Origin of the sequence: Variovorax gracilis (genome assembly GCF_030317115.1) — a bacterium.
GTDB classification, from domain to species: domain Bacteria; phylum Pseudomonadota; class Gammaproteobacteria; order Burkholderiales; family Burkholderiaceae_C; genus Variovorax; species Variovorax gracilis.
The window spans coordinates 1-112,250 of sequence record NZ_JASZYF010000016.1 but is presented as its reverse complement, the minus strand read 5'-3'; the positions used below and the strand labels follow the sequence as shown (position 1 = coordinate 112,250).

The following is a 112,250-nucleotide window of genomic DNA, read 5'->3' as shown; positions in this document are numbered from 1 at the left end:
TCAACCACACGCTGAGCACCAGCACGGCAATGAAGAGCACGCCGAACACCAGCGGGTGCGCGACAGCGAGCCAGAGTCCCGCCGGCACCATGCCGTCCTCGACGAGCGAGGCGCCGACGTTGCTGAAGGGCTCCGGCGAGGTGTTGATCGCCGCGCGCGTCGTGGCCTTGGCGGCATGCGCGGTCGCGGCGAAGCCGCCGCCGAGCAGGGCCGCGACCAGCGCCATCGCCGCATGGTCGGCGCCGAACACGCCGGCCGCGAGCGCCGCGCCGGCAGGGATGCGGATCGCCGTATGGACCATGTCCCAGATCGAATCGAGACCCGGGATCTTGTCGGCGAAGAACTCCACGAAGACCATGAAGCCGCTCGCCGCCAGCACGACCGGATGGGCCAGCAGGTGCAGGCCGTTCGGCAGCGGCACCCAGCCCATGTAGCCGGCCAGGCCGGTCAACAACACGACGAGGTACAGCCGCACGCCGCTGGCCCAGCCGAGTGCAGCGGCCAATGCGAGCAGTTGGGGCATGTCCAGACTGGTCATTGCTCACCCCCAGCCTTGCCCACTTCGTGTGGCTCGGACACCCCTTTCCACGGGACAATCCCGGCGACCCGGCACAGCCGGTTCCGCGGGATTTCCGATACGGGCCGAGCGTCCGCCACGTTCGTCACCCTAGCCAACTCGGCTTGCGCTTCTGCAGGAAGGACTGGACGCCTTCGCGGCCTTCCTCGCTGGCGCGGATGTCGGCGATGCCCTGCACCGTCTTGGCGACCAGCGCATCGTCGATCTCGCGACCTGCGACGTCCGCGATCAGCGTCTTGCATGCACGCACCGCCGCCGGGCTGGCACTGGTGAGGGCCTTCACGATCTCGGCGACCTTGGCGTCCAGCGCATCGGCGGCGACCACCTCGTGCACGAAGCCGATGCGATGCGCCTCGGCTGCAGTGAAGCGCTCGGCCGTGAGGAACCAGCGCTGCGCTGCGCGCGTGCCCATCGCGCGCAGGACATAGGGGCTGATGGTGGCCGGGATCAGGCCGATCTTGACTTCGCTCAGGCAGTACCACGCCGTGTCGACGCTCACCGCGATGTCGCATGCGGCGACCAGGCCCATCCCGCCCGCATAGACGTCGCCCTGCACGCGCGCGACCACCGGCTTGGGACTTTCATGGATGGTGCGCAGCATCGCGGCGAGGCCGCCTGCGTCTGCGAGGTTCTGTTCGTGCGTGAAGTCGGCCGCGCGGCGCATCCAGTTGAGATTGGCGCCGGCGCAAAACGCCGGGCCGTTCGCGCCGAGCACGATGACCCGCACGTCGGCTGCGGCGCTCGCCTGTGCAAAGGCCTCGCCGAGCTCGCGGATGACGACGTCGTCGAAGGCATTGCGCAGCTCGGGCCGGTTGAGCCAGATGCGCGCAACCGCGCCTTCGATCGCGAGTTCGAGGGTGGTGAAGTCACTCATGGATGTCATTCCCTGGCTTCCTGTTGCAGCAGATAGACCCAGTCCAGCTCCGGCCCGGGTTGCGCCATCGCAGTGAGCGCGGCAGCCACCTGGCCGCGATGGTGGGTCGCGTGGTTGAAGACGTGCCCCAGCGCCGGCCCGAAGGGAATCACCACCTGCTCGCCGTTGTTGCGGACATAGGACAGAACGCCGTCGTAGCGGTCCGGCGGCAAGGTCGCAAGCCATGGGCTCCAGCGCGTGACGGCAGCGGCGAGCGCATCGCACACTTCGGCGCGATCCGCATGCAGTTCGGTGTCGAGCGACATGCGCAACGACTTGCCTTCTGCGAAGCGCGCGAACCAGATGTTGTCGGTCACCAGCAGATGGTTGACCGTCAGGTGCACGGAGCGGAAGTACAGACCGCAGTCCTTGTGCCAGTCCTCGTCGGACAAGCCCGCGAGGTTCGACGTGATGAGCCTGTTGGTGGCCCACACGTGGTAGCGCCCGAGACTGGCGAAGTAGTTGGCGAGCGACATGGTGCTGGCCCTCACATGCGGAAGATGCCGAATCTCGGCTCGGGAATCGGCGCATTGCGTGCCGCAGCCAGGCCCAGCGCCAGCACGCGGCGCGTGTCGGCAGGGTCGATGATGCCGTCGTCCCACAGCCGCGCCGTCGCGTAGTAGGGATGACCCTGTGCCTCGTACTGGTGGCGGATCGGCGACTTGAAGGCTTCCTCCTCCTCCGCGCTCCACTGCCCGCCCTTGGCCTCGATGCCATCGCGCTTGACGGTGGCGAGCACGCTCGCGGCCTGCTCGCCGCCCATCACGCTGATGCGTGCGTTGGGCCACATCCAGAGGAAGCGCGGCGAGTAGGCGCGGCCGCACATCCCGTAGTTTCCGGCGCCGAAGCTGCCGCCGATGATGATGGTGAACTTCGGCACATTGGCCGTGGCCACGGCCGTCACCATCTTCGCGCCGTGGCGCGCGATGCCCTCGTTCTCGTACTTGCGGCCGACCATGAAGCCGGTGATGTTCTGCAGGAACACCAGCGGGATCTTGCGCTGGCAGCACAGCTCGATGAAGTGCGCGCCCTTCTGCGCAGATTCGGAGAACAGGATGCCGTTGTTCGCGACGATGCCCACCGGCATGCCCTCGATCTCGGCAAAGCCACAGACCAGCGTGTTGCCGAAGCGCGACTTGAACTCATGGAATTCGCTGCCGTCCACGATGCGGGCGATGATCTCGCGGACGTCGAAGGGCTTGCGGGTATCGACCGGGATCACGCCATAGAGTTCGTCGGCCGGGAAGTCGGGTGCGCGCGGTGTCGCCGTTGGATTCTCGCCGCCGCCGTTTCGCGCGTTGAGGTTGGCGACCGCCGATCGCGCCAACGCCAGCGCATGCAGGTCGTTCTGTGCCAGATGGTCCGCCACGCCTGACAGCCGCGTGTGAACGTCGCCGCCACCCAGGTCCTCTGCGGTGACGACTTCGCCGGTGGCCGCCTTCACGAGCGGCGGGCCGCCCAGGAAGATGGTGCCCTGGTTCTTGACGATGATGCTCTCGTCGCTCATGGCGGGCACGTAGGCGCCGCCTGCCGTGCAGGAGCCCATCACCACCGCGATCTGCGAAATGCCCTGCGCGCTCATGTTCGCCTGGTTGTAGAAGATGCGGCCGAAGTGATCTCGGTCCGGGAACACCTCGTCCTGGTTGGGCAGGTTGGCGCCGCCCGAGTCCACGAGGTAGATGCAGGGCAGGCGGTTCTGCTCGGCGATCTCCTGCGCGCGCAGGTGCTTCTTGACGGTCATCGGGTAGTAGGTGCCGCCCTTCACCGTCGCGTCGTTGCAGACGATCATGCAATCCACGCCGCTGACCCGGCCGATGCCGGCGATCAACCCCGCGCCGGGTGCGGCGCCGTGGTACATCGCATGGGCCGCGAGCGGCGCCACTTCGAGGAAGGGCGTGCCCGGGTCCAGCAGTTGCGCGACGCGATCGCGTGGCAAGAGCTTGCCGCGCGCCGTGTGCTTGCTGCGCGCAGCCTCGCCGCCGCCGGCCTCGACCTTGGCGAACTGCGCGTGCAGGTCGTCGACCAGTGCGCGCATGGCGGTCGCGTTGGCCTGGAATTCGGCCGAGCGGGCGTTGAGTTTGGTCTCCAGCTTCATGCAGTTTGGTCCTCGTCGAGCCCGAGCTGGCTCTTCATCGCTTCGCGAATCTTGAATTTCTGGATCTTGCCGGTCACCGTCATCGGGAACGCGGCGACGAACTCGATATACCTCGGCACCTTGTAATGCGCGATCTGGCCCTTGCAGAAGTCGCGGATCTCGTCGGCGGTCGCGGTCTGTCCGGGCTTGGGGATGATCCAGGCGCACAGCTCCTCGCCGTACTTCTTGTCGGGAAGGCCGACGACCTGCACGTCCTGCACCTTGGGGTGGCGATAGAGGAATTCCTCGATCTCGCGCGGATAGATGTTCTCGCCGCCACGGATCACCAGGTCCTTGATGCGGCCGACGATGTTGACGTAGCCCTCGGCGTCCATGGTGGCGAGGTCGCCGGTGTGCATCCAGCCTTCGGCATCGATGGCTTCGCGGGTCTTTTCCTCGTCTTCCCAATAGCCGTGCATCACCGAATAGCCGCGCGTGCAGAACTCGCCGGAGACGCCCGTCGGGACGATGTCGCCCGTGACCGGATCGATGATCTTGATCTCCAGGTGCGGCTGCACGGTGCCGACAGTGGACACGCGCTTTTCGAGCGGCGTGTCGGTCGAGCTCTGGCAGCTCACCGGGCTGGTCTCGGTCATGCCGTAGGCGATGGTGATCTCGCGCAGGTGCATCTGGTCGACCACGCGCTTCATCACCTCGGTGGGGCACGGCGAGCCGGCCATGATGCCGGTGCGCAGTGTCGAGAAGTCGAACTCCCTGAAGCGCGGATGGTCGAGCTCGGCGATGAACATGGTCGGCACGCCATGCAGCCCCGTGCACTTCTCGGCCTGCACCGTCTGCATCACGGTGAGCGGGTCGAAGCCGTCATTGGGGTAGACGATGGTCGCGCCGTGCGTGATGCACGCGAGGTTGCCCAGCACCATGCCGAAGCAGTGGTAGAGCGGCACCGGGATGCACAGGCGGTCCACCGGCGACAGCTTCATGCATTCGCCGATGAAGAAGCCGTTGTTCAGGATGTTGCGGTGCGTGAGCGTCGCGCCCTTCGGGAAGCCGGTGGTGCCGCTGGTGAACTGGATGTTGATCGGGTCCGTCGCCTTCAGCGTCTTCGCGATGGCGGCGACCTGCGGGTCGTCGGGCGTGCCGCTGTCGAGCAGGGTCGAGAAGCGCAACAGCCCTGGAAGCTCCCCGCTGTCGGCCGGTGTGTCGATCCATGCCAGGGTGCGCAGGTGCGGCAGGCGCGCGGCGTTCAATGCGCCGGGCTTGGCATCCGCCAGCTCGGGCGCGAGTTCGCGCAGCATGCCGACATAGTCGCTGGTCTTGAAGCTCTTCATCGTGACCAGCGCCTTGCACGCCACCTTGTTGAGCGCGTACTCGAGCTCCGAGGTGCGGTAGGCCGGATTGATGTTGACCAGGATGATGCCGACCTTCGCCGTGGCGAGCTGCATCAGCACCCAGGGCGCGTTGTTGTGCGACCAGATGCCGACACGGTCCCCTGGCACGAGGCCCAACCCCAGCAAGGCGCTGGCGAGCCGGTTGGCTTCGCGCTGGAGTTCGATGTAGCTGTAGCGCTTCGACTCGTGGGCGCTGACCAGGGCTTCGTGGTCGCCTTGGCGCGCAGCCATGTCGTCGAAGAAGTCGCCAATGGTCTGCTCGATCAGGGGCACGTCGGTGGCGCCTCGTGCCATGCTCTCGGTGAGTGCGGCCATTTTTTCTTTGCTCCTAGTACCTGGGAGTCATGCTGTCTCAGCGAAGAGTTCCCGCCCGATGAGCATGCGGCGGATCTCACTGGTGCCAGCGCCGATCTCGTACAGCTTGGCGTCGCGCCACAACCGCTCGACGGGGAAGTCCTTGGTATAGCCCACGCCGCCCAGCGCCTGGATCGCCTCGCCGGCCATCCAGGTCGCCTTCTCGGCCGAATAGAGGATCGCGCCCGCCGCGTCCTTGCGGAAGGTACGGGCGTGGTCGCTGCGGTCGCAGGCCTTGCCGACTGCGTAGACGTAAGCCCGCGTAGCCTGCCAGGTCGAATACATGTCGGCCAGCTTGCCCTGCATGAGCTGGAACTCGCCGATGCTCTGGCCGAACTGCTGGCGTTCGTGCACGAAGGGCAGCACCGCATCCATGCAGGCGGCCATGATGCCCAGCGGGCCGCCGGAGAGCACGGCACGCTCGAAGTCGAGGCCGCTCATGAGCACCTTGGCGCCCATGCCCTCGCCGCCCAGCACGTTCTCCTCGGGCACTTCGCAGTTGTCGAAGAACAGGGGGAAGGTGTTGGAGCCGCGCATGCCGAGCTTGTCGAGCTTGGTGCCGGCCGAGAAGCCCTTGAAGCCCTTCTCGACGATGAAGGCCGTCATGCCGCGAGCGCCCATCTCGGGCTCGGTCTTGGCGTAGATCACCAGCGTGTCGGCGTCGCCGCCGTTGGTGATCCACATCTTGCCGCCGTTGAGCACGTAGCGGTCGCCCTTTTTCTCGGCGCGCAGCTTCATGCTGACGACGTCGGAGCCGGCATTGGGCTCGCTCATCGCCAGTGCGCCGACGTGTTCGCCGCTCACCAGCTTGGGCAGGTATTTCTTCTTCTGCGCCTCGCTGCCGTTGCGGTGGATCTGGTTGACGCAGAGGTTCGAATGCGCGCCATACGAAAGCCCGACCGAGGCCGAAGCCCGCGAGACTTCCTCCATCGCGACGATGTGCGCGAGGTAGCCGAGTTCGGTGCCGCCGTATTCCTCCTTCACCGTCATGCCGTGCAGGCCGAGGTCGCCGAGCTTCTTCCAGAGGTCGGCCGGAAACAGGTTGTCGCGGTCGATATCCGCTGCGCGCGGTGCAATCTCGTTGGCTGAGAAAGTCTGGATCGCGTCGCGCAGCGAGTCGATGGTGTCGCCCAGGTCGAAGTTCAGGCCGGGATCGTGCATGGGGTTGTCTCCTCAATCGGTTCGGCCGCGCCGGAATTCGCGCGCGGAAAGCCGCAGCTTACGCCCTGTGCCGTTGCAATTGGCGCCACAATGGTTGCAAATCACGCCACGCTATCGCACACGCATGTCGTCGTCCCTGCTGCGGAACAGCAACCGCGCCGCCACGCCAATCGCCTTTGTACGAGCCATTGTCCAGGGCTACGAGCGCTACGGTGCCGATCCCGCACAGGCGCTGGCGGAGGCACAGATCACGCCGCAAGATCTCGCCAATCCGCAGGCCCGCGTCACGGCGGCGCAGTTCGAGGCGCTGTCGGGCTTTGCGATGCAGGAACTCGACGACGAGGCGCTCGGCTGGTTCGCGCGCCGCCTTCCGTGGGGAACCTACGGCATGTTGTGCCGCGCCTCGCTCGGCTCGCCGAACCTGGGCGTCGCGATCAAGCGCTGGTGCAGGCACCACCGGCTGCTGACGGACGACATCACGCTCGACCTGGCGGTGGCCGGCGGCGTCGCCACCGTGTCGGTCACCGAGCATCGCGCACTGGGGGACTTCCGGGAGTTCTGCCTGGTATCGAGCCTGCGCTTCCTGCACGGCTACGCCTGCTGGGCGATCGACTCACGGGTCTCGTTGAGCGCGGCCTCGTTTCCGTTCGAGGCGCCGGCGCACCGCGACGCCTATCCGTTGATGTTTGGAGGCGAACTGCATTTCGGCGCGGCACGGGCCGACTACAGCTTCGACGAACGCTACCTGGCCCTGCCGCTGCAGCGCGACGAACGCGCGCTGCGAACCATGCTGCGGCGCGCCCTGCCACTCACGGTGCTCCAATACCGCCGCGACCGTCTGCTGGGCCAGCGCGTGCGGGAGCTGTTGCGCACGCGCGGCGGCGAGGCCGCAACGGCGGAGGGGCTCGCCACCCTGCTGAACCTGTCCACCCGCACGCTGCATCGCCAGTTGCTGGAAGAAGGCATTTCGCTGCAGGCGTTGAAAGACGAAGTGCGGCACGAACTGGCGGCCGATCAGTTGCGCCGCACCGACCGGCCGATCAAGCAGGTCGCGCTGGCGGTGGGGTTCCGCAACGAGAAGAGCTTTTCCCGCGCCTTCCGGAGTTGGGCCGGCGTGACGCCGGGCGCCTTCCGGCGTGGCACGCAGCCAGTTACAGTCTCGGCCGCCGATCCGTGAAATAAGCACGCACAGGGTGCATCCGGCGCGTCACAGCACACCGGAACGGTGCATTGGCCCGCCTAGGATCAGCGGATGCAGCAAGTTCCCGATACCGACAGCTCCGAGTTCGCCGCCCTGATGGACTTCATCGCCACTTCGGGACGCGTCCGCAGCCATCCGTCCGTGAGCGAGAACGCCGACAAGCTGACCTCTCGGATGTGGGCGGGCCGCGCCAAGGCGATGACCCAGTCGATCACCGCCATGGCCAAGGCGGCCGTTCGCACGGGCAACTGAGCTCAGTCCCGCTGGACGTTCAATGAATCGCGCAGCGCCTGGAACTCGGGCGAGCGCTGCAGCGCGCTGCGCCCCGCGGCGATCAGCCGGGTGACTTCCTCGTCCGTGATCGAGAACGCCGTCGGCACCTGAAGGAGCCGCAGCCGCAAGTCGCCGTCGGCGGCGTCACGAAGGTTGACCTGCACCACGTGGATCTCCGCGTCGGGAGCGAACGCATCGGAACCATCCGAACTGCGCGACTTCAAGTCCTCCCGCCACTGCCGCGCGGTGTCGAGCAGGAACTCCTGCGTTTCCAGCACCGCGCGCGCACCGGCGCCGAACAAAAGGGTGTCGGCCACGGCCCTGGCGCGCGGCAGCCTGTCGCTGGTGTCGACGTTGTTCGACGGGTCGCGCGCCGAGTTGACGCTGATCAGGATCAGCTTGCGGACGCTGCCGCGCGGAATGCCGACCTCTTCGAAGCTCTCGCGCAAGCCCCCGCCGAGCAATGCGCGGTCGAGCAGCCTGCGCACGGCGAGGTTGTCGGCGACGCCGCCGTCCACGAGATGGATGAAGGGGCGGGCCTGGGCATCGAGGTAGCTGTTGGCCTGCATGCGGAACATGCGCGCGCGGTAGTTGCCCTGGCCGCGCACGGCCAGGCGCGGCACGATGCCGCGGTCACGGCACTCCTGGGCGTAGTTCTTCAGCGTCATCGGGCTCAGCAGGATGGGCACCGCCGACGATGCCGCGACCGCGAAGGAGAGCGGCACGGTCTGGAGGTCCGAGCAGATCAGCTCGAACTGGTCCTGCGTGAACTCGAAAGGCGTGCCCAGCGACATGTCCGTCGCGGCGATCACGAGTTGGGGATGCCGGGGGTGGCTCTCGATGTCGGCGTAGGTCTTGCCCTCGTAGATCTCGTCGAGCCGGCGCGCGAGAAGGTGCGAGCGGCCGTACCAGGGCGAGCTGAGGTCCCACAGGCTGGTGGGTCGCAGCGCCTGGAGGATGAGGCTGTTCTGGAAGTTCTGGCGCAGGAAGTCGCGCTCGAAGTCGGGCAGCTTCGCTGCGCCGAAGGCCGCGTAGTAGGCCGCGAGGATGCTGCCGCCCGAGACGCCGCTGATGACGTCCGTGGCATCGAGCAGGTCGGTGCTGCGGCCATTCCACTGGAACTGGGTGCGATGGAGTTCGGCCAGCACGCCATAGCCGAAGGCTGCCGCACGCGCGCCGCCGCCGGACAGCGTGACAGCCACCAGGATGGTCGGGTCGCGGCCCGAGCTGGCGGCCACGGCGAGACGCGGCGGCGGGTTCTCGGGCAGCGGGTCGTTCAGCCAGGGCCGCAGCGACGAGCAGCCGGCGGCGCACGCCGCGATCAGGAGGCCACAGAAAAGACGGAGGCCTCGCATCTCGTGGGTCTCAGGCGAGCACGGGGCGCCAGTCGGCCAGCAGTGCGGGCACCTGCGCCATGTCGGTGAACACCTGGACCACGCCGACGGCGCGCAACGCGTCAGGCCCGCTGTGGCCCAGGTCGGTGGGGCTGTAGCCGAAGACGGTCGCGCCCGCCGCGACGCCGGCCATGGCGCCGGTGACGGTGTCCTCGATCACCGCGCAGCGCGCCGGGTCTACGCCCAGCGCTGCGGCGGCGGCCAGGTAGACATCCGGCGCAGGCTTGGAACGAGGGGTTTCGTGACCGCTGAAGATGCGACCCGCAAAGCAGTCGAGCAGGCCGATCTTGTCCAGTTGCAGTTCGACCTTGAGCCGGTCCGCGCCGGATGCGCAGGCGATGCGCCCGCCGAGTGCCGCATGCAATGCGCGCACGGCTTGCGCGGCGTTGGGAATGGCGAGCAGATCGCGCTCCAGCGCCTCGTTGCGGCGGATGCGGAAACCGTTCAGCCAGTCGTCGGTGATCGCGAAGCCGGTCTTCTCCTCGATCAGCGCGACCTCGTCCTTCACCGCCTTGCCGACAAAAAGGCGCATGGATTCCTCGACGCTGAGCTTCCAGCCCAGTTCGCCGAGCATCTCGGCCAGTACGCGGTTGGTGATGGGTTCGGAGTCGACCAGGACGCCGTCGCAGTCGAAGAGGACGGCGTCGAAAGGGAATGAATTCATGGGGGGCCATCGTATCAACGAAGCAATCGCATTGATCGCAGCCGATTGCAGGCGTTCCAGGAACCCCGCGCGGAGCCGGCTCCGCCGGTCCGCCGGGGTTGCCCCCTGGAAGCGGGTGTCAGAGCCACACGAAGGGCGAGGCTGGGGGTCAGGTCTTGATCGGGATGTACATCTCCCCACCCGCCGCCTTGAACTCCGCCGACTTTCCGGCCATGCCGTTCGCCGCGTACTCGCGCACCTCCTGCGTGATCTTCATCGAACAGAACTTCGGCCCGCACATGGAGCAGAAGTGCGCGACCTTGCTGCTGTCCTTGGGCAGCGTTTCGTCGTGGAACTCGCGTGCAGTGTCGGGGTCGAGGCCGAGGTTGAACTGGTCCTGCCAGCGGAATTCGAAGCGCGCCTTGGAGAGCGCGTCGTCGCGTGCCCGCGCACCGGGGTGCCCCTTGGCGACGTCGGCCGCATGGGCAGCGATCTTGTACGCGATGATCCCCTGCTTCACGTCGTCGCGGTCCGGCAGGCCCAGGTGCTCCTTGGGCGTGACGTAGCACAGCATCGCGGTGCCGGCCCAGCCGATCATCGCGGCGCCGATGGCGCTGGCGATGTGGTCGTAGCCCGGCGCGATGTCGATGGTCAGCGGGCCGAGCGTGTAGAACGGCGCCTCGTGGCAATGCTTCAACTGCTCGTCCATGTTGGCCTGGATCAGGTGCATCGGCACGTGGCCGGGGCCTTCGATCATGGTCTGCACGTCGTGCTTCCAGGCGATCTGCGTGAGTTCGCCAAGGGTGCGCAGTTCGGCAAATTGCGCCTCGTCGTTGGCGTCCGATGCGCAGCCGGGGCGCAGCCCGTCGCCGAGCGAGAAGCTCACGTCATAGGCCTTCATGATGTCGCAGATGTCCTCGAAGTGCGTATAGAGGAAGCTCTCCTCGTGGTGCGCGATGCACCACTTGGCCATGATCGATCCGCCGCGCGAGACGATGCCGGTGCGGCGGTCCGCCGTGAGGTGGATGAAGGGCAGGCGCAAGCCCGCATGGATGGTGAAGTAGTCGACGCCCTGCTCGGCCTGTTCGATCAGCGTGTCGCGGAAGATCTCCCAGGTGAGGTCCTCGGCCACGCCGCCGACCTTTTCCAGCGCCTGGTAGATCGGCACCGTGCCGATCGGGACCGGGCTGTTGCGCACGATCCAGTCGCGCGTGGTGTGGATGTTGCGGCCGGTGGAGAGGTCCATCACGTTGTCGGCGCCCCAGCGGATCGCCCACACGAGCTTCTCGACCTCTTCCTCGATGCTGGAGGTCACGGCCGAGTTGCCGATGTTGGCGTTGATCTTGACCTTGAAGTTGCGGCCGATCGCCATCGGCTCGACTTCGGGGTGGTTGATGTTGGCCGGGATGATGGCGCGGCCCCGCGCCACTTCGTCGCGCACGAACTCGGGCGTGATGATCTTCGGGATGCGCGCGCCCATCGGGTTGCCGGCCAGGCGCTTCTCTCGGGCCTCGTCGGCGAGGTACTCGGCCATCCATTCGCGGCGGCCGTTCTCGCGCAAGGCGACGTATTCCATCTCGGGCGTGACGATGCCGCGGCGCGCGTAGTGCATCTGCGTCACGTTGGCCCCTGACTTGGCGCGCCGTGGGGTGCGCTGCAGGGCGGCGGCTCCCGCACGCAGTTCGGCGATGCGCTGCGCATCGCGGTCGGCATGCGTGGCGCCGTCGTCGAGCGCGAGATGCGCGCGGCCTTCGTAGCTTTCGGTGTCGCCGCGCTCGCCGATCCATGCATCGCGCACGCCGGGCAGGCCGCGGCGCACGTCGATGTCCGCGGCGGGATCGGTGTACGGCCCGGAGGTGTCGTAGAGGGACACGCGCTCTCCATTGGTAAGCGACACCTCGCGCACGGGCACGCGCAGGTCGGGCCGGCTGCCGGCGATGGTGCTCTTGCTGGAGGCGGGAAAGGGTTCACGCGTGAGCGTGAGAAGGGATGCGAACTTGTCGATGGCATTCATGCGGGGCACTCCTGGTTGTGGGACAACGGGTGCTCCGCGATCGCTCCGGGACGGTGACGGCCGTCGAGGACGGACTGACACCTGGGAGTCGCAGCTCTTCTTACGCTGGTATGAACCAGATCAAGTTCGCGGGTTCGGCCGCTTGGCCATCTCAGTACGCATCTGCGTGCACCCCGGAGCGGGGCCGATTCTAGGCCGGGCCCGCGGGAGGGATCAAGTCGGACGCACGGCGACCATCGGTGTGACGGTCATCGGCCCCTCTGCACCGGAGGCTGCAGCCTCGGCCGCGGCCCACGCGTCCAGACCGCCGGCCAGCACGCGCACACGGGGCAGGCCCGCGGCCATCAGCACGCGTGCGGCAGCGACGGCCGATTCGTCGTTCGGGCAATCGCAGAACACGACGAGCTCGCGGCCATCGGAGAAACTGCCGAGCCGCTTCGGAAGGTGCGCCAGCGCGATGCCGATGGCGCCTGGAATCGCACGTTCGTCCAGCACACGCGTCTCGTCGGAACGCACGTCGATCACGGTGGGGCCGGCGCCGGCAGCGAGGGCCTCGCGCAGCACCTGGACTTCCATCAACTGGATGTCATCGGCGCGCAGCGCCATGCGGCGTTGGCGATAGCGCCACAGGATGAACGCGACCAGCAGCAGCGCGAAGATCGCCATGGCGGTGAGCCCGATATCGGAAAGCACCGCCAGCACATCCTCGATGGCCGCGTGGAAGACGCGCCCCAGCACCAGGAAGCCCAGCGTCCAGATCAGCGCTGCCACGGTCTCGTAGGACAGGAAGCGCAGGTTCGACATGCCGAGCGCGCCCGCCATCGGAGGCGCGACCACCGACACGCCCGGCACGAACTTCGCCGCAATGAGCGACAGGCCGCCCCAGCGGCCGAGGATCGATTCGCTGCGCTGCACGCAGGTGTCCGCCGACAGCGAAATGCGGCACAACAGCCGCATGACCCGGTAGCCCCAGCGCCGCCCTGCGAGGAACCACACGCCGTCGCCCAGGATGTTGCCCAGCACCGCAGCGAGGGTCACCGCGAGGAAAGACACCTGTCCACCGACCGTGAGTCCACCGGCCACGATCAGGAAAGGCACCGCCGGCACGGGCGCGCCCAGGCGCGTCGCCAGCGTGGCAACGAAGACCAGGGCCGAACCCTGGCTGGCGAGAAGTGCGACGAAGTCGTTCATGGTTTCACGGGACCGTTGGCGCTGCAGGAATCGAACGGCGGCTATTCCCCTTGGGTGGGTCGTTCCGTCGGATTCGCCGTGGCTTGTGCAGCGGGACCGCCACGAAGATCCAGATCGGAGAAAAAGGCAATGCCGTGGCCGCGGGTGTTGTCCGCATCGGCCGAGACGGCGACCGCGACCACGTCCGGCATGATCCCGCCGGCTTCGTCCCCGAAGGCACGGCGATAGTCCGCGAGCAGGTTGCGGCGTTCGGCCACCCACGCACCCGGCTTGGCGGCAGCGCCGGACTCCAGCACGATCATCCGCACCCTGCGGGTGAAGGCGTTCATGAACTCGCTGCCCTTCGCTTCCTTGTTGTCCCACACGTAGCACAGCGCTTCGCTGGGGACGTCTTCGCCGGTGGCGCGGCGGGCGAGAGCCAGGCGGGTGCGTTCGCCGACCGACAGCCGGTCGGCGGGGAAGTCGAAGAACACGCACAACTTGGCCACGCCGTCGTCACCCGCACGGGTGCGCAGGTCGGCGTCCTGCACGAACTCGTCGACGCGCCAGCGCCATGCGAGCGTGGTGCCGCTGTTGAGTGGCACCTGCGTGGGATGCACCAGATTGCCGTAAGACTGGTCGGCCTCGACCTTGAGCACGCGCTTGCCGTCCTGCTGCACCACTTCGAAACGCGTGGGGGCCTTGTTGGGCAGCGTGGTGAAGCGCCAGGGCTGCGGCGCCTGCGTGCCTTGCGCGCTCGAGAAGGGCGTCAGCGTCGCGGGTTCATCGGCACGGGCCGGCGAAATCGAGCCGAGCAGCAGCGCGGACGCCAACGGCAAGACCGCGGCGACTCGCCGCAGCCAGCGTGCAAACTGATCCGTCGTATTGCTTTCCATCTCGCCCTCTTGTCGTGTGCTTGGGTCTGCAGGAACCTTCGCGGAGCGCCTTCGGCGCTCTGCGCACATGGGAGAGTGTGGGGGCGGCAAGGCGCAAGATAAATACGCCAAAAGGAATCTGTCTGTCTCCATCCTGGACACAATGCCCGGCGGACAGCTATCGAATCGATAGCAACGAATCCTTGCACGGCCTCATTGGAGGCCATTTCGTCACTGGACGGGTCAGTGCAGATCGCCGTCGACGTAGTACCACCGATTGTGGAGACCATCGACCTCGCGCACGAAGCGGCTGCGCTCGTGCAGGCGCGACGCCACGCCGGCGCTGCTTCGCTGGCGAGCCACGAACTCGACTTCCGCGTGATCGGCGTCGAGCACCGAACGCGAGCGAACGTCCAGACCGAGCCATTTCACGCCCGGCTCGAAGCTCACCTCGCTGGGCCGGGTCGACGGGTGCCAGGTCGCGAGGAGATAGTCGGCCCTCTCGCGCACGAAGGCGGTGTAGCGCGAGCGCATGAGCGATTCGGCATCCGTGGCCGGGGTGTTCTCGAAATCGTCCACATAGCGCCCGCAGCATTGGGCGTAGGCCAGCGGAAGCTCCCGGCGATCACGGCGCCCGCAGGGGCAAGGGACACGAACGGAGCTGGGGGAAGATGCGGACATGGAGGGTTTGAGCGGGGAATCCAGCGCGTATTGTGCAGACCCTCGCACAAACCCTGCCTTGGGCGGCGTCGACCCTCCCCTCATTTGGGGGCCGGGAGACGGCCCAGCAGGCTTTCGACTGCCAGGCCGAGGGCCAGCAGTTGGCGATCGCTGCCCGCCGGCCCGTCGAACTCCAGGCCGACCGGCAGGCGGCTCGTGGCACCCAGCCCGACGGGCAGTTGCAGGCCTGGCAGGCCGGCATTGCTGCCGGGGTCGGTGTTCTGGATCAGCACCACGAAGTTCTCCACGCTGCTGGCGTCCGGCGTCGCGGCCAGCGCCACACGCGGCACCGTCGGGAACACCAGCGCATCGAGCCTGTTCCTCGTGAAGGTGTCGCGGTAGAGCCGCTGCAGCGCCGGGCGGGCCACCCGCATCGCGTTGTCGTACGCCGGCTTGGCGTCGACCACGCCCTTGGCGGCCGGCAGCTTGCGCGGGATGATCAGCCCGTCGAAAGTGCCCTTGACGTCGGGACTGGCGACCGCCGCGGCGAGCTGCGCGATGGTGACGCCGGTGCGGTATGTCGCGAGGTAGGCCACGATGTCGTCGTGCGCCTCGTACAACGCGACCGGAAAGCCGACTGCGCCGTTGAGCTCCATCAGCTTGGGCATCTCCACGTCGACCAGGGTCACGCCCGCCGCACGCAGCCTGGCCAGCGCCGCATCGGTGGCCGCGCGCGTGTCGGCATCGAGGTTGGCGTAGAAGGCCGGCACCACGCCGAGCCGCACGCGCTTGAGGTTGGCAGGCTTGACCGGCGTGCCGCCCACGATCACGCGATCGAGCAACGCCACGTCGGCGACCGACAGCGCCATCGGCCCGGCCGTGTCGCGGGTGTGCGAGATCGGCGTGATGCCCGCCTGCGAATAGCGGCCGACGGTCGGGCGCAGCGAGGCGCAGCCGTTGAACGCGCAGGGGATGCGCACCGAGCCGCCCGTGTCGGTTCCGAGCGCTGCGGGCACCATGCGCGCACCGAGCGCCGCGCCGTTGCCCGAGGACGAGCCGCCCGCAACGCGCGTGCTGTCGTAGGCATTGCGCACGCCGACTTCGGGACCGGTCTGGAACGCGGGGTTGTAGCCCGTCACGCCGAACGCCAGCTCGTGCATGTGGGTCTTGCCCATCACGATGGCGCCCGCCGAGCGCAGCTTGGCGACGACTGGCGCATCGGCTTGCGGCACGAAGGTCTTGAGCGCAGGCGTTCCGGCCGTGGCCGGCAGGCCCTTGACCTGGATGTTGTCCTTCACCGCCACCGGCACGCCGGCGAGCGGCTTGCAGGCGCCGCCCTGCTTGCGTTCCGCGTCGGCCGCGCGAGCGGCGCGCAACGCACCGGCCTCATCGAGCGTGATGAAGGCGTTGAGCTGCATCTTGGCCCTGGCCTGCGCCAGGTAGGCCGACACCAGCTGCTCGCTGCTCAGCGTGCCCGCGCAGATCTGCCGCGCTGCCTCGCTGGCCGTCAGGGTGGCGAGATCCGCCGCCGTGGGCTGGGCCGCCAGGGGCAGGCCGAGGGCGGCCACGCCCAGAAGCGACAGAAGAACTGCCGCGCGAGGCGCGGACGGAGGATTCGGCGAGAAGAGCATGTGCGGTCTCCATCGAAGGGACCACCATGCTGCACCGATATGCGCGCTTTGTCTGCCGGATCAGGCCAGCGCGCGCTGGATCAGCAGCTTCTGGATGTCCGAGGTGCCTTCGTAGATCTGGCACACGCGCACGTCGCGGTAGATGCGCTCCAGCGGAAAGTCGTTGACGTAGCCATAGCCGCCCAGCGTCTGGATGGCCGCGCTGCAAACGCGCTCGGCCATCTCGCTGGCGAAGAGCTTGGCCATGGCCGCTTCCTTCAGACAGGGCTGGCCGGCATCGCGCAGGCTGGCCGCGTGCCAGATCAGTTGCCGCGCCGCTTCGATCTGCGTCGCGCAGTCGGCCAGCCGGAAGCCCACTGCCTGCTGATCGAAGATCGAGCCGCCGAAGGCCTGGCGCTCCTTGGCATAGGCCACGGCCACCTCGAAGGCGCTGCGCGCCATGCCCACGCTCTGGGCCGCGATGCCGATGCGTCCGCCTTCCAGCGCGCCGAGGGCGATCTTGTAGCCCTCGCCTTCCTGGCCGATCAGGTTCTCGGCGGGAATGCGGCAGCCGTCGAAGTTGATCTGGGCGGTGTCGCTCGAATGCTGGCCCAGCTTGTCCTCCAGCCGCGCCACGTTGTAGCCCGGGGCGTCGGTGGGAACGATGAAGGCGCTCATGCCGCGCTTGCCCGCGCCCTTGTCGGTGACCGCGATCACGATCGCGACCTGTCCGTTCTTGCCGCTGGTGATGAACTGCTTGACGCCGTCGATCACCCAGCCGTCGCCATCCTTGCGCGCGGTGGTGCGCAGCGACGATGCATCGCTGCCGGCCTGCGGCTCCGTCAGGCAGAAGGCGCCGAGCATGCGGCCCTGCGCCAGCGGCTGCAGCCACTGCTTCTTCTGCTGTGCATTGCCGTAGCGCATGAGGATGGCGTTGACCGGGCAGTTGGTCACGCTGATCGCGGTACTGGTGCCGCCGTCGCCGGCGGCGATTTCCTCCAGCACCAGCGCGAGCGTCAGGTAGTCGAGCCCGGCGCCGCCGTCCTCTTCGGGCACGCAGATGCCATAGGCGCCCAGTTCGGCCAGGCCGGCATGCGCCTCCTTGGGGAAGCTGTGCTCGCGGTCCCAGCGCGGCGCGTGGGGCCAGAGCTCCGCTTGCGCGAACGCGCGCACGGCATCACGAATCGCTTCCTGGTCGGCGCTGAGCAGCATGGCGTATTCCTTACTTTCCTTGACCGAGGTCCATGATCAGCTTGCTGGCCATGTAGAGACGGCGCGGGATCGCGCTGGTGTCCACGTACTCGGCCTTGTCGCTGTGATAGCCGAAGCCCGGCAGGCCCAGGCTTTCGATGACCGGCTTGCCCGCCAGCGCGGCGTAGGCCGCATCGGTGCCGCCGCCGGTGCGCTCGACGATGTCGAGTTCGCCGCCGGCTTCCTTGTAGTACGCCACGGCCTTGTCGACCAGCTTGCGGCCGCCCTCGCCCGCATTGAAGGCCGGACGGCCGCGCGTGATCAGCACCTTGACGTCTGCTTCGGGCAGCTTCTTCTGCTGCGCCTTGGTTTCGAGCGTCTTCATCGCGGCCTCGAAGTCTTCGTTCTTCGCGTAGCGAACGTCGGCGTTGAGCGTGGCGCCGGCCGGGATGATGTTGGACACATTGCCGGCCTTGGCCATGGTCCAGTTGAAGCGCAGGCCCTTGGCCTTGTCGTCGATGCCCATCGTGCGCAGCACCAGGTCCGAAGCCTCGACCAGCGCGTTCACGCCCAGCTCGGGTGCCGCGCCCGCATGCGAGGCCTTGCCGGTGATGTTGACCTGCACGTAGGCGATGCCCGAGGTGCCGAGCGAGAGGTCTTCCTTGCCCGCGCCGGTGGGTTCGAAGGACAGCACGTAGTCGGACTTGGCGGCCTCTTCCTGGATCAGGTCGCGCGAGCCGAAGGAGCCCTTTTCCTCGTCGGTATTGAACAGCACGGTGATGGTGCCGAAGTCCTGGAAGCCTCGCGCCTTCAGCAGCTTGAGCGTGTGCACGATGACCGCGTTGCCGCCCTTGTCGTCGGCGATGCCGGGGCCGTAGGCCTTGTCGCCCTCGACCCGGAACGGCGCCTTCGCAAGGATGCCCTTGAGGTAGACGGTGTCCATGTGCGAGAGCAGCAGCAGGTTCTTGCCGCCCTTGCCCTGGAGCTTGCCGACGATGTTGTCTCCGACCACGATGCCGGCCGACTTGCTGCGCGTGACGGTGAAGCCCAGCGACTTCAGTTCATCTTCGAGGTACTTGCCAGCCGAAGCCATGCCTTCGGCATCGCCGGTGCCGGTCTCGATGTTGACGAGGTTCTCCAGCGTCTTGATGACGGCGGGCTTCTCGGCCGTGGCGGCGGCGAACAGGGCCTGGTCGCGCACCTGGCTCCAGGCGGCGGGTGCGACGAAAGCGGTAGCGAGCAGCGCGGCCAGCGCGCTGCGATGAAAGACCGGATGCATGTGGACTGGATCTCAGGAGTGAATGGATGGAGGAGCCGTCGATTCTAGGGAGCGGCCCCCCCGGAATCGGGCTCGAATCAGGAGCGGGTCAGATCAGCTCGATCGCCACCGCGGTGCCTTCGCCACCGCCGATGCACAGCGTCGCGACCCCGCGCTTCTTGCCGCGCTGCTGCAGTGCATGGATCAGCGTGACCATGATGCGCGCACCACTGGCACCGATCGGATGGCCCAGCGCGCAAGCGCCGCCATGCACGTTGACGATGTCATGCGACACCGACAGCTCGTGCATCAGCGCCATCGGTACCACGGCGAAGGCCTCGTTCACTTCCCAGAGGTCGACGTCCTTCACGCCCCAGCCCGTCTTCTTGAAGAGCTTGGCGACCGCACCGACAGGCGCCGTCGAGAACCACTCGGGCTCCTGCGCGTGCGTGGCATGGGCAACCAGACGCGCGATCGGCTTCGCGCCGTATTTCTTCGCGGTGCTCTCGGTCATCATGACCAGCGCGGCGGCGCCGTCGTTGATGGACGAGCTCGATGCCGCGGTGATGGTGCCGCCGTCCTTCTTGAACGCCGGCTTGAGCGTCGGGATCTTGTCGAGCTTGACCTTGCCCGGGCCTTCGTCGATGTCGATGACCGTCTCGCCGCCACGGCCCTTGACGGTCACCGCGGCGATCTCGGCCTTGAAAGCGCCGGAGGTCGTCGCCGCCTTGGCGCGTTCGACGCTGGCGATGGCGAAGGCATCCTGCTGCTCGCGCGTGAACTTGTACTTGGCCGCGCAGTCCTCGCCGAAGGTGCCCATCGAGCGGCCCGGCTGGTAGGCATCTTCCAGGCCGTCGAGCATCATGTGGTCGAAGATGCGGTCATGGCCCATGCGATAGCCGCCGCGGCCCTTGAGCATCAGGTAGGGCGCGTTGGTCATGCTTTCCATGCCGCCGGCGACCATCACCTCGTGCGTGCCCGCGAGCAGCATGTCGTGCGCGAGCATCGCCGCCTTCATCGCCGAGCCGCACATCTTGCTCAACGTCACTGCCCCTGCGCTGTCGGGCAGGCCGCCCTTGTAGGCCGCCTGGCGTGCGGGCGCCTGGCCCTGGCCGGCCATCAGGCAGTTGCCGAACAGCACCTCGCCCACGCTGTCGGCCGTGATGCCCGCGCGTTCGACGGCTGCCTTGATGGCCACGCCGCCCAGATCGTGCGCCGCGAGAGAGGAAAAGTCGCCCTGGAAGCCGCCCATCGGGGTACGGGCCGCGCCGACGATCACGATCGATTCGCTCATGGAAATTGCTCCTTCAGTGGTTTGTCAGAAATACGGGGCATGTCCGTCATGACGGAAACGCTGCGCCTCGTCGTAGGGAAAAACATCCAGCATCTGCCCGGCCTGGATGCGTTGCTTGTGGCTCTGCCAGAAGGCCGCGTCGAGCAGGTCCGCGTGATGGGCCATGAAGGCCTCGCGCACCGCCGGGTTGCCGAGCAGAAAGGGTTCGAAAGTCTCGGGGAACACATCCTTCGGACCCACCGAGTACCAGACCTCGCCGCTCATTTCGTCTTCCTCGTTGCGCGGCGTAGGCACCTTGCGGAAATTGCAGTCGGTGAGGTATTCGATCTCGTCGTAGTCGTAGAACACGACCTTGCCGCCGCGCGTGACGCCGAAGTTCTTGAACAGCATGTCGCCGGGGAAAATGTTGGCCGCCACCATGTCCTTGATCGCATTGCCGTACTCCATCACCGCATGCTCCAGCTGCTTGCCCGCGCGCTTGGCGTGCTCCGGCTGCTCCATCTGGTCGAATGCCTCTTGCAGGTAGATGTTGAGCGGGATCATGCGTCGCTCGATGTAGACGTGCTTGAGCACCACCTCCATCTCCCCGTTGCCGTCGCGGTCGCCGATCTCCAGCTGGCTGGGCGCGAACTGCCTGATCTCGTCGATCAGCCCCGGCTCGAAGCGGTCCAGCGGAAAGCCGACATCGCTGTACTCCAGCGTGTCGGCCATGCGGCCCACGCGGTCGTGCTGCTTCACCAGCAGGTACTTGCCCTTGATCTGCTCGCGCGTGGTGTCCTTCTGCGGCGGAAAGAAGTCCTTGATGAGCTTGAACACGTACGGAAAGGACGGCAGGTCGAAGACCAGCATCACCATGCCCTTGATGCCGGGCGCGATGCGGAACTTGTCGGTCGAATAATTCAGGTGATAGAGGAAGTCGCGGTAGAAGAGCGTCTTGCCCTGCTTGGCCAGCCCGAGTGCGTTGTAGATCTCGGCGCGCGGCTTCTTGGGCATCAGCGAGCGCAGGAACTGCACATAGGCCGAAGGCACCTCCATGTCGACCATGAAGTAGGCGCGCGCAAAGCTGAAGAGCATCTGCAGGTCCTCTTCTCCGAACAACACCGCATCGACGTAGAACTTGCCCTCGCCGTCATGCAGGATCGGCAGCGAGAACGGCAGCTCGACGAAGCCGTTGATGATCTTGCCGACCACGTAGGCGCCCTTGTTCCGGTAGAACAGGCTGGACAGCACCTGCACCTGGAAGTTCGCGCGCAGCTTGATCTGGTGAAAGCGCCCGAGGATCGCCGCCGCCACGCGCTCGGCATCGCGGCGCCGGTTGGCGTAGCGGCCCTGCAGCGCATAGTCTTCCAGCATGCGTTCGACCGTGTCGGCCAGCGTTTCGCTCTCGGGGTAGTAGGCGCGGTAGGTCGGCTTGTCGCGCGGCTCGATGTACTCGGTGCTGATGGCAGGCCGCACGAAGATGAAATCGTTCTGGAAGTACGCGCGGTGGAGGATCTTGGTGGTCACCGAGTTGAAGAAGCTCTCGGCCAGCTCGGGCTGGTGGTGGTCGACCAGCAGGCCGATGAAGTGCAGCTTGACCTGGTGCCACACGTCCATGGGCTGTTCCCCGGCCTTGAATTCCTTCTCCAGCCGCGCCACGGCCTCGCTCACCCGCAGGTCGTAGAACTCGATGCGCTCGCGCTGCGCGCGCTGCTGCCCATGCCAGTCGGCCGTCTCGAAGCGGTGCTTGGCGCGGGCGGACTCGGCGCGAAACAGCAGGTAGTGCCGGTTGAAGCCGTCCCGCATCGCCTTGGCGATGTCGTAGGCAAGCGGCGAATCGAGACGCTGCGGGAACATGGCTCAGGCTTCAGTCGGCTTCCTTGACGGGCTCGGCAGCCGGCTGCGCCGCTTCTTCCTGCGGCTTGCTCCACTTGTAGCGGATGCGCTGCACGGCGGCGCGGTACAGGGCGTCGAGCGGCCGGGAGCCGTCGACGGTCATGCCCAGGTCCTGCAGCAGGCCGTCATGCACGCCGAAGGCCCAGCCGTGGATCGTGACCTTCTGGTCGCGGCTCCATGCGTCGCACATCACCGTGCTGACGGCCACGTTGACCACCTGTTCCGCCACGTTCAGCTCGCACAGTGCATCGGCGCGCACGTGCTCGGGCAGGGTCTTGAGCATCACGCGGTGGCGGTCGCGCACATCCTGGATGTGGCGGATCCAGTTGTCGGCGATACCGATGCGCGCCCCTTCGAGCGCGGCCTGCACGCCCGAGCAGCCATAGTGGCCGACCACCATGATGTGCTGCACCTTGAGGCGCTCGACCGCGAACTGGATCGCCGAGAGTGCGTTGAGATCGGAGTGCACCACGATGTTCGCCACGTTGCGGTGCACGAACACCTCGCCAGGCTCCAGGCCGGTGATCTGGTTGGCGGGCACACGGCTGTCGGAGCAGCCGATCCACATGTAGCGCGGCGTCTGCTGCTTCACGAGGCTGGTGAAGAAGCCGGGGCGGTCGCGTTCCATGCGTGCAGACCATGCACGGTTGTGGGCAAACAGGTCGTCGAGGGTTTCGGGGGCGTCGTTTTCCATGGTCGATATGGGTAAGGTTGAAGGGGCCGTTCCAGACGCTCAACGTGCCTTGGGTCTGGTGGCACGCGCGAGCGCGGCGCGTGCCTGCTTTTCCTGTGCGCGAATCTCCACGATGTTGGCCTGGAGTTCGACCAACTGGGCTTCGAGCTGCTCGCGGTGGCTGCCGAGCACGCCGAGGAATCGCTGCAACTGCACGGCGGTGTCCCTTGGGCTGTCGTACATGTCGAGTATCTCCTTCACCTCCGTGAGCTTCAGCCCGAGCCGCTTGGCACGCAGCGTGAGCGTGAGGCGCGTACGATCGCGCGAGGTGTAGATGCGCTGCAGGCCCGCGCGCTGGGGCGTGAGCAGGCCGACGTCCTCATAGAAGCGGATCGCCCGTGTGGTGAGATCGAACTCCTTGGCGAGTTCGCCGATGGTGAAGGTCTGCGACGGCATGTGGGTTGCGGGTGTGACAGCGCGTTTCGACCGCACTGCCTACAATCATGGCTCCTTGCCATGACGTTAACGTAAACGTCAATCGTACATGAACCTCCTCGAACGCGAACTCCAGTACCCCCTCGGCGACACTCTGCCGGCTCCCGGCGAGGCGCTCGAAGTGGCGCCCGGCGTGCGCTGGATTCGCATGGCGCTCCCCTTCGCGCTCGACCACATCAACCTCTGGCTGCTGCGCGACACGATCGACGGCGTCGAAGGCTGGACGGTGGTCGACTGCTGCATTTCGCACGACGCATCGCGCGCACAGTGGGAACAGATCTTCGAGACCCAGCTGCAGGGCCTGCCGATCCTGCGCGTGATCGTGACGCACATGCACCCCGACCACATCGGCCTGGCCGACTGGCTGTGCCGGCGCTGGAACGCGCCGCTGTGGATCAGCGCCACCGACTACCACGTGGCCCGGGTGCTCACCTCTGCCGGCGACACGCTCGCCGGCGGCGACGCGGCGGCGGACTTCTTCGCCTCGCACGGCCTCACCGACCCCGAAGCGGTCGCAAAGATCCGTGCGCGGAGCAACTACTACGTCAACATGGTCCCGTCCGTGCCGGCCAGCTTTGTGCGCATGCTCGACGGCGACCGCATCGCCATCGGCGGCCGCGAGTGGCGCTGCATCAGCGGCTACGGCCACGCGCCCGAACACATCGCGCTCTACTGTGAAGAGCTCAACGCCCTGCTCGGCGGCGACATGATGCTGCCGCGCATCTCCACCAACGTGAGCGTGCATGCCGGGGAGCCGGAAGCCGACTCGCTGCGGCTCTTCCTCGACAGCATCGAGCGCTTCAAGTCGCTGCCAGCCGACACGCTGGGCCTGCCTTCGCACGGCAAGCCCTTCAAGGGCATCCACCGCCGCGTCGAACAACTGCAGGAACACCACCGCGACCGCCTGGCCGAACTGCTGGAGGCCTGCGTCGCCAGGCCGCACAGCGCGGCGGAGGGCCTGCCCATCCTGTTCAAGCGCCAACTCGACCTGCACCAGATGACCTTCGCCATGGGCGAGACCGTGGCTCACCTGCACCTGCTGTGGTTCTCCGGCCAGTTGCAGCGCCGGCTGGGCACGGACGGCATCTACCGCTTCGGCGCCTTCGCATGAGCGCATTGGGCCGGCTGCGAGCGGGCCAGTTGGCCGGGTCGCAACGGCTCGATCTGTCCTGCGGCCTCACGGAGTTTCCGCGCGAGATCTTCGATCTGGCGGACACGCTGGAGGTGCTCAACCTGTCGGGCAATGCGCTGAACGCCCTGCCCGACGACCTCCCCCGGCTGCATCGGCTGCGTGTGCTGTTCTGTTCCGACAACCAGTTCGCCGAGCTGCCCGAGGTGGTCGGCCAATGCCGGCAGCTCGACATGGTCGGCTTCAAGGCCAATCGCATTCGCAGTGTTCCGGCCGCATCGCTGCCGCCGTCCCTGCGCTGGCTGATCCTCACGGACAACCGGATCGAAGCCTTGCCCTCGACGATCGGCCGATGCGCCCGCCTGCAGAAGCTGATGCTGGCCGGCAACCGCCTGCGTGCGCTGCCGGAAGAGATGGCCGCCTGCCGCGCGCTGGAGTTGCTTCGCATTTCGGCCAACGAACTCGACGCGCTGCCCGGGTGGCTGTTGTCCCTGCCGCGTCTCTCATGGCTGGCTTTCGCCGGCAACCCCTTCGACGAGAAGCCGGAAGACGCGGCGCTCTTTGCGCGACCCACTGCGGCCATCGACTGGAGCCGCCTCTCGCTGAAGCACACGCTGGGTGAAGGCGCCTCCGGCGTCATCCACCAGGCGGAGTGGCGGCTTGCCGATGGTGGCATCCGCCCGGTGGCGGTCAAGCTGTTCAAGGGCGCGGTCACCAGCGACGGCTGGCCGCACAGCGAAATGGCGGCCTGCATTGCGGCCGGCGCGCATCCCCACCTGATCGCCGTCCTAGGCCGGGTCGAAAACCATCCCGAACGCACGCCGGGCCTGGTGCTGGAACTGGTGGACGCGAGCTTTCGCAATCTCGCAGGGCCGCCGAGCCTGGAAACCTGCACGCGCGATGTCCATGGAGCCGACGCGCACTGGTCGCTGGATACCGCTTTCCGCATGGCACACGGCATCGCCTCGGCCACGTCCCAGTTGCACGCGCGCGGCATCCTGCACGGCGACCTCTATGCGCACAACATCCTCTGGAACGGCCAAGGCGACTGCCTGCTGGGCGACTTCGGCGCCGCCTCGTTCCTGCCGGCGGACGACAACGCGCGGTCACAGGCATTGCAGCGCGTCGAGGCCCGCGCATTCGGGTGCCTTCTCGAAGAGTTGCTGGCCCATTGCGATCCGGTCGGCGAAGCCGATGAAGCCGGGCGGAAGCTGCTGACGGGCCTCCGGTCGCGCTGCCTGGACCCGGACTCTTCTTCGCGCCCCGCGTTCGCGGAAATCGCTTCCCTCCTGAACGCCTGACGCCATGCGCACTCTGCCGCTTCCCCTGCGCGATGGCGTCGGTCCGAGCTGCGTCGCCCTGCCGACCGGCGACTGGCCCACGGTCCTCGAATTTCTGGTGCAGCGCTTCGCCGCCATCCCCCGGTCGACGTGGGAGGCCCGTATCGAGGCAGGCGATGTGGTCGACGAGCACGGGGTGCCCGTCACGCCGACCCGGCGCTTCGAGCCGAGGCTGCGCGTCTACTACTACCGTGCGCTCGAATCGGAGCCGCGCATTCCGTTCGATGAAGTCGTCCTGCATCGGGACGAGCACCTGCTGGCGGTGGACAAGCCCCACTTCCTGCCCGTCACGCCCGTGGGCAAGTACGTGCAGGAAAGCCTGCTCGTGCGGCTGAAGCGCAAGCTGGGTCTGCAGGATCTCGCGCCCGTGCACCGCATCGACCGCGAAACGGCGGGCATCGTGCTGTTCTCGGTGCAGCCTGCCACGCGGGGCGCCTACAGCGCGCTGTTCGCGGATCGCGAGATCAGCAAGCACTACGAGGCGATCGTGCGATGGCCCGGCGACCACCCGCTGCCGCCCGTTCACCGCAGCCGGCTCGAACCCGACGACCACTTCATGCGCATGAGGGAAGTGCCCGGCGAGCCCAATTCGGAGACGCGTTTCAAGCTGCTGGCGCAACGCGACGGATGGGCGCACCTGGATCTGTCGCCCGTCACCGGCAGAAGGCACCAGTTGCGAGTGCACTGCGCCGCTCTGGGCATGCCGATCCTCAACGACGCCATCTATCCCGAGCTTCGCCCCGAAGGCAGCGACGACTTCGACCGGCCGCTGCAGTTGCTGGCCAAGGAGATCGCCTTCCGCGATCCGGTCGATGGCGGCGCACGGCGCTTCACGAGCCCCAGGTCGCTCGCGCTCCCGCCTTGAGCCTGCAGGCCAGGCTGCATTTGCCGGCTCTGCTGGCACCCATGTGACGCAGCTCGGGGGCAAGGCGCACTAAGCTCGCGCCGAACACTTCCAGGAGACAGATCACATGGACACCACCCAACTCTTCTCGCTCAAGGGCCGCACCGCGCTCATCACCGGCGGCTCGCGTGGCATCGGCCGCATGATCGCCGAGGGCTTCCTCGCGCAGGGCGCCCGCGTCTACATCTCGGCGCGCAAGGCCGCCGCCTGCGACCAGACCGCCAAGGAACTCTCGGCCTTCGGCCATTGCGTCTCGCTGCCGGCCGACGTGTCGACGATCGAAGGCGCGCAAGCCCTTGTGGCCGCCTACGCCAAGCACGAGGGCTCGCTCGACATCCTGGTCAACAACGCCGGCGCGGCATGGGGCGCGCCCTACGATGAGTTCCCCGAAAGCGGATGGGACAAGGTGGTCGACCTCAACCTCAAGACGCCGTTCTTCCTGACCCAGGCGCTGACGCCGATGCTCAAGAAGGCCGCCACCGATCACCTCGCGAAGGTCATCAACATCGCGTCGATCGACGGCATCTCGGTCAACCCGCAGGAAACCTATTCGTACGCGGCGAGCAAGGCGGGCCTGATCCAGCTCACGCGCCGCATGGCGCTGCGCCTTGCGCAGGACCGCATCGCGGTCAGCGCGATCGCGCCGGGCGCCTTCGCATCCGACATGAACCGGGTGGCGCGCGACCACGGGGACGAGATCAAGGGAAACATCCCGGCGGGACGCATCGGCGAGCCCGAGGACATGGCCGGCGCCGCGATCTATCTCGCTTCGCGCGCGGGCGACTACGTGGTGGGCTCGACGCTCATCGTGGACGGCGGCGTCACGCACGCGCGCTGAGGGCGCGAGGGCGTTGCCTGACTGGCGGTATGCTGCGTACGCTTGTCTCGCCCTTCCCATCCCGCGGCCATGCCCAATGCCTTCGACTTCTCGGCCTCGCCCTTCGACTGCCTGGATGAAGCCGAGCGGAAGATAGTCCGGGACAGCGTCGACGTCGCCTACTTTCGCGAGGGCGAGGCGATCCTGGAGCCGGGGGTCGAGCCCTCGCACCTGTTCATCGTCATCAAGGGCCACGTCTCGCAGTTCGAAGCCGGCGAGGCGGTGGCAGGCTATGGCCCCAACGATTGCTTCGATGGCCGCTCGCTGATGGCCGGCCGCGCCAGCGGCCGCTTCGTTGCCGCCGAAGAGGTGGTGGCCTACCTGCTGGTCAAGGCCGCCGTCCTCGACCTGATCTCCCGCAACGCGACCTTCGGCTCGCTGCTGTTCGCCGACCTGTCGAACAAGCTGGACACACTGGCGCAGCGCCACGAGCAGCGCGAGATGCATGCGCTGACGATGTCGCGCGTCGAGGAAGCCTTCCTGCGGCCGGCGCACGTCGTCGAAGGGGGCGCCGACATCGTGAGCGTCGCGCGGCTGATGCATGCCGAGCATTCCAGCAGCGTGCTGGTCCGCGACGGCGAGCGGCTCGGCATCTTCACGAACACCGGCCTGCAACGCGCGGTGGTCGACGGCCAGCCACTGGGCCAACGGCCGGTGCGCGATCTCGCGACCTTCCCGATGGTGAGCATCGCCCCGGACGCACCGCTGTTCGACGCGCTCGCCTTGATGATCCGGCACCAGGTGCACCGGCTGGTCGTGGCGGATGGGCCGCGCGTCGTCGGGCTGCTGGAGCAGCTCGACCTGCTGAGCTTCCTGTCGAACCATTCGTACCTGATCACGGTGCGGATCGTGCGCGCGCAGAGCCTCGACGAGCTGCGCGCCGAGGCCGGGAAGATCACGGGCTTCATCGCGTTGCTGTACCGAGGCGGGACGCGCGTCGGGCAAATCGGCAGGCTGGTGCAGGCGCTGAACGCCAAGCTGTTCGAGCGTGCCTGGCAACTGGTCGCGCCGCCCGAATTGCTGGCCGACAGTTGCCTGTTCGTCATGGGCAGCGAAGGACGCGGCGAGCAATTGCTCAAGACCGACCAGGACAACGGGCTGATCCTGCGGGACGACACGCCGGTCGGCGATGCCGTCGTGGAATCGGCATGCCGGCAATTCTCGGCGGCGCTGCGCGACTTCGGCTACCCCGACTGCCCCGGCCGGATCATGGTCAGCAACCCGGCATGGCGGCACCGCGCGAGCGACTTCCGCACCCTGGTCCGGCGCTGGCTGCTCCTGCCCGATGCCGAAGGACTGATGGCGCTGGCCACCTTCATCGACGCCCACGCCGTTGCCGGAGACGCTTCGCTGCTCGGCGACGTGCGCGCCGAGATCGATCGCCTGGTGGTCGCCAATGACGCGCTGCTCGGGCAGTTTGCGGCGGCCGTCGATCTTTTCCCCGACGCGCCCGGCGGATGGTGGAGCCGGCTGCTGCTTCTCGGCGAGCACGAGCGGCAGTCGCTCGACCTGAAGCGAGCGGGCATCTTCCCGATCGTGCACGGCGTGAGAAGCCTCGCGCTGCGCGATCACGTGCAGGCCACGGGCACGACGGCGCGCCTCGACGCACTGGTGGCCAGCGGCCGGTTGCCGGCGGAACTCGCCAACGATCTGGCCGACAGTCTTCACTTCCTGATGGGGCTCAAGCTGAAGGCCGGCCTGGCTGAATGGGATGCCGGGCATGCGGTCAGCGGCAGCGTGCAGGTCGAACGCCTGAGCAGCCTGGAACGCGATCTGCTCAAGGATGCGCTCGCCGTGGTCAAGCGCTTCAAGGCGCTGGTGCGATATCAATTCCACCTGGGGGGCGTATGAGGCCGCGTTGGGCGGATGCATTGCGCCGCCAGTGGCTGCTCTACCACTTGGCCGACCCGCACTTTGCATTCATGTACGACGCGCCGCCGGATGGCGAATGGGTGGCGGTCGACTGCGAGACCACCGGCCTGGACGTGCGCAACGATCGCATCATCTCGATCGCCGCGGTGCGCATCGTCGGCAACCGGCTGCTGACCAGCCAGCGCCTGGAGTTGCTGGTGCGGCCCGAGCGGGCGATGACGGCCGAGAACGTGCGCGTGCATCGGCTGCGCGAACAGGATGTCGCGCTGGGCATCGATGCCGCGCAGGCGATGCGCCGCCTGATGGAGTTCATCGGCAGCCGTCCGCTTGTGGGCTACTACCTGGAGTTCGACGTAGCCATGCTCAATCGCGAGATCTGGCCCTTGCTCGGCCTGCGATTGCCGCAGCCGAAGATCGAGGTGTCGGCCATGTACTACGACTACAGGAACCGACGGCTCCCGGCGCACCTGCGCGGCGGCACCATCGACCTTCGCTTCGCGACGATGATGGATGACCTGGGGCTGCCGCTTCGCGCCGCGCACGATGCGCTGGACGATGCGGTCATGGCCGGCCTGGCCTTCGTGAAGCTGCGAAGCCTTTTGTAGGCGCGATGACGTGATCGGCGATGGCGCCTGCCGGACTGATCCATGGACTCGATGGGGCCGAACTGAGCGCGCGGCGGCGGCGGCAGGCCGGATTGGCGCCTCAGTACTGGAGCTTCGGATACCAATCGGCGCCGCGCCCACCCGGCGTCAGGTCCAGGATGGACCAGAGCGAGGCGATATCGGGGGCGCCGCGCGGGTCCTGCCCAGGGTCTGCCATATCGCCCGTCATCTCGCCGGCCCAGAACAGGCGGGCCTTGTCGCCGTCGCGCTTGAACACGACCAGCGCCGGGTATTCGCTCCCGTCGGGCTGCAACACGCCGATGTCCCTTGCATAGTCGTCGCCGACGGTCTGGACGAAGTTCAGGTCGCGCCAGCCACGCTCCTGCGCGAAGGCGTACTGCCGCTCCACAGGCGAGCGCCCCAGCACCTTGAGCGCCACGCGCTGCTTGATGTCGGCGGCATTGCCGTTCAATGCGCCGAGCAGGTTGGTGCACATCGGGCACGGCCGTTCACGCTGCGGCCCGTACATCCAGAAGTAGGTGACCAGCGTGTCCTTGTCGCCGAACAGATCGAGCAACCCGACCTCGAAGGCCTGCTCGTCCTTGAAGCGGTACTTCTTCTCGATCACCGGGCCGGCCGGCAGCGCCAGGCGCTGCTCGACCATTCGAGTCATGTGGCGACGAAACTCGATCTCTTCCGCCAGCAGGGCCTGCCTGGCGGCATCGTATTCAGCCGACGAACCTGGGAATGGCCTCTTCGCCTTCTTCGCCAGCTCCGCGGCGGGGGTCAGCGCTTGTTGCATGCCTTTGCTCCTTGTTTGCGCCTAGAGTATGGAAAACAACGACGGTTTTCCAAGGAGACATTCATGAGGATTCTGCGTCAGACGTTCGCTACATGGCTGCTTCTGTGCTGCGCCGCGCTCACTGCGTGGGCGGCCGACACGCCACCGGCCAAGGAAGGCGACTGGATCGCAAGGGACTTCCGCTTCCACACCGGCGAAGTCCTGCCTGAAGTGCGGCTGCACTACACCACGCTGGGTTCGCCGTCGAATCCGGCAGTGCTGGTGTTGCACGGCACGGCCGGCTCGGGGACCGGCATGCTGTCGCCGGCATTCGGCGACGAACTCTTCGGTCCGGGGCAGCCGCTCGACGCCGGCAAGTACTTCGTCATCCTTCCCGACGCCCTGGGCCACGGCAAGTCGTCCAAGCCGTCCGACGGCCTGCGGGCGAAGTTCCCGCTCTACAACTACGACGACATGGTGCAGGGCCAGTTCCGGCTCCTCACCGAGGGGCTCGGCGTGAAGCACCTGCGCCTCGTCATCGGCAATTCGATGGGTGGCATGCAGACGTGGATCTGGGGCGTCCAGCACCCCGAGTTCATGGACGCACTGGTGCCGATGGCCTCACAGCCCACCGAGATGTCGAGCCGCAACTGGATGATGCGGCGGATCGTCATCGATTCGATCCGCAACGATCCGGCGTGGAACAACGGCAACTACACGACGCAGCCCCAGGCCGTTCGCGCGGCCAACGCCTATTTCGGCATGGTCTCCAACGGAGGGTCGCAGGCGTACCAGAAGATGGCACCCACCCGCGCGGCAGCGGACAAGCTGCTGGATGCACGGCTCGCCGCGCCCTTCACGGCCGACGCCAACGACTTCCTCTACCAATGGGATTCATCGCGCGACTACAACCCCGCGCCGCAACTGGAGCGCATTCGTGCGCCCTTGCTCGCCATCAACTCGGCGGACGACGAACGCAATCCGCCCGAGCTGGGCATCATGGAGCGCGAGCTCAAGCGGCTGAAGAACGCGAAGTTCCATCTGATCCCGGCCAGCGAAGACACGCGCGGCCACGGCACGACCGGGAACGCGAAATTCTGGAAGGCGCAGATGAAGCAATGGCTCGATGCGGCGCCGGCCCAATAAGAATACAAAACACTTACATTTGCACGCCGATGAAGGCCGCTCGGGACGGGCCTTCCGCGCGCAAACTCATGGCCCCTTCACTCCAAGGAGAAGCGCCATGGGCACCCCCACCGAGATCGCCAGGCAAGGCTATGCAGCATTCGGCAAGCGCGACATTCCGGCGCTGCTGGAGCTCCTTGCGGATGACGTGGAATGGAAGTTCCTCGCCACTCCCGACACCGGCACGCCCTACGGCGGGAGCTGCAAGGGCAAGCAGCAGGTGGCCGAGTGGTTCGGCAAGCTGGCCCAGGCCGATGAGATCCTGGAGTTCGAGCCGCGCGAGTTCCTCGAAGGGCCCGATCACGTGACAGTCCTCGGCCGCGTCAAGGGCCGGGCGCTGCCGGATGGCAAGGTGCATGAGTCGGAATGGGTCCAGGTGTTCACCTTGAAGGACGGCACGAAGATCAGCCGCTGGGTCGGGACGGGCGATACCGCCTCCCGGCTCCATGCGAGGTAGACAATGGCTGGATGAACAAACGTCACTTCCTGGGCACGGCGACGCTCGCCGGACTGTGGCCCGCAGTCGATGCACTGGCGGCCGACCCGGCCCGCAAGGGTCCGGGCCTGCTCACCGTGAGCGGAGCGATCGGCAAGTCGAACCGGGGCGCGGTCGACCCGGCGCTCGACCAATTGCTGGTGAAGCATGGCGTCAAGTTCGACAAGGCCTACGTGTTCGACTCGGACGCCCTGCAGCGCCTGGCCTCCGTTCGCATCAAGGCCACGCTCGAATACGACGCCAAGATGCATGGGCTGGCGGGCCCGCTGCTGACCAGCGTGCTGGAGGCGGCAGGTGTGCCGACGACCAGCGAAGTGACGATCGCCCTTCGCGCCGTGGATGGCTACGTCGTGCCGCTGAGCATGGCGAACGCGCGTGCATATCGCATGATCGTGGCGACCGAGATCGACGGCACGCCGCTCGCGCTCGGCGGGCTCGGTCCGCAGTGGGCGATCTACGAGGCCGACACGCTCGCCGCCTTCAAGGACAAGCCGCTCAAGGAGCGATTCGCGCTGTGCCCTTGGGGGCTGTACAGCATCGAAGTCTCGCGCGGTTGATCGCTTCGCCCTGAAGACCATGGACAAGCCGACCGGCCTCAGGAAAGGCCTCACCAGCTACGGCGACCAGGGCTTCTCCCTGTTCCTTCGCAAGGCCTTCATCAAGGGCGCGGGCTACACAGACTCCGCGCTCGACCGCCCCGTGGTGGGCATCGCCAACACCGGCAGTGCCTACAACCCTTGCCACGGCAACGCGCCCCAGCTCATCGAGGCGGTGAAGCGGGGCGTGATGCTCGCGGGCGGCTTGCCGATGGAGTTTCCGACCATCTCCATCCACGAGAGCTTTGCCGCGCCGACCAGCATGTACCTGCGCAACCTCATGTCGATGGACACCGAGGAAATGCTGCGCGCGCAGCCGATGGACGCGGTGGTGCTCATCGGCGGCTGCGACAAGACCGTGCCCGCGCAGCTCATGGGCGCGGCCTCGGCAGGCATGCCCGCCGTCCAGCTCATCACCGGATCGATGCTGACCGGCAGCCACCGCAGCGAGCGCGTCGGCGCCTGCACCGACTGCCGCCGCTACTGGGGCAAGTTCCGCGCGAGCGAGATCGACGAGGACGAAGTCGCGGACGTGAACAATCAGCTCGTCGCCAGCGTCGGCACGTGTTCGGTGATGGGCACTGCCAGCACCATGGCGTGCATCGCCGAGGCGCTGGGCATGACGATGCCGGGCGGCGCATCGCCACCGGCCGTCACGGCCGACCGCATTCGCATCGCCGAGCAGACCGGGACGCAGGCCGTGCAGATGGCGCGCGACGGATTGACCATCGACAAGGTGCTCACTCCCGCCGCCTTCGAGAACGCGATGCGCGTGCTGCTTGCGATCGGCGGGTCGACCAACGGCATCGTGCACCTGACCGCCATCGCGGGACGCATGGGGCTGGAGATCGATCTGGCCGCACTCGACCGCATGGGCCGCGAGACACCGGTGCTGCTGGACCTGAAGCCATCGGGGCAGCACTACATGGAAGACTTTCATCATGCGGGTGGCATGGCAACGCTGCTGCGCGAACTCAAGCCGCTGCTGCGGCTCGACGCGATGACGGTGACCGGCCGCACGCTGGGCGAAGAGATCGAGGGTCACGGCGCCGGCTTCAATCAGGACGTCGTGCGGCCCATCACCGCCCCCATCTATCCGCAAGGCGGCATCGCCGTGCTGCGCGGCAACCTGGCCCCGGGCGGCGCCATCATCAAGCAGTCGGCCGCGGACCCGCGACTGATGGAGCACGAGGGCCGCGCCGTCGTGTTCGAGAACACCGAGGACCTGCTGACCCGCATCGACAGCGACGACCTGGACGTCACCGCCCAGGACGTGCTGGTGCTGAAGAACATCGGCCCCAAGGGCGCGCCAGGCATGCCCGAGGCGGGGTACATCCCCATTCCTCGCAAGCTGGCGCGTGCGGGGGTGAAGGACATCGTGCGCATCTCGGATGGGCGCATGAGCGGGACAGCGTTCGGCACCATCGTCCTGCACGTGACGCCCGAGTCGGCCATTGGCGGTCCGCTCGCGCATGTGCGAAACGGCGACCGCATTCGCTTGAGCGTGCGGGACCGCGAGATTGCGCTGCTGGTGTCCGATGCGGAATTGGCGCGCAGGGCGCAAGAGTCGCCTGTCACCGTGCCGAGCGCTGCCCGCGGGTATCGGAAGCTGTTTCTCGAGACCGTGACGCAGGCGGACCAAGGCGTGGACTTTGACTTCCTGCGGGCGGAAACGATGGTTGGGAAGGTGCCGGAACAGCCGTGACGACGAGCGGAACCTTGCGCGCGAAGGCCCCGGCGCAGGTCTCGAGTGGGACATTCCGACAAGCCCTGCCCTCCTAGAATCGCCGTCCTCTCTACCCATGGGGAACCGACTGTGACCGCACCCTTTACAACCGTTCCTGCCTTGTGCGGGCCACTGCGCCAGCCCCGGCAGATGCTGGCGGACCAGCGCTACGACGGCCACAAATCGATCCACGACGATGCCATGGCGGAAGGCCTCGGACTGCGGGCCGGCCCGATCGAGGGGCCCACGCATTTCAGCCAGTTCGATCCCCTGCTGTATCACGTGTTCGGCAAGGCCTGGTTCGAGACCGGCTGCATCAGTGCGCACTACCAGAACATGGTGGTGGAAGGCGAGGAAGTCCGGGCCTTCGTCCAGCCGGATCCGGCCCAGACCCATTTCGTGCGCATTCATGCGGAAAAGCGCGACGGCACGCCGGTGCTGACCGGCACGGCCTCCGTCGGCAACGCCGCCGGCCTGCCGCACGAACTGCCACTGCGCATCGCCAAGCTGCGGCCACCGACGGGGCTGGTGATCAATCGCGACCTCAAGGTCGGGCAGCGAGGTGCGGTGGTGGAGAAGGTCCGCATGGGCTTCGACACCCACATGGGCGACCACTATCCGTTCACGCTGGCCGACAAGCTGAAGGTCATCACCGAGCCGAGCCCGTGGTACACGCGGGAATCGGGCGCGCAGTCCCCTTGGGGGCGGCCGATCATCCCGACCGAGATGATCAGCGTGCTGTTGGGCTCGACCTCCGCGCAATCTGGCCTGAGCGGGCGCAAGCCGGCGGTCGGGCTCTTCGCCGGCCAGGAGATCCGCCTCATCAACGGGCCGCTCTTCGTCGACAAGGACTACGAGCTCGAGCGCGAGATCATCGCACTCAGCGAAAGCGCGCGCACCGAATCGGTCTGGGTCCGGACCCGCGTCTTCGACGCGGCGTCGCGCGAGCTGATGGCCGAGATGATCCTCAACGGCGCGGTGATGAAGGCGTCCTACCCCGACTACGAGAGCGAAGCGCGCGCGCTGGCCGGGCTCAAGGACTGAACGGACCCGCCCCGACGTCGAACAGGAACGACTGGGACCGAAGCCTTCTCTTGTCGAACCCGGCCTCCCAGGGAAAGCGCTCCTTCCCATCGGGCCAGACGATCTGCACGTAGTCATACCTGCCGCGCGCAAGCTGGGCAGGGACCAGCAGCTCGACGCGCCCGGCATCCGCGAACCGGGGCATCAAGGGAATCTGCGCGGCGCCGAGGATCATGACGCCTTCGTGCACCGGCTCGCCTTCCTTCACGCGCTGCACGATGACGTCGAGCACGCCCATGGCCTGCGCCGGTGCGATGCCGAACATGATCAGGTCCGGATGCTTGAAGGTCTTCTGCAACCCGACCGTGTACACATAGGTCACGGCCGCGTTCCGGGTGCCGACGCCTGCCATGGCCCAGCCTTCCCGCGCGACGCGGCGCCTGAGAGTCGCGACGACTTCGGGTTGGATGAACATCGATCCCGCCCTTTCGCCGCGACTCAGCGCGCAGGGGCGCTCGCCGGCATCGACGCCGACAACGAGACCGGCCAGGCGTCCCGCTCATGGATGACGTGCCAGAGACGCTCGTCCACGCCTTCGAAGGCCTTGGCGTAGCGCGTCGATTCGCGAGGCTCCCGCGTCGCGTCGCGGATGACGATGCCGCGGATCTGCCCGGGGTGCGCGCGCGCGATCTCGCCGTAGATTTCCGGATCTGCTTCGCCGGAGTCCCCCACGAGCAGGAAGCCGCGTTGCGGAAAGTCGGCCAGCAGGCGTTCGATGACCGCCAGCTTGTGCGTGCGCGACTCGCCTTCCGACGGGATCAGCGTGCGCCAGGTCGTGCTCTCGCGCAGGTGCACGCTGCCGGCGGGAAACCCGCTGCTCGCCAGGAAATCCGCCAGCGGCGGATAAAGCTGGATCGGGCTCGACGAGAGGTAGTGAAAGCGCGTGTCGGGGCCGGCCGCGAGCGCGCGGTAGTGCGATGCCATGCCCTCGACCGGCGTGAACCGGCGGACAAAAGTGTTGAGCAGCATCTCGCGCTGGTTGCGTACGTCGGTGTGCTTGATGGTGTCGTCGATGTCCGAGATCACGGACAGCCCCTGCGCCGGCACGAGCCGCGCCTCCCCCCGGAAGCGGCGCGGGTCGGTCAGCGCCGTGTAGGCGCGGAAGCGGACGACCTGCTCCGGTCCGCGCGCCACGCCGGCATCGAGCAGCAGCCTGTCGTCGCTGCGCCCGCTCCTTGCCGTCGGCGGCAAGGCTACGCGCCCGTTGACGCCCTCGATCACCAGCTCGATCACGTTGTCTTCTTCCGATTCGGTTCGAAACAACGCGGCGCGCCGGTTGAAGCGCGCACGCTCGACCGGCGAAAGCTGCTTGAGATCGAGATCCAGGTAGCGCGCCAGCACGCGATGCGCCACGAGCAGCGGTTCCTTCTCGTGAAGCCAGGCATGCACATCGACCTCGATCGCTCCCGAGTCGGTGGTGCGTGCAATGCCGGGCACGAACATGACCTCTTCGTCGGCGTCGAGCGGCGCCGCCTGCAGCGTCGAAACCAGCACGCCCATGCACAGGACGCCGAGCGCGTGGCTCCGCAGGTCTTTCATGGCCGATCGCTTCCTCTCCAACCGGTTCCCGTCCGGGTTCGTCGACAGATGCATGCAGGCCATGCTACCGGCCCGGCCCGCCCAGCAGGAATGCCACTGCGCTGCGCCACCACGCATCGTCGACATACCGGATCCAGTCGTTGTGGTCGGCGGCCCGCACCACCTCGAGCCGCTTGGGACCGGGCAGCGCTTCATACAGCGCCGTGCCGAAGCGCGCGGGAACGATGCGGTCGCGCTCGGCCACGGCCACCAGAACCGGGCGCCCGATCGACGCGAGATTCGCCGAGCTGTCGTAGCGATCCTTCAGCACCCAGGTGACCGGCAGCCACGGATAGTGGAAGGCCGCGACGTTTTCGAGCTTGTCCCACGGCGTGATGAGCATCAGTGCCGCGATCTGCTCGCGCTGCCGCACGCCCGCCGCGGCAGCCACGCCGGCGCCGAGGGACTCGCCGATGAGCAGCAACGGCGGGCCGTGCAGCCGATGGGCCAGCGAGATGGTCTGCGCGGCATCCTCGACCAAGCTGCGCTCGCCCAGCGCTCCATCGCGCGGGCCATACGCCGGGTATTCGGCCAGGATCACGCGCAAGCCGAGACGGGTGAGCACCGTGGCGTAGTAGTCGCGGTGCCCGGCGTGGCCCGCGTTGCCGTGGAACACGAGCGCAGTGCCGCGCGCCGGGCTGGACGGCTCCGCCACCAGGCCGCGGAACTCGCCCTCTTTCGGCCAGGCGACGAGGCCCGCGGACACCATGTCGGCGGCTTGTGCCCGGGCGGGGTGATAGAGAAGACTGTCCTGGAACATGGCGGGCGCTGCCAGCGCGATGGCGCAGGCGGTGACGAGCCAAAGCATGACGGCAGCAGGTTTCATCCAAACCCGTTACGAAAGTTCGGTGGCAAGCCATCCTTTGGCGAAGTCGATGCGCTGTCAACCCTGCAAGGCGTCAGGGACGCGCCATGGCAGCCACCCCGTACAGGACCAGCGCCGCGACGACGACCGCAGCGAAACCGATGTGGATCGCAAGCAAGGTGGCCAGCACCGCCGCGGTGACCGAGGCGCAGCCGTTGATGCCCCAGGCCCACGGAATGAGGCGCGCGTCGGCCGCCTCCACCCGGGTCAGGCCCAGCGGAAAAGGCATGCCCATGAAGAAGGCCAGCGGGGCGATGAGCGCCGCCGCGATCAGGATGCGCACCGCATCGGGCAGGCCCATCGCATGCTGGAAGAGCCAGGGCAGCAGGAACAGGCACAACACCGCCGACACGGCAATGGCGCCCACCACCGCCGCCACCGGGCAACCCTTCAGCCGGCCGGACACGCGGCTGCCGATGCCGGCGAAGAGCAGGAACGCGAACAGCACCACGGCAATTGCATAGAGCGGATGGCTCAGGAACAGCACGAACTTCTGGATGAACGCGATCTCGATGAACATGAAGCCGAAGCCGATCGCGAGGAAATATGCCAGCACGCGCCCGCGCGATACCGCCGCTGGTGCGACTCCTGACGCACCCCCGTTCTGCCGCGCGCCGGACCGCGCGACCCATGCCAGCGGCAGCCCGATCAGCAACAGGCTCGCGACCGCCGCCTGCACCAGCGTGGCCACCAGCACCGGATAACCCCATTCGAGCAGCGGCAGGCCACCCTGCTCCTTCAGCGACAGGAGTTCCGGCAACGAGCGCCACTTGAAGAAGTGGAAGAAATGCGGCTTGTCGTCGGTGGCCGGCTCGACGTGGAACTTGTAGCGCGCCATGAATTCGTCGCGCCCCGGACCGAGCAAGGCTTGCGCGCCATCGAACAGGTCAGGGCCCTCGACCACGTTGAAGCGGTTCGCCTCCTCCCGCCGCATGCCGGGGTAGAAAGCCACGTCGAAGGATCGCTCGACGCAGAAGCGCCGGATCGCGGCGATCTCTTCGCCGGTGAGCGCGCCGTGCTTGACAAGCAGGGTGCTGGTCTTCCAGCTGCGAATCAACGCCAGCCGCGATGCGGGATCGCCGACGCCCGATCGCTCCAGCGCCACCACGGCGGCGGCGAAGAGCTTGAGCGCATCGCGCGGCGGCAGCGTGACCCAGCGCGTGACCGCCAGCAGCCCGCCGGGCTGCAGGTGGCGCAGGTCGTCCTGCAAGGCCTCGACCGTGTAGAGGTAGTTCTCGGCGAGCGCGTACAGGCCGGCCGAGGAAGCACTGAATGAATCGAGCAACGCCACCTGGATGAGGTCGTAGCGCTCCCGGCTGGCCGCGATGAAGCCGCGCGCCTCGGCCACGTGCACGCTCGCCATCGACCCGTAGACGTCTCCCGCCGCGTCCGCGAAGGGGCCTCGCACCAATTCGACGACCTGGGGGTTCAGTTCCACCGCATCGATGCGGCGAGCGCCGTGGTAGTGCGCCTGCAGCACGTCCGCCCCTGCGCCGGCGCCCAGCACCAGCACGTGCGGCTGGCGCAGCAGGTGATAGGGCAGCGCCGAGCTGATCTGGTCCAGATGGGCCAGGCTGGCGCGCCGCCCGTCGAAGCGGGTCAACGCGTTGAGTCCCTCGCCGTCGGTGAAGACACCCCACTGCGGCGGCGGCTCGGTCGACGCAGTCAGGCTCAGGCCGGGCGCATGGCGCAGCGGAATGCGGGGGCTCTCGACCACGCTGACGAGGCCCAGCGGACTCGATCGCTGCGCCACCACCCGCGCGCCGGGAATGCGCAAGGTCTGCGACAGCTCCTTGTAGGGGGACATCACGGGCGCCATCCAGGCCGGGGGCAGCAGCAAGGGCGCGCCGGCCAGCGCCGCCAGCGCGAACGCCGGCCAGCGCCGATGCCCACCGCACTCCAGCCACGCGACCGCCGCCGCGACGCAGCCCAGCGCGCCGATCAGCAGCAATGCATCGGACGGCGAGAGCACGAACAGCAGCGCCACGATGCCGAGGCTTCCCGCCCCCGCGCCGAGGATGTCGACGCTGTAGATGCGCGACACCTGCCCGCGAAAGCGCGACAGGGCCATGCACACGCAGGCCCCTGCACACAGGAAGGGAACCAGCAGCAGCAGGTAGACGGACAGCAGGTAGGCCGGCTGGCGCGGGTCCCAGAGGATCTCCAGCGGATTGAAAGGCACGCGCTGCGCCAGCAGGAAGCAGCCGATCGCACTGAGGCCGAACCCCGCGGCCGCCGCGCAGAACAGCGGAGCGAAATGCTGTTGCGCCGCGCGCTGCACCAGCGTCAGAAGCGCGCCGCTGGCGCCCCAGCCGAGCAGCGCGAGGCTGATGATCATGTAGGCGAAGTGGTGCCACAGGATCACCGAGAACAGCCGCATCAGCAGGATCTCGTAGGCCAGCGCCGCGGCCGAGATCAGGGCCACGGCGATCAGCGGCGCGGCGGCCATCGGCACTCCGGGCTCAGCGCCGGCCGGTCAGCGGAACGAAGGCCACCGGCAGGATCTGCCGTGTCGACACCGTTCCGTCCGCATTCTTCTCGATGAGCATCAATTGCTGGACCATGAACGCCGCGCCCACCGGAATCACCATCCGGCCGCCGGGCTTGAGCTGGCGGATGAGCGGCGGCGGGATGTGGCTCGCCGCCGCGGTCACGAGGATGGCGTCATAAGGCGCGTGCTCCTCCCAGCCGTGGTAGCCGTCGCCCAGGCGCACCTGCACGTTGCCGTAGCCCTGCTGCTGAAGGCGCTGCGTGGCCTGCAGTCCCAGCGGCTCGATGATCTCGATGGTGTAGACCGCGCGGGTGAGCCGCGCCATCACGGCGGCCTGATAGCCCGAGCCGGTTCCCACCTCCAGCACCTTGTGGCCCGGCTCCGCTTTCGCCAGGTCGGTCATCAACGCGACGATATAGGGCTGCGAGATGGTCTGCCCGTGGCCGATCGGCACCGGCCGGTTGGCGTACGCGACATCGACCTGGTCGGCGGGCACGAACTCGTGACGCGGCACCGCGCTCATGACCGTCATCACGCGCGCGTCGAAAGCGGGCCTCCCGGTCTCGTCGCTGGTCTGCCGTGCGAGCGTGGCGATCTGCTCCATCATCCGCCGCCGCTCGGAAGCGAAGTCCGGCGTGGACGCGGCATGGGCGCCCGCCGTCGCCAGGAGAAGCCACGCAGCCGTCGCACGAACCATGGATGGGACCATCGTGCGGCGATCATGGACGCGCACGAAACCGCGGTCCAGTGCGCGCCGCAAGGCCATGGTCGGGAAGAGGACGAACCGGCCTGAAGGGCCGGTCGTGCAGGCCGTCAGTTCACGGCGAAGCAATAGAGCAGGCCATCACCGCCCGTTCCGCGGAGTGCCTGCTGGCTGCAGCCGCCCCGGGACTGGTGCGACGAGTTCCACGATGTCGCCCACGGGTCGGCCGTCGGCCCCGAGCGGTCATGATGGCCCACGATGGCCACGCCCTCGGTGCCGCTGCGCGTCCAGTTGCCGCAGGTCATGTCCGTGTCGTTCGGCGAAAAGGCCGTTCCGTCGGCGCGCGAGCCGGTCAGGATGTCATGGCGGTTGGGCGTGTCGCTGCGGCCCTCGACGGGCAAGCCCTTCTCGTTCAGCGCCGTCTGCTTCGTGACGTTGTTCGCCCCGTGCAGTTGGTCGACGTCACGCGCGATCACCTCGCCCTTGGCGTTGCTCCACGGGCCCTTGCCGATCCGGTCCCGCGCGTTCACCGTGGGGACGCCGTCCTTGCCCTGCGTGCTCAGGTACGCGCGCCAGGTCTTGCCGCCCGCGCCTGCGGCGGTGGCCAGGTTCTGGCAGTGCTTGTCGGCACCCGCGATCCCGCCCAGGTCAGCGCCCTTGCCGGCACCCACGCTGGTCACGAAGAAACTCATCGGCCCACCACCACCTGCGCTGCCGGATTGCTGCATCGCGCAGGCCGTGATCACGATCGGAAGCCCGATCAGGACTGCCCGCAGGGGCCGGGAAAAGCGTCTGGACATAGTTCCTCCGTTGAAGGTTGAAGGTTGGCCGAGCCACCCGGGGCCAGGCTGCGCGGATTATGGGAGCGGCAACCGGGGGTCGGCCACCACGGTTCCACCAGTCCCCGCCAAGCCCGTAGCTGGGGCGCCTGCCGTGACGACTCGCGTGGGTGCATGGGGTAATTGACTAGAAATCGACAACACAAACGGTATACAGTATTCCATAATGACCAAAGGTGATCTCCAAGGGGCACTGCGCCAGCCTGGCATTCCCGCGCGCCGGAATGGTGCGGCGATGCTTCGATGGCGCACATTTCCAAGGGAGATCGCCCCCGTCTCGCGTCGACTCCCCCTTGCCAGAGGGGTTGCCGGCGTCGCGGCAGTGGTGCATTGCAGGATTGCTTTCTGGCCCACGTTTTGCATACTGTATTAACTCATTCACACCGGAGGTTCCTGATGTCTCTGTTCTCGCGCCGTATACCGGCACTCGTCCGACTGGTGCCGGCGCTCGCGATGGCGGCGGGGCTGGTGTCCCTTGCCGGCGAGGCCGCCGCGCAGCCCGCCAAGCCCCTGACCAAGGTGCGCTATGAGGAAGTCATCCGTTCGGTGCTGTACGTGCCGATGTACGTCGCCCTGAACCAGGGCTACTTCAAGGATGCCGGCCTCGACGTGGGCATGAAGACCTCCCAGGGCACCGACAAGGGCATGGCCGCGCTGTTGTCCGGCAGCGCGGACATCGTGCTGATCGGCCCCGAGGCCTCCATCTATGTCGCCAACAGCGAGTCGCCATCCAAGCCGAAGATCTTCGCCGGCCTCACCGCGACCGACGGCTTCCTGCTGATGGCGCGCAAGCCGGTCAGCGGCGCGTTCGACTGGAACCAGCTCAAGGGCAAATCGGTGATGGCCTTCCGGCCGGGCTCCAACCCCGACGTGTTCCTCGAAGCCGCCCTGCGCAAGCATGGACTCGACCCGAAGAAGGACCTGAAGCTGGTCAACAACATCGGCCCGGCCGCACGCACCGGTGCCTGGATGGCCGGCCAGAACGACTACGCGATCTTCCTGGAACCGGAGGCCGGCAACCTGGAGAAGGACGGCAACGGTTTCGTCATGGCGTCCATCGGCAGCGAGGTCGGTCCGGTCGACTACACGGTGTTCACCACCACCGACACCTTCATGCAGAAGAACCCCGAGGTGCTGCAGGCCTGGACCAACGCCGTGGCGCGGGCGCAGAAGTACGTGCAGGCCGCACCGGCCGCTGACCTTGCCAAGCAGATCGCGGAGTTCTTCCCCGGCATGTCGCAGCCCGAACTGGTCAAGGCGATCGAGCGCTATCGCGGCTACAAGCTCTGGAAGACCTCGCCGCTCGTGGAGAAGGCGGCCGTCGAGCAATTGCAGGACATGCTGACGACCAGCGGCGTGCTCGAAAGCGGCAAGCGCGTGAAGTACGAGCAGGTCGTCGTGACCGACTTCGCCACCAAGGCCAAGTGATGGCAGCGGCCGGCATTTCCGCGGCCGGACGGCCGCGCATCGACGTACGCAACGTCTCGCTGCGCTACTTCACGCTGCAGGGCGAGACCCAGGCGCTCGACGACATCTCCCTCGCCGTCGCGCCCGGCGAGTTCGTCAGCATCATCGGCCAGTCCGGCTGCGGAAAGAGCACGCTGCTGTCGATCATCGCCGGCATCCTCGAACCCTCCTCCGGCAGCGTGACGGTGGACGGCAAGCCCGTCAACGGCCCCTCCCCCAGCATCGGCTACATGCTGCAGCAGGACTACCTCTACGAGTGGCGCAGCATCCTGGACAACGCGCTGCTCGGCGCCCAGATCCAGAAGCGCAACATGCGCGAGGCGCGCGAACGCGCCATCCATCTCCTGCACAAGTGCGGCATGGGGGACTTCCTGCACCACTACCCGCGCCAGCTCTCGGGCGGCATGCGCCAGCGCGTCGCGCTGGCGCGCACGCTGGTGACCAACCCCGACGTGGTGCTGCTCGACGAGCCCTTCTCGGCGCTCGATTCGCAGACGCGGCTGGCCATCGCCGACGAAGTGGTCGAGGTGCTGCGCAGCGAGGGCAAGTCGGTCGTGCTGGTGACGCACGACATCGGCGAGGCGATCGCGATGACGGACCGCGTGGTGGTGCTGTCGCGCCGCCCCGGCCGCATCAAGTCCGAGCACCTGATGAGCTTCCCGAGCCACGGCAGGCGCCCGACGCCCTTCGAGGCGCGCGCCTTGCCCGAATTCAACACCTACTTCGGCACGCTCTGGGATGAGCTCGACGTGCATGTCGAAGGATGAACGTGAGCGCCGACATGAATGCAAGCCCCTCGATGACGATGCCCACTGCGGCCCTGCCCTCACAGCCCGCCGTCGCGGCCGACAAGGCCCCCAGCGCTGCCTACGCGGCCTGGCTGGCGCGTCAGCGCCGCGAGAAGACCCTGGTGCTCGTGAGCCGGCTGCTGCTGCTCGTGGCCTTCTTCGGCCTCTGGGAGCTGCTGGCCAAGACCCGTGTGGTCAATCCGATGCTCACCAGCTACCCGAGCGCGCTCTGGCCGACCTTCGTCGACCTGCTGCAGAACGGCCATCTGCTGATGCACACCTGGGCCACCTTCAAGGCGACCCTGGTCGGCTTCGTGCTCAGCATGGTGTTCGGCGTCGCGATCGCGGCGGGCCTGTGGTGGTCGCGCTTCGCGAACAAGGTGCTCGATCCCTTCCTGGTCGTCGCCAACGCGATGCCGAAGATCGCCTTCGTGCCGATCTTCTACATCTGGCTGGGCTCGGAATACTCGGTGTACGGCATGGCGGTCGCGATCGCGATCTTCGTGACGATCATGGTCGCGTACGACGGCTTCCAGTCGACCGATCCCAACAAGATCAAGCTGGCGACCACGCTGGGTGCGAGCCGCGCGCAAGTACTGCGCATGGTCGTGCTGCCCGGCAGCGTGCCGACGCTGATCGCGGCGCTCAAGATGAACATCGGGCTGTCGCTGGTCGGCGTGATCGTCGGCGAGTTCCAGTCGGCCAGCGAGGGGCTGGGCTTCCTGATCGTCAATGGCAGCCAGATCTTCAAGCTCAATATCGTGATGACCGCGATCGTGGTGCTGGCGCTGATGTCGGCACTGATGTATCTCGTCATCGCCCGCATCGAAAGCGCGCTCGCACGCCGCTACGGCTGAACCCGAGAGAACAGAGAGCCAAGACACACGATGGAATTCCCCGCCTGGATCGTCGACCGCGTGATCGCGCGGCAAGGCACGCTGCACCCCTACCCCCGCTTCGATGCGAGCCGCACTGCCTTCGTGGTGGTCGACCTGCAGAACTACTACACGCAGCCCGGCTACCTGGGCGAGTGCGCACCGGCGCGCGCCACCTTCGGCAAGGTCAATGCGCTCGCCTCGGCGCTGCGCGAGGCCGGCGGCAGCGTGGTCTGGGTGCAGACCTGCTCGGACGGCGCCGACAGCTTCTGGTCGCACCACCACGCCTACATGCTGACGCCGGAGCGCAGCGCGCGCCGCCTGCTGGAACTCGGCCGCTCGCACCCCGGCTTCCAGCTCGCGCCGGGCCTGGACGCGCGGCCCGAAGACCCACGCGTGGTCAAGCGCTGCTACAGCGCGCTGGTGCCGGGCTCGTCACCGCTCGACGCCGTGCTGAAAGAGCGCGGCATCGAGACGGTGCTGGTCGGCGGCACCGTCACCAACGTCTGCTGTGAGTCGACCGCACGCGACGCCATGATGATGAACTACGCCACCGTGATGGTGGAGGACGCGCTCTCGGCCGTCACGCCGGAAGAGCACGTGCACTCGCTGCACAACTGGATGCTGTTCTTCGGCGACGTGCTGAGCGTGGACGAGATCGGCGAGCGGCTGCAGGCCTAGAAGGTGCCGGGGTAGGCCCCGCCGTCGATCAGCAGGCTCTGCCCGGTGACATAGCCGGCGTGCACGGAGCACACGTACGCACAGAGCGCACCCACCTCCTCGGCGCGGCCGAAGCGACCCGCCGGGTTGTTGCGGCCCCGCTCCTCCCACAACACCTCGAAGGGCGGGCCACCGGCCTTCACGAGACCCTCGACGTGATGGCGCTGCGCATCGGTCGCGAAGACGCCGGGCAGGATGTTGTTGATCGTCACGTTGTGGCGCACGGTCTGGCGCGCGAGGCCCGCGACGAAGCCGACCAGCCCCGAGCGCGCACCGTTGGAAAGGCCCAGTTCGGCCTGCGGCGTCTTCACGCTGCGCGAGACGATGTTGACGATGCGTCCGAAGCCGCGCTCGATCATCGGATCGACGGTGCGGCGGATCATCTCGATCGGGCCGAGCATCATGGCGTCCAGCGCGGCATGCCAGTCGGCCGTCGTCCAGTCGCGGAAATCGCCCGGGGGCCGGCCGTCGGCGTTGTTGACGAGGATGTCGGGCGAGGGACAGGCGGCCAGCGCGGCATTGCGGCCTTCCGCGGTGGTGATGTCCGCAACCACGAAGCGCACGGCTGCGCCGGTCTCGGCTGCCAGTTCCGCCGCCGCCTGGCGCAGCGTGCCCTCGGTGCGTGCGGCGATCACCACCTCCGCGCCTTCCATCGCGAGTTGCCGTGCACAGGCGCGGCCCATGCCCCTGCTGCCGCCGAAGACCAGCGCCGTGCGCCGAGAGATGCCGAGGTCCATCGGGATTCCTTGCGTGCCCCGGCTCAGGCCGTGGCGGTGGATTGGAAGGTGAAGCTGTCGCTGTACAGATGATCGACGCTGGCGTTGCGCGCCAGGAAGATCCGCTTCGCGTCGCCGATCATCGCCGGCGAGCCGCAGAGGTAGATGGCGTGTTCCGAAAGATCCTCGAAGTCCTCCGCCACCGCCTGCTGCACATGCCCGCGACGGCCTGTCCAGTCCGCGCCTGCGCGCGAGAGCACAGGCACGTAGCGGAACTCGCACAGGCGATCCGCCCAGCGCTGGATCTCGTCGTGCAGGTACAGGTCCGCCTCGGTGCGCATGCCCCAGTAGAGGCACACCGGAGGGCACTCGCCGTCGTCCATGAGCGACTCCAGGATGCTCTTGATCGGCGCCAGCCCGGTGCCGGTCGCCACCATCAGCAGCGGCCGGTAGTCCTCCGCATGGAAGCAGAAGCTGCCGTGCGGCAGCTCGACCGGCAGCCGGTCGCCCGGTTTCAGCCGCGCGGCGTGGCCGCTGGTGAAGCGGCCCTCGGGAATGCGCCGGATGTGGAAGTCGAGCGCCCGCGGATGCGGCCGCGACGCCATCGAGAAGCTGCGATGCCCGCCCTCGGGCAGCAGGATGTTGATGTACTGGCCGGGCCGATACAGCAGCCCTGCCTCGGGCGGCACTTCGAGCGAGAGATGCAACACGTCGTCGGCGAGCGGCCGCAGCGCCGTCACCGTGGCCAGGTGGCGGGCCGGCTCGGAGCAAGGCGGCAAGCGACGCGCGGCGCTGATCACGAGGTCGCTCGCCGGCTTGGCCTGGCACGCCAGCGCATAGCCCTCCGCTGCCTCCCCGGGCGTCAGACCGGGCGGGAAATCGTCGTAATGCACCGAGCCTTCGACGAGCTTGATGCGGCAGGTCGCGCAGGCGCCGAAACGGCACTCGTGCGACAGCCGAAGTTCGTGCCGCAGGGCTGCGTCGAGCACCGATTCGTCGGGCGCGGCCTCGAAGCTCTGCGCGGTGTCGAGCCACTGAATTCGAAAAGCCATCGCCCTACTTCTTGATGTCGGCCTCGACCACCACGGCATGGCCCTTGGCTTCGAGAAGCTCATGCAATGCTTGCAGCGCGGCCACGCCGCATTTCGTGTCCTGCTCGCCATTGCCGCCGGAAAGCCCGACCCCGCCGATGACACTGCCATCGACCACGATCGGGAAGCCGCCGACGAAGACGGCGAACTTGCCCTCGAAGCTCCACTGGATGCCGAAGGCCTCGTTGCCCGGCAGCGCGGGGCCGTTGGGCAAGGTGTTGAACAGGTGCGTCGACCGCTTGTGGCCGGCGGCCGTGAAGGCCTTGTTCCACGCGATCTGCGGACCGGTGATGCGGGCGCCATTCATGCGCTCCATGGCGATCGGGTAGCCACCGTCGTCGACGATGCAGATGGTTTCGAGCACGCCGATCTCCTCCGCCTTGCGGATGGCGGCGGCGATCATCAGGCGGGCTTCTTCGAGTTCGAGCTTGAGCGCGGTTTTCATGAGGTATCTCTGCGAGAGGGAAGGGAGGATCAGCAGCCGCGGTAGACGGTCTTGATCTGCGTATAGAACTCGAGCCCGGTGCGGCCCGACTCGCGGAAGGTCGAGGTGCTCGATCGCTTCAGTCCGCCGAAAGGCGCGTTGATCAGGTTGCCGGTGGTGGTGCGGTTAATCTTCACGGTGCCCGACTGGATGTCCTGCGCGAAGCGGTGCGCGTGCACCGGGCTGGTGGTGCAGATGGCTGCGGACAAGCCGTACTCGGTGTCGTTGGCCTTGGCGATCGCGTCCTCGTAGCTGTCGACCTCGATGATCGCGATCACGGGCCCGAAGATCTCCTCGCGGGCGATGCGCATCTGCTGGGTCACGTCGGTGAAGATCGCCGGCGCCACGTAGAAGCCATGGGCGAATTCGCCGTCGACGAGCCGCTCGCCACCGCACAGCAGCGTGGCCTCGGACTTGCCGATCTCGATATAGCCGAGCACCGTCTCCAGTTGCTTGCGGGTGGCGAGGGGGCCGATGTCCATGCCGGGCGTCATGCCGCTGCCGACCTTGAGGGCGCGCACCCTGGCGACCAACCTGTCGGTGAAGTCGGCCTTGACCTTCTTCATCACCAGCACCCGGCTGGTGCCGGTGCAGGCCTGCCCGCTGAGCGACAGGCCGCCCTTGATGACGAGATCGACAGCCTTGTCGAGGTCGGCGTCGTCCATCACGATCAGCGGGTTCTTGCCGCCCAGTTCCATCTGGGTGCGCGTGGTCATGGCGGCGGCGCGGTGGATCTGCTCGCCGGCCGCCGTCGAGCCGGTGAAGGAGATGGCGCGCACCGCGGGCGACTCGGTGATGACCGGGCCGACCTCCGAGGCGCGCCCCGTGATGAAGTTGAGAACACCCTTGGGCAGGCCGGCCTGGATCAGCGCCTCGGCCAGCCGCAGTCCCGAGAGCGGCGCGTCCGAAGACGGCTTGAAGACCACGGTGTTGCCGGTCACCAGCGCCGGCGCGATCTTGCGCGCGGGGATCGACACCGGAAAGTTCCACGGGCTGATGACCGTCACCACGCCGAGCGGCTCGCGCTGGCTGTAGACCACCATGTCCGGGTCATCCTGCGGGAAGGTTTCGCCCGAGAAAGACTGGCCCTCCACCGCATAGAAGCGCAGCGTCTGCGCCGAACGCAGGATTTCGTCGCGAGCCTGCGCCAGCGGCTTGCCTTCTTCGCGCGTGAGTTCCTCGGCGAACTGCGCGGCATTGGCTTCCAGGTATTGCGCCGCGGCGTTGAGGATCGCGGCGCGTCGGGACACAGGCGTCTTCCGCCAGCCATCGAAAGCCGCCGCCGCCGCCGCCACGGCCGCACTGGCGTCGTCGGCGGACGAAGCCTGGAAGCGCCCCACCACCTGGCGGGCGTCGGCAGGGTCGATGTCGTCGAAGGTGCGATCGGTTCGGCTGGAAACCCAAGCCCCGTCGATGTGGTTCTGGAAAAGTGCCAATGGAGCGTGGGTCATGTCCGGATAGTTCAGTGATTGTCTTTTTAAGAATACTGTATACCAACAAGATAGGCAAGATTGCGCCTTTCTCAGGGAGCCTAGTTGCAGAAGTCAGGCTATTTGGTATACAGTATTCATGATGAGTCCACCCATCCACCTCTCGAACCAGGAGCCCGCATGCCCGCCCTCATGAATCGCGACGAATTCCGGACCGCTCTCGAAAACGCCATCAAGGGCAAGAGCGCCAACACATCCCCGTTCAGCCTCGCCTGGGCCGGCGGCACGCTGAGTCGCGCACACCTCGCTCGCTGGGCGGAAAACCATTACCACTACGTCGGCCCCTTCGCCGACTACCTGGGCTATCTGTATGCACGCATGCCCGACCGCTACACCGAAGCCAAGGACTTCCTGCTTGCCAACATGTACGAGGAAGAGATCGGCGGCGACCGCCACACCGACCTGCTGATCCGCTTCGCCGAAGCCTGCGGCACCACGCGCGAGCGCGTGACCGACCCCGACAACATGTCACCCACCACGCGCGGCCTGCAGAGCTGGTGCTACGCCGTGGCGATGCGCGAAGACCCGATCGTGGCCGTCGCCGGCCTCGTCGTGGGGCTGGAGTCGCAGGTGCCTTCGATCTACCGCAAGCAGACGCCCACGCTGCGCGACAAGTACGGCTTCACGGACGAAGAAGTGGAGTTCTTCGACCTGCACATCGTCTCGGACGAGATCCACGGCGAGCGCGGCTACCAGATCGTGCTGGAGCACGCGACCACCGTCGAGCTGCAGCAGCGCTGCCTGAAGATCTGCGAGGTCGGCGCCCAGATGCGCCTGCTCTACACGACGGCGCTGTACCACGATTACGTGGCCGTCGAAGCGGCGGCCCAACCGGCGCTCGAAGCCGCCTGAGCGGCCGCGCATGCCCATCATCACCTTCCACAAGGGCGGCCAGGTCTACAGCGACGAGGTCAAGGAGAACACCAACCTCGTGGTGCGCGCAGGCATCAAGCAGTTTCCCTACCCGCACCTGCGCTACGAGTGCGGCATGGGCAAGTGCTCGAAATGCGCCTGCCGCGTTTTGGCTGGCGCCGAGCATCTCCCTCCGCCCAACTGGAAGGAGAAGAAGCAGCTCGGCGATCGGCTCGACGCCGGCTGGCGCCTGGCCTGCCAGCTCTGGGTCCAGCAAGACGTGGAGCTCGCGCAGGACGACGCGCTGCCCGCGTGACGCATCGCTCTCGCCCACCATGTACGTGATATTGACCAGCAAGCCCGGGCAGTTCCGCACCGAGCTCGTCGAGGGCCTGCGGCGCGTCGAGTCCGCCGACTACCTTTTCTTCGGTCGCTGCAAGGCGCGCTTCGTGATCGCGGAAGTCGTGTCGGATTGCCGCGTCACGGTGATCGACGAGGTACCGCCGGAGACGGTCAACCATGTGCCGATCAAGTTCTTCGAGAAATTCGCGAGCGTGGAACGCGCGCGCAAGGCCATGCGCGAGCTGGTGCACGAAGGCGATGCCGACGTGGTGCTGGTGCCCACCTCTATCCCCCTCGTCTCCTCATGATCCAGATTACCTTCATCAGCAACAACGCCAAGGTCGTCACCGCGCCCGAAGGCGGCAACCTCCTGCGCATCTCGCTGCGCGAGCAGGGCGGCATCCCCTTCAAGTGCGGCGGCGGCCTCTGCGGCACCTGCAAGTGCCTCGTCGAGAAGGGCGTCGAGCACACCGACGCCATCAAGGCCAAGGAGAAGAAGCACCTCTCCGAGGACGAGTTGAAGCAGGGTTGGCGCATGGCCTGCCAGACCTTCGTGAACGGGGACATCGCCGTGTCCTGGAAACCGCGCGTCCTCGACAGATGATCGCTTCGCTGCTGCCCGATGGCATGAGCCTGGCCCACTACGCCGGCATGGCAGCGATGGTGCTCGTGGGCGCCTGCCTGCAGGGCATCGGCGGAGTCGGCTTCGCGATGTTCTCGGCACCCATTGCCGCCTTGTTCTACCCCGAGCTTGCACCGGGGCCGCTGCTCGCGCTCGGCGGGCCGCTGGCATTGATGTCCGCGCTGCGTGAACTGGATCAGGTCGATTGGGCCGCCGCCGGCGTGGCGCTGGTCGGCCGCGTGGTCGGAACGCTGGGTGCCGCGGTGTGCCTGATGCTCCTGCCGGCCGAGCTGCTCACCGTGATGTTCGCCGTCTTCATCCTCGCGGGCGTCGCGCTCAGCCTGAGCGGGCGCCGCATCGACGCATCGCGCGGCAACATGGTCGGCGCCGGCATTGCCTCGGGCTTGATGGGCACCATCACTTCTGCGGGCGCGCCGCCTTTTGCGCTGGTCATGCAGTATCTGCCGCCGCCCCGGCTGCGGGCCACCCTGGGCTGCGTGTTCTTCGTCGGTGCCGCCTTCTCGGTGGCTATGCTGGCGAGCGTCGGGCGCTTCGGCCGGCATGAGTTGCTGCTCACTGCCTGGCTGTTGCCGTTGATGGCGGCGGGCTTCGCGCTCTCAGGGCCCCTCAACCAGCGGGTGCCACGCGGCGCGGTGCGCGGCCTGCTGCTGAGCTTGTCAGCCTTTGGCGCCATCGCGTTGCTGGTGCGCGAAGCCTTCGGCTACTGAACCCTTTCCTGGAGCCCGTCTTGCAACACATCACCGATTCCACGGTCGAGGCGCTGGTCTCGCCGGCTGACGCGCAGCAGGTATTGCGCGATGCCTTCGCGCGCTTCGGCGAGCGCGAGGCCGCGATGCAGGAGCGCATCCGCACAGAGGCCGACGGCGTCAAGCTCTCGACGCTGGGTGCGGTCATTCCCGGCCAGGGCGTGGCGGGCGCGAAGGTCTACACGACCATCAAGGGCCAGTTCTCCTTCGTCATCCTGCTGTTCTCGACCGAGGACGGGCGACCGCTGGCCTCCTTCGACGCCGGCGCGATCACGCGGCTGCGCACTGCCGCCTGCTCGGTGATCGCCGCGCAGCACCTGGCACGCCCGGAGTCGCGGCATCTGGCGCTCTTCGGTGCGGGCATGCAAGGCCAGGCGCATGCAGTGCAGATGGCGACGGCCTTCGGGCTCGAGAGCATCCGCGTCTGCACGCGGAACCCGTCCCCGGGTCTGGCCGAAAGCCTCGCCGCCCAATGCGGTACGCCGGTGCGGCTTTGCACCGCCGACGAGGCCTTGAAGGGCGCCGACATCGTCGTCACCGCATCGCGCGCGACCACGCCGCTGTTCGCCGGCGAGCGCCTGCCGCCGGGCTGCTTCGTCGCCGCCATCGGCTCCAGCCTGCCGCACACGCGCGAACTCGACGACGCGGCGCTGGCGCGCGCCGCGCTGGTGGCAGTCGAGTGGCGGCAGCAATCGCTGCGCGAGGCCGGCGAACTGGTGCAGGCGGCGGAAGGCGTACTGCCCGAGGAGAAGATCGTGGAACTGGCCGAGCTCGTCACCGGCCAGGTGCGTGGCCGCCGCACCGGGGACGACGTCACGGTCTACAAGTCGGTCGGCGTGGGGCTGGAAGACGTGGCGCTTGCCGGCCTCGCCTGGCGCCGCCTCCGCGAGCGCTGATCCTGCGCCTTCAGGCCGACTCTCTCGGTGTCGGTGTCGGTGCCGGTGTCGCCGGGAGCGACGAAGGCGGCAACTCGGCCGCGCTGTAGACATGGCGCGCGGCGAGCAGCGCCGCCAGTTCGGCGTCGCCAGCCACCACTGCGCGCAGGATCGCAGCGTGCTCCTGCCAGTTGGCGTGCATGCGCTCGCGGTTGTTCACCGTAAAAAAGAGCGCTGTCCGCTCACGCAGCGAACGCATGATTTCCTGCAGCACCGAATTGGCGGCGACGTTGCCCAGCGCCTCGTGGAAGTCGAGATTGAGCGCCGAAATGCGCGCCAGGTCGTCATCGCTGGTGAGCTGCGAGCCCTCCGCCAGGATGCGCTCCAGCTTGGCGATCTGTACCGGATCGTGGCGCCGCGCCGCGAGCTTGGCGTTCAACGCCTCCAGCGTTGCGCGCACCTCGACCATCTCCTGGATCTGCTCCTTCGTGAAGGTCGTGACCGTCGCCCCGCGCCGAGGCTCGATGGCCACGATCCCTTCAGCCGCCAGGGCGCGCAGCGCCTCGCGCACCGGCATCCGCGAAACGCCCAGTTCCTCGGAAAGGCGGCCTTCGACCAGCCGTTCGCCGGGCGCGAGCGCCCCGCTCAGAATGCGTTCGCGCAGCGCCGCCAGGACCAGCTTCGTGAGCGGCGCGTGGCGCTCGCCCAATTTGCCATCGATGTTTTGTGCTTCCATTGCTCCAACGGCGACGTCATCTGCACCGGCCAGCGTAGCCGGTATACGAAATCCATATTGTGCCCGGTGCGTACCGGCCGGCGGATGCAAGTTGGTGCACGGAGCGCCTTGTTTGACAATTGAAGGCCGATGAGCAACGGAGTGCTTGCATGAATGAACCCTTCGACAGCGCGGCGCTCGCGCTGCTGAACGAACGCCGCGACCTCCTGCGCCACATGGGCGTGCTGGCGGCGGCCGGCGTCGCATCGGGAACTGCGACGCTCACGGCTTGCGGCGGGGGCTCCGGCGGGCAGGCACCCTTGGCCGCTTCCGGTACGGCCGCACCTGCTCCGCCTTCCTCCACGGGTGCCGCCACGCCGGCACCCGCATCCGCGGCAGGCCCCGCGCCGGCACCCGCCGCAGGAGCCGGAACGGTACCCGCCCTCGGCGCCCACGCGCTCAACTTCAACCGCGATGGCGTGGCGTCCTCGTCGCTATCAGCACCCGCCATGACCACGCGCACGAGCGGAAGCACCTTGCTGGCGTGCGTCGGGCGTGGCGTGCTTGCTTCCGTCGCGCCGACGGACAACGCGGGCAATGCCTTCGTCCAGCTCGATGTGCCGCACACCTACACCCTCTTCCCCAACTCGGGGACGGGCTTGTATGCCTGCGAGAAGGCCCAGGGCATCGCCGGTCACGTCGTCACCGCGGCGAAGCCCAAGGTCACCGACGAAACGACCCTGAGCGTCATCGAGATCGTCAACGGCGGCTCCGTGCGCGAAGTGCGGTGGCGCGAGGTGCTGTCCGGCCAGCCCTTGACCAGCGCCAGCGTCACCACCACCGGTCCCGCGCTCCTCGTCGCCTGGTGGTGGGGCGACGCGGGAGTCGACCAGGACAAGACGGCCGTTCCCAACAACGGCTTCACGGTGGTCGATTCGGTGCTGAGTTCGGGTGCGTTGGTGCAGGCCGCCGTGGCCATCAGGCAGGTCGGCGCGGCCGGCAGCTACAACGTCACCTGGGTCTCGACGCCGCAGCAAGGCGCGCAGCTCTGGCTCGTTGCCGTGCAGACGGCCTGAGCGGCTGCGCGTTCGACGAAGTTTGCCAAACCCCGGCACGGGGCCTCACAATGCGCCCGCTCTGCAGCGCCGTTCCGGTGAGCCTGCGCAGTGGCCAGCCTGGCCTCGTCGCCACCGGAACACTTGATTGCCAAAGGACGAAGCATGGATTCGCGCATTCTGACGTTGGTGGCGCCGCTCCTGATGTCGACCCTGCTGGGTGCCTGTGCCAACGCCCCCGGCGCTGCACCACGCGACTCGCTCGCCCGCATCGGGCAGACCCAGACCCTCAAGCTGGGCTATCGCGAGGATGCGAAGCCGTTTTCCTCCAAGGGCGCCGACGGCGCACCGGCAGGCTATTCGGTGGAACTGTGCAAGCGCGTCGCCAACTCCCTGCAATCGCAACTCAAGCTCGCCAAGCTCGACGTGCAATGGGTTCCCGTGACCGCGACGACCCGGGTGCAGGCCGTGAGCGACGGCAGCATCGACCTGGAATGCGGCAGCACCACGCGCACCTTGAGCCGGGAGCAGCAGGTCGATTTCAGCAACACCATCTGGGTCGAGGGCGCTTCGTTCGTCTCGCTGGCGTCCTCGGCCATTGGCCGCGCGGCCGACCTGAACGGAAAGCGTGTGGGAGTCATTCCCGGCACCACCACCGAGCAGGTGCTCAAGGGGCTGTCTTCGCGTGGCGTCGTGCCGGTCTTCGTCACGGTGCAGACCCACACGGACGGCATCGCCGCGGTGCGTGACGGACGGGCCGATGCCTACGCCACCGATCGGCTGATCCTCGTGGGCGAGGTGGTGGGCGGTCCGGCCGGTGCGACGCTGCGGCTCAGCGACGACTACCTGTCGATGGAGACCTACTCGCTGATGATGCGCCGGGATGCGGACATGCGGCTCGCGGTCAACCGCGCCCTGGCCGAAACCTACCGCAGCGGCGAGATCGCCAGGGTGTTTCGACAAAGCTTTCCGCCCGGCACGTCGCCCTCCCCCTTGATCGAGGCGGCCTATGTGCTGAATGCGCTGCCGGACTGAAAACCGGCTCCGGCGATTCAAGCCAGAGCCGTCTCGCTGAACATCGCGGCCAGGTGCGCTTCGCCGCGCTCCAGCATGAAATAGCGAAAGGCCTCGGCCGCCGGCGACAGCATCTTGGAGGCCGCGTTCACGAGGTGCCAGCGCCGCATCAACGGCAATCCTTCCACTGACGGCGCGGCGATCAGCCCGTTGCGCCATTCCAGGCCGATGGTGTGGAGCGAGACGAGGCTCACGCCCAGGCCGGCCATGACCGATTGCTTGATCGCCTCGTCGCTCGGCATCTCCATGATCAGCATCGGCTGGATGTGGTGCACGGCGAGAAACTCCTCCAGCGCCGCGCGCGTGCCCGAGCCCGGCTCGCGCACGATGAACCCTTCGCGCGCGAGCGCGCCGGCCGGCACGTTCTCCGCCCTCGCGAAGGGGTGGCTCGGCGCGGTCACCAGCACGTGCGGGTGCATGGCGAAGGGTTCGGCGCGATTCGGCCATTCCTTGGGCGCCCGGCCCATGACCGAGAGCTCCACCTCGTTCGCCTGCATCAGCGCCACCAGCTGCTCGCGGTTCCCCAGTCGAAGCCGCACTTCGACCGCAGGATGCTCGGCATGGAACTGCGCCAGCAGTTGCGGCAGGAAGTACTTCGCCGCGCTGACCATGCCGATGGTCAGGACGCCCGATTCGACGCCCTTGAAACGCGCCATGGCGTCCTCGGCATCCTTCAGCGTGCCCAGCAGGCGCTGCGCGTAGACCGCGAAGTACTCGCCGGCGGTGGAGAGCGACAGCCGCCGCCCGGCGCGGTCGAACAGCGGCAGGCCGACCTGGGACTCCACTTCCTTGATCTGCATGGACACCGCTGGCGGCGTGAGGTGCAGCACCTCCGAAGCGCGCAGCACGCTGCCTTGGCGCACGACCTCTGCGAACACCCGCAACTGGCGGAAGGTGATGTTCATGATTAAGGAAAAGCTTACTCAAAAGCAAACGAAGTCTGAATTTACCTTACTTCATTCGACTTCTACAGTGAGTTCACCACCCACCCGCCGCCTGGAGGCCCCTGTGAACCTACCCGTCGAACAAGGCGTCATCACCGATGCCCGGAAACGCTACAGCGCCGGCGTCCTGAAGTACCGGCAGATGGGGTACTGGGACCCCGACTACCGGCCCAAGGACACCGACGTTCTCTGCCTGTTCCGCATCACGCCGCAGGAAGGCGTCGAGGCGATCGAAGCCGCCGCCGCGGTGGCCGGTGAATCGAGCACCGCCACCTGGACCGTGGTGTGGACCGACCGGCTGACCGCCTGCGACAGCTACCGCGCCAAGGCCTACAAGGTCGACCCGGTGCCTGGCCAACCCGGCCAGTATTTCGCGTGGGTCGCCTACGACCTCATCCTGTTCGAGGAAGGCTCCATCGCCAACATGACGGCCAGCCTGATCGGCAACGTCTTCTCGTTCAAGCCCCTGAAGGCGGCGCGGCTGGAGGACATCCGCATCCCGGTCGCGTACGTGAAGACCTTCAAGGGCCCGCCGACCGGCCTCGTCGTCGAGCGCGAGCGGCTCGACAAGTTCGGCCGTCCGCTGCTCGGCGCCACCACCAAGCCCAAGCTGGGCCTGTCGGGCCGCAACTACGGCCGTGTGATCTACGAAGGGCTCAAGGGCGGGCTCGACTTCATGAAGGACGACGAGAACATCAACTCGCAGCCCTTCATGCACTGGCGCGACCGCTTCCTGTACGTGATGGACGGCGTCAACAAGGCCAGCGCGGCGACCGGCGAGGTCAAGGGCAGCTACCTGAACGTCACCGCCGCGACCATGGAGGACATCTACGAACGGGCGGAGTTCGCGAAGGAGTTGGGCTCGGTGGTGGTCATGCTCGACCTGGTGATCGGATGGTCGGCCATCCAGAGCATGGCGAACTGGGCGCGCCGCAACGACATGATCGTGCACATGCACCGCGCCGGCCACGGCACCTACACGCGGCAGAAGAACCACGGCGTGAGCTTCCGCGTGATCGCCAAGTGGCTGCGCCTGGCCGGCGTCGACCACGTGCACACCGGCACGGCGGTCGGCAAGCTCGAAGGCGACCCGATGACGGTGCAGGGCTACTACAACGTCTGCCGGGACAGCTTCACGAGGAAGGACCTGCCGCGCGGCCTGTTCTACGACCAGGACTGGGCCGACATGCGCAAGGTGATGCCGGTCGCCTCGGGCGGCATCCATGCCGGGCAGATGCACCAGTTGATCGACCTTTTCGGCGACGACGTGATCCTGCAGTTCGGCGGCGGGACGATCGGACATCCGGCGGGCATCCAGGCCGGCGCGGTGGCCAACCGCGTCGCGCTGGAGGCGATCGTCAAGGCACGCAACGAAGGCCGCGACATCCGGAACGAGGGCCCGGAGATCCTGCATGCCACGGCGCGCCACTGCACGCCGCTCAAGCAGGCGCTCGACACCTGGAAAGACGTGTCGTTCAACTACGCGTCCACCGACACCAGCGATTTCGCCACCACCTTGTCGGTGGCTTGAAGGAGATCCGGACCATGATGACCAACCCGACCGGCCGCATCACCCAGGGCCAGTTCAGCTTCCTGCCCGATCTCACCGACGCCGAGATCGCCTTGCAGATCGACTACGGGCTCCAGAAGGGCTATGCCTGGAGCGTCGAATACACCGACGACCCGCACCCACGCAACACGTACTGGGAGATGTACGGCATGCCGATGTTCGATCTGCAGGACGCGGCAGGCGTCATGCTCGACCTGAAGGAATGCCGCAAGACATTCCCCCACCACTACATCCGCCTGATGGCCTTCGACTCCACGCGCGGGGTCGAGACCATCACGATGAGCTTCATCGTCAACCGTCCCGCCAGCGAGCCCGGCTTCAGCCTCGTGCGCCATGAGGTCGACGGCCGCACGATGCGCTACACGGTGCGCAGCTACGCGACCGACAAGCCCGAAGGCGAGCGCTCCGGCGCCTGAACGACTGCTTGCAGGGCACCCTCATGACCGCTCCCCTGTACGCGATCCCCGGCACCCCGCCCGCCGGCTTGCCGGAAGAAGCGCCCCAGGCCGCGCGCACGGTGGCCGAGGTGCTGGCGCAAAGCCAGGTCGAAACGGTCATCGATGAACTCGACCGCGACCTGATCGGCCTCGCGCCGGTGAAGAGCCGCATCCGCGACATCGCCGCGCTGCTGGTGATCGACAGGCTGCGCGCCCAGCACGGACTCGCCGCGCAGGCGCCTTCGCTGCACATGTGCTTCACCGGCAACCCCGGCACCGGCAAGACCACCGTCGCGCTGCGGATGGCGCAGATCCTTCACCGGCTGGGCTACGTGCGCAAGGGCCACGTGGTCAGCGTGACGCGGGACGACCTAGTGGGCCAGTACATCGGCCACACCGCGCCGAAGACCAAGGAGGTCCTGAAAAAGGCGATGGGCGGCGTGCTGTTCATCGACGAGGCGTACTACCTGTACCGCCCGGAGAACGAGCGCGACTACGGCCAGGAGGCGATCGAGATCCTGCTCCAGACCATGGAGAACCAGCGCGACGACCTGGTGGTGATCCTCGCCGGCTACAAGGACCGCATGGACACCTTCTTCCAGTCCAACCCCGGCATGAGCTCGCGCATCGCGCACCACCTCGATTTCCCCGACTACGCCACGCCCGAGTTGCTGCAGATTGCCGACCGCATGCTGTCGGCCACGCAGTACCGCTTCGGCGACGAGGCGCGCGAAGCCTTCGACAGCTACCTGCGCCTGCGCATCGCCCAACCGCATTTCGCCAACGCGCGCAGCGTGCGCAACGCACTCGACCGCGCGCGGCTGCGCCAGGCCAGCCGCCTGTACGCCGACCGGGAGCGCGTGCTCGGGGCGGACGAGCTCAGCACCATCGTCGCCGGCGACATCCTCGCCAGCCGGGTGTTTGCAAACGCTCAGAAGGACGCGCCGTGAAGCCCGAACCCCTGCGCGCCCTGATCTTCGACTTCGACGGCACGCTCGCCGACACCGAGAGTGCGCATCGCGCCGCGTTCAACGATGCCTTCGCCGAGGCCGGCCTCGACTGGTACTGGGACGAGCCGCTCTACACGCAACTGCTGGAAGTCTGCGGGGGAAAGGAGCGCATCCGGCACTACTGGGGACGGGTGCGCGGAGACACCCGGGGCATCGACGCCGGCGCCCTGGCCGACACCGTGCAGCGCATTCACGATCTCAAGACCGCGTACTACGCGCGCCTGGTGCACGACGGCGCCGTGCAGCTGCGGCCCGGCGTGCTGCATCTGATCCACTCGGCGCTCGATTCGAGGCTGCGCCTGGCCATCGCGACCACCACGTCGCCCACCAACATCTCGGTCGTGCTGCGATCGGCGATCGGGCCCGACTGGGCGCGCATCTTCCAGGTCGTCGAGGACGCGTCCACCGCCTCTCGCAAGAAGCCGCATCCGCAGGTGTACCTGCAAGCGCTGCAGCGGTTGGGGGTGCGCGCGGCGGAGTGCCTCGCCTTCGAGGACTCGGCCAACGGACTGCAGGCGGCCATCGATGCCGGTCTGCCCACCGTCGTGACCCCCAACGCATTCACGACGCGTCACGACTTCGCGGGCGCCCTGCATGTCCTGTCCGACCTGCAGGGCACGACAGTGACCGACCTCAGGGACTGGCACGCCACCGCCCCCGCACTGAACCGGCATCCACGATTCGAAAGACGACCATGCCTCTGTCCCACCGTTCCACTCTCACGCAGTACCTGATCGAACAGCGCCGGCGCTTTCCCGGAGCCAGCGGCGACTTCAACGCGCTGATCCTCGACGTGGCGCTCGCAACGAAGGCGATCGCGCGCGCCGTGGCGTTCGGCGAACTCGGCAGCCATCTCGACGTGCAGGGAGACACCAGGGAGCCTCTGGACGTCGTCGGCAACCAGATCTTCACACGCATGAACGAATGGGGAGGCCACTGCGCCGGCATGGCGTCGGAGGCGATGGACGAGCCCTACCAGATCCCTCCGCAGCATCCGCGCGGCAAGTACCTGCTGGTGTTCGATCCGCTGGACGGCGCCGGCAACATCGAGGTGAACCTCTCGGTCGGCAGCGTCTTCAGCGTGCTGCGAGCGCCGCAGGCGGTGGTCGACAGCGGCCGCGATGTGACCGCGGCCGATTTCCTGCAGCCTGGTGCGGTCCAGGTGGCGGCCGGCTATGCGCTGTACGGGCCGACGACGATGCTCGTGCTCTCCGTGGGAAACGGAGTGGCAGGCTTCACGCTCGACCCGAACCTGGGCGAATTCATGCTGACCCATCCGCACATCCGGGTGCCGGTCGACACGCAGGAGTTTGCGATCAACGCATCCAACAGCCGCTTCTGGGAAGCGCCCGTCAAGCGCTACGTCGACGAATGCCTGGCCGGCAAGACCGGCACGCGATGCAAGGATTTCAACATGCGCTGGATCGCGTCGGTGGTGGCCGAGGTGCATCGGATCCTGATGCGCGGCGGCGTCTTCCTGTACCCCCGCGACTCGAAGGACCCGGCCACGCCGGGCCGCCTGCGCCTGCTGCATGAGGCCAACCCCATCGGGTTCATCGTGGAGCAGGCCGGCGGCCGCGCCAGCACCGGGCGCCAGCCCGTGCTCGGCGTGCAACCCACCTCGCTCCACCAGCGCATCGGCCTGGTGTTCGGCTCGAGGATCGAGGTCGAGCGCATCGAGCGATATCACACCGAGCCTGCCAGGGACGAGCTCGCAAGCCCATTGTTCGCCCGGCACAGCCTGTTCCGCGCCTGAGCGATCACTGCTTCGAGGACGCACCATGTCTGAACGCCACCCCATCATCTCGATCACCGGTTCTTCCGGCGCGGGGACCACGTCGGTCACGCGAACCTTCCAGAACATCTTCCGGCGCGAGCGCGTCAAGGCCGCCGTGATCGAGGGCGACAGCTTCCACCGCTACGACCGCAAGGAAATGAAGCTGCGCCAGGCAGAGGCCGAGCGCGAGGGCAACCGGAACTTCAGCCACTTCGGCGCCGAGAACAATCTGTTCGAGGAACTCGAAGCCCTGTTCCGCGACTACGCAAACACGGGCGTCGGACGCCACCGCAAGTACCTGCACGACCCCGAGGAGGCTGCACCCTACGACCAGGAGCCGGGAACCTTCACGCCCTGGGAAGCGCTGCCCGAGGGCACCGACCTGCTGTTCTACGAAGGGCTTCACGGCGCCGTGGTGACGCCCGAGGTCAACGTCGCCCGGCATCCCGACCTGCTGATCGGCGTCGTGCCGGTGATCAACCTGGAGTGGATGCAGAAGCTCTATCGCGACAAGACGCAGCGCGGCTACAGCACGGAAGCCGTGACCGACACCATCCTGCGCCGCATGCCCGACTACGTGAACTACATCTGCCCGCAGTTCAGGCACACGCACGTCAACTTCCAGCGCGTGCCGGTCGTGGACACGTCGAACCCCTTCATCGCGCGCGACATCCCGTCGGCCGACGAGAGCATGGTGGTCATCCGCTTCGCCGATCCGAAGGGCATCGACTTCCAGTACCTGCTCACCATGATCCACAACTCCTGGATGTCGCGCGCCAACACGATCGTGGTGCCGGGCGGGAAGATGGAATTGGCGATGCAACTGATCTTCACTCCCTTCATCTGGCGAATGATGGAGCGCCGCAAGGCGGCTCTGAGCGCCCTGTGAACGGAGCCCGCATGGTCTACGACATCGTCAGCTTCGACCTCGACGGCACACTCGTCGACACCGCCGCCGAGATCGCGGAGGCGGTGAACCTCGCCCTCGGCGTGCACGGCGTGGCGCGCCGCCCGACGGCGGAAATCACCCACCTCATCGGCGACGGCTCCCGGCAACTCATGCTCAAGCTGCTGGCACGGCTGTACCTCGAACAACCGGCGCTGGCGGAAGCGGTCCGCGCGGAAGCCGTGCTGGAACGCTTCGAGCATGAGCTGAACGCGACGATCGGCAGCATGTGCGCGCCCTACGCCGGCACGCACGAGGCGCTGGCACGGATGCGCGAGGCCGGTGTCCGGCTCGCCTGCGTGACCAACAAGGAACTGCGCCATGCGCGCCGGGTGCTCCAGGCCACGCGGCTGGACGGCCTGTTCGAACTCGTGGTCGGCGGCGACTCCCTGCCGCACCGGAAGCCCCACGCGAGCGTGCTGGGCCACGTGGTCGCGAGGCTCGACGGCGACTCGCGCCGCGCCGCGCACGTCGGCGACTCCAGCACCGACATGGACGCGGCGCGCAATGCCGGCGTAGCCGCCTGGGCGGTGCCCTACGGCTACAACGCGGGCGTGCCGATTGCGGACTCGCGGCCGCAGCGCATCTTTCCCGGGCTGGTGCAGGTCGCCGACTTCGTGCTCGCCGGCCGCCTCGCGGCGGCGGCTGCACCCTCGTCCGTCAGGAAATGATGACCTGGGGGTCGCCGCTCGCGCCCAGGTGCTGACGCACCTGCTGCGCCAGCGAGCCGAAGATCGTGCGTGCCAAGCCCGGTTCGTCGCGGCCGAACACGATGCGGTCGCAACCGTAGTCGCGAGCGGCCGTGGCGATCGTCTCGGCGCTGCGCCCCACCAGCACGGTGCTGCTGTAGGGCACCCCGGCGAGGTCGAGCAGCTTCTGCGCGTACTGCAGATCCTCGGCGCCCGCGTCGAGTTGCAAGTCCAGCAGCTCGCGCGGATGGAAGAGCATCGCCACATGGCCTGAGACCATGGGCTGCACGCGCAGCAGGCGAATGGTCACCCGTTCGCTTCGACGCATGCGCAGCACCTGCTCGATCGCGGAGCGCGTTCGGGCCGGCTGATCCGGGTCGATGGGTACCAGGATTCGCGTCATGCGTGCCTCCTCAGACGGCAGGCTGCTTCTTGGTCGCCTGCTGCAGTTGTTCGCGGCGCTGTTCGCGGCGGCTGCTCATCCACTTGCCGACTGCCACCACGAGCAAGGCGCCGAGGGCCGGGATCATCGTGTGCAACGTGTGGCGCTCTGCGGTCCAACCGGCAATGGCCGGATCCGAGATGGCCATTTCGCCGGCCACCCAACCGAGCAGGGCGGCGCCGAGCACGATGATGATCGGGAAGCGATCCATCAATTTCAGGATCAGCGTGCTGCCGAAGATGATCAGGGGAATGCTGATCACCAGGCCGAAGACCAGGAGCGGCACATTTCCCTTGGCCGCGGCAGCGACGCCGACGACGTTGTCCAGGCTCATGACCAGGTCGGCCAGCACGATGGTCTTGATCGCCGCGGCCAGGCCGGCGTGGCCCTCCAGGCCGTGTTCCTCGTCCTCCTGTTGGAGCAGGCCGATGCCGATCCAGAACAGCAGCGCCGCGCCGACCAGCTTGAGGTACGGCAGCGTCAGCAGATAGACGGCGAAGAAGGTCAGCACCACGCGCAACACGATCGCGCCGACGCTGCCGAACAGGATGGCCTTCTTCTGCTGGGCCGGAGGCAGCGAGCGGGAGGCCATCGCAATGACGACCGCGTTGTCGCCACTCAGGACGATATTGATCAGGATGATCTGCGACAGGGCAATCCAGAATTCAGCACTCGACAAAAACGACACGGTGTCTCCTCGTTCAATGGTTCGAAACCACAGCGGTTTCGGCCTTGTCGAGCGTAGACACCTGTCCTGTCACCTTACTGCCGGGGACCTGACAGCCGGTTGTCTGCGACCTGTCAGCAAGCTTACAAGCGCTGCCGCGACGCTCAGGCGGCGCGCAAGGGGAAGAAGACGCTGAAGGTGTTGCCCACGCCGTCGATGTCCTCCTCCAGCGTGATGCGCGCGCCATGCAGCGTGGCGATCTCGCTGACGATGGCGAGCCCGAGGCCGCTGCCGTCCTCCTGCGTGCCGAGGAGTCGGTGGAAGCGTTCGAAGATGCGGTCGCGCTCCTGCACCGGAATCCGGAGGCCGTCGTCGCTGATGGCGAGTCGACACTGGTTCTCGTCGATCTGGCTGGTCTGGACGGTCACCCGGCCGCCCGGCTGGCTGTAGCGGATCGCGTTGTCGATCAGGTTGTTGACCAGTTCGCGCAGGCGGTCCTGGTCGGCATCGATCATCAGCGGATGATCGGCACCCTCGAAGCCCAGGTCGATGTTTCGCTTGATGGCCTGGGGCGCCCACTCCATGCTCACTTCCAGGGCATGGGCATTCAGGTCCAGGGGCTGCAACTGCATGGAGTCCAGCGCCCCCGGCTCGTTGCGGGCGAGCGAAAGCAGTTGGCGCACGAGCCTCGACAGCCGGTCGGCGCTGATATAGAGCTGCGCCAGCGAATGGCGCACCCGCTGCAGGTCGTTCTCCCTCAGCGCCAGCTCGATCTGGGCCTTCAGGCCGCTGACCGGCGTCTTCAACTGATGCGCGGCGTCGGCCACGAACCGGCTCTGGAAATCGAAAGTGCGGCCGAGGCGCGCCATCAGTTCGTTGATGTCGTCCACCAGCGGACGCACCTCTCCCGGAACGTCGTGGATGTCGATGGGGCTCAAGTCCAGGTGCGAGCGGTCCGACACCGCACGGCGCAGCCGCTGCAGCGGTTCGAGCCCGCGCGAAACCCCGAACCACACCACGGCCGTCGCCATGACGATCAGGAGCAACTGCGGCAGCACCACGTTCGCGACCATCTCCCAGGTCAGGCGCGCCCGCTTGTTGAGCGTTTCGCCCACCTGCACCAGGACCTGCGGAGGCCCGGCGTCCGGCCCGACGGGCATCCAGGCCACCATCATCCGCACCGGCTCCCCGCGCACCGCATCGCCGTAGAAGTCCGGCTTGCCGTTCTTTCCGATGCGCGGCGCGGGCAACTGCGGATCGCCGCCCAGTTCGGCGCCGTCCTGGCCGGTCACCCGGTAGAAGAGCTGGTCTTCCGGGTCCAGGAAAAGGATATTGGCCGCCGCCTCCGACAGTTCCAGCCGGGGACGCACGCCATCGAGCTTCACATGCAGCGCGATCTCGCGTCCGATCTCGTGCAGCGCGCGGTCGTAGGCCAGGTTGGCGAAGCGAAGCGAATTCCAGTAGGCGGCCGCGGTATCGAGCACCAGCAGGATGGTGAGCGGCCCGAGCAGCCAGGCCAGCAGCTTGCGCTGCAGCCGGGGCTCAGACTTCCACATCGCTGCTGTCGATCAGGTAGCCCATGCCGCGCACGGTGCGGATCTCGCAACCCAGCGGCTCCAGTTTCTTGCGCAGGCGATAGACGTTGACCTCGATCGCGTTGTCGCCGACCTCGTCGCCCCAGCCGTAGAGATGATTGACCATCTGCTCCTTGCTCACCACGCGTCCCGCGCGCATCAGCAGCAGTTCCAGCAAGGCGAGTTCGCGTGGCGACAGATCCAGCGGCCGCTTCTCGTAGAACACGCGGCGGCCGACGGTATCGAAGCGCAGCGCGCCATGTTCGAGGTCGGGCGTGGACTGGGTGCTGCGCCGCAACAGCGCCCGCACGCGTGCTTCGAGTTCCGGCAGATCGAAGGGCTTTGCCAGGTAGTCGTCGGCGCCCAGGTCGAGCCCGCGCACACGGTCCGCGAGGGTATCGAAGGCGGTGAGCATCAGCACCGGCATCGTGGACTTGCGCGCCCTGAGACGCTTGAGCACATCCAGTCCGCTCAGCCCGGGCAAGCCGATGTCCAGGATGGCCAGGTCATAGCTGCCAAGGGCGAGGGCATGGTCGGCCTCCTCGCCGGTGGTGACGACGTCGACCGCATGGGCGGATTGAACCAGTGCACGCGACAGCGCATCCGCCAGCACCCGGTCATCCTCGACGAGCAAAATCCGCATGGGCCTCCTGAGTGCGTGTCTCCCACGGGAATGCTAACCGCAAGTCGCTCGCGGCAGCCGCAAGGCGTCCTCAGTCCGGCTTGATCTTCGCCCTCGCGACCACGGGCTTCCACCGCTGTTGTTCGCTTTCGATGAAGCGCGCGAACTCGGCAGCCGTGCTGCCGATCGGCTGCGCGGCTTCGGATTCCATCACCTTCAAGGAAGCCGGCTCCTTCACTGCACGCGCGGCAGCGGCCGACAGCTTGTCGGCATGGGCCTGCGGCAGCGAAGCCGGCGCAAGCAACCCGTACCACTGCGTCATCTCGAAGCCTGGAAAGCCTTGCTCGGCCACCGTTGGAACATCGGGCAATTGCGCCAGCCGCTGGCTGGACCCGGTCGCGATGCAGCGCAGCTTGCCCGACTTGATGAACTGCATCACGGCCGGCGCGCCGACTGCCGCAGCATCGACACGGCCCCCCATCAGGTCGGTGAGCTGCGGACCGGTGCCGCGGTAGGGCACGTGCAGCAGGAAGGTGTTGCTCACCATCTTCAGGTACTCGAAAGCGAGGTGCCCTGCGCTGCCGTTCCCCGCGGAGCCATAGTTCAGCGTGCCCGGCTTGGCCTTGGCGAGCGCAATGAACTCGGTGAGGTTCCTGGCCGGCAGGTCGGGGCGCACGACGTAGAGGGTCGGCACCTTTGCGAGCAGCGAGATCGGCCTGAATGCCTTGGCCGGGTCGTAGGGAAGCTTGTCGAAGATGAAGGGGTTGACCGCGATCGTGCCGATGTGCCCGAGCACCATCGTGTGCTGGTCCTCGGCGCGCGCCACTTCGCCCATGGCGACATTGCCCGCGCCGCCGGGCTTGTTGTCGACGTAGACGCTCTGGCCAAGCAGCTTGGTCATCTCCGACGCGGTGCTGCGCGCCACGATCTCGGAGCTGCCGCCCGGCGCGAAGGGCACCACGAGGCGAATGGACTTGGTGGGCCAGGCGGCCTGCGCCCTTGCCGCCAGCGGCAGCATCGATGCGGCGGGGAATGCGGCGCCCAGGCACAGGGCGCTGCGGCGGGTCAAGCGGAATGTGTTCATCGAAGTCTCCAGGGTGGGTGGTTGTCAGGCGGTACGCGCCGACGCGGCGGGAGGTGTCGGAGCGTCCAGCGCCACCGCATCACGCGCCTGGCTGCGCCCCATCCAGACGACGATGGCTGCGCCCAGTCCCGTCAGCAGCGCAAGCGGCAGGAGAGCCAACGGATAGCTTCCGGTCGCGTCCTTGATGGCGCCCAGCATCCACGTGGCGCCCGAGGTGCCGATATGGGCCAGTGTGTTGATGGCCGCGATGCCGGCGGCAGCGCTGCCTGCCGAAAGCCACTCGGTCGACAGCGCCCAGAAAGGCCCCTTGATCGAATAGGTGCCCACGAGCACGAAGGTCAGCAGGACCATCGTGGCAGCCAGCGAACCGGCCGTGAGCTGTGTGGCCACCAGGCAGGCGGAGGTCAGGGCCAGCGGCAATGCCGTGTTCCAGATGCGCTCGCCCGACCTGTCGGCGCGGCGGCCCCACAGCACCATGATGACGGACGCGACGGCAAAGGGAATGCCATTCATCAAGCCCGTCTCCATGGTGGTGAGCCCGAGGGACTTCAGGATCTGCGGCTGCCACAGCGACAGCGCGTTGCTGGTGGCGGAACTGCCGGCATACACGACGGCGAGCGCCAGCACGTACTTGTTCTTGAGGATCTGCATCACCGACATGTGGGCGACGGGCTTGGCCTCCTGCTTTTCGGACTCCAGCCGGGCGTTGAGCCAGTCGCGCTGTTCACCGGTCAGCCACTTCGCGTTGTCGGGACGATTCGGCAGGATGAAGAACACCATGACGCCCAGCACCACGGCGGGAATCGCCTCCAGGATGAAGAGCCATTGCCAGCCGCGCAGTCCCAGCCAGCCATCGGTGCCCAGCAGCGCGGCCGAGATCGGGGAGCCGAGCAGGCTCGAGATCGGGATCGCCACCATGAAGGTAGCCACGATGCGGCCGCGGTACTCCTTGGGGAACCAGTAGGTCAGGTACAGGATGACGCCCGGAAAGAACCCGGCTTCGGCAGCCCCCAGGAGGAACCGCCCCAGGTAGTACGAGTACGGGCCGACGGCGAATGCGGCCAAGGCGCCGATGACGCCCCAGGTGACCATGATCCGCGCGATCCACAAGCGCGCGCCGAACTTCTGCAGCGCGAGGTTGCTGGGGATCTCGAACAGGATGTAGGCGATGAAGAACAGGCTGCCGCCCAGTCCGAACATGGCCTGCGAAAGGCCCAGGTCCTTGTTCATCTGGAGTGCCGCGAAACCGGCGTTGACGCGGTCCACGTAGGCGATGAAGTAGCACAGCATCAGGAAGGGCAGGATTCGCAGGGCGACCCGCCGCATGGTGGCTTTCTCCAGGGCCGACTTCTCAGCCGGCTGCGACGCGAGGGAACGGGTGTTCATCGAAGTTTCTCCAGGGTGGGTCACATCAGGAAGGAACACGACGCCTCGGGCGTGCGCGTGTCCATGTTCCGGCCACGGTTCAGGTGGTCGTCGATCTCGGCGGCGGCGCCGATCATTCGGCCGTAGAGGAAGACGGTGAACGCGGCGGCTTCCAGGTCGCGCTCGGTCAGCGCGCCGGCCTTGTAGTCCTTCCACAGCAGCGCCAGCAGCAGGGCCGCGATGACGGCGTCGACGTTGACGCAGAAGACGTAGGGCGTGGCGCCGTTCGCATAGAGCGCCTGCACCAGTTCCAGGTAGTAGGCGTGGAAGACGTTGTAGTCGCCCTGCTGCGCCATGTAGCTGGCGATGAAGCGCTCGCGCGGATCGTGGTTGACCGGCTTGCCCTTGAACACGGGGTGATGCACGCCAGGCAGGGCACGCACCTCGCTGCCCAGTTCCTTTGCCGCGCGCTTGTCGGCCTTGTAGGTCTTGGCGAACGCGGCCGCCATGGCCTTGAGATCGAGTCCGTGCGAGGGGTCGGTCGGATCGGCCAGGCCGCTGGCCTTGAACTGCTCCAGCAGGAAGGCCATGCCTTCGAAGCCATTGCCGCCATGGCTGTAGCCCGTGTGCGTCAGGAACCCGGCCATGGCCTTGTTGATCTGGACGCGGCCCGGCGTCTGAGGGCCGTCCGCCGCGACGGCGCCCTTCGCACCCTGGGCGGAGATGGAGCCCGGGCCGTTGGAGATCAGCAGGCCGATCAGCATCTGCAAGGGGCGCGACTCGTCTTCGCTGGGCTTCTTGCCGGTGATCGCCAGGAAGCACAGGTCGGCCATGGTCCAGTGGCCGAAGCGTTCTTCGCGCCAGATGCCGCAGAGCGACCCCGCCTGATGCCGTTCGCCTGGGATCGACGCGCCGACCATCACGCCGTAGAGGCGCAAATACCACGGCAAGGTTTCGGCGGTGAGCCGGCTGATGCGCTTGCGCACCAGCGGGCCCCAGGCGATCGTCGTGGCGATGGCCGCCAGCAGCGCGTCGCGCGACGGCGGGCCGTCCAGCGCCTGCACGAAGCGCAGGAAGACCGATTCGGCCCCGCGCTGCCGCACCGCTTCCAGCATGGCGGCCGGGCGCGGGTCGTCGGCCTCGTCCGGCGCGGCCATGAAGAGTTCGCGCACTGCCGGGTCGACTTTGAAGTGCTTGAAGTCGAAGCTCTCGTCGTGTCCATCCTTCAGGCCCGATCCGGCGAACAACTCGATCAGCGCGCGGCTGCAGGCGAGCGTGCGACTCACGCGGCGCGGTCCGACGATGGCGACGGCCGCCGCCATCACGGTGTTGGGCGAGTTGCCGGCGTCGCGCGCCGCGTCGGCGGCCACCAGGATCGGATCGCCCACCAGGTTCACCTCGGCAGCGACGGCGATGTCGAGCAGCGCCCGGTCGTTCGGGCCTGCGACCTCGTGCACCAGCGGCAGCGCGAAGTTGGCCTGCAGCGGTTCGAGCGCAAGTTCGAGCACGGACTTGCCATGCACCGATGTCACCTGCGTCTTCGAGTCCATCACTGAGGCGCCCGAGCGGTCCTTCATGTTCTGCCGTGCGATCACGGCACCGACCTGCGCGCCGAGTTCGGCGATCTGCGCCGCATAAGGTTCGGGCGCGGTGACGGGCTCCAGGGCCAGCGCCGCTGGCAGCGCAATACCCTGGTCGTTGGCTATCCACGGCTTGAGGACGAGGCTGCCGCGCGGCGCGAAGTCGGGCTTGGCGCCGCTCAGCTTCATCACGGCGGTCAGCGCAGCAGGAATGTGCGCGATGTTGGTCACCACCGCACCCTTGCGCGAGACGACGGGGTTCTCGGGCGTGTAGAGGCCGTCCACGCCGAAGGCCTCCATGAACCAGCGCTCCTTGTCCTCGGCGCGGTCGCCCGAGCCCGCCATGGCGCCTGCGTGGCCGACGGCGCGGCTGAGCTTGGACTTCCACCGCCCCACCACGCAGGCCACCACGGGCTTGCCGAAATCGAGGTCCTGCTCGTAGTAGCCGCCGGGCTCGGCGTAGAGCACCGCCGCGCGCGAGCGACCGTCGTTGCGGAACGCATGCGCGAAGTCGCGCGCGGCGTAGTGGATGTAGACGTCCTTGCCCGACGAGACCAGCGTGGTCGTGCCCCAGCCTTCGGTGGAGAGGTATTGCGCGATCGTGCTGGTGAAGCCGCCGGAGTTCGAGAAGATGGCCACCGTGCCCTGCAGCAGCGATTCCTCCGGATGGTCGCCACCGAGTGCGCCGCCGATGCGCGTGCGGCTCCACGAGTCGGCCACGCCCAGGCAGTTGCCGCCGATGATGTCGACGCCGCGCTGCTGCGCCATGGCGCGGATCTCGCGTGCATCGTGCACCGCGATCTTCTCGGTGATGATGACGATCTTCTTCAACTCCGGATTCACGCGGATGAGTTCGGCCACGCCGTCGCGCACGCCGGAGGGCGGCAGGTAGACCACGCCGGTGTTGAAGGCGTGGCCGGCATCCAGACCCTCGCGCACGTTGTTGAACACGGGGATGTCGCCGATGGCGGTCTTGAGGGACTGGCCGCTGCGCCCCGGCGAGGTGCCGAAGACCACGTTGCCGCCCGAGAACACATGGCTGGTGGGCGTGACCTGGCGCGACTCGCCGCCCAGGATGTTCAGCACGCAGACGCGGTCGCCGCGCGTGGCCAGGTCCGCGAGCGAATGGATGCCGAGGTAGTACGGCGAAGAGGACGAGGCCCCGTTGGCTTGGTTGTGCATGACGTGGCTCCTCTCAGCGGGTGTTGGCGTGGGGGTTGGAAGTCGCGATGCCCAGGTGCGCGGCGATCTGCGCGCGCCCCTCGGCCTTCATCCATTCGTCGACCTTCTTCGCGTAGTTCACGACCTCGGAGATCGCGCTGTCGAAGCCGAAGAAGCGGTAGGGCACGCCGAGCGCATCGCAGGCCTCGGCCAAGGCCCCGAAGCCGCGCACCAGGTTCGGTCCGCCGCGCCCGACCACCACGTACAGCGGCGTCGGTCCGTGCTCCGAGAAGTGCTCGCGCAGCGCGTCGCCCATCGCACGCAGCGTCTCGTGGATGTCGGTGTTGTTCGATTTGCCGCCGATGATGAACAGCACGTTCGACTGGCGCAGGAAGTGGCGGTAGCAGATCCGCGCCACCTCCTTCATCTTCTCGTAGGGCGGATTTCCGCCGAAGTCCGACGAGATGCTCGCGGCTTCGCCCAGCACTTCGGTCACGAGGCTGTTGGCACCGCCGCCGAAGGTCGGCGCAAGGATCGTGCCTTTTTCGTTGATCACGAACACGTCCGACTGGCCCTGGTGCGTGCGCAGTTCGTTGACTTCCTGTTCGAAGGCGGAGACGTCGGCCGCGAAAAGATGGTCGGGCAGGCCCAGGCGCGCCACGCGCGGGTCGTCGCGGTCGAAGCCGCACTTGAAGTCGCAGGCCACGGGCGTGAGCCGGCCGTTCTTGTCCGGCCGCATCCGGATCGGATTCAGCTCCAGCGTCGTCATGCCGTAGTGATGCATCAGCTCCCACAGCTTGGGCAGGTGCTGGACGAGCGGCGAGATGACTTCGCGCGGCGCGCCGATGTCGGTCAGCGCGTTGGCGATGACGAAGGCCTTCAGGCCCGTGAGCGCATCGAAGGGCACCGTGCGGATGTCGTCCTTGCCCAGTTCCTCGATATCGACGCCGCCCTTGTGCGTGATGGTGATGGTGGGTGCGCGAAAGCGCGTGTCGTCGGTGATCGAAAAGTAGATCTCATGCTCGGCCGGCACGCCCCCTTCGAAGGTCACGCCGTTGGCCTTGGCCGTGGCATTGCCGTGCCGGTGCTCCGCGAAGTACAGGCGCTCCTTCTCGGCGAGCGCGGTCTTCAGGTCGCTGGCCTTGCCGATCAGCCCCGACTTTCCCTTCTTTCCCACGCCGCCCCGAAAGAGCGGCTTGATGAAGACCTGTCCGTGACGCTTGATGAGGTCCTGGATCTGACCTTCGGAGGCATCCGGCCCGAGCACGTCGGAAGTGGGGAACTCCACGTGTTCAAGCAGTTTGGCGCCATGCAGCATGCCGGTGAGTTGCATAAGAAAGCTCCTTTGAAGTTGAGAAAGACAAGGCTCCGCCCGGGCCGGTGCTGTGCAGCACCGGGTCGATGGCGATCAGGGGGTGTGGTTGTGGGCGCCGCCGGCTACTTGGCGACCTTGAGGCCGAAGTCCTCGGCCACCTTGCGATAGCTGCCCACGCTGCGCTTCACGTAGGCATCGAATTCCGGCCCGGTCATCGAGAACGCGTACAAGCCGCGCTCGCTGCGCAGTTGCTCGTAGGGCTTGCTGGCCAGCATCCGGGCGAACACATCGACCCAGGCCTTGTAGTCCGCATCGCTGACCTTCGGGCCGAGGTAGAAGCCGCGAACGATCGGCCACACCAGATCGAACCCTGCCTCGCGGGCCGTCGGCACCTTGGCCAGTTGGCCGGGCAGGCGCTGCTCCGACATCACCGCCAGGACGCGGATCGGTACGCCCGCCGCGAGGCGGGTTGCCGCCTCGGAGGCATCGCCCGTGTACACCTGCACATGGTTGCCCTGAAGCGCCGTCAACGCCTCGCCGCCGCCCTCGAAGGCGACGAGCCGCATGTTGCGATGGTGGACGCCGGCCGCGCGGGCGGTCATCGCGGCCTTGACCCAGTCCTGGCTGCCGAAGGTGCCGCCGGCGCCGAACACGATCCTGGAAGGATCGGCCTTGACGGCTGCCATCAGGTCCCCGAGCGTCTTGAAAGGCGAGCTGTCGGCCACGATCACCACGCCGTAGTCGGCCGCCACGCCCGCGACCCAGCGCACATCGGACGCGTCGTGGGGGCCGAACTTGCCCTGCGCGATGTTCAGCAGCGAGCCGCTGGAGAAGGCCACCAGCGTCTCCGCCTCGGCGGGCCGCTGCGTCACGAAGGCATTGAAGGCGAGAGCACCGATGCCGCCGGGAAGGTAGCTGATGCGCATCGGCGCCTGGATGTACCTGCCTTCGAGCAAGCCGGCCTGCGCGAGCTTGCAGGTCACGTCGAAACCTCCGCCCGGCTTGGCCCCGGCAACGCACAGGGTCTTGTCGAGTTCGAGCGCATGAGCCGGTGCGAGGCCCGCGCTCAGGGCGAACAGGAGCGGCAGCAGGGGTTTCATGGCGTATCGCATCGGGGCATGTCTCTTTGGTGTGGGCCCACTGTATCGAGACGGGGCTTTCAGGCCGCTTTCAGAAAAAGCGGCAAAACCTAGGTGAAAACCCGCGTCATTGCGCGATCGGAAGCTCGATGGACACGACCAGCCCGCGACCGCTCCTGCCGCTCGCCAGCCGCAGGCTTCCGCCATGGCGCTGGGCGATCGAGCGAACGATCGCCAGGCCGAGGCCGGAGCCGGGCAGCGACATGTTGCTGGCCCGGAAGAAGCGTTCGCCGGCACGCGGCAGTTCATCCTCGGGAATGCCCGGGCCGGAATCGCTGACTTCGAGCATGGCGACGGCGTCGTCCCGGCGCACGGCGACGGTGACTTCGCCGCCGCGCGGCGTGTAGCGGATCGCGTTGTGCAACAGGTTGGACAGGGCCTCACGCAGCAGGGCCGCATGCGCGGGCACGTCGAGCTTCTCGCACGCGCTGTCGAAGCCCAGGTCGATGCCGCTGTCGCGCGCCGCAGGCCACCAGTCGCGGGTGCTTTGCCGGGCCAATGCGACCAGGTCGACCGGCTCCAGTTCCAGGTCGACAGCGTCGGTGCGCGCCAGCGACAGCATCTGGTTGGTCTGGCGCACTGCTTCGTCGAGCTGCGTCCTCACGGCCGTCAGCGCGTCTCGCATGCGCTCCGGATCGGGCTCGCGCAGCGCGTAGCCGACCTGCGTCGCCAGCGTGGCGAGCGGCGTGCGCAGTTGATGCGACGCGTCGTCGATGAAGCGCCGGCGAGCTTCCGTGAGCGCGCGATTGCGAACGACGTGGTGGTTGATCGCGTCGACCAGCGGACGAACGTCCGCCGGGATGTCCAGTGCGTCGAGCGGCGCGAGATCCTGCGGCGCCCGCGAGCGCACTTCGTCATGCAAGCGCCGCAGCGGCTTCAGCGCCCAGCCGATGGCGACGGCCAGCAAGGCACTGGCCAGAAGGATCAGCAGCAGGTCGCGCTGCACCGACTGCCACACGAGGCTGCGGGTGAAAGTGGTGCGCGAGCCCAGGGTCTCGGCCACCTGGATGACGACGCGCTGGTCGTGCTTGCTTCCGCCGATGGGCTCGTTGAGCACGCGCGCATAGGTTCCGACGCGCACCGCTTCGTCGAAGTAGCGCGAATCCTCGAAGCGGGGCTGGCCGGTCACCAGGGGGGCAGTGGGCGCCGGCAGGTCTGCATTGCCGATCTCGACCAGCGCGTCCTCCGTCGCAACCCGGTAGTAGACCTGCCCGCTCGCCGTCAGCTCGAAGAATTCGAGCATGCGGTAGGGCAGCTCGACCGACAGGCCACCGCTTTCCGTCGAGATGTTCGCATCGATGGCCTTGATGGCGCCAAGCAGCGAGCGGTCATAGGCCGCATTGGCCGCGTCCAGGGATGTGCGCCAGGTGAGCCAGAGCTCGGCCATGACGAGCAACAGCATGCCGGGCAGCAGGACAAGCAGCAGCTTCCGCCGCAGGCTTGCTCCGTGCCAGGGCGCGAAGGTCATGTGCCGGATTCGAGCACGTACCCGAGGCCGCGCAGCGTGGTGATGCGCACAGGACTCGCCTCCAGGCGCTTGCGCAGTCGATGCACCAGCACTTCGATGGCTTCCGGGCTCACGTCCCGCTCGTCGGAGAAGACACGCTCGAGGATCTCCTGCTTGGACAGCGGCTGGCCGCTGTGCTCGATCAGGGTGCGCAGCACCGCATGTTCGCGCGGCGTCAGCACCAGGCTTTCATGCCCCAGCGCGAACTGCTTGGTGCCGGCGTCGTAGGCCAGTGGCCCGCACGCAAAGCGCGGATGGTCTCCGCCGCGCGCACGGCGGATCAGGGCGATCAGCCGGGCTTCCAGCTCGGCCAGCTCGAACGGCTTGGCGAGGAAGTCGTCGGCGCCCTCGGTGAGGCTGCTCACGCGCTCCATGAGCGAGTCCCGCGCGGTGAGGATGAGGATCGGCATGCGCTGGTCGGCGGCACGAAGGTCTGCGAGCACTTCATGCCCTCCGAGTCCAGGCAAGCCGAGATCGAGGATCAAGGCGTCGTAGCGCGTTTCCTTCACGGCGCGCCGCACCATGCGGCCATCGGCCACCCAATCGACGCGGAAATCGCTCTGCTCCAGCGCGCGGGTCAACCAGGTCGCCAGACCGGCTTCGTCTTCGGCCAACAGGATTCGCATGGCATGAGGGGGATGGATGCGGATGAATCCAGTCTACGACTTCCACTTTCCAGGCCTGCCGGCCGAGCGCGTGGCTTGGTGCGATCGCGGCTGCACCAAGGTGCAATTGCGCTCGATTCCGGCCAAGGCCACTCTTGCGCCCTGCCCGTCACCGCCCAGGGGACACCCTTGCCCCCGTTCCGGTTCGCGCAACCACTTCAGGAGCGACACCATGGCAAAGAAGCCCAGCAGTCCCGTTTCGCGCACGCAAGGCGCAACAGCAGCAGCCCCTGCGAACGGCAGCACCCCTGAAATACTCCCTCGCCCGGACTTCCACTTCCCCGGCGAAGTCGGGCGCACGTACCTCGATTCGGACCCGGCCCGGTTCCCGCAGCCGGTGCAAGCCCCCAAGGGCGCGCCGAACATCGTCCTGATCCTGATCGACGATTGCGGCTTCGGCCAGTACGGCACCTTCGGCGGCGGCATCCCTTCGCCCACGATGGACAAGCTGGCCGCCGAAGGCCTGCGCTACAACCGCTTCCACACGACCGCGCTGTGCAGTCCCACGCGCGCGGCGCTGATCACCGGGCGCAACCACCACTCCACCGCCTTCGCCGGCATCACCGAGCTTGCGACCGGCTACGACGGCTACACCTGCATCCTGCCGCGCAGCTGCGGCACGATGGGTGAAGTGCTGCGGCAGAACGGCTACATGACGGCATGGGTCGGCAAGAACCACAACACGCCGACGTGGGAAACCAGCATGGCCGGGCCCTTCGATCGCTGGGCCAACGGCCTGGGCTTCGACTACTTCTACGGCTTCAACGGTGGCGACATGAACCACTGGAACCCGATCCTGTACCAGAACCGCGATCTGGTGCCGGCCTCGACGGACCCGGACTACCACCTCACCACCGACCTCGCCGACAAGTCCATTGCGTGGGTTCGCCAGGCCAAGAGCATCGCGCCCGACCGGCCCTACTTCCTCTATCTGGCGACCGGCGCGACCCACGCGCCGCACCACACGCCGCAGGAATGGATCGACAGGTTCAAGGGCCAGTTCGATGGCGGCTGGGACAAGTACCGCGAGCAGACCCATGCGAGGCAACTCAAGCTCGGCGTCATTCCGAAGGGCACGAAGCTGACCACGCGCTCCAAGGGCCTGCCGGCATGGAGCTCGCTGAATGCCGACCAGAAGCGCCTCTACGCGCGGATGATGGAAGTCTTCGCGGGCTATGCGGCGCATTGCGACCACGAACTCGGCCGTGTCGTCGAAGCCTGCAAGCAACTGCCCGACGCCGACAACACGCTCTTCATCTATATCGCTGGCGACAACGGCGCCAGCGCCGAGGGCGGGCTCGAGGGGTCGCTCTGCGAGAACCTGTTCTTCAACGGCTTCTCCGAGAAGTGGCAGGACAACATCAAGGCGATCGAAGAGCTGGGCGGGCCGAAGCACTTCAATCACTTCCCGTCCGCGTGGGCCCATGCGATGAACACGCCCTTCCAGTGGACCAAGCAGGTCGCCAGCCACTTCGGCGGCACCCGCAATCCGATGATCATCTCGTGGCCGTCGCGCATCAAGGACAAGGGTGGCTTGCGCGACCAGTTCATCCACACCATCGACATCGTGCCGACGATCTACGAACTCTGCGGCGTCACCGCACCGACCGACCTGAACGGGGTCAGGCAGAAGCCCATCGAAGGCAGGAGCTTTGCCGACACCCTCGGCAGCGCGGATGCCAAGAGCCCGCGCAACACGCAATACTTCGAGCTGGGCTGCAATCGCGGCCTGTATCACGACGGCTGGATGGCCTCTTCGCCATCGTTCGTCCCGTGGGACCCGAACCGCCAGGAGTGGGACCCGGACAAGGCGCCTTGGGAGCTCTACAACATCGAGGAAGACTTCTCCCAGGCCAACGACCTTGCCAGGAAGCACCCGGACATGCTGCGCAAGCTGCAGGACCTCTGGTGGGTGGAGGCCGCCAAGTACAACGTGCTGCCACTCGATTGGCGCGCCACCATCCGGATGAATGCCGAACTCATGGGGCGGCCCAGCCTCATTGCCGGACGCACCCGCATGACCTACTACCCCGGCACCATCGGCCTGCCCGACGCTGCATCCCCCGCGATGTGCAACAAGTCATGGACCATCACGGCGGACATCGAGGTGCCCGAGGGGAAGGCCGAAGGAATGATCGTGACGCACGGCGGCCTCGAAGGCGGCTACGGCCTGTACCTGCGCGAAGGCAAGCCGACCTTCGTCTACAACTACCTCAGCATCGACCGGCCCACGTTCACCGCGAAGAACCCGCTGCCCAAGGGCCGGAACAAGCTGGTGGTCGCCTTCAAGTACGACGGCGGCGGCATGGGCAAGGGCGGCACCTTCACCATGAGTGCCAACGGCAGGAAGATCGCGGAGGGCCGGCTGGAGCGCACCATCCCGATCCAGTTCTCCCTTGGCGAGGGGCTGGACGTGGGCATGGACATCGGCTCGCCGATCGACTTCACCTACAAGATGCCTTTCGCCTTCACGGGCACCATCGACAAGGTGACCGTCGAACTGGGACCACTGGCTGTCGCGACGGGCAAGCCGGCTCGCGCGCGATAGGTCACGGGCGCTCGAGGGCGCTCATTCCTCGGCCTCCACGTAATAGGTCAGGATCGGCTCGGCCTTGCCCTTGACCATGGCTGGCGGCATCGGCCGCAGGCGGAACTGGCCATCGAGCGTGCGGCGGATGTCCTCCGTGACGAGCAGGTCGACTTCGTACTTGCTCGTCAGCCCCTCGACCCGCGAGGCGACGTTGATCGGGTCGCCCGTCACGCTGAACTTCGACAGGCCGGCGGTGCCGATCACGCCCGCCACCACCTCCCCGCCGTGGATGCCGATGCCGAAGCGCAGCTCAGGCAGGCCCTTCTCCCGCAGCGTGGCGTTGTAGCGTGCCAGTTCCGATCGCATTTCCAGCGCGGCCATCACGGCGTCGCGCGCCTGCCAGGGGTTGGACTCCATGGCGCCGAACAGTGCCAGCAAGCCGTCGCCCACGAACTCGGTGACGTGGCCGTGATGCCGGGTGATGGCCACCGTCATGTGGCGGAAGTAGTCGTTCAGGATGCTCACCGTGACGGCCGGGTCGAGCCGGTCGCACAACGCGGTGAAGCCGCGCAGATCGGCAAACAGCATCGTCACCTGGCGTCGCTCCGGCCTGAAGGCGTCACCGGCATGGGTGAGCCTCTCCACCACGTCGGCCGGCACGAAGCGCTCGAACTGGCGTTGCAGTCGCTCCAGCTTGTCATCGGCGGCCAGCAGCAGCTTCTCGAGCTGGTCGTTCTGGCGGCGGCCACGCAGGACCAGCACGGCCAGTCCCGACAGGCCGATGGCGCCGATCGCGGCGAGGACCCAGGTCAGCGCCGTCACTCCACCAACATGGCCAGTCGAACCGTTCCGTTCGCCAGCGATGCCACGCCGATGGCTTCCAGCAGGGCATCGTCGCCCAGCGCGGCACCGAGGGTGCGCGTCTTTTGCTGGATCGACGAAGGTTCGTAGTACACCGTGTCGCGCGTCCACGCCAGCAGGCCGGCTTCTCGTTGCGCCAATCGGGGGCAGCGAAGCGTTGCCAGGGCGTTTTCGATTTCCGTGGCACTCAGGCCCTCTTCGAGCAACAGTCGGGTCGCGGCGCCTTCGCAATGCGGGCAGCCGAGCGTGCGCGCGACCACGGCGAACATCAGCGCCTTCACGCAGCGGCTCAGGACACCGGACTCGAACGCGCCGTCGAGCGCCGCCTTCATGACCCGGCCCGCCCGCAAGCCCGCAAGCGGCTCCAGCACGACGCCGAAGGGACCGGCGGCCAGCGCGGCGCGATCCAGCGACGCTTCCACCGGCCTGCCCGGAGTGAGCTTCTTCATCAGCGGCATCGCGAGCGCGAGCAGCCAACGGAACGGGCCGCTGGCCATGCGCTCGAACTTCTGCTCCGGCGGGCAAGCGAGCAAGGTGCTGACGCGGTTGTAGAAGCACCCGAACGAGATCGCGTAGGCGATCTCGCCGATCTGCGCCGGGGTGTAGCCGCTTTGGAGCAGGGCGGCACGCTCGGCCGCGGCAGGGCGTGGCCTCGACCGGGCCAGGCTGCGACAGAAGGCGATGTACGCGCGCTCCTTGTCGTCCAGCTCGGCCATCTGCGCGTCGCGTTCGACTTGCTGGATGAAGGACTCGGAATAGCCCAGCACCTTCATGTACGCGCGGTTTGCGCCATAGCAGTAGCGGCACGAATTCTCCTGCGCCGTCACCATGTTGCCGATGCGGTGCAGTCGCTCCGGCAGGGCGGCCGGTATGTAGTTCGTCGCTTCGTAGGCGGCCTCGCGCAGCCAGCGGCTGGGTGCGACCCGGCGGTCGACGTCCAGCACCTGGGCGCCGCGGCGCTTGAGTTCGGCTTCCCACTGCGCATCGTGCGCGGCCGGCAGGACCGGGTCGCTCCACTGGATCTCGCTCAGCAATACAGCCATTGGCACTCCAACCGAAATGGGACGCGGCGTTGGCACGCGACAGTTTCGCCCGTGCCTGCATGTCGACTGCATTCTGCCTTCCACGTGGTCACTTGAACTCCTATCGCTCGGCTGGCTCGCCGGCTAGCACGAATCGATTTCATCCGCAAGACGAATCCGCGTGATGTGGTCCGGTTCGCCGACGCTTACGGTCCTCATCGTGGTTCTTTTTGGTAACTATTACAACGGAGGGTGCGATGAAGATTTTTGCGGTTTCTTCGGTTTCAGTGGCGTGCGCGATGCTCGTGGCTGCGTGCGGAGGAGGAGGCGGCGGCGGGATTCCGGTGGGCGTGTTGGCAGGGAGCGGCACGACGCCGCCGCCGGCGACCAGCACCAAGGTGGACGTCAAGGTGGTGGACGGCGCGATCTCCAACGCGTCTGTCTTTCTCGACCTGAACGAGAACGGCGTGCTGGACTCGGGCGAGCCGACCGCCAAGACCAATAGCTCGGGCGTGGCCACGCTGGACGTCCCGAATGCAAGCGTGGGCAAGGCTCCCGTCGTGGCATTGGTCGGCACCGATGCAGTCGATGCGGACACCGGCCCGGTGCCGGTGGCCTTCAAGCTGACGGCGCCGAAGGACAGCACCGGAGTGGTCAGCCCGCTGACCACCATCGTCCAGTACATGGTCAAGGCCAACGGCACGTCGACGGCGGACGCCGCGGCAGCGGCACAGGCGCAAGCCGGGCTGAGCGTGTCGATGCTGGCGGACTTCACCACCGACACGAGCGCCGGCGGCAAGGTGGCCGCCAGCGCCGCGAGACTGTTCGTGGTCTCGGTTCAGCAGTACACGAGCACACTGTCCCCGGCCGCCGGAAACCCCGACCTCACGGGTGCGGCGATGACCCAGGGCGACATCGACAAGGCGATCATTGACAAGGCGGTCGAATCCTTCCCGGCGCTCGTGGAAGTCGCGAAGAGCCCCGAACTGCAGGCGGCCTGCGCGTCCTTGAGCGCCGATACCTGCAAGACCCAGGTGGCAGCCCGGGCGGCGGAGGTCAATGCGGACAGCGGTCTCACGGCAGGCTCGCTTCCGCTTGTCGTCGCGGCCGCACGCGCACCCGCCGAGGCCCCCACGCCGTCTGCGGGAGCCTCATTGAGCTTCATGAACTTCGGCGACGCGAGCAACTGGTACTACCGCGTGTTCATGGCGTCGGCCGAGGAGAACACGCCGGACTCCAGCGGCAATACGCGCTATCGCGGCTATTCGCGGGCGATGACGGCCGGCGTCTTCTATGAATGGGCCACAGGCGGCGCCTATTCGAGGCGAAACGACCAGCACTGGAACGGCAGCGCGTGGGTCACCTGCCCGGTCGGCCTGCAAAACGTGCAATCCGCGCGCGACGCGAACGGCCGCACGGCCAACAACAACTACTGCGACGGCCTCGAATTCAGTTCGTCACAGCGCTCGGAGGTCGACATCTCCGATCGCAAGATCGCGGACATCGTCGCCGTGATCCAGGCCAGTCTTCCCAACTACGCAAGCTGGGGCTCACCCCCCGCGGGATACACGGGCGGTGGAACGGCCAACTATGGCTCGGCGGTCTTTCCCGCCAAGTCGAAGCTGCTGACCCAGAGCACCACGTCCACTCAAAGCGCCTACGCCTTCGATGTCACGTCACCGCTCATCGGCTACTCCGACCCGATCTCGGCCGGGGACGACGCGCGCGCCAACGCCGGCTCGGTCTGCCTGAGCGCGGAGGCGAACACCTCGCCGACCATCGCGGTCACCAGCATGGAGACCATGCTCGCCCGGTTCAAGGGCACGCCTTGCGTCTACAGCCAGGGGACCATCAACGGTGTCGCGGGGCCGGACCCCAATGAATGGTGGGGCAACAGCACGTTGAGCGTGGGCTTCATCGGGACTGCGCCGGTCCTTGCCAATCCGACGACCTACATGACGGGCAACACGTACGTCAGGTTTGCCTTCACGGGTGGCAATGCGGTCACGTACTACACCTGTCCGCAGCGGCAGGTGAACGGATCGCCCCGCAACTGCACGGCGGTGGGCACCGGGACGTACACCATCGTCACGCTGGGTGACGCCAGGGTGCTGACGCTGTCGAATCCGCCGGCGATTGCGGCATCGTTCGACTACGAGCGCGTCATGGTGGAGCGCGGTGGCCAGATCTACTACGGCTACAAGTCCAAGCAGCGCACGACCTACACGACGCGCTTGAACCTGCCGGCCGCCAATGCCGTGTTCACGCAACTCGGGATTCCGACCATCACGCCTTGACGGGCGACCGACGCAAGCCGCAGTTGTCCCGCAGAGGGCCTGCGGCTTCGTCGTTCGTGCAGAACTCCACCGCCGCGTGCACGCGGCCATGGCGACCGCCAGATCGATGCAACAGGCTGATCAGGCCTGATGTCGTGACGCCCGCAGCGGACGGTCCGCAGGCGCTTGGCGTCAGAATGAGCGCCTCATGGCTCGAATGATCCGGTGACTCCGACACCTGCCCCATGATCATCCGCCCGCGCCCCAACTGGCTGCGCATGCTGTTCGTCTGGCGCGGCTCGGTGCTGCCCGTCATCGCGCCGCAGTTGCTGGCGACCACCGCCTTCGCGATCCTCGTCACCGTGCTGCATGGGCGCCTGTTCGCGTGGAAGATCCCGCTCAACTTCGTGCCCTTCTCGCTCATCGGCCTGACGCTGGCCATCTTCCTGGGCTTCCGCAACAGCACGAGCTATGCGCGCTACTGGGAGGCACGCACGCTGTGGGGCACGCTGCTCAACGAGACGCGCACGCTGGTGCGGCAGGCGCTGACGCTGGCCGATTCACCCTCGTCGGATGCGCAAAGGCTGACAGCGCGCCTGGTCGCTTTCGTCCATGCCTTGCGCCACCAGTTGCGCATGACGGACCCGGCTGCCGATTTCGAGCGATTGCTTTCGGCAGAGGAGTGTTCGCGACTGCAGGCCGCGCGCTACAAGCCGGCGATGCTGCTGCTCATGGCAGGCGAATGGTTGCGGGACCGCCGCGAGGCAGGGCAGTTGTCACCGCCGCTGGCCCAGGCCATGGAAGTGCCGCTCGGCCGCCTGACCGAAGCCCTGGGCGGCTGCGAGCGCATTGCCGGCACGCCCATTCCGTTCACATACGCCGTCATCATCCATCGCACGATCTACCTGTACTGCGTGCTGCTGCCCTTCGGGCTGGTCGACTCGATCGGGCCCATGACCCCGGTGATCGTCGCGTTCATCGCCTACACCTTCTTCGCGCTCGAAGCACTGGGCGCGGAGATCGAGGAGCCCTTCGGCACCCAGCCCAACGACCTCGCGCTCGATGCGATGTCGGCCATGATCGAGGCGACGCTGCGCGAGATGATGGGTGAACCCCAACCGCCACAGGTGGACGCCGGGCCGACCGGGTACATCCAGACCTGAACCCGGGACTCACTTGAGGATGTAGCTGGCCAGCACGCTCTGCACCTCGTAGATGCTGAGCTTCTTGTTGAACTGCTTCTGGATGGGAGCGGCGGTGCCGGAGATCCAGATCTTCAGTTCCGCATCGAGATCGAAGGTGCCGCCCGTCTCGATGCTGAAGTGCGTGATGCTCTTGTAGGGAATGGAGTGGTACTCGACCTTGCTACCCCGTATACCCTGCTTGTCGACGAGGACGAATCGCTTGTCGGTGAACACGAAGTAGTCGCGGATCAGCTGGTACGCATGCTCGACCCGCTCTCCCGGCGCCAGGATCCGGCTGAACTCCTGTTGAATCTTTGCCGCGTCGATCTTGGCTGCATTGCCAAGCATTCCGTCAATCAGGCCCACGATATTCCTTCCGGTCTCGCAATGAGGCGGCTACTTTAGCCCGTCCGAACCACGTTCGTCGGACGGCGAACACGCTCACTGCGTGCACTCGCCCCTCTCAACTTCGAGCGCCGACAGCGACGGCCGCCGGATTCGCGAAGGCCCGGCCGATCTCCAGCGTCACGTTCAGGAAGCGGTCGATGTCCTCGACGGAATGGCAGTGCAACGGCGACACGCGCACTGCCCCTTCGAGTCCGAAGGAATGAAGCATTCGCCGGGAGTACAGGCTGCTCGCCACGCGCTCGTAGACGATGACCCCGCGCTTCTCGTATTCGCGAACGGCCTGTGCGTGCTCCAGGTTCTCGATTCCGACGGCGAGGATCAGGTCACGCTTCCGCAGGTCCTCGTAGTCCAGGAACACGTTCACGTTGTCCATCCGCCGCAGGCCGGGAGCGGCCTCGCTGCCATCGAGCATGCGTGCCAGGAGGGCGCGCTCGTGCAACTCGATGCTGCGAATGCCCCGCGAGAAAAGCGCCCGCCGATCACCGCCTTCCTCGACCTGGCTGCCGAGCCAGCAAACGTAGTTCACGATCTCCGTGACCACGGCGAACTGCCAGGGGGCGGCGCTGCCCAGATCCCAGAAGTCCTTCTTCTTGCCCGCCAGCTTGTGATGCGGCAGCACGGAGGCGCGCTCCGACAGCCACGACATGCCCGATCCCCTGCATCCGAAGAACTTGTAGGGCGCGATGTTGATGGCGTCCACCGGCGTCGCCTGCAGGTCGATCAGGCCATGCGGCGCGTGCTGCACCGCATCCACCACGATGTAGAGCTCCGGCTTGATGGCGCGCGCCTGCTTCACGATTTCCGCGATGTCGAGCTTGGCACCCGAGATGTTCGATGCATAGATCACGCTCAGCACGGAGGTGTCCTGGTCGATCAGGCTGACGATGTCCTGCACGTCGATACCGCCCGTGACCGCGTTCGACCTGGCGACCCGCAGTTCCTTTCCGGTCCGCTCGGCGTAGAGGGACATGGCATCGAAGGACGACGGATGCTCCAGCACCGTGGTCACCATGTTCGTGCCCGGTATGTGCTCGGCGATGGCACGGACCATGTCGAACATGCCTCCCGATGCGGTCAGTGACGCGTAGACGCTCCCGCCTTGCGCGTTGAGGATCGTGCGCAGGTCCTCCGTGCCCTTGGCCTGCACTTCCTGCAGGTAGATCGCCAGCTCGTGGATTCGCTCGGGGCAATCGGGCAATGCGTCGATGCGGGCGAACTGATCGACTGCCGCCTTCAGCCGGAAGGAGCCTCCCGCGTTGTCGAAGAAAAGGCGCTCGCGTCCGTTCATGTCGTGGTCGACGTAGTGGAAGCGGCTCTTGATCTCCTTCTGCAGTGCGTCGGAGAAGAGTTGACCTCGGTCGGTGTTCATTGCTGGGTGCTCCTGGGGCGATGAAGGAATTGTCGAACTGGCAACAGATTTCCAAAAGCGATATTTTTCGATAGGATTTGATGAATAAAAGAACTCATTGAGCGGCACTCCCATGATGACTTTCAAGCAGCTCGAAGCCCTTTTCTGGATCGGCGAGCTCGGCAGCTTTGCGCTGGCCGCGCACAAGTTGCATACCTCGCAATCAGCGGTTTCCAAGCGCGTGCACGAGTTGGAGGTCGTGTTCGACACGGAGCTGTTCGACCGCAGCCAACGCGCCGCACGCCTCACGGACAAGGGCGAGGAGATGTTCATGCTGGCAAGGAAGCTGCTCGAGCAGCGCGATGCCGCGGTGGAGCAATTCAGCCGTGAGGATGTCATCGAGCGTCGCGTGCGGATCGGCGTCACCGAACTGACCGCCATGACGTGGCTGCCACGTTGGGTCGAAGTGATCCAGGAGCACTATCCCAAGGTGACGCTGGAGCCGGACGTGGACAGCAGCGTCAATCTCCGCGAGAAGATCCTCGCGGACGAGCTCGACCTCATCGTCGTGCCCGATGCGTTCACCGACACGCGTATTCCGAAGAAGGCGATCGGCAAGGTCGAAAGCGCCTGGATGTGCAAGCCGGGGCTCGTGGACAGCAGCAAGCGCATCCGCCTCCATGAGCTTGCAAGCCATCGCTTGCTGATCCAGGGCGCCAAGTCAGGGACGGGCCTGCTCTACGACAACTGGATGAAGGACCAGGGCGTCCAACCCGCGAACCCCATCGTGATCCACAACCTCGTGGCGCTGATCGGGCTGACCATCTCCGGGCTTGGCGTGAGCTACCTGCCGAAAGAGGCGGTCAGCCAGATGCTCGACCAAGGCTCGCTCGCGTTGATCAAGGTGACGCCGGCCCTGCCGCCCGTCACCTACGTCGCGATGTACAAGGGCGAGCACCGGAGTTCGCTGCTCGCGTCGATCATCATGCTGGCGCAGTCCTGCTGCGACTTCACCCGGATGTTCCAGGCGGCCGGGGACAGCGGCGGCGCCCGTTGACTCTCACACCCCCTTGTTGTTGGGGTTCTTGTAGATCTCCTTCACCGCATCGGTCATGGGAAAGTTCAGGTTCGCATTGGTCGGCGGGATGGGCTTCGTGAACCACTTGGCATAGATCTGCTCGATGGCGCCGGACTTCATCAGGTCGGTCACGGTCTTGTCCACGAGTTCCTTGAACTGCGGATCGTCCTTGCGGTACATGATCCCGTAGGGCTCCTGCCGCAGTGATTCACCCGTGAGGATCTTGAATTCGTCCGGCTTCGGCGACGTGGCGATCAGGCCTGCCAACTGGACGTCGTCGAGGATGTAGGCGACGGTGCGATCGGAGGACATGAGCAGGAATCCGTCCGCGGTGTCCTTGGCCGCGAGTTCCTGCACATCGATGCCGGTCTTGCGGTACGCGCGCAGAAGCTGGACGCCGGTGCTGCCGGAGACGGTCGAGACCGTCTTGCCATTCAGTTCGGCCAGGGAGTTGATGCCCGAGTTCTTCTTGACCGCGGCCGTGATGTTGGTGACGAAATGGCTGGGAGCGAAAGCCACCTGCTGCTGCCGCTGGACTGTGTTCGTGGTGGTTGCGCAGTCGAGGTCGACCGTGCCGTTCGTCAGCAGCGGGATGCGGTTGGTCGAGGTCAGGATCGTGTAGCGCACGTCCAGTTGCGGCATGCCGAGCTTGGCCTTCACCGCATCGACGATCTTCAGGCAGATGTCGTTGGTGAAGCCGACGGGATCACCACCGCCGGTGGGCTTGTACGAGAACGGGATCTGGCTGTCGCGGCCACCGATCGAGATGCTTCCGTTCGCCTTGATCTTGGCCAAGGTGTCGCTCTGGGCCAGGGCGGTCGAGCAGAGCAAGGCGGCACAGAGGCCGAACGTCAACGAGAGTCGGAATGTCATCTGGAGCTTTCGAAAAGGGTTGGAGGCCGCGGCCGTGTCGCAAATTCTCGAAGCGACCATCCTTTTCTAAAAGCGATTTATTTTCATCGACTTGGAGGAAATAAAGTGATCTTTCCTTGAACCGTCAGATTCGCGCCGTCGTGGCGACCCAGTCCCAGACTCGCCCCGGCGCCTCGACCATCACGTTGTGCCCATGCGGCCCAAGATCCTGCGCATCGGGATCGAGGGCGCGCAGGTCCTCCATCGTCACCAGTGCGTCATCGCGCCCGCGGCCGAGATGGACCGGGCAGCGGGCCAGCGACATCAGGTCGGACATCGGAGGCTTGCCCACGCCATGAGCGCGAGGGTCCATCGCCAGACGCCATCCATCGTCGTCACGCACGATGCCCCTTGAGACGACAGGCGACGCCGCATCGACGATGCCGGCAAGGCCGGCAACCTTCAGGTATCGCTCCCTCGCTTCTTCCTGGGTCGCGAACCGCCTGGAAGGCTGGGACGCAAGGGCCTGCATGCGGCGAAGCTCGTCGTCGCTCCATGCGAGCTTGATGCCGGCGCCGAAGACCTGATGCGGAGAGACGCCGAACCAGCCCGTGGCCAGGGCCAGTGCGATCACACCGCCGAGCGAGTGCCCGAGAACCACGAGGCGGCCTTCGGGATGAAGGTGCGGCTGCGTGGCGAGCGCGACACTGGCGGCGTAGTGACCGATGGCGTAGGAATCCTGTCGGCCGGACTGACCGTGGCCGGGCAGGTCCAGCGCCAGCCAGCGGCCGTTCCAGCGATGGCCGGCCTCGGCGCACAGGGGCGACCAGACGGCGCCCGTCGCACCCATTCCATGCAGCATGAGAAGGAGGTCTGCGCCTTCGCCACCTTGATCCACGTACATGTTCACGATCTCCATCGAAGCTCGGAAGGCGCGAGGTTACCCGAGCGTCACGGCGCAATCACCAGCGCGGCACCGGCTCGTCCTTGAGCTGCCTGCGCAACACCTCATAGTCCGGCACCACGCTTTCCACCGTCTCCCAGAACCGCGCACTGTGGTCCATCACGCGCAGATGGCTCAGCTCATGCGCCACCACATAGTCGATCACCGACATCCGGAAATGCACCAGCCGCCAGTGCAACCGGATGGCGCCATCCACGCTCGCGCTGCCCCAGCGCGTCGATGCGTTCGACAGCGACAGCTTGTTCCACTTCACCCCCAGGCGCGGCGCGAAGTGATCGAGCCGTTCGATGAAGATGCGGCGCGCCTGCCGCATGAGCCACGCTTGCGCGGCATCGCGGATCTGCGCCGGCGTGGCGTTGTTCGCCACCGCGAGACGCAGGACGCGTGGCTTGTCTTCATCGGCCGCATCCAGCACCGCGCCGATGCCGTCGAAGGCATGGTGCGGATCGAGTTGCACGGTCACGTCCTGGCCCAGAAAGGGGAAGGTCACACCGTCCTTCCACTCGATGCGCGCGGCTTCGAGCCGCTCATGGCGCTGCTGCGTCTCGGCCAGCTTGCGCAAGATCCAGTCGGACTTTTCAAGCACGGCCGCATCGACGTCGCGCAACGCCACCCAGCGCGGCGCGCGCACCGACAGGCCATCGGCGCCGACGACGAAGCCGATGGTGCGGCGCTTGCCGCGCGTGAACTCGTACGCCACGCGTGCATGGCCCAGCATGAGTTCGCGCGAGGCGCGCGGGTGCACGAAGCTCGCGGGACTCAGCGCGTCGGAGAGCGAGATCGGCGGCAACTGGCTGCCGGGTGCCGGCGGCGTCTGGGCTTCAGGCTGCCGTGCGACCGGCGGCGGCTCGGCGGCTGCAGGAGCGTCGAAGAGATCCAGCGTGAACTGCAGCAGGCTGCGCATGGCGGGACGGCGGAAGTTCAGGCGGTCGTCGATGCAGTCGAGGCCTCGGGCGCGTAGGCCTCGGGGTCGAGCCGGCGCATTTCGCCTTCGATCCAGGCCTCGACTTCGCGCATCAGTTCGTCGGGGCGACGGCCGACGCTGGGGATGGCCGGGCCGATCGACACGTCGACCACGCCCGGGCGCTTGATGAAAGCCTTGCGCGGCCAGACCTTGGCCGAGGTGACGGCAATGGGGATGACGGGCACGCCGGTCTCGCACGCGAGGCGTGTGCCGCCAGTCTTGTAGTGGCCCTGCTGCCCGCGCGGAATGCGCGTGCCTTCGGGGAACATGATGATCCAGATGCCCTGCTCCAGCAGCTTTCGGCCTTGCGCGACGACCTTGTTGAAAGCCTGCGTGCGCTGGCTGCGGTCGATGTGGATCATGTCGAGCCGCGCCATGGCCCAGCCGAAGAAGGGCACGTAGATCAGCTCCTTCTTGAACACGAAGGCCAGCGGGTGCGGCATCAGCGTGGGCATCAGGAAGGTCTCGTACGTGGACTGATGCTTGACCAGGAGCACGGCGCCGGCGAGCTTGTCGGTGGGCAGGTTCTCCATGCCCGTGACGCGGGCGCGGATGCCGAGGAGCACGCGCGCGCCGCCGATCGCCCAGCTGAGCCACTGCACGGCCATCCAGTACAGCGGAATGCCGCGCTTCCAGATGGAGCAGACGCACATGATGATCCCCCAGGGGATCACGGTGACGAGCATCCACAGCGCGTGGACGATGGAACGGATCAGGGACATCAGACGGCGACCTTCAGGGCGGCTTGCTCTTCTCGCTGGAGCAGGAAATCGACGAAGGCGGCAAGGTCCTCGTGCACGATGGTGTTGGGCGGGTATTCGGGCGGCAGCGGCACGCCGCGGCAGGCAGCACCCATGCCGGTGAGCAGCAGGTGCGGCTCGCAGCCGGCGGCGGCGCCGGCCAGCAGGTCTCGCAGGCTGTCGCCGGCGGTGGGCACGTTGGCAAGGTCGACGCCATAGCGCTCGCCGATCTGGGTGAACAGGCCTGGCCGCGGCTTGCGACAGTCGCAGCCCTCGTCGGGGCTGTGCGGGCAATAGAACACGGCTTCGATCCGGCCTCCGACAGCGGCCAGCATCTTGTGCATCTTGGCGTGCATGGCGTTGAGCGACGCAACGTCGAACAGGCCCCGCCCCAGGCCCGATTGGTTCGACGCGATGACGACGTGCCAGCCGGCATGGTTGAGCCGCGCGACGGCCTCGAGCGCGCCGGGCAGCGGCGTCCATTCGAGGTCGCTCTTCACGAAGTCCTCGCGGTGTACGTTGAGGCTGCCGTTGCGGTCGAGGATGACGAGTTTCATGGCGTGTCGATCGGGGGTCAGGCGGCGAGGCGTTCGAGTTGCGCGACGCGGTTCATCGCGTTGTGCAGCAGCATCAGCAGGCCGAGTCGGTTGAGGCGCAGGTCGGACTGTTCGGCATTCACCATCACGCCGTCGAAGAAGGCGTCGACGGGTTCGCGCAGCGCGGCCAGGGTCTGCAGCGATGCGGTGTAGTCGCCTTCATCGAACTGGGCGTCGGCCTTCGGCACGATCTGCCGCATGGCAGCGTGGAGCGCCTTTTCGGCGGGCTCCCGCAGGAGCAGCTCGCTCACGTGGGCGTCCGCTTCGGGCGACTTCTTCAGGATGTTGCCGATGCGCTTGTTGGCGGCGGCCAGTGCGGGCGCTTCGGGCAGTGCGGCGAACGCGCGCACGGCGGCGAGCAGCTTCGGCACTTCGCCGAGGCGCTGCGGGCGCGGCGAGAGCACGGCCTCGACCTCTTGCGCGCTGGCGCCTTGCTCGCGCAGGCTGCCGGCAAGGCGGTCGTAGATGAAGGCTTCGAGCGCATCGGTCGGGTCGGTCAGCGCGACGTCGCCGGCCTTGGGTCCACCGAAGGCTGCAAAAGCCGCGCCGAGCACGGCGCGCAGTTCGAGCGGCAGCTTGCGCTCGGTGAGCATGCGGATCACGCCGAGCGCATGGCGGCGCAGCGCAAAGGGGTCGCGATCACCGGTCGGCAGGTTGCCGATACCGAACATGCCGACAAGGGTTTCGAGCTTGTCGGCCAGCGCGACCACGACGCCGGCGGGATTGCGCGGCAGCTCGTCGCCGGCGAAGCGCGGCTTGTAGTGGTCTTCGATGGCGTCCGCCACGGCCGCGTCGAGCCCATCGTGCAGCGCGTAGTAGCGGCCCATGATGCCCTGCAGTTCGGGGAACTCGCCGACCATGTCGGTCACGAGGTCGGCCTTGGCAAGCTGTGCGGCCTGCGTGGCCTGGCGTGCCAGCGTGGCATCGCCGAGCTGTTCCGCGAGGCCGCGCGCGATGCGCATCACGCGCTCCACGCGCTCGCCCTGCGTGCCGAGCTTGTTGTGATAGATCACCTTGGCCAGCGATTCGACGCGCGAGGCCAGCGACTTCTTGCGGTCCTGGTCGAAGAAGAACTTGGCATCGGCCAGCCGCGGACGCACCACGCGCTCGTTCCCGCCGGTCACGGCGCTCGCATCCTCGGGGCGGATGTTGCTGACGACAAGGAACTTGTTGGTCAGGCGGCCGGCGGCGTCGAGCAGCGGGAAGTATTTCTGGTTGGCCTTCATCGTGAGGATGAGGCACTCCTGCGGCACATCGAGAAACTCGCGCTCGAACTCACAGACCAGGACGTTCGGGCGCTCGACCAGCGCGGTGACTTCGTCGAGCAGCGCGTCGTCGAGGATCGGCTGCGCGCCGCCGCCCACCTTCACTGCGGCTTCTGCGAGCTGCCGTGCGATTTCGGAGCGGCGTGCCTCGAAGCCGGGGATGACGGCGCCATCGTCGGTCAGCTGTTCCGCGTAGTGGTTCGCGTCGCGCAGCACGATAGGGTCGACGGTGGCCTCGAAGCGGTGGCCGTGCGTCTCGCGCCCTGCCTTCAGGCCCAGTGCCTCGACCGCAACGACCGTATCGCCGTGCAGCGCGACGAGGCCGTGAGCGGGGCGCACGAAGCTCACGCTGCTCCAGCCGGGCAGTTCGCAGCCGGTTTCGAGCTGGTAGCTCATGACCTTCGGGATCGGGAGCTTGGCGATGGATTCGGCCAGTGCCTTCTGCAAGCCTTCAGCCAGCGTCGCACCCTTGGCGGTGCTCTCGAAGAACAGCGCCTCGGCCTTGCCGTCCATGGCGCGGCGCAGCCCCGGCACGGCCGACGCATCGGCGCCCAGCGCAGCCAGGCGCTTGAGCAGCGCGGGCGTCGCGTTGCCCGAGGCATCGAGGCCCACCGTCACCGGCATGAGCTTCTGGGAGACGGCCTTGTCGGCGGCCTGCGCGAGCACATCGGTCAGGTGCGCGGCCAGGCGACGCGGCGAGGCGTAGGCGGTCAGCACCGAGCCGGAGTCCGCCAGTCCCTGTGCGACCAACTGATCGCGCAGCACGGAGGCGAAGGCATCGCCGAGTTTCTTCAGCGCCTTGGGGGGAAGTTCCTCGACGAAGAGTTCGACGAGCAGGTTGTTCTTGCTTGTGGACATCGCTCAGGCCGCCTTCTTCGTGATCTGTGCGACCCACTCGCGCGGCGCCATCGGGAATCCGAGCCGTTCGCGGCTCTCGTAGTAGCTCTGCGCGACGCTGCGCGCGAGGTTGCGGATGCGGCCGATGTAGGCCGCGCGTTCGGTCACGCTGATCGCGCCGCGCGCGTCCAGCAGGTTGAAGCTGTGCGCGGCCTTGAGCACTTGCTCGTAGGCTGGCAGCGCGAGCTGTTGTTCCATCAGGTTCCTGGCCTGCTTCTCGTGCGCGGCAAAGGCGGTGAAGAGGAAGTCGGCGTCGCTGTGCTCGAAGTTGTAGGTCGACTGCTCGACCTCGTTCTGCTTGTAGACGTCGCCGTAGCTGAGCCCGTCGGTCCACGTCAGGTTGTAGACGTTGTCCACGCCCTGCAGGTACATCGCGAGCCGTTCCAGCCCGTAGGTGATCTCGCCCGTGATCGGCCGGCAGTCGATGCCGCCGACCTGCTGGAAGTAGGTGAACTGCGTGACTTCCATGCCGTTGAGCCAGACCTCCCAGCCGAGCCCCCACGCGCCGAGCGTCGGATTCTCCCAATCGTCCTCGACGAAGCGGATGTCGTTCTTCTTGAGGTCGAAGCCCAGCGCTTCGAGCGAACCCAGGTACAGCTCGAGGATGTTGCTCGGCGCCGGCTTGAGCACCACCTGGTACTGGTAGTAGTGCTGCAAGCGGTTCGGGTTCTCGCCGTAGCGCCCGTCCTTGGGCCGGCGGCTCGGCTGAACATAAGCAGCCTTCCAGGGTTCCGGCCCGAGTGCCCGCAGGAAAGTGGCCGTATGCGAAGTGCCCGCGCCGACCTCCATGTCGTACGGTTGCAGGAGCGCGCAGCCCTGGTCGGCCCAGTAGGCCTGAAGCTTGAGAATGATTTGTTGGAAGGTCAGCATGTCAGCCCTGGGTGGCCGCGGCAGCGAAGAGCCCCACGCGGCGAACCAATCATTTTAAGAGCCAGCCAGACAGTCCCCTCCCCTCCCGGAAATACCGCGGATCCGGCTCCGCCGGCCCGCCGGTATTGCCCCCTGCAAGGGGGTGGAGAGCGACACGAAGTGCGCGAGCGTGGGGGTGGGCTAGTACTCCCAGAAGATGCGCTGGAGTTCCTTGGTGTCGCTGGTCTTGGCCAGCGCCACCATCGCCAGGATGCGCGCCTTCTGCGGACGCAGGTCATGCGCCACCACCCAGTCGTACTTGTCGTCGGGCTGCTCGGCATTGCGGATCACGAAGCCGTCCGGCACACGCGAGCTGCGAATGACCAGGATGCCGTCGCCGCGCATCTTCTGCAGCACGGGCACGATGCGGTCGGCCACCGAGCCGTTGCCGGTGCCGCCATGGATCAGCGCCTTGATGCCGCTCTTGGCCAGTGCGTCGATGGCCGTCGCCGGCACGCCCTCATAGCCGTAGACGATCTCGACCGGCGGCAGCGCGTTGATGCTGTCGATGTTGAATTCCGACTGCATCGTGTGGCGCTTCACGGGTGCGCGGAACCAGTAGTTGCGGCCCTCGACCACCATCCCGAGCGGGCCCCATTGGCTCTTGAAGGCCTCGGTCTTGATGTTGACGGTCTTGCTGACGTCGCGGCCGGTGTGGATTTCGTCGTTCATCGTCACGAGCACGCCCTTGCCGACCGCGTCCTTGCTGGCCGCGACGTTCACTGCATCGAACAGGTTGAGCGCGCCGTCGCCCGAGAGCGAGGTACCCGGGCGCATGGAGCCGACCACGATGATCGGCTTGGGCGTGTGCACCGTCAGGGTCAGGAAGTAGGCGGTCTCCTCGAGCGTGTCGGTGCCATGCGTGATGACGATGCCGTCGACGTCGGGCTGCTTCGCGAGCGCCGAGACACGCTTCGCCAGCACCAGCAGGTTGTCGTTGGTCAGGCTTTCGGAGGCGATCTGGAAGACCTGCTCGCCGCGGATATTGGCCACCTTCGACAGCTCGGGCAGGCCCGCGATGAGCTTGTCGACCGGCACCTTGGCCGCCGAATAGGTGGCACTGTTGACCGCCGAAGCCCCGGCGCCGGCGATGGTTCCGCCGGTCGCGAGGATCACGACATTGGGCAAGGAAGTCTGCGCCTGGGCGATGGCGCTGGCCGCGAGCAACGCGGCCGCGCCGGCGAAGGCACGAAATCGGGAGGCGAAATACATGAGGACTCCTGTGGTGACGAGGGCAGAGACGATAAGGGAAGCATGGCGTTGCGGAACACCCCCTCGATGCCCGGTGCGCATGCGGTCATGCAGTCGCTCGCAAGCATGCGGCGGTGCAGCGTTTCGGGCAAGCGCTACCATCGCCACGCGGCACGACCCGCCGAGAACGATGACCTCCGACGCCCTTTCCCCCACCGCCGTGGATGCGCAACAGATGCCGGCCCCCATCGGCCCGCTGTCGCGCGCACGGCCCGGGCGCGAGCGGATCCTGGCCGCGATCCGCACGGCGGCCATCGCCGAGTTCAGCCTGCATGGACTCAAGGGTGCGTCGACGCAGGCCATCGCGGCGCGCGCCGGGCTCACCAAGCCCCAGCTCCACTACTACATCCCCGGCAAGGAAGAGCTGTACGAAGAACTGCTGATGCAGGTGCTGCACGACTGGAAGGTGGTGTTCTCGTTCGAGAACCATGCGGGTGATCCGGGCGCCGTGCTGGGCGAGTACATCCGCAAGAAGCTCGACCACGCCTTCGACAGTCCGGAGATCTCGCGCATCTTCACGCGGGAGGTGCTGGATGGCGGTCGCAATCTCGAGCGCTACTGGCCCAACGCACGCGCGTGGACGCAGAAGAAGGTCGACATCATCAACGGCTGGATCGCGCGCGGACTGATGCGGCCGCTGGACGCACGCCTGCTGCTGATGCACATCTGGGCCATGACGCAGAGCTACGCCGACTACGCGCTGCAGACGCGCGTGATGCTCGGGCTGCCTCAGGATGCGCCGATCGACCGCGAACCGATCGCGCGCGAGCTGGTGGCGTTCGTGCTCGCCGGCTGCGGCATCAAGTCCTAGCCCTGCTCCCGCCCCTCTGAGCGAGGGAGTCGCTCCCCCGTTTGGTGCAACGGGATTGGCACGTCGCTTGCATAACCTGACCACTTGCTCTGATTAAGCGGTCAAACACACCATGCGAGTGCTCGTCGTCTACTGCCATCCGGTTGAAACCAGTTTTCATGCAGCGCTGCACCAGGAAGTGCTGCGCAACTTGCGCGCTGCGGGGCACGAGGTGGACGACTGCGATCTCTACGCCGAGGGCTTCAACCCGGTGCTCTCGCGAGAAGAACGGCTGGGCTACCACGAGGTGCCGGCCAACCAGTTGCCGCTGAAGCCCTACGTAGAGCGGCTGCGGTGGGCCGAGGGCATCGTGTTCTGCTTTCCGACGTGGTGCTTCGGCCTGCCCGCGATGCTGAAGGGCTACTTCGACCGCCTCTTCATGCCCGGCGTGGCCTTCGACCTCAGCGATCCGGCCAACGTGAAGCCGATGCTGACGAACATCCAGCGCGTCTCCGCCGTCGTGACCTATGGCCGCCCGCGCTGGGTGGCCTGGTACATGGGCGATCCGCCTCGCAAGATCGTCACGCGCTACATGCGGCGCCTTACCGGCAAGCAGGCGCGCGTCGACTACCACGCGCACTACCACATGAACGTCGCGACCGAGCCCCAGCTGAAGCGCTTCAAGCAGCGCGTCGGCCGCGCGATGGCCCGCTTCGCCTGAGCGCCGCCCCTTTCCCTCCACAGGACCAACCCATGCTCCACGGCTACATCCCGCCCCACCGCTTCCTGCCCTACCTGAGTTGGACCGAGATCGACGCGTTGCCCGACCGCGAGAACACGGTGATCGTGCTGCCCTGCGGCGCGATCGAACAGCACGGCCCGCACCTGCCCTGCTCGGTCGACAGCGTCATCGCGTCGGGCGTGATGGGCAAGGCGCTTGAACGCCTGCCCCCTGAGGTGCGCGCCTTCGCGCTGCCGACCATCACCTACGGCAAGTCGGAAGAGCATCTGCACTTCCCCGGCACGATGACGCTGACCGGCACCACGCTGCTGTCGACGGTGATCGAGATCGGCGAGTCGGTGTATCGCTCGGGCTTCCGCAAGCTGCTGTTCGCCAACGGGCACGGCGGGCAGCCGCAGGTACTGGAGATGGCGGCGCGCGAACTGCGCCTGCGCCATGGCGATTTCGTCGTGGTGCCGCATGGCGTATCGCGCCTGCCCAACGCGTCGAGCAAGCAGATCAGCGACCAGGAGAAGCGGCTCTCGATGCATGCCGGCCACTCCGAGACGGCGCTGATGCTCGCTCTGGCACCCGACACGGTGCACATGGAACGTGCGGCAGCCAACTTCCCGCCGCCCTTCCCGATCAAGCTGCTGTCGGCCGACGGCCGCCCCGCCTGCGCATGGACCGCGCGCGACTTCGGCCCCAGCGGCGTGATCGGCGACCCGACCAGCGCCACGCGCGAACAGGGCGAGGAGATTCTGGACACGCTCTCCGCGAGCTGGGTACAGGCGCTGACCGAGCTGCACGCACTGCGCTGGGTCGTGCGCGAGGAAGCGACCTGGGCCCGGGGCCATGAACAAGGCTTCATCCAGTCGTCGCACCGCCCGGACGCCGCCCTCGCGGCCTGAGGCCCGCTCCTTGCATTCGTCGCCCCATTTCTCCATCCGTCGTTTTCAACAGAGGTCCCTCACCATGCGCAAACCCTTCGCCTTCCGCTTCGGTTCCCTGGCGGCTGCTGCACTCGCCTTCGTGGCGGCCGCACCCGCACAAGCCCAGGACAAGTTCACCTACATGACGAACTGGTACGCGCAGGCCGAGCACGGCGGCTTCTACCAGGCGGTCGCGCAGGGCATCTACAAGAAGTACGGCCTCGACGTGACGATCAAGATGGGCGGTCCGCAGGTCAACATCACGCAGATGATGGCCGCCGGCCAGGCCGACTGCATCATGGGATCGAGCGACATCCAGATGATGCAGGTGCGCGAAGGCGGCGTGCCGGTGGTCAACGTGGCGGCCTTCTTCCAGAAGGACCCGCAGGTGCTCATCGCGCACGACGACGTCAAGAAGTTCGAGGACCTCAAGGGCAAGACCATCCTGATCGGCTCGCAGGCCAACCGCGGGTACTGGCCGTGGCTGAAGGCCAAGTTCGGCCTCACCGATGAACAGACACGCCCCTACACCTTCAACATCCAGCCCTTCGTCGCAGACAAGAACACGGCGCAGCAGGGCTACCTGACCTCGGAGCCCTACGCGATCCAGAAGGCCGGCGTGAAGAGCACGGTGCTGATGTTCAGCGACCACGGCTTCCCGGCCTATGCGACCACCGTGTCGTGCATGGACAAGACGGTGAAGGAGCGCAGCAAGCAGGTCGCCGCCTTCGTCAAGGCGTCGGCCGAGGGCTGGAAGAGCTACCTCGCCGACCCGGCGCCGGCCAATGCGCTGATCAAGAAGGACAACCCCAACATGACCGACGACCAGCTCGCCTACAGCGTGGCGAAGCTGAAGGAGATGGGCATGGTCACCGGCGGCGACGCGGCCACGCAGGGTATCGGCGTGATCACCGATGCACGCTCCAAGGCGAGCTATGACTTCCTCGTGTCGGCCAAGCTGCTGGACCCGGCCAAGGTCGAGATCGGCAGGACCTACACCACCGAATTCGTGAAGGACGCGAAGGTCCTGCCCTGAAACACCGGAGGCTTCGGCCTCCCTCGAAAGGCTCTGCATGAACGACAACGAATCCGCTGCCTACTCACTGCCGTCGCAGCCGGTCGACGAGCTCCCCGCCGTCCCGGCGGTCGAAGTGCTCTCCGCCGAAAAGACCTATCCGAACGGCACGCAGGCCCTGCTGCCGGTCGACCTCTCCATTGCGGAAGGCGAGTTCGTTACCTTGCTGGGCCCCTCGGGCTGCGGCAAGAGCACCTTGCTCAAGATGGTCGCGGGGATGCTGGAGCCGACCGACGGCCGCCTGCTGGTCTGGCGCAAGCCGGTCCGGCAGATCGACGAGAGCGGCAAGCGCATGGCTTTCGTGTTCCAGTCGCCGACGCTGATGCCATGGGCCAGCGTGCGCACCAACGTGCGACTGCCGCTGGACCTGGCAGGCGTGCCACGCAAGGAGGCCGATACGCGTGTTGCTGAGGCGCTGGAGTTGGTGGGACTCGACAAGTTCGCGTCGGCCTTGCCGCGCGCGCTGTCGGGCGGCATGCAGATGCGCGTGTCGATCGCGCGCGGGCTGGTGACACAGCCCGACCTGCTGCTGATGGACGAGCCGTTCGGTGCGCTGGACGAGATCACGCGCCACAAGCTGGACTCGGAACTGCTCGACCTGTGGCGCAAGAAGAAGCTGACGGTGATCTTCGTGACGCACTCGATCCACGAGGCGGTGTTCCTCTCCAGCCGAGTGATCATGATGGCGGCACGGCCGGGCCGCGTGGTGGAACAGTTCCAGATCGACGAACCCTATCCGCGCAGCGCGGACTTCATGGTTTCGCCGCAGTTCAGCCGCTATGCAAAGAAGCTGCAGGACAGCCTGCTGCGAGCGAGCAGCGCGCATGACGAGGTGGCGGCATGAGCGCGCTGGCACCTGCGAGCATCGCGGCCACTTCGCCGGTCGCGGCGCCCTCGGCCTCGGCAAAGCCAAGACCTGCACCGCCCGCGCCGGTCGAGCGAAAGGCCGCGCGCACGCCCCTGCTGCAACAGCCGCGCGTGCAGCGCGTGATGTACCCCTCGCTGGTCGGCGTCGTACTGGTCGCGCTGTGGCAGGGACTGGTCACCGCGATGGAGCTTCCGCCCTATCTGGTGCCCTCGCCCTACCTGATGATGCAGACGCTCGTCACCGACTGGGTACCGCTCGGCATGGCCTTGCTGGTGACCTTGAAGATCACCGTGCTGTCCTTCGTGGTCGCGACCATCGCCGGCGTGCTGATTTCCTTCCTCTTCGTGCAGAGCAAGCTGATCGAGACGGCCCTCTTCCCCTATGCCGTGCTGCTGCAGGTGACGCCGATCGTGGCTGTCGCGCCGCTCATCATCATCTGGGTGAAGAACCCGACTGCGGCGATGGTCGTGTGCGCGGCGCTGGTGGCGCTGTTTCCGATCATCAGCAACACCACGCTGGGGCTGCGCAGCATCGAGCCCGACCTGCAGAGCTACTTCAAGCTGAACCGCGCGACGCGCTGGCAGCAATTAGTGCGCCTGCGCATTCCAAGTGCGCTGCCGTACTTCTTCGGCGGACTGCGGATTTCGAGCGGCCTGGCGCTGATCGGCGCGGTGGTGGCGGAGTTCGTGGCCGGCACGGGCGGATCGGGTGCGGGGCTGGCCTACCAGATCCTGCAGGCGGGCTTCCAGCTCAACATCCCGCGCATGTTCGCCGCGCTGCTGCTGATTTCGCTGACCGGCGTCGCGCTCTTCGTGCTGATGGCCTGGCTCACCAAGCTCGCGCTCGGCTCCTGGCATGCGAGTGAACTCTCACAGGATTGAATTGATGAACGCCCCCGTTTCCCCCATCGAGCGCCTGCACCTCGAACTGCCCGAGCTCGACTGGATCACCGACCCTGGCCGCATCGCACGGCTGTCGCAGGACTTCGCCTGGTTCAGCCCCGTGCTGGACCGGCAATTGAAGGACAAGCGCGCCGACGCCGTCGTGCGGCCGCGCAGCGAGGACGAGATCCGCGCCCTGGTGAGCGCCTGTGCACGGCTCAACGTGCCGATCACCATCCGCGGCAGCGGCACCGGCAACTACGGCCAGACCACGCCGCTCGCAGGCGGGGTGGTGCTGGACATGACGGGCTACAACGCCGTGCAATGGGTACATCCCGGCGTGGCACGCGCCCAGGCGGGCATCCGCTTGGGCGAGCTTGAGAAGCACACCAAGCCGTCCGGGCAGGAGCTGCGCTGCGTGCCTTCGACGTATCGCAGCGCGACGCTCGGCGGCTTGTTCGGCGGTGGCTTCGGCGGCGTGGGCTCTATCAACTACGGACCGCTTGCGGCGCCCGGCAACGTGCTGGGCCTGCGCGCAATGACGATCGAGCCCGAGCCGCAGGTCGTCGAGCTGCGAGGCGAGGAAGCCTTGCGCATGCATCACCTGTGGGGCACCAACGGGCTCGTGCTGGAACTCGAAGTGGCACTGGCACCCGCCCATCCCTGGCTGGAAAGCCTCGTGGTGTTCGAATCGTTCGACGAGGCGCTGGGCTTTGCGGACGCACTGGCGCATGCGCCCGGTATCGTGAAGCGCGAGGTGGCGTTCCTCGCGAGCCCCGTGCCGGATCATCTTGCGCAACTCGCAGAGCACTTGCCAAAGGGTTGCCATGCGGTCCTGTCGCTGGTCGCCGAGTCCTCGGAAGATCCGATGCGCCAGCTCGTGCGTACGCATGGCGGCACGATGAACTATCGCAAGACGGCCGAAGAGGTGCGCAAGAGCAATCGCACCTTGATGGAGTTCACCTGGAATCACACGACGCTGCATGCGCTCAAGGTCGACAAGACGCTCACCTACTTGCAGAGCAGCTTCGTCCCGGGCCGGCATGTGCAGCAGATCAAGGAAATGGAAGCGCTCTTCGACGGCGAGGTCCTGATGCACGCCGAGTTCCTGCGCAACCTCGATGGGTTGATCACCTGCAGCGCGCTTCAGCTCGTGCGCTTCACGAGCGAGGAACGTCTGGACGAGATCATCCGCATGCACCGCGAGCGCGGAGTGCGCATCAACAACCCGCATGTCTTCATCGTCGAGGACGGGAAGGCGGGCGGAGCCTTGCCGCCCGAGATCATCGAGATGAAGAAACGCTTCGACCCGCAAGGGCTCCTGAATCCCGGAAAGCTGCGCGACTGGCCCGTGGGCAAGTGACGACCGGCCGGGTGCCTGCCGCTCAGGCCGCGCGCCGGCGGCGGAAGATCAGCGTTGCTGCGACAACCAGCAGCCCCGCGCCCCACAAAGGCCACAGGCCGAAGCGCGACACCCACATAGCGTAGGGCGTGAGCCCCGCGCGGCCTTCGACCTCGGCCTCCAGCACGCCGCGCGTGAGGCGCGGCAGTTCGTGAGTGACGCGGCCGCGGTGGTCGATGACGACGGTGGCGCCCGTGTTGGTCGAGCGCACCATCGGCCGCTGGAACTCCAGCGCCCGCATGCGCGAGATGGCCAGGTGCTGGTCGATCGCGATCGAGTCGCCGAACCACGCGATGTTGCTCACGTTGAGCAGCACCGTCGGCGCATCGGCCTCGTTGCGAAAGTTCGCGCCGATCTCGTCGCCGAACAGATCCTCGTAGCAGATGTTGGGCGCGATGCGCTGGCCCTGCCAGGCAAAAGGCGCCTGGGCGAGGCCACCGCTGCGGAAGTCGCCCAAGGGGATGTTCATCATGTCCGTGAACCACCGGAACATGCGCGGGATGAACTCGCCGAAGGGAACGAGGTGATGTTTTTCGTAGCGGTACGGCGTGGCTTCGCCGGGCTTGAAGGCCAGCACCGCATTGCTGTAGGACTGGCCGTCGCCCGTCGGAAGGCCCACGATGGCGGCCTGTTTGCCGCTGGCGTAGCGCGTCGCGATGGCATCCAGGTAGCCTGGCGGCAATTGCGAGGGCAGCAGGGGCAAGGCGGTCTCGGGCGTGATGACGAGCGGCGCGGTGGCCTTCTGCAATTGCTCGCCGTACCAGCGCAGTGCCGTCACGACGCCGCCGCTGGGGATGAATTTTTCGTCCTGCGGGATGTTGCCCTGGAGCAGTGCGATGCTGAGGCGGCCGCGTGAACGGGCCGCATCGTCGGCGGGCATGCCTCGCAAGATGCTGAGGAGCATTGGCACGCACAACAGGACGAGCGCAAGGGCCACAGGCGCGGCGAATGCGCGTCCGCGCGCACTACGAAAGGCGAGCGCAGCCAGCGTCGCGATGCCGGCGGCCACGGCGCCAATGCCGTAGACACCCAGCCAGGGCGCATAGACAGCCAGCGGTCCATCGACATGCGCGTAGCCGCCAGCGCCCCAAGGGAAGCCGGTGAACCAACTGCCGCGAAGCAGTTCGGCCAGCGTCCACAGTGCAGCGAAGAACGCGGCGGCGCGCACGGGGCCCGATGGCGCGCACGCTACGAACAGGGCGCACGCCAGCGCGTAGTACAGGGCCAGCGCGGCCGAGAGCGCGAGCACGGCGATGGCGGCGAGCGGGGCTGCAAGCCCCCCGTAGGTGTGCATCGAGATGAAGAGCCACCAGAAGGTGCCGCAGAGCCAGGCCGTCGAGAACAGCCAGCCGTAGAGCGCGCCGCTGCGCAAGCGCCGGCGGCTGCCTGCGCCCGAACGCAACGCATCGAGTTGCCAGACCAGCGCGGCGAGCGAAAGCAGTTGCAGCCACCACAGGGGCTGTCCGTTCCACGGTGCGGCAATGGAGGCGGCCTGCGCAAGACCGGCCAGGCCGAAGCCCAGCGCGCGAATCAGTGTTTTCAATCGGCCGCGTCGTCGCCGCGCGCGGGCGAGACCTTGAACCAGCGCACCGCGCCGCCCTTCGTGTGCAGCACGACGAAGTCGAAGGCGCCGATCGCGAAGTGCTCGCCGCGCTTGGGCACGTGGCCCATCTGGTGCGCGATCAATCCGCCGATGGTGTCGAAGTCCTCGCTGAGCACCTCGTCGTCGAAGGTGATGCCGAAAGCTTCGGCCACGCGCTCGATGGGCGTGTCGCCCGACACACGGTAGGTGTGGTCCGCGAGGCCGAAGATGTCGCCCTCGTCTTCGGCGATGTCGAACTCGTCCTCGATCTCGCCGACGATCTGTTCGAGCACGTCCTCGATGGTGATCAGGCCGGCCACGCGGCCGAACTCGTCGATGACGATCGCGAGGTGGTTGCGATTGCCGCGGAATTCGCGCAGCAGGTCGTTGAGCCCCTTGCTCTCCGGCACGAAGGTCGCGGGCCGCAGCAGGGCGCGGATGTTGAGGCCCGGTGCGCGTTGCAGCTTGAGCAGGTCCTTCGCGAGAAGGATGCCGATGATGTTTTCCTTTTCGCCCTCGTAGACGGGGAAGCGCGAGTGGGCGGTGTCGATCACCAGGTGCAGCAACGCGTCGAAGGGCGCGTCGATGTTGACCAGGTCCATGCGGGGCGCGGCCACCATCACGTCGCCGGCCGTCATGTCGGCCATGCGGAGCACGCCTTCGAGCATGACGCGTGATTCGGGACCGATCACGTCGTTGTCCTCGGCGTCGGCAAGCGTTTCGATCAGCTCGTCGCGCGAGTCGGGCCCGGGATGGATGAATTCGGCGAGCTTTTGAAGAAAGCTGCGCTTGTCTTCACGCTCGACGGGCGCGCGTTCAGGGTGAGGGTCTGCCACTGCGGGAGGGCTTAGTTGGGGGACTACAAGCATACATGAGGCACCCCCGTTGCTTGCTCACTTCGTGTAGCCGCCTCCCCCCTCAGGGGGGCGTGGCCTTCGGACCGGCGAAGCCGGATCCGCGGCCACCGACCCACGCGGCGCGCTGCACGAGGCCGCTCGGGGAGGCGGCGCCTTGCGGGCCTGGCTACGGTGAGGACTTTTCTCTTGCGGCCCGGACGCCGCTGCGGATTTCCTGGAGTTCGGCCAGGAAGGCCCAGAACTGCTTGGCGCGCGTCTTGAGTTGGTAGTCGACCTGGGCGAAGTGCTGCAGGGCGATTTCGCTCATGCGGCTATCGAAGGTGGCCGCTGGGAGTTCGAGGTGGGCCTCGGATTCGGAGCCGCTGCGCACGACGGTCGCGCCGGCGTTGCGGGCGATCTTGAGCATGGCCGCGTTTTCGCTCAGGGCGTGGATGAACAGCATGCCGACGCCCTCGTTGCGGGCAACGACGACGGCGCGCTCGAACAGGCGAGCGCCGTAGCCTCGTCCCCGGGCGTGTTCGGCGACGGAGACGCCGAATTCGGCGCAGTCCTGCTGCTGCTCAGCGGGCGCGAAGGCCAGGTGGGCCATCGCGATGAGGTCGAGTCGGCGGTTGTAGATGCCGAAAAGCTCGTCGCGCTCGAAATCGAGACCGTCGACGTAGCGGCGAATCTGCTCGTCCGACGCCGCATAGCCGAAGCGCAGATAGCGGTCGTGCGGTGCGAGGGCGAGCAGGTGTTGCGCGATGCGGTCACGCTCGCGCGGGCCGATCGAACGGATCGGCACCATCACAGGGGTCGGCGCGGCGGTGCGCGGATGCGCCTCAACCATCGGCGCCTTCAGGAAAGAGCCGACGCCGAGTGAGGCTAGAAAGAGGGCCTTGGCGGTAAGCATGCATCAAATATAAGGGTTTTCCCTAGACTCACAAGGCTGTAGGGACACCCCGGCGCTTCATTGGTGAACAAGTACCAAAAAAAGACCGATACCGTTACAAAACTGTTGTTACACGGGCACTGCGGTCGTCGCTTTCACGCGGTCGAGCACGAAGCTGGTCTTGCAGTCTTGCACGCTGGGGTGCTTAAGCAGCGTGTCCATGATGAAACGGCTGTAATGGCCCATATCGGCCACGACCACCCGCAAGAGGTAGTCCATCTCCCCGGTCAGCGCCGCGCATTCGACGACTTCCGGCCAAGTTTGAACGCTGGCGCGGAACAAGTCCATGGGGTTGCGCTTGTGGCTTTCGGTGTGCTTTTCGAGTCGGACGTTCAGATAGGCGGTGAGCCCGAGGCCGACCGATTCGGGCTTGACGAGGGCAACGTAGCGATCGATGACGCGTGCTTCCTCCAGCCGCTTGACCCGTCGCAGCACCGCGCTGGGAGAGAGGCTGACCTGCTCCGCCAATTGGTCGTAGGTGGCGCGCCCATCGGATTGCAGGGTGCGAAGAATGTGTCGGTCGATCTTGTCAAGTGCGTCCATATTTTGATTTTCGCAGGATTCCTGCGCCACCGACCGCAAGCAGGCGCAACAACGCACAAAAGATGATGCCTCGCGCTTTTACAGTTCAACACGGACACCGCAGAACCGCGGCGCGACACTGAATCACCCACCCCGCCTATCGGAGAGCCGCCATGAGCACCAACGACGAATCTGCTTTCACGCCTTGGGAGAACCCGATGGGAACCGACGGCTTCGAGTTCATCGAATACGCCGCACCCGATCCCGCCGCGATGGGCAAGGTCTTCGAGCAGATGGGCTTCCGGCCGATCGCCAGGCACCGGCACAAGAACGTGCTGCTGTATCGCCAGGGCACGATCAACTTCATCATCAATTCGGAGCCTGACTCCTTCGCGCAGCGCTTCGCGCGCCAGCATGGTCCGAGCATCTGCGCGATCGCATTCCGCGTGCAGGACGCCAAGGCCGCCTACGAGCGCGCCATCTCGCTGGGCGCCTGGGGCTTTGCGCCCGGTGCCGGCCCGGGCGAACTGAACATCCCGGCCATCAAGGGCATCGGCGACAGCCTGATCTATTTCGTCGACCGCTGGCGCGGCAAGAACGGTGCGGCCCCTGGCGACATCGGCAACATCGGTTTCTACGACGTGGACTTCGAGGCCCTGCCCGGCCTGACTGCGGTCGAGGCGCTCGCGCCGGAAGGCCACGGCCTCACCTACATCGACCACCTGACGCACAACGTGCACCGCGGTCGCCTGAAGGAATGGGCCGACTTCTACGAGCGCCTGTTCAACTTCCGCGAGATCCGCTACTTCGACATCGAAGGCCAGGTCACGGGCGTGAAGAGCAAGGCCATGACCAGCCCCTGCGGCAAGATCCGGATCCCGATCAACGAAGAAGGCAACGAAAAGGCCGGCCAGATCCAGGAGTACCTGGACAGCTATCGCGGCGAAGGCATCCAGCACATCGCGATGGGTTCGCGCGACCTGGCGCATTCGGTCGACGCGCTGCGCGCTTCGGGCGTGAAGCTGCTGGACACCATCGACACATACTACGAACTGATCGACAAGCGCATCCCTGGCCACGGCGAGAACGTGGCCGCGTTGAAGAAGCGCAAGATCCTGGTCGACGGCAAGAAGGGCGCGTTGCTGCTGCAGATCTTCAGCGAGAACCAGCTCGGGCCCATCTTCTTCGAGTTCATCCAGCGCAAGGGCGACGATGGCTTCGGCGAAGGCAACTTCAAGGCGCTGTTCGAAAGCATCGAACTCGACCAGATCCGCCGCGGCGTGCTCGCCGCCGCACAATAGGCGCCCTTATCTCTATGTAGGAGCTCCGCATGCGCCCGACGTCCTCGCTTCGTTCTTCCCTCTGGGTGGCGGCTGCAGCCCTGGCACTGGGAGGCTGTGCGATGACGCCGCGGCCAGGCGAGACGACTTCTCGGCTCGACGCCGTGCAGAAGGCGGGCGTGCTGCGCATCTGCACGCCCGGGGACTACCGGCCGTTCAGCTTCCAGAAGCCGGACGCGGGCTACGAAGGCATCGACGTCGATCTGATGACCAGCTTCAGCGCGAGCCTCAACGCGAAGCCGGAGTGGGTCAAGACGACGTGGGCCAATCTCTTGCCCGACCTCGCGGCCGGCAAGTGCGACATGGCGGTGGGCGGTGTGTCGGTGACCACCGATCGCCAGAAGCGCGCCTTCTTCAGCACGCCCTACATGGTCAACGGCAAGACGCCTATTGCGCGCTGCGCGGACATCGCCAAGTACCAGACCGTGGAGCTGATCGACAAGCCGGAAGTGCGGGTGATCTTCAACCCGGGCGGCAGCAACGAGCGTTTTGCGCGCGCGAACTTCAAGCGCGCCAAGCTCACGCTGCATGGCGAGAACGTGACCATCTTCGACGAGATCCTCGCGAACCGCGCCGATGTCTTCGTGACCGAGTCGGCCGAGGCCATTACGCAGCAGAAGCTCAAGCCGGGCCTCTGCGCCATCAACCCCGACAAGCCGCTGCAGTACGGCGAGATGGCGTGGATGCTGCCGCGCGACGATGTGGCCTTCAAGGCCTATGTCGACCAGTGGCTTCACCTGTCGGTCGCGGGCGGCGAATTCCAGCGGACGATGGACCGCTGGCTCAAGTAGCGCGGTCGCCCCGGCCGCTGTGGGCGAATCGGGGCAGCAGCCTCGCGGCGAGGGCTCGCGCCGTGGGAAGCATCTTGGTTCAGCTCTCCAGCAGTACCAGGGTCTCGCGCATGACCCGAGGGTCGAAAGCCAGTTCCACGTGCGCCCGGCCCGGAACGAGACGGTTGTCCGCCGCCGGCAAGGTCGCCACGGAAGTGGGAAAGACGATGTTGTCGCAGTTGGAATACCAGCAGGTGAACGGCACTTGCTGCGTGCTCGCCCGCTCGCCTTCGATTTTCTGCAGCCATTCGCCGCCCATGCGCATCTCCCGGCCGTTGACGGTGCGGCCGAAGCGCGCCAGCCACGTGCCCCGGTGCGGCGTGGCGATCGTCACGATGCGGTGCACACGTGCGCCATCCGAATCGCGCAGCCAGGCCCGGGCAGCCAGGCCCCCCATGCTGTGGCAGATGAGGAGCGGCGGCTGCCCCGTAGCGGCCGTTACGCGCGCAATCGCGTCGTCGACGATTTCAACGTAGCGATCGATGGAGCCGAAAGCCGGCTCCAGCGTGACTGCCACGAACACACGCCCAGAAGCCTGCAACTCGCGCAGCCACGGATTCCAGAAGCCGCGATTGCCGACAAAGCCATGGACCAGCACTGTCCCACGGCGCGGATCGGGCTGGAGTCGGTCCGGGATGGAATTGGACCGGAAGGGCTGGCGCCAGCCGAAGACCGTCGGCGCCGCCAGGCTCTCGGCCAGCCATGCGCGGATGTACTGCATCGCGCTGCCGCGACGAACGGGATCCTGCGCGCTCACGCGATAGCTGGCGAGAAACTCGAAAGCCAGCACGCCCGCATGCGCGCAGATCAGCACCACGAGGCCTGTGAGGGCGATCACCATCGATCTCCCCCACCAGAAGCTCGTCCACGCGACGGCGATCACGAGCCAACCCCACACCGACCATCGCTGAAGACGCGCAATCATGAGTCCGACTATCGCATGGGCGACTGACGCGGTGCCGCATTAGGACAAGCCCGCTGGCGGCCAGCACGAGCTCGCTTCGACAATCCGCGCCAAAGGAAACCGCATGCAGACATCCGTGCTACAGAACTATCCGGCCGGCGTGCCGCACGAAGTCCACCCCGAGCAATACCGTTCGCTGGGGCAGATGTTCGACGAGTCATTCAAGCGATATGCCGAGCGCCCGTTTTCCGTGTGCATGGAGCGGTGGATGTCCTATGGCGAGCTCGATGTCTTGTCGACCGCGCTGGGAGCCTGGCTGCAGTCGCGCGGACTGGAGGATGGCGCACGCGTGGCGATCATGCTGCCCAACGTGCCGCAATTCCCGGTCACGATGTGCGGCGTGCTGCGCGCGGGCTACACCTGCGTCAACGTCAATCCGCTGTACACCGCGCGCGAACTCGAGCACCAACTGAAGGACTCCGGCGCGACGGCGATCGTCATTCTCGAGAACTTCGCGGCTACGCTCGAACAGGTGATCGACAGCACCGCCGTGAAGCATGTCGTGGTCGCGTCGATGGGTGACCTTCTCGGCGGGCTGTACGGCAAGTGGATCACCATCGCCGTCCGGCATCTCGCGAAGATGGTGCCGGCCTACAAGCTGCCGCTGGACAACGGCCGGACCGTCACGCCGTTCTCCCAGGTGATCGAGGAGGGCCGGGGCCGCAAGCTCGGGGCCGACCCGAGCACGCTGGATTCGATCGCCTTCCTGCAATACACCGGCGGTACGACGGGCCTGTCGAAAGGAGCGGTGCTCACGCATCGCAACATCGTCGCGGCGACGCTCCAGGCAGAGGCGTGGTTCACGCCGGCGCTGGCCCGCGCGGGCGATCTGTCGAAGGTCAACAGCATCGCGGCGCTGCCGCTGTATCACATCTTCGCCCTGACGCTCTGCCTGCTCGCGATCCGCCAGGGCTCGCATCTCACGTTGATACCGAACCCGCGCGACTTCGACAAGTTCATCGCGGTACTGAAGAAGCGGCCCTTCCATATGCTGCCGGCAGTGAACACGCTCTTCAACGCCTTGCTGGTGCATCCCGAGTTCAAGACGGTCGATTTCTCGACCCTGTTCGTCTCGCAGGCCGGCGGCATGGCAGCTTCGGAGGGCACGGCGCGCAAGTGGTTCGAGGTCACTGGATGTCCGATGATCGAAGGCTGGGGCATGAGCGAGACCTGCGCCATCGGCACGAACAACCCGGTGTCGAACACCGCGTTCACCGGCACCATCGGCCTGCCGCTGCCGGGCATCGAGCTCGCGATCAAGGACGATGAAGGCCGCTCGCTCCCCGATGGCGAAGCGGGCGAGCTGTGCATCAAGGGGCCCAACGTGATGACCGGCTATTACAACCAGCCTGCGGAAACCGCTGCGGCGTTCACGCCGGACGGCTTCATGCGGACCGGCGACATCGCCGTGATGCAGGAGGACGGCTACAGCAAGATCGTCGACCGCAAGAAGGACATGATTCTCGTGAGCGGCTTCAACGTCTTTCCGAACGAGCTCGAGAACGTCATCTCGCTGTGCCCTGGCGTGATCGAGTGCGCCGCGGTCGGCGTGCCTGATGAAAAGCAAGGCGAAGCCATCAAGGTCTTCGTCGTCCGGAAGGACGCTTCACTGACCGAGGACACGGTCATGCGCTATTGCCACGATCAACTGACCGGGTACAAGCGGCCGAAGCACATCGAGTTTCGCGACGCCTTGCCAAAGACCAATGTCGGAAAGATTCTTCGCCGGCAATTGCGCGTGGGCGCGCAGGCTTGACGGGCGTCGACGGTCTGCCAGCCCAGCTGCTGGTCATGGAGCGGGGATGGCTGTCGGCCAACAACATCGTCTTCGTCGGGCGCGACCAGGCGGCGGTGGTCGACACCGGGTATGTCACTCATTCGGACCAGACGCTCGCGCTGATCGAAGCAACGCTGGCCGGACGGCCGCTCGATCTGATCCTGAATACGCACCTGCACAGCGATCATTGCGGCGGCAACGCCGCGCTGCAGGCGCGTTACCCGGGCGTCGAGACGCGAATTCCGCCCGGAGAGGCGTCCTTGGTAGAAACCTGGGATGAAGACGGGCTGAGCTTTCGGACGACCGGCCAGAATTGCCCGCGATTTCGCTTCGATGCGCTGCTCCAGGCTGGCCACGAGGTCGTCCTCGGCGACATTCCGTGGGAGGTCCACGCCGCTCCGGGCCATGATCCGCATTCAATCATCCTTTGGGAGCCGCGCTCGCGAACCTTGATTTCTGCGGATGCGTTGTGGGAGAACGGCTTTGGGGTCGTGTTTCCTGAACTTTCGGGCGAACCATCTTTCGACGAGGTCGCGGCGACGCTCGATGTGATCGAGGCGCTCCACCCGCTCCGGGTCATTCCGGGACATGGCGCCGTATTCGACGAAGTCGCCGGCGCATTGCGATCGGCGCGGAGCCGGCTCGAGGGCTTCGCGCGGGACCCCGCCAAGCATGCGTGGCACGCGGTCAAGGTGTTGGTGAAGTTCAAGCTGCTTGAAGTGCAGTCAATGAGTAATGAGGAATGGCAATCGTGGGTGCAGCAAACGCCTTACCTGGAGACCATTCGCGCTCGTTTCTTCCCCGCATCCACGTTGGAAGACCTGAGCGCGCAGGCGCTGGCTGCACTCGTGAAGACCGGCGCAGCCTCCGCAACTGCGGAGCGAATTCAGAATCGCTGAAGAACCGCAAACGCGGACGCAAAAAAGCCCAGCCTTTGTGGGGCTGGGCTTTTCTGGGCTGTAAGAGCCTGACGATGACCTACTTTCACACGGGAACCCGCACTATCATCGGCGCTGAGGCGT

The 112,250-nt window shown here is 66.8% G+C and carries 107 protein-coding genes and 1 riboswitch (1 of these 108 running past the window's edge); of the genes, 47 read left to right on the top strand and 60 right to left on the bottom strand.

Annotation, left to right across the window (positions count from 1 at the left end; translation table 11 throughout):
- The 6 genes from QTH97_RS25005 to QTH97_RS24980 all read right to left on the bottom strand — a co-directional run.
- Positions 1-538 carry the 5' portion of a DUF4126 domain-containing protein gene (locus tag QTH97_RS25005; protein ID WP_286571190.1) on the bottom strand. The gene continues 134 nt to the left of window position 1, outside the view, so only the first 538 of its 672 coding nucleotides appear in the window; its start codon is at positions 536-538; its stop codon lies beyond the left edge, outside the window.
- Positions 539-662: 124 nt separating this feature from the next.
- Positions 663-1,451 carry an enoyl-CoA hydratase/isomerase family protein gene (locus QTH97_RS25000; RefSeq protein WP_286571205.1) on the bottom strand — a complete coding sequence of 263 codons (789 nt, stop codon included), beginning with the start codon at positions 1,449-1,451 and terminating at the stop codon, positions 663-665.
- Between the two features lie 5 nt (positions 1,452-1,456).
- Complete coding sequence (locus QTH97_RS24995; RefSeq protein ID WP_286571189.1) at positions 1,457-1,966, bottom strand: DinB family protein; 510 nt, start codon at positions 1,964-1,966, stop codon at positions 1,457-1,459.
- A gap of 11 nt (positions 1,967-1,977) precedes the next feature.
- Positions 1,978-3,585 carry a carboxyl transferase domain-containing protein gene (locus QTH97_RS24990; RefSeq protein WP_286571188.1) on the bottom strand — a complete coding sequence of 536 codons (1,608 nt, stop codon included), beginning with the start codon at positions 3,583-3,585 and terminating at the stop codon, positions 1,978-1,980.
- Entirely contained in the window at positions 3,582-5,288 is a 1,707-nt protein-coding gene (locus QTH97_RS24985; RefSeq protein ID WP_286571187.1) for an AMP-binding protein, read from the bottom strand. Before QTH97_RS24985 ends, QTH97_RS24990 begins: the two co-directional genes overlap by 4 nt.
- Before the next feature lie 27 nt (positions 5,289-5,315).
- The gene (locus tag QTH97_RS24980; protein ID WP_286571186.1) at positions 5,316-6,488 is read right to left on the bottom strand and encodes an isovaleryl-CoA dehydrogenase; all 1,173 of its coding nucleotides are present in this window, start codon (positions 6,486-6,488) and stop codon (positions 5,316-5,318) included.
- A 124-nt stretch (positions 6,489-6,612) separates the two neighbouring features.
- Between QTH97_RS24980 and QTH97_RS24975 the strand changes: the two genes are divergently transcribed.
- Together QTH97_RS24975 and QTH97_RS24970 are read left to right on the top strand one after the other, a co-directional pair.
- Positions 6,613-7,665 (top strand): AraC family transcriptional regulator, encoded by a 1,053-nt coding sequence (locus QTH97_RS24975; RefSeq protein ID WP_286571204.1) that lies wholly within the window; start codon positions 6,613-6,615, stop codon positions 7,663-7,665.
- A gap of 75 nt (positions 7,666-7,740) precedes the next feature.
- On the top strand, positions 7,741-7,941 hold the full coding sequence (locus tag QTH97_RS24970; RefSeq protein WP_286571185.1) for a hypothetical protein: 201 nt from the start codon (positions 7,741-7,743) through the stop codon (positions 7,939-7,941).
- 2 nt (positions 7,942-7,943) lie between these two features.
- Here the strand turns inward: QTH97_RS24970 and QTH97_RS24965 are convergent, their stop codons facing one another.
- The 13 genes from QTH97_RS24965 to QTH97_RS24905 all read right to left on the bottom strand — a co-directional run bounded on the left by QTH97_RS24965 (position 7,944) and on the right by QTH97_RS24905 (position 23,075).
- Positions 7,944-9,317 (bottom strand): patatin-like phospholipase family protein, encoded by a 1,374-nt coding sequence (locus QTH97_RS24965; protein ID WP_286571184.1) that lies wholly within the window; start codon positions 9,315-9,317, stop codon positions 7,944-7,946.
- A 10-nt stretch (positions 9,318-9,327) separates the two neighbouring features.
- Positions 9,328-10,020, bottom strand: a complete 693-nt coding sequence (locus tag QTH97_RS24960; RefSeq protein WP_286571183.1) for an HAD family hydrolase — start codon at positions 10,018-10,020, stop codon at positions 9,328-9,330.
- Positions 10,021-10,168: 148 nt separating this feature from the next.
- The gene (gene thiC, locus QTH97_RS24955; protein WP_286571182.1) at positions 10,169-12,013 is read right to left on the bottom strand and encodes a phosphomethylpyrimidine synthase ThiC; all 1,845 of its coding nucleotides are present in this window, start codon (positions 12,011-12,013) and stop codon (positions 10,169-10,171) included.
- Between the two features lie 80 nt (positions 12,014-12,093).
- Positions 12,094-12,199: riboswitch (TPP riboswitch) on the bottom strand.
- A 27-nt stretch (positions 12,200-12,226) separates the two neighbouring features.
- Positions 12,227-13,204 (bottom strand): VTT domain-containing protein, encoded by a 978-nt coding sequence (locus QTH97_RS24950; RefSeq protein WP_286571181.1) that lies wholly within the window; start codon positions 13,202-13,204, stop codon positions 12,227-12,229.
- Positions 13,205-13,245: 41 nt separating this feature from the next.
- The gene (locus QTH97_RS24945; protein WP_286571180.1) at positions 13,246-14,079 is read right to left on the bottom strand and encodes a DUF3047 domain-containing protein; all 834 of its coding nucleotides are present in this window, start codon (positions 14,077-14,079) and stop codon (positions 13,246-13,248) included.
- 222 nt (positions 14,080-14,301) lie between these two features.
- Positions 14,302-14,739 (bottom strand): YchJ family protein, encoded by a 438-nt coding sequence (locus tag QTH97_RS24940; protein WP_286571179.1) that lies wholly within the window; start codon positions 14,737-14,739, stop codon positions 14,302-14,304.
- Positions 14,740-14,819: 80 nt separating this feature from the next.
- Positions 14,820-16,349: an indoleacetamide hydrolase gene (iaaH, locus tag QTH97_RS24935; RefSeq protein ID WP_286571178.1), complete on the bottom strand. Its 1,530-nt coding sequence runs from the start codon at positions 16,347-16,349 to the stop codon at positions 14,820-14,822.
- A 60-nt stretch (positions 16,350-16,409) separates the two neighbouring features.
- Positions 16,410-17,540, bottom strand: a complete 1,131-nt coding sequence (locus QTH97_RS24930) for an acyl-CoA dehydrogenase family protein (RefSeq protein WP_286571177.1) — start codon at positions 17,538-17,540, stop codon at positions 16,410-16,412.
- A gap of 10 nt (positions 17,541-17,550) precedes the next feature.
- Positions 17,551-18,798: a glutamate carboxypeptidase gene (locus QTH97_RS24925; RefSeq protein ID WP_286571176.1), complete on the bottom strand. Its 1,248-nt coding sequence runs from the start codon at positions 18,796-18,798 to the stop codon at positions 17,551-17,553.
- Between the two features lie 88 nt (positions 18,799-18,886).
- The gene (locus tag QTH97_RS24920) at positions 18,887-20,071 is read right to left on the bottom strand and encodes an acetyl-CoA C-acyltransferase (RefSeq protein WP_286571175.1); all 1,185 of its coding nucleotides are present in this window, start codon (positions 20,069-20,071) and stop codon (positions 18,887-18,889) included.
- A gap of 24 nt (positions 20,072-20,095) precedes the next feature.
- Positions 20,096-21,907, bottom strand: coding sequence for a bifunctional isocitrate dehydrogenase kinase/phosphatase (gene aceK / locus QTH97_RS24915; RefSeq protein ID WP_286571174.1), 1,812 nt, complete (start codon positions 21,905-21,907; stop codon positions 20,096-20,098).
- 10 nt (positions 21,908-21,917) lie between these two features.
- On the bottom strand, positions 21,918-22,640 hold the full coding sequence (can, locus tag QTH97_RS24910; protein ID WP_286571173.1) for a carbonate dehydratase: 723 nt from the start codon (positions 22,638-22,640) through the stop codon (positions 21,918-21,920).
- Positions 22,641-22,679: 39 nt separating this feature from the next.
- Positions 22,680-23,075: a MerR family transcriptional regulator gene (locus QTH97_RS24905; RefSeq protein WP_286571172.1), complete on the bottom strand. Its 396-nt coding sequence runs from the start codon at positions 23,073-23,075 to the stop codon at positions 22,680-22,682.
- An 88-nt stretch (positions 23,076-23,163) separates the two neighbouring features.
- On the opposite strand from QTH97_RS24905, the gene QTH97_RS24900 reads away from it, so the two are divergent.
- The 6 genes from QTH97_RS24900 to QTH97_RS24875 all read left to right on the top strand — a co-directional run bounded on the left by QTH97_RS24900 (position 23,164) and on the right by QTH97_RS24875 (position 29,841).
- Positions 23,164-24,225 (top strand): MBL fold metallo-hydrolase, encoded by a 1,062-nt coding sequence (locus tag QTH97_RS24900; protein WP_286571171.1) that lies wholly within the window; start codon positions 23,164-23,166, stop codon positions 24,223-24,225.
- Positions 24,222-25,544 (top strand): leucine-rich repeat-containing protein kinase family protein, encoded by a 1,323-nt coding sequence (locus QTH97_RS24895; protein ID WP_286571170.1) that lies wholly within the window; start codon positions 24,222-24,224, stop codon positions 25,542-25,544. Before QTH97_RS24900 ends, QTH97_RS24895 begins: the two co-directional genes overlap by 4 nt.
- 4 nt (positions 25,545-25,548) lie before the next feature.
- Entirely contained in the window at positions 25,549-26,448 is a 900-nt protein-coding gene (locus QTH97_RS24890) for a pseudouridine synthase (protein WP_286571169.1), read from the top strand.
- A gap of 106 nt (positions 26,449-26,554) precedes the next feature.
- Positions 26,555-27,325 carry an SDR family oxidoreductase gene (locus QTH97_RS24885; protein ID WP_286571168.1) on the top strand — a complete coding sequence of 257 codons (771 nt, stop codon included), beginning with the start codon at positions 26,555-26,557 and terminating at the stop codon, positions 27,323-27,325.
- Between the two features lie 69 nt (positions 27,326-27,394).
- Positions 27,395-29,215, top strand: coding sequence for a putative nucleotidyltransferase substrate binding domain-containing protein (locus tag QTH97_RS24880; RefSeq protein WP_286571203.1), 1,821 nt, complete (start codon positions 27,395-27,397; stop codon positions 29,213-29,215).
- A complete protein-coding gene (locus QTH97_RS24875) occupies positions 29,212-29,841 on the top strand; it encodes a 3'-5' exonuclease (protein ID WP_286571167.1) in 630 nt (209 codons plus the stop codon). The genes QTH97_RS24880 and QTH97_RS24875 overlap by 4 nt, the downstream gene beginning before the upstream one ends.
- A 100-nt stretch (positions 29,842-29,941) precedes the next feature.
- Here the strand turns inward: QTH97_RS24875 and QTH97_RS24870 are convergent, their stop codons facing one another.
- Positions 29,942-30,643, bottom strand: coding sequence for a DUF899 family protein (locus QTH97_RS24870; protein WP_286571166.1), 702 nt, complete (start codon positions 30,641-30,643; stop codon positions 29,942-29,944).
- Between the two features lie 63 nt (positions 30,644-30,706).
- On the opposite strand from QTH97_RS24870, the gene QTH97_RS24865 reads away from it, so the two are divergent.
- From QTH97_RS24865 to QTH97_RS24845, 5 genes are all read left to right on the top strand, one after another.
- Positions 30,707-31,768 (top strand): alpha/beta fold hydrolase, encoded by a 1,062-nt coding sequence (locus QTH97_RS24865; protein ID WP_286571165.1) that lies wholly within the window; start codon positions 30,707-30,709, stop codon positions 31,766-31,768.
- Positions 31,769-31,865: 97 nt separating this feature from the next.
- Positions 31,866-32,264 (top strand): nuclear transport factor 2 family protein, encoded by a 399-nt coding sequence (locus QTH97_RS24860; protein WP_286571164.1) that lies wholly within the window; start codon positions 31,866-31,868, stop codon positions 32,262-32,264.
- A gap of 11 nt (positions 32,265-32,275) precedes the next feature.
- Positions 32,276-32,860, top strand: a complete 585-nt coding sequence (locus QTH97_RS24855; protein ID WP_286571163.1) for a putative pterin-binding protein — start codon at positions 32,276-32,278, stop codon at positions 32,858-32,860.
- Positions 32,861-32,879: 19 nt separating this feature from the next.
- On the top strand, positions 32,880-34,604 hold the full coding sequence (locus tag QTH97_RS24850) for an IlvD/Edd family dehydratase (protein ID WP_286571162.1): 1,725 nt from the start codon (positions 32,880-32,882) through the stop codon (positions 34,602-34,604).
- Between the two features lie 111 nt (positions 34,605-34,715).
- Positions 34,716-35,669, top strand: coding sequence for a hypothetical protein (locus QTH97_RS24845; protein WP_286571161.1), 954 nt, complete (start codon positions 34,716-34,718; stop codon positions 35,667-35,669).
- On the opposite strand, the gene QTH97_RS24840 is transcribed toward QTH97_RS24845, so the two are convergent.
- The 6 genes from QTH97_RS24840 to QTH97_RS24815 form a co-directional block, all read right to left on the bottom strand.
- Entirely contained in the window at positions 35,659-36,123 is a 465-nt protein-coding gene (locus QTH97_RS24840; protein ID WP_286571160.1) for a DUF4262 domain-containing protein, read from the bottom strand. The two genes, QTH97_RS24845 and QTH97_RS24840, sit on opposite strands and share 11 nt — an antisense overlap.
- 23 nt (positions 36,124-36,146) lie before the next feature.
- A complete protein-coding gene (locus QTH97_RS24835; protein WP_286571159.1) occupies positions 36,147-37,247 on the bottom strand; it encodes a phosphatidate phosphatase App1 family protein in 1,101 nt (366 codons plus the stop codon).
- Positions 37,248-37,311: 64 nt separating this feature from the next.
- Positions 37,312-38,112, bottom strand: a complete 801-nt coding sequence (locus tag QTH97_RS24830; RefSeq protein WP_444813469.1) for an alpha/beta hydrolase — start codon at positions 38,110-38,112, stop codon at positions 37,312-37,314.
- A gap of 73 nt (positions 38,113-38,185) precedes the next feature.
- Positions 38,186-40,600 carry a spermine/spermidine synthase domain-containing protein gene (locus tag QTH97_RS24825; RefSeq protein WP_286571157.1) on the bottom strand — a complete coding sequence of 805 codons (2,415 nt, stop codon included), beginning with the start codon at positions 40,598-40,600 and terminating at the stop codon, positions 38,186-38,188.
- Positions 40,601-40,613: 13 nt separating this feature from the next.
- Complete coding sequence (locus QTH97_RS24820; RefSeq protein WP_286571156.1) at positions 40,614-41,351, bottom strand: protein-L-isoaspartate(D-aspartate) O-methyltransferase; 738 nt, start codon at positions 41,349-41,351, stop codon at positions 40,614-40,616.
- A gap of 104 nt (positions 41,352-41,455) precedes the next feature.
- On the bottom strand, positions 41,456-42,145 hold the full coding sequence (locus tag QTH97_RS24815; protein WP_444813468.1) for a hypothetical protein: 690 nt from the start codon (positions 42,143-42,145) through the stop codon (positions 41,456-41,458).
- Between the two features lie 435 nt (positions 42,146-42,580).
- Between QTH97_RS24815 and QTH97_RS24810 the strand changes: the two genes are divergently transcribed.
- From QTH97_RS24810 to QTH97_RS24795, 4 genes are read left to right on the top strand one after another with little or no spacing between them, the layout of a single operon-like run.
- Positions 42,581-43,612, top strand: coding sequence for an ABC transporter substrate-binding protein (locus QTH97_RS24810; protein WP_286571155.1), 1,032 nt, complete (start codon positions 42,581-42,583; stop codon positions 43,610-43,612).
- Positions 43,612-44,418, top strand: coding sequence for an ABC transporter ATP-binding protein (locus QTH97_RS24805; protein WP_286571154.1), 807 nt, complete (start codon positions 43,612-43,614; stop codon positions 44,416-44,418). The genes QTH97_RS24810 and QTH97_RS24805 overlap by 1 nt, the downstream gene beginning before the upstream one ends.
- A gap of 14 nt (positions 44,419-44,432) precedes the next feature.
- Positions 44,433-45,296 carry an ABC transporter permease gene (locus QTH97_RS24800; RefSeq protein ID WP_286571153.1) on the top strand — a complete coding sequence of 288 codons (864 nt, stop codon included), beginning with the start codon at positions 44,433-44,435 and terminating at the stop codon, positions 45,294-45,296.
- Positions 45,297-45,326: 30 nt separating this feature from the next.
- The gene (locus QTH97_RS24795) at positions 45,327-45,995 is read left to right on the top strand and encodes a cysteine hydrolase family protein (protein ID WP_286571151.1); all 669 of its coding nucleotides are present in this window, start codon (positions 45,327-45,329) and stop codon (positions 45,993-45,995) included.
- Here QTH97_RS24795 and QTH97_RS24790 read toward each other — a convergent pair.
- From QTH97_RS24790 to QTH97_RS24775, 4 genes are read right to left on the bottom strand one after another with little or no spacing between them, the layout of a single operon-like run.
- Positions 45,992-46,771, bottom strand: coding sequence for an SDR family oxidoreductase (locus QTH97_RS24790; RefSeq protein ID WP_286571150.1), 780 nt, complete (start codon positions 46,769-46,771; stop codon positions 45,992-45,994). The genes QTH97_RS24795 and QTH97_RS24790 overlap by 4 nt on opposite strands.
- A 23-nt stretch (positions 46,772-46,794) precedes the next feature.
- The gene (locus QTH97_RS24785; protein WP_286571149.1) at positions 46,795-47,802 is read right to left on the bottom strand and encodes a 2Fe-2S iron-sulfur cluster-binding protein; all 1,008 of its coding nucleotides are present in this window, start codon (positions 47,800-47,802) and stop codon (positions 46,795-46,797) included.
- A 4-nt stretch (positions 47,803-47,806) separates the two neighbouring features.
- Positions 47,807-48,286 carry a GlcG/HbpS family heme-binding protein gene (locus QTH97_RS24780; protein ID WP_286571148.1) on the bottom strand — a complete coding sequence of 160 codons (480 nt, stop codon included), beginning with the start codon at positions 48,284-48,286 and terminating at the stop codon, positions 47,807-47,809.
- 29 nt (positions 48,287-48,315) lie between these two features.
- Entirely contained in the window at positions 48,316-49,776 is a 1,461-nt protein-coding gene (locus QTH97_RS24775) for an aldehyde dehydrogenase family protein (RefSeq protein WP_286571147.1), read from the bottom strand.
- A 159-nt stretch (positions 49,777-49,935) separates the two neighbouring features.
- Here QTH97_RS24775 and QTH97_RS24770 point away from each other — a divergent pair, with 159 nt between their 5' ends.
- Genes QTH97_RS24770 through QTH97_RS24745 form a run of 6 tightly spaced genes read left to right on the top strand, consistent with a single transcriptional unit; the run spans position 49,936 to position 53,294 of the window.
- Positions 49,936-50,667, top strand: coding sequence for an iron-containing redox enzyme family protein (locus tag QTH97_RS24770; RefSeq protein ID WP_286571146.1), 732 nt, complete (start codon positions 49,936-49,938; stop codon positions 50,665-50,667).
- Between the two features lie 10 nt (positions 50,668-50,677).
- The gene (locus QTH97_RS24765) at positions 50,678-50,983 is read left to right on the top strand and encodes a 2Fe-2S iron-sulfur cluster-binding protein (RefSeq protein WP_286571145.1); all 306 of its coding nucleotides are present in this window, start codon (positions 50,678-50,680) and stop codon (positions 50,981-50,983) included.
- 19 nt (positions 50,984-51,002) lie between these two features.
- Positions 51,003-51,317 carry a ferredoxin gene (locus QTH97_RS24760; RefSeq protein ID WP_286571144.1) on the top strand — a complete coding sequence of 105 codons (315 nt, stop codon included), beginning with the start codon at positions 51,003-51,005 and terminating at the stop codon, positions 51,315-51,317.
- A complete protein-coding gene (locus tag QTH97_RS24755) occupies positions 51,314-51,613 on the top strand; it encodes a 2Fe-2S iron-sulfur cluster-binding protein (RefSeq protein ID WP_286571143.1) in 300 nt (99 codons plus the stop codon). The genes QTH97_RS24760 and QTH97_RS24755 overlap by 4 nt, the downstream gene beginning before the upstream one ends.
- Positions 51,610-52,359, top strand: coding sequence for a sulfite exporter TauE/SafE family protein (locus tag QTH97_RS24750; RefSeq protein WP_286571142.1), 750 nt, complete (start codon positions 51,610-51,612; stop codon positions 52,357-52,359). The genes QTH97_RS24755 and QTH97_RS24750 overlap by 4 nt, the downstream gene beginning before the upstream one ends.
- A gap of 20 nt (positions 52,360-52,379) precedes the next feature.
- On the top strand, positions 52,380-53,294 hold the full coding sequence (locus QTH97_RS24745; protein ID WP_286571141.1) for an ornithine cyclodeaminase family protein: 915 nt from the start codon (positions 52,380-52,382) through the stop codon (positions 53,292-53,294).
- Positions 53,295-53,304: 10 nt separating this feature from the next.
- Here QTH97_RS24745 and QTH97_RS24740 read toward each other — a convergent pair whose 3' ends face one another.
- On the bottom strand, positions 53,305-54,009 hold the full coding sequence (locus tag QTH97_RS24740) for a GntR family transcriptional regulator (protein ID WP_286571201.1): 705 nt from the start codon (positions 54,007-54,009) through the stop codon (positions 53,305-53,307).
- A gap of 149 nt (positions 54,010-54,158) precedes the next feature.
- Here QTH97_RS24740 and QTH97_RS24735 point away from each other — a divergent pair, with 149 nt between their 5' ends.
- Both QTH97_RS24735 and QTH97_RS24730 read left to right on the top strand, forming a co-directional pair.
- The gene (locus QTH97_RS24735; RefSeq protein WP_286571140.1) at positions 54,159-55,064 is read left to right on the top strand and encodes a hypothetical protein; all 906 of its coding nucleotides are present in this window, start codon (positions 54,159-54,161) and stop codon (positions 55,062-55,064) included.
- A gap of 144 nt (positions 55,065-55,208) precedes the next feature.
- Complete coding sequence (locus QTH97_RS24730; RefSeq protein WP_286571139.1) at positions 55,209-56,078, top strand: amino acid ABC transporter substrate-binding protein; 870 nt, start codon at positions 55,209-55,211, stop codon at positions 56,076-56,078.
- 17 nt (positions 56,079-56,095) lie between these two features.
- Here QTH97_RS24730 and QTH97_RS24725 read toward each other — a convergent pair whose 3' ends face one another.
- Complete coding sequence (locus QTH97_RS24725) at positions 56,096-57,022, bottom strand: LysR family transcriptional regulator (RefSeq protein WP_286571138.1); 927 nt, start codon at positions 57,020-57,022, stop codon at positions 56,096-56,098.
- A 103-nt stretch (positions 57,023-57,125) separates the two neighbouring features.
- On the opposite strand from QTH97_RS24725, the gene QTH97_RS24720 reads away from it, so the two are divergent.
- From QTH97_RS24720 to QTH97_RS24690, 7 genes are read left to right on the top strand one after another with little or no spacing between them, the layout of a single operon-like run.
- Positions 57,126-58,592 carry a ribulose-bisphosphate carboxylase large subunit gene (locus QTH97_RS24720; protein ID WP_286571137.1) on the top strand — a complete coding sequence of 489 codons (1,467 nt, stop codon included), beginning with the start codon at positions 57,126-57,128 and terminating at the stop codon, positions 58,590-58,592.
- Between the two features lie 14 nt (positions 58,593-58,606).
- Positions 58,607-59,047, top strand: coding sequence for a ribulose bisphosphate carboxylase small subunit (locus QTH97_RS24715; protein ID WP_286571136.1), 441 nt, complete (start codon positions 58,607-58,609; stop codon positions 59,045-59,047).
- Positions 59,048-59,070: 23 nt separating this feature from the next.
- On the top strand, positions 59,071-60,018 hold the full coding sequence (cbbX, locus tag QTH97_RS24710; RefSeq protein WP_286571135.1) for a CbbX protein: 948 nt from the start codon (positions 59,071-59,073) through the stop codon (positions 60,016-60,018).
- Complete coding sequence (locus tag QTH97_RS24705; protein WP_286571134.1) at positions 60,015-60,812, top strand: HAD-IA family hydrolase; 798 nt, start codon at positions 60,015-60,017, stop codon at positions 60,810-60,812. The genes cbbX and QTH97_RS24705 overlap by 4 nt, the downstream gene beginning before the upstream one ends.
- The gene (locus QTH97_RS24700; RefSeq protein WP_286571133.1) at positions 60,773-61,834 is read left to right on the top strand and encodes a class 1 fructose-bisphosphatase; all 1,062 of its coding nucleotides are present in this window, start codon (positions 60,773-60,775) and stop codon (positions 61,832-61,834) included. The genes QTH97_RS24705 and QTH97_RS24700 overlap by 40 nt, the downstream gene beginning before the upstream one ends.
- Before the next feature lie 25 nt (positions 61,835-61,859).
- A complete protein-coding gene (locus tag QTH97_RS24695) occupies positions 61,860-62,744 on the top strand; it encodes a phosphoribulokinase (protein WP_286571132.1) in 885 nt (294 codons plus the stop codon).
- An 11-nt stretch (positions 62,745-62,755) separates the two neighbouring features.
- Positions 62,756-63,472, top strand: a complete 717-nt coding sequence (locus QTH97_RS24690) for an HAD-IA family hydrolase (protein WP_286571131.1) — start codon at positions 62,756-62,758, stop codon at positions 63,470-63,472.
- Here the strand turns inward: QTH97_RS24690 and QTH97_RS24685 are convergent.
- From QTH97_RS24685 to QTH97_RS24635, 11 genes are all read right to left on the bottom strand, one after another.
- A complete protein-coding gene (locus QTH97_RS24685; protein WP_286571130.1) occupies positions 63,462-63,893 on the bottom strand; it encodes a universal stress protein in 432 nt (143 codons plus the stop codon). The genes QTH97_RS24690 and QTH97_RS24685 overlap by 11 nt on opposite strands.
- A 10-nt stretch (positions 63,894-63,903) precedes the next feature.
- Complete coding sequence (locus QTH97_RS24680; RefSeq protein ID WP_286571129.1) at positions 63,904-64,620, bottom strand: TerC family protein; 717 nt, start codon at positions 64,618-64,620, stop codon at positions 63,904-63,906.
- Positions 64,621-64,763: 143 nt separating this feature from the next.
- The gene (locus QTH97_RS24675) at positions 64,764-66,155 is read right to left on the bottom strand and encodes a sensor histidine kinase (RefSeq protein WP_286571128.1); all 1,392 of its coding nucleotides are present in this window, start codon (positions 66,153-66,155) and stop codon (positions 64,764-64,766) included.
- Positions 66,142-66,816, bottom strand: coding sequence for a response regulator transcription factor (locus tag QTH97_RS24670; RefSeq protein WP_286571127.1), 675 nt, complete (start codon positions 66,814-66,816; stop codon positions 66,142-66,144). The genes QTH97_RS24675 and QTH97_RS24670 overlap by 14 nt, the downstream gene beginning before the upstream one ends.
- Positions 66,817-66,886: 70 nt before the next feature.
- Positions 66,887-67,879 (bottom strand): Bug family tripartite tricarboxylate transporter substrate binding protein, encoded by a 993-nt coding sequence (locus QTH97_RS24665; protein WP_444813467.1) that lies wholly within the window; start codon positions 67,877-67,879, stop codon positions 66,887-66,889.
- A gap of 24 nt (positions 67,880-67,903) precedes the next feature.
- Positions 67,904-69,265, bottom strand: coding sequence for an MFS transporter (locus QTH97_RS24660; RefSeq protein ID WP_286571126.1), 1,362 nt, complete (start codon positions 69,263-69,265; stop codon positions 67,904-67,906).
- 20 nt (positions 69,266-69,285) lie between these two features.
- Positions 69,286-72,006, bottom strand: a complete 2,721-nt coding sequence (locus QTH97_RS24655) for a CoA-binding protein (RefSeq protein ID WP_286571125.1) — start codon at positions 72,004-72,006, stop codon at positions 69,286-69,288.
- 13 nt (positions 72,007-72,019) lie between these two features.
- Positions 72,020-73,318 (bottom strand): ATP citrate lyase citrate-binding domain-containing protein, encoded by a 1,299-nt coding sequence (locus tag QTH97_RS24650; protein ID WP_286571123.1) that lies wholly within the window; start codon positions 73,316-73,318, stop codon positions 72,020-72,022.
- Between the two features lie 104 nt (positions 73,319-73,422).
- Positions 73,423-74,400 carry a Bug family tripartite tricarboxylate transporter substrate binding protein gene (locus QTH97_RS24645; RefSeq protein ID WP_286571122.1) on the bottom strand — a complete coding sequence of 326 codons (978 nt, stop codon included), beginning with the start codon at positions 74,398-74,400 and terminating at the stop codon, positions 73,423-73,425.
- A 106-nt stretch (positions 74,401-74,506) separates the two neighbouring features.
- Positions 74,507-75,907, bottom strand: coding sequence for a sensor histidine kinase (locus QTH97_RS24640; RefSeq protein WP_286571121.1), 1,401 nt, complete (start codon positions 75,905-75,907; stop codon positions 74,507-74,509).
- Positions 75,904-76,572, bottom strand: coding sequence for a response regulator (locus QTH97_RS24635; RefSeq protein ID WP_286571120.1), 669 nt, complete (start codon positions 76,570-76,572; stop codon positions 75,904-75,906). Before QTH97_RS24635 ends, QTH97_RS24640 begins: the two co-directional genes overlap by 4 nt.
- 211 nt (positions 76,573-76,783) lie before the next feature.
- Here QTH97_RS24635 and QTH97_RS24630 point away from each other — a divergent pair, with 211 nt between their 5' ends.
- Complete coding sequence (locus tag QTH97_RS24630) at positions 76,784-79,159, top strand: arylsulfatase (protein ID WP_286571119.1); 2,376 nt, start codon at positions 76,784-76,786, stop codon at positions 79,157-79,159.
- 21 nt (positions 79,160-79,180) lie between these two features.
- On the opposite strand, the gene QTH97_RS24625 is transcribed toward QTH97_RS24630, so the two are convergent.
- Both QTH97_RS24625 and QTH97_RS24620 read right to left on the bottom strand, forming a co-directional pair.
- Positions 79,181-79,963 carry an adenylate/guanylate cyclase domain-containing protein gene (locus QTH97_RS24625; RefSeq protein ID WP_286571118.1) on the bottom strand — a complete coding sequence of 261 codons (783 nt, stop codon included), beginning with the start codon at positions 79,961-79,963 and terminating at the stop codon, positions 79,181-79,183.
- A complete protein-coding gene (locus tag QTH97_RS24620) occupies positions 79,960-81,045 on the bottom strand; it encodes a carboxymuconolactone decarboxylase family protein (protein WP_286571117.1) in 1,086 nt (361 codons plus the stop codon). The genes QTH97_RS24625 and QTH97_RS24620 overlap by 4 nt, the downstream gene beginning before the upstream one ends.
- 236 nt (positions 81,046-81,281) lie before the next feature.
- Here QTH97_RS24620 and QTH97_RS24615 point away from each other — a divergent pair, with 236 nt between their 5' ends.
- Both QTH97_RS24615 and QTH97_RS24610 read left to right on the top strand, forming a co-directional pair.
- The gene (locus tag QTH97_RS24615; RefSeq protein WP_286571116.1) at positions 81,282-83,321 is read left to right on the top strand and encodes a hypothetical protein; all 2,040 of its coding nucleotides are present in this window, start codon (positions 81,282-81,284) and stop codon (positions 83,319-83,321) included.
- Between the two features lie 224 nt (positions 83,322-83,545).
- A complete protein-coding gene (locus QTH97_RS24610; protein WP_286571115.1) occupies positions 83,546-84,463 on the top strand; it encodes a bestrophin family protein in 918 nt (305 codons plus the stop codon).
- Positions 84,464-84,472: 9 nt separating this feature from the next.
- Here the strand turns inward: QTH97_RS24610 and QTH97_RS24605 are convergent, their stop codons facing one another.
- Positions 84,473-84,850, bottom strand: a complete 378-nt coding sequence (locus QTH97_RS24605) for a PH domain-containing protein (protein WP_353655651.1) — start codon at positions 84,848-84,850, stop codon at positions 84,473-84,475.
- Positions 84,851-84,947: 97 nt separating this feature from the next.
- Positions 84,948-86,261, bottom strand: coding sequence for an aminotransferase class V-fold PLP-dependent enzyme (locus QTH97_RS24600; RefSeq protein WP_286571112.1), 1,314 nt, complete (start codon positions 86,259-86,261; stop codon positions 84,948-84,950).
- 115 nt (positions 86,262-86,376) lie between these two features.
- Between QTH97_RS24600 and QTH97_RS24595 the strand changes: the two genes are divergently transcribed.
- Positions 86,377-87,297: a LysR family transcriptional regulator gene (locus tag QTH97_RS24595; protein WP_286571199.1), complete on the top strand. Its 921-nt coding sequence runs from the start codon at positions 86,377-86,379 to the stop codon at positions 87,295-87,297.
- Between the two features lie 3 nt (positions 87,298-87,300).
- Here the strand turns inward: QTH97_RS24595 and QTH97_RS24590 are convergent, their stop codons facing one another.
- From QTH97_RS24590 to QTH97_RS24555, 8 genes are all read right to left on the bottom strand, one after another.
- Positions 87,301-88,191: an amino acid ABC transporter substrate-binding protein gene (locus QTH97_RS24590; RefSeq protein ID WP_286571111.1), complete on the bottom strand. Its 891-nt coding sequence runs from the start codon at positions 88,189-88,191 to the stop codon at positions 87,301-87,303.
- A 124-nt stretch (positions 88,192-88,315) separates the two neighbouring features.
- Complete coding sequence (locus tag QTH97_RS24585; RefSeq protein ID WP_286571110.1) at positions 88,316-89,074, bottom strand: alpha/beta fold hydrolase; 759 nt, start codon at positions 89,072-89,074, stop codon at positions 88,316-88,318.
- A 58-nt stretch (positions 89,075-89,132) separates the two neighbouring features.
- On the bottom strand, positions 89,133-90,038 hold the full coding sequence (locus QTH97_RS24580) for a M48 family metallopeptidase (protein WP_286571109.1): 906 nt from the start codon (positions 90,036-90,038) through the stop codon (positions 89,133-89,135).
- Positions 90,039-90,055: 17 nt separating this feature from the next.
- Positions 90,056-90,820 (bottom strand): lysophospholipid acyltransferase family protein, encoded by a 765-nt coding sequence (locus QTH97_RS24575; RefSeq protein WP_286571108.1) that lies wholly within the window; start codon positions 90,818-90,820, stop codon positions 90,056-90,058.
- Entirely contained in the window at positions 90,820-91,395 is a 576-nt protein-coding gene (gene gmhB / locus QTH97_RS24570) for a D-glycero-beta-D-manno-heptose 1,7-bisphosphate 7-phosphatase (protein ID WP_286571107.1), read from the bottom strand. The genes QTH97_RS24575 and gmhB overlap by 1 nt, the downstream gene beginning before the upstream one ends.
- A 17-nt stretch (positions 91,396-91,412) precedes the next feature.
- Positions 91,413-93,557, bottom strand: coding sequence for a glycine--tRNA ligase subunit beta (gene glyS, locus QTH97_RS24565; protein WP_286571106.1), 2,145 nt, complete (start codon positions 93,555-93,557; stop codon positions 91,413-91,415).
- Between the two features lie 3 nt (positions 93,558-93,560).
- On the bottom strand, positions 93,561-94,466 hold the full coding sequence (glyQ, locus tag QTH97_RS24560) for a glycine--tRNA ligase subunit alpha (protein WP_286571104.1): 906 nt from the start codon (positions 94,464-94,466) through the stop codon (positions 93,561-93,563).
- A 180-nt stretch (positions 94,467-94,646) separates the two neighbouring features.
- Positions 94,647-95,717, bottom strand: coding sequence for an asparaginase (locus QTH97_RS24555; RefSeq protein ID WP_286571103.1), 1,071 nt, complete (start codon positions 95,715-95,717; stop codon positions 94,647-94,649).
- A 169-nt stretch (positions 95,718-95,886) separates the two neighbouring features.
- On the opposite strand from QTH97_RS24555, the gene QTH97_RS24550 reads away from it, so the two are divergent.
- From QTH97_RS24550 to QTH97_RS24520, 7 genes are all read left to right on the top strand, one after another.
- On the top strand, positions 95,887-96,567 hold the full coding sequence (locus QTH97_RS24550) for a TetR family transcriptional regulator C-terminal domain-containing protein (protein WP_286571102.1): 681 nt from the start codon (positions 95,887-95,889) through the stop codon (positions 96,565-96,567).
- 112 nt (positions 96,568-96,679) lie between these two features.
- Positions 96,680-97,267, top strand: a complete 588-nt coding sequence (locus QTH97_RS24545; protein ID WP_286571101.1) for an NAD(P)H-dependent oxidoreductase — start codon at positions 96,680-96,682, stop codon at positions 97,265-97,267.
- 32 nt (positions 97,268-97,299) lie between these two features.
- Positions 97,300-98,178, top strand: coding sequence for a creatininase family protein (locus tag QTH97_RS24540; RefSeq protein WP_286571100.1), 879 nt, complete (start codon positions 97,300-97,302; stop codon positions 98,176-98,178).
- Between the two features lie 64 nt (positions 98,179-98,242).
- Complete coding sequence (locus QTH97_RS24535) at positions 98,243-99,235, top strand: ABC transporter substrate-binding protein (RefSeq protein WP_286571099.1); 993 nt, start codon at positions 98,243-98,245, stop codon at positions 99,233-99,235.
- Positions 99,236-99,272: 37 nt separating this feature from the next.
- On the top strand, positions 99,273-100,118 hold the full coding sequence (locus QTH97_RS24530; protein WP_286571098.1) for an ABC transporter ATP-binding protein: 846 nt from the start codon (positions 99,273-99,275) through the stop codon (positions 100,116-100,118).
- Positions 100,119-100,264: 146 nt separating this feature from the next.
- Entirely contained in the window at positions 100,265-101,023 is a 759-nt protein-coding gene (locus QTH97_RS24525; RefSeq protein ID WP_286571198.1) for an ABC transporter permease, read from the top strand.
- A gap of 4 nt (positions 101,024-101,027) precedes the next feature.
- A complete protein-coding gene (locus QTH97_RS24520) occupies positions 101,028-102,386 on the top strand; it encodes an FAD-binding oxidoreductase (protein ID WP_286571097.1) in 1,359 nt (452 codons plus the stop codon).
- 22 nt (positions 102,387-102,408) lie between these two features.
- Here the strand turns inward: QTH97_RS24520 and lnt are convergent, their stop codons facing one another.
- The 4 genes from lnt to QTH97_RS24500 form a co-directional block, all read right to left on the bottom strand.
- Positions 102,409-103,968, bottom strand: coding sequence for an apolipoprotein N-acyltransferase (gene lnt / locus QTH97_RS24515; protein WP_286571096.1), 1,560 nt, complete (start codon positions 103,966-103,968; stop codon positions 102,409-102,411).
- Positions 103,965-104,843 carry a CorC family transporter gene (locus QTH97_RS24510; RefSeq protein ID WP_286571095.1) on the bottom strand — a complete coding sequence of 293 codons (879 nt, stop codon included), beginning with the start codon at positions 104,841-104,843 and terminating at the stop codon, positions 103,965-103,967. Before QTH97_RS24510 ends, lnt begins: the two co-directional genes overlap by 4 nt.
- A gap of 187 nt (positions 104,844-105,030) precedes the next feature.
- On the bottom strand, positions 105,031-105,756 hold the full coding sequence (locus tag QTH97_RS24505) for a GNAT family N-acetyltransferase (protein ID WP_286571094.1): 726 nt from the start codon (positions 105,754-105,756) through the stop codon (positions 105,031-105,033).
- A gap of 108 nt (positions 105,757-105,864) precedes the next feature.
- A complete protein-coding gene (locus QTH97_RS24500) occupies positions 105,865-106,338 on the bottom strand; it encodes an Lrp/AsnC family transcriptional regulator (protein ID WP_286571196.1) in 474 nt (157 codons plus the stop codon).
- A gap of 152 nt (positions 106,339-106,490) precedes the next feature.
- Here QTH97_RS24500 and hppD point away from each other — a divergent pair, with 152 nt between their 5' ends.
- Both hppD and QTH97_RS24490 read left to right on the top strand, forming a co-directional pair.
- Complete coding sequence (gene hppD, locus QTH97_RS24495) at positions 106,491-107,618, top strand: 4-hydroxyphenylpyruvate dioxygenase (RefSeq protein ID WP_286571093.1); 1,128 nt, start codon at positions 106,491-106,493, stop codon at positions 107,616-107,618.
- A 29-nt stretch (positions 107,619-107,647) separates the two neighbouring features.
- Entirely contained in the window at positions 107,648-108,448 is an 801-nt protein-coding gene (locus QTH97_RS24490) for a transporter substrate-binding domain-containing protein (RefSeq protein WP_286571092.1), read from the top strand.
- Between the two features lie 79 nt (positions 108,449-108,527).
- On the opposite strand, the gene QTH97_RS24485 is transcribed toward QTH97_RS24490, so the two are convergent.
- A complete protein-coding gene (locus QTH97_RS24485; protein WP_286571091.1) occupies positions 108,528-109,412 on the bottom strand; it encodes an alpha/beta fold hydrolase in 885 nt (294 codons plus the stop codon).
- Between the two features lie 103 nt (positions 109,413-109,515).
- Here QTH97_RS24485 and QTH97_RS24480 point away from each other — a divergent pair, with 103 nt between their 5' ends.
- Both QTH97_RS24480 and QTH97_RS24475 read left to right on the top strand, forming a co-directional pair.
- The gene (locus tag QTH97_RS24480; RefSeq protein WP_286571090.1) at positions 109,516-111,207 is read left to right on the top strand and encodes an AMP-binding protein; all 1,692 of its coding nucleotides are present in this window, start codon (positions 109,516-109,518) and stop codon (positions 111,205-111,207) included.
- Between the two features lie 35 nt (positions 111,208-111,242).
- On the top strand, positions 111,243-112,127 hold the full coding sequence (locus QTH97_RS24475) for an MBL fold metallo-hydrolase (RefSeq protein WP_286571195.1): 885 nt from the start codon (positions 111,243-111,245) through the stop codon (positions 112,125-112,127).
- The last annotated feature ends 123 nt before the right edge of the window (positions 112,128-112,250 follow it).

Excerpts from the sequence above, each read along its gene's own strand:
- QTH97_RS24775 (WP_286571147.1), bottom strand. The coding sequence starts at position 49,776 with ATGACCCACGCTCCATTGGCACTTTTCCAGAACCACATCGACGGGGCT.
- QTH97_RS24690 (WP_286571131.1), top strand. The coding sequence starts at position 62,756 with ATGGTCTACGACATCGTCAGCTTCGACCTCGACGGCACACTCGTCGAC.
- QTH97_RS24945 (WP_286571180.1), bottom strand. The coding sequence starts at position 14,079 with ATGGAAAGCAATACGACGGATCAGTTTGCACGCTGGCTGCGGCGAGTC.
- QTH97_RS24980 (WP_286571186.1), bottom strand. The coding sequence starts at position 6,488 with ATGCACGATCCCGGCCTGAACTTCGACCTGGGCGACACCATCGACTCG.
- gmhB (WP_286571107.1), bottom strand. The coding sequence starts at position 91,395 with ATGAAACTCGTCATCCTCGACCGCAACGGCAGCCTCAACGTACACCGC.
- QTH97_RS24890 (WP_286571169.1), top strand. The coding sequence starts at position 25,549 with ATGCGCACTCTGCCGCTTCCCCTGCGCGATGGCGTCGGTCCGAGCTGC.
- QTH97_RS24535 (WP_286571099.1), top strand. The coding sequence starts at position 98,243 with ATGCGCAAACCCTTCGCCTTCCGCTTCGGTTCCCTGGCGGCTGCTGCA.
- QTH97_RS24950 (WP_286571181.1), bottom strand. The coding sequence starts at position 13,204 with ATGAACGACTTCGTCGCACTTCTCGCCAGCCAGGGTTCGGCCCTGGTC.
- cbbX (WP_286571135.1), top strand. The coding sequence starts at position 59,071 with ATGACCGCTCCCCTGTACGCGATCCCCGGCACCCCGCCCGCCGGCTTG.
- glyQ (WP_286571104.1), bottom strand. The coding sequence starts at position 94,466 with ATGCTGACCTTCCAACAAATCATTCTCAAGCTTCAGGCCTACTGGGCC.
- QTH97_RS24835 (WP_286571159.1), bottom strand. The coding sequence starts at position 37,247 with ATGAAAGACCTGCGGAGCCACGCGCTCGGCGTCCTGTGCATGGGCGTG.
- QTH97_RS24975 (WP_286571204.1), top strand. The coding sequence starts at position 6,613 with ATGTCGTCGTCCCTGCTGCGGAACAGCAACCGCGCCGCCACGCCAATC.
- QTH97_RS24985 (WP_286571187.1), bottom strand. The coding sequence starts at position 5,288 with ATGGCCGCACTCACCGAGAGCATGGCACGAGGCGCCACCGACGTGCCC.
- QTH97_RS24520 (WP_286571097.1), top strand. The coding sequence starts at position 101,028 with ATGAACGCCCCCGTTTCCCCCATCGAGCGCCTGCACCTCGAACTGCCC.
- QTH97_RS24580 (WP_286571109.1), bottom strand. The coding sequence starts at position 90,038 with ATGCGCAGCCTGCTGCAGTTCACGCTGGATCTCTTCGACGCTCCTGCA.
- QTH97_RS24735 (WP_286571140.1), top strand. The coding sequence starts at position 54,159 with ATGAATGAACCCTTCGACAGCGCGGCGCTCGCGCTGCTGAACGAACGC.
- QTH97_RS24870 (WP_286571166.1), bottom strand. The coding sequence starts at position 30,643 with ATGCAACAAGCGCTGACCCCCGCCGCGGAGCTGGCGAAGAAGGCGAAG.
- QTH97_RS24620 (WP_286571117.1), bottom strand. The coding sequence starts at position 81,045 with ATGGCTGTATTGCTGAGCGAGATCCAGTGGAGCGACCCGGTCCTGCCG.
- QTH97_RS24850 (WP_286571162.1), top strand. The coding sequence starts at position 32,880 with ATGGACAAGCCGACCGGCCTCAGGAAAGGCCTCACCAGCTACGGCGAC.
- QTH97_RS24785 (WP_286571149.1), bottom strand. The coding sequence starts at position 47,802 with ATGGCTTTTCGAATTCAGTGGCTCGACACCGCGCAGAGCTTCGAGGCC.
- QTH97_RS24765 (WP_286571145.1), top strand. The coding sequence starts at position 50,678 with ATGCCCATCATCACCTTCCACAAGGGCGGCCAGGTCTACAGCGACGAG.
- QTH97_RS24925 (WP_286571176.1), bottom strand. The coding sequence starts at position 18,798 with ATGCATCCGGTCTTTCATCGCAGCGCGCTGGCCGCGCTGCTCGCTACC.
- QTH97_RS24990 (WP_286571188.1), bottom strand. The coding sequence starts at position 3,585 with ATGAAGCTGGAGACCAAACTCAACGCCCGCTCGGCCGAATTCCAGGCC.
- QTH97_RS24615 (WP_286571116.1), top strand. The coding sequence starts at position 81,282 with ATGAAGATTTTTGCGGTTTCTTCGGTTTCAGTGGCGTGCGCGATGCTC.
- QTH97_RS24555 (WP_286571103.1), bottom strand. The coding sequence starts at position 95,717 with ATGTATTTCGCCTCCCGATTTCGTGCCTTCGCCGGCGCGGCCGCGTTG.
- QTH97_RS24820 (WP_286571156.1), bottom strand. The coding sequence starts at position 41,351 with ATGGTCCCATCCATGGTTCGTGCGACGGCTGCGTGGCTTCTCCTGGCG.
- QTH97_RS24695 (WP_286571132.1), top strand. The coding sequence starts at position 61,860 with ATGTCTGAACGCCACCCCATCATCTCGATCACCGGTTCTTCCGGCGCG.
- QTH97_RS24660 (WP_286571126.1), bottom strand. The coding sequence starts at position 69,265 with ATGAACACCCGTTCCCTCGCGTCGCAGCCGGCTGAGAAGTCGGCCCTG.
- QTH97_RS24770 (WP_286571146.1), top strand. The coding sequence starts at position 49,936 with ATGCCCGCCCTCATGAATCGCGACGAATTCCGGACCGCTCTCGAAAAC.
- thiC (WP_286571182.1), bottom strand. The coding sequence starts at position 12,013 with ATGAATGCCATCGACAAGTTCGCATCCCTTCTCACGCTCACGCGTGAA.
- QTH97_RS24840 (WP_286571160.1), bottom strand. The coding sequence starts at position 36,123 with ATGTTCATCCAACCCGAAGTCGTCGCGACTCTCAGGCGCCGCGTCGCG.
- QTH97_RS24900 (WP_286571171.1), top strand. The coding sequence starts at position 23,164 with ATGAACCTCCTCGAACGCGAACTCCAGTACCCCCTCGGCGACACTCTG.
- QTH97_RS24885 (WP_286571168.1), top strand. The coding sequence starts at position 26,555 with ATGGACACCACCCAACTCTTCTCGCTCAAGGGCCGCACCGCGCTCATC.
- QTH97_RS24650 (WP_286571123.1), bottom strand. The coding sequence starts at position 73,318 with ATGCAACTCACCGGCATGCTGCATGGCGCCAAACTGCTTGAACACGTG.
- QTH97_RS24700 (WP_286571133.1), top strand. The coding sequence starts at position 60,773 with ATGCCTCTGTCCCACCGTTCCACTCTCACGCAGTACCTGATCGAACAG.
- QTH97_RS24860 (WP_286571164.1), top strand. The coding sequence starts at position 31,866 with ATGGGCACCCCCACCGAGATCGCCAGGCAAGGCTATGCAGCATTCGGC.
- QTH97_RS24810 (WP_286571155.1), top strand. The coding sequence starts at position 42,581 with ATGTCTCTGTTCTCGCGCCGTATACCGGCACTCGTCCGACTGGTGCCG.
- QTH97_RS24475 (WP_286571195.1), top strand. The coding sequence starts at position 111,243 with ATGGAGCGGGGATGGCTGTCGGCCAACAACATCGTCTTCGTCGGGCGC.
- QTH97_RS24685 (WP_286571130.1), bottom strand. The coding sequence starts at position 63,893 with ATGACGCGAATCCTGGTACCCATCGACCCGGATCAGCCGGCCCGAACG.
- QTH97_RS24665 (WP_444813467.1), bottom strand. The coding sequence starts at position 67,879 with ATGAACACATTCCGCTTGACCCGCCGCAGCGCCCTGTGCCTGGGCGCC.
- QTH97_RS24640 (WP_286571121.1), bottom strand. The coding sequence starts at position 75,907 with ATGACCTTCGCGCCCTGGCACGGAGCAAGCCTGCGGCGGAAGCTGCTG.
- QTH97_RS24875 (WP_286571167.1), top strand. The coding sequence starts at position 29,212 with ATGAGGCCGCGTTGGGCGGATGCATTGCGCCGCCAGTGGCTGCTCTAC.
- QTH97_RS24795 (WP_286571151.1), top strand. The coding sequence starts at position 45,327 with ATGGAATTCCCCGCCTGGATCGTCGACCGCGTGATCGCGCGGCAAGGC.
- QTH97_RS24815 (WP_444813468.1), bottom strand. The coding sequence starts at position 42,145 with ATGTCCAGACGCTTTTCCCGGCCCCTGCGGGCAGTCCTGATCGGGCTT.
- QTH97_RS24830 (WP_444813469.1), bottom strand. The coding sequence starts at position 38,112 with ATGAAACCTGCTGCCGTCATGCTTTGGCTCGTCACCGCCTGCGCCATC.
- QTH97_RS24505 (WP_286571094.1), bottom strand. The coding sequence starts at position 105,756 with ATGCTTACCGCCAAGGCCCTCTTTCTAGCCTCACTCGGCGTCGGCTCT.
- QTH97_RS24960 (WP_286571183.1), bottom strand. The coding sequence starts at position 10,020 with ATGAATTCATTCCCTTTCGACGCCGTCCTCTTCGACTGCGACGGCGTC.
- QTH97_RS24545 (WP_286571101.1), top strand. The coding sequence starts at position 96,680 with ATGCGAGTGCTCGTCGTCTACTGCCATCCGGTTGAAACCAGTTTTCAT.
- QTH97_RS24995 (WP_286571189.1), bottom strand. The coding sequence starts at position 1,966 with ATGTCGCTCGCCAACTACTTCGCCAGTCTCGGGCGCTACCACGTGTGG.
- QTH97_RS24930 (WP_286571177.1), bottom strand. The coding sequence starts at position 17,540 with ATGCTGCTCAGCGCCGACCAGGAAGCGATTCGTGATGCCGTGCGCGCG.
- QTH97_RS24480 (WP_286571090.1), top strand. The coding sequence starts at position 109,516 with ATGCAGACATCCGTGCTACAGAACTATCCGGCCGGCGTGCCGCACGAA.
- hppD (WP_286571093.1), top strand. The coding sequence starts at position 106,491 with ATGAGCACCAACGACGAATCTGCTTTCACGCCTTGGGAGAACCCGATG.
- QTH97_RS24525 (WP_286571198.1), top strand. The coding sequence starts at position 100,265 with ATGTACCCCTCGCTGGTCGGCGTCGTACTGGTCGCGCTGTGGCAGGGA.
- QTH97_RS24965 (WP_286571184.1), bottom strand. The coding sequence starts at position 9,317 with ATGCGAGGCCTCCGTCTTTTCTGTGGCCTCCTGATCGCGGCGTGCGCC.
- QTH97_RS24530 (WP_286571098.1), top strand. The coding sequence starts at position 99,273 with ATGAACGACAACGAATCCGCTGCCTACTCACTGCCGTCGCAGCCGGTC.
- QTH97_RS24760 (WP_286571144.1), top strand. The coding sequence starts at position 51,003 with ATGTACGTGATATTGACCAGCAAGCCCGGGCAGTTCCGCACCGAGCTC.
- QTH97_RS24865 (WP_286571165.1), top strand. The coding sequence starts at position 30,707 with ATGAGGATTCTGCGTCAGACGTTCGCTACATGGCTGCTTCTGTGCTGC.
- QTH97_RS24590 (WP_286571111.1), bottom strand. The coding sequence starts at position 88,191 with ATGACATTCCGACTCTCGTTGACGTTCGGCCTCTGTGCCGCCTTGCTC.
- QTH97_RS24645 (WP_286571122.1), bottom strand. The coding sequence starts at position 74,400 with ATGAAACCCCTGCTGCCGCTCCTGTTCGCCCTGAGCGCGGGCCTCGCA.
- QTH97_RS24800 (WP_286571153.1), top strand. The coding sequence starts at position 44,433 with ATGAATGCAAGCCCCTCGATGACGATGCCCACTGCGGCCCTGCCCTCA.
- QTH97_RS24730 (WP_286571139.1), top strand. The coding sequence starts at position 55,209 with ATGGATTCGCGCATTCTGACGTTGGTGGCGCCGCTCCTGATGTCGACC.
- QTH97_RS24805 (WP_286571154.1), top strand. The coding sequence starts at position 43,612 with ATGGCAGCGGCCGGCATTTCCGCGGCCGGACGGCCGCGCATCGACGTA.
- QTH97_RS24905 (WP_286571172.1), bottom strand. The coding sequence starts at position 23,075 with ATGCCGTCGCAGACCTTCACCATCGGCGAACTCGCCAAGGAGTTCGAT.
- QTH97_RS24485 (WP_286571091.1), bottom strand. The coding sequence starts at position 109,412 with ATGATTGCGCGTCTTCAGCGATGGTCGGTGTGGGGTTGGCTCGTGATC.
- QTH97_RS24600 (WP_286571112.1), bottom strand. The coding sequence starts at position 86,261 with ATGAACACCGACCGAGGTCAACTCTTCTCCGACGCACTGCAGAAGGAG.
- QTH97_RS24550 (WP_286571102.1), top strand. The coding sequence starts at position 95,887 with ATGACCTCCGACGCCCTTTCCCCCACCGCCGTGGATGCGCAACAGATG.
- QTH97_RS24725 (WP_286571138.1), bottom strand. The coding sequence starts at position 57,022 with ATGAACATCACCTTCCGCCAGTTGCGGGTGTTCGCAGAGGTCGTGCGC.
- QTH97_RS24790 (WP_286571150.1), bottom strand. The coding sequence starts at position 46,771 with ATGGACCTCGGCATCTCTCGGCGCACGGCGCTGGTCTTCGGCGGCAGC.
- QTH97_RS24670 (WP_286571127.1), bottom strand. The coding sequence starts at position 66,816 with ATGCGGATTTTGCTCGTCGAGGATGACCGGGTGCTGGCGGATGCGCTG.
- QTH97_RS24635 (WP_286571120.1), bottom strand. The coding sequence starts at position 76,572 with ATGCGAATCCTGTTGGCCGAAGACGAAGCCGGTCTGGCGACCTGGTTG.
- QTH97_RS25000 (WP_286571205.1), bottom strand. The coding sequence starts at position 1,451 with ATGAGTGACTTCACCACCCTCGAACTCGCGATCGAAGGCGCGGTTGCG.
- QTH97_RS24750 (WP_286571142.1), top strand. The coding sequence starts at position 51,610 with ATGATCGCTTCGCTGCTGCCCGATGGCATGAGCCTGGCCCACTACGCC.
- QTH97_RS24855 (WP_286571163.1), top strand. The coding sequence starts at position 32,276 with ATGAACAAACGTCACTTCCTGGGCACGGCGACGCTCGCCGGACTGTGG.
- QTH97_RS24675 (WP_286571128.1), bottom strand. The coding sequence starts at position 66,155 with ATGTGGAAGTCTGAGCCCCGGCTGCAGCGCAAGCTGCTGGCCTGGCTG.
- QTH97_RS24970 (WP_286571185.1), top strand. The coding sequence starts at position 7,741 with ATGCAGCAAGTTCCCGATACCGACAGCTCCGAGTTCGCCGCCCTGATG.
- glyS (WP_286571106.1), bottom strand. The coding sequence starts at position 93,557 with ATGTCCACAAGCAAGAACAACCTGCTCGTCGAACTCTTCGTCGAGGAA.
- QTH97_RS24575 (WP_286571108.1), bottom strand. The coding sequence starts at position 90,820 with ATGTCCCTGATCCGTTCCATCGTCCACGCGCTGTGGATGCTCGTCACC.
- QTH97_RS24630 (WP_286571119.1), top strand. The coding sequence starts at position 76,784 with ATGGCAAAGAAGCCCAGCAGTCCCGTTTCGCGCACGCAAGGCGCAACA.
- QTH97_RS24610 (WP_286571115.1), top strand. The coding sequence starts at position 83,546 with ATGATCATCCGCCCGCGCCCCAACTGGCTGCGCATGCTGTTCGTCTGG.
- QTH97_RS24940 (WP_286571179.1), bottom strand. The coding sequence starts at position 14,739 with ATGTCCGCATCTTCCCCCAGCTCCGTTCGTGTCCCTTGCCCCTGCGGG.
- QTH97_RS24755 (WP_286571143.1), top strand. The coding sequence starts at position 51,314 with ATGATCCAGATTACCTTCATCAGCAACAACGCCAAGGTCGTCACCGCG.
- QTH97_RS24500 (WP_286571196.1), bottom strand. The coding sequence starts at position 106,338 with ATGGACGCACTTGACAAGATCGACCGACACATTCTTCGCACCCTGCAA.
- QTH97_RS24920 (WP_286571175.1), bottom strand. The coding sequence starts at position 20,071 with ATGAGCGAATCGATCGTGATCGTCGGCGCGGCCCGTACCCCGATGGGC.
- aceK (WP_286571174.1), bottom strand. The coding sequence starts at position 21,907 with ATGTTCCCGCAGCGTCTCGATTCGCCGCTTGCCTACGACATCGCCAAG.
- QTH97_RS24540 (WP_286571100.1), top strand. The coding sequence starts at position 97,300 with ATGCTCCACGGCTACATCCCGCCCCACCGCTTCCTGCCCTACCTGAGT.
- can (WP_286571173.1), bottom strand. The coding sequence starts at position 22,640 with ATGGAAAACGACGCCCCCGAAACCCTCGACGACCTGTTTGCCCACAAC.
- QTH97_RS24825 (WP_286571157.1), bottom strand. The coding sequence starts at position 40,600 with ATGGCCGCCGCGCCGCTGATCGCCGTGGCCCTGATCTCGGCCGCGGCG.
- QTH97_RS24740 (WP_286571201.1), bottom strand. The coding sequence starts at position 54,009 with ATGGAAGCACAAAACATCGATGGCAAATTGGGCGAGCGCCACGCGCCG.
- iaaH (WP_286571178.1), bottom strand. The coding sequence starts at position 16,349 with ATGCTCTTCTCGCCGAATCCTCCGTCCGCGCCTCGCGCGGCAGTTCTT.
- QTH97_RS24655 (WP_286571125.1), bottom strand. The coding sequence starts at position 72,006 with ATGCACAACCAAGCCAACGGGGCCTCGTCCTCTTCGCCGTACTACCTC.
- QTH97_RS24895 (WP_286571170.1), top strand. The coding sequence starts at position 24,222 with ATGAGCGCATTGGGCCGGCTGCGAGCGGGCCAGTTGGCCGGGTCGCAA.
- QTH97_RS24780 (WP_286571148.1), bottom strand. The coding sequence starts at position 48,286 with ATGAAAACCGCGCTCAAGCTCGAACTCGAAGAAGCCCGCCTGATGATC.
- QTH97_RS24595 (WP_286571199.1), top strand. The coding sequence starts at position 86,377 with ATGACTTTCAAGCAGCTCGAAGCCCTTTTCTGGATCGGCGAGCTCGGC.
- QTH97_RS24490 (WP_286571092.1), top strand. The coding sequence starts at position 107,648 with ATGCGCCCGACGTCCTCGCTTCGTTCTTCCCTCTGGGTGGCGGCTGCA.
- QTH97_RS24715 (WP_286571136.1), top strand. The coding sequence starts at position 58,607 with ATGATGACCAACCCGACCGGCCGCATCACCCAGGGCCAGTTCAGCTTC.
- QTH97_RS24585 (WP_286571110.1), bottom strand. The coding sequence starts at position 89,074 with ATGTACGTGGATCAAGGTGGCGAAGGCGCAGACCTCCTTCTCATGCTG.
- QTH97_RS24880 (WP_286571203.1), top strand. The coding sequence starts at position 27,395 with ATGCCCAATGCCTTCGACTTCTCGGCCTCGCCCTTCGACTGCCTGGAT.